The organism is Ruminococcus flavefaciens ND2009, from assembly GCF_000621785.1.
GTDB lineage: Bacteria > Bacillota > Clostridia > Oscillospirales > Ruminococcaceae > Ruminococcus > Ruminococcus flavefaciens_C.
This window is the reverse complement of sequence record NZ_KK211347.1, coordinates 462,725-578,067: the sequence shown is the minus strand read 5'-3', so window position 1 is coordinate 578,067 and position 115,343 is coordinate 462,725. Positions and strand designations below refer to the sequence as shown.

Genomic DNA, 115,343 nt, shown 5'->3' with positions numbered 1-115,343 from the left:
TATCGCGCAGTTCATAAATGAATTGAAGTTTGACAGGTTCGCTGTATGCCTGTGCACAAACTGGGATAAGGTCATCAAGGGATCTTCACAAAGCCGCGTCCCCGAAGACATTCAGATAAACGGATACACCGAAAACATGACCGCTCCCCTCGTTATAGAGGGCGGTATGAACTCTCCGGTCAAGCAGTTCAGCGCAGCTGATATGCATCCCCGTAAGCTTCACAGTGGCGGCAATGTCAGCTACTTTCTGCCCCTCCACTTCCGTGAGCGGTGCCTGGGATACTATATCTTCACAAACAGTCAGTTCCCCACAAAGAGCCTGCTGTGTCACACCCTTATCCTCAATATAAGCAACTCTGTGGAGAATATACGCAAGCTGCATCACCTTAACAGCATGATAGACGAGCTGGATAAGCTCTACGTCATCGACCCGCTGTGCAACATCTACAACCGCAACGGCTTCATCAGGACTGCCGATACCATATTCAGGAACTGCCAGGAAAAGGGCAGCAAGCTTCTTATCGCCTTTATAGATATGGACGGTCTGAAGCTGATCAATGACAACTACGGTCATAAGGAGGGTGATTTCGCTCTCCAGCGCCTTGCAGGCGTCATCAGGGACTGCTGCGGAAACGGCAGGATATGTGCCCGCTTCGGCGGTGATGAGTTCATCATTCTCGGCGAGGACGCCGCTGAGGAGGACGCAGAAGCTGTTGAGACCGCCTTTTACTCTCAGCTGGAAAACATTAACATTCTCATAAAAAAGCCCTATGCCATTGCCGCAAGTATCGGTACCGTCGTTACCGGGGTCTCAGGCGGTCAGACCCTTTTCCAGCTCATCACTCAGGCTGACGAGATAATGTACGAAAAGAAAAAGCGCAAGAAGACCTCAAGATACCTGCGCCATGACTAAACACTATGGAACACAAAGGAACAGTTAAACTTGAAACAAAGCGCCTCGTTCTGAGGCGCTTTGAATATGCCGACTCGGAAGCGGCTTTCCGCAACTGGACAAGTGACCCGATGGTAACGGAATTCCTGCGGTGGAAAAATCACTCCGCTCTTTCGGAAACACAAAGTCTCGCCCGCTTCTGGGAAGAAAAGTACAGAGACATGAGATGGTACCACTGGGCTATAGTGCCGAAAGAGATCGGCGAACCCGTGGGTACCGTATCAGCTGCCAATGTTTACGATGACACTGACACAATAGAGGTGGGCTACTGCATCGGCAGAGCCTTTCAGAACAAGGGCTATACCACGGAAGCCCTTCATGCTGTCATGGGCTTTTTCTTTGACACCGTGGGAGCCTGCCGCATAGAAGCAAAACACGACCCGCGCAATCCTGCTTCGGGCCGTGTCATGGAAAAATGCGGTATGACATACGAGGGTACCCTGCGCCGCTCAGAGCGTACCAACAAGGGCGTGGTGGACGTCAGGGTATACAGTATACTAAGAGAGGAATACCGTTAGAGCAGTGGTGCGAACATATTCAGCACCGCTCCTGCTGCCTTCTTCAATACGGGTCTTGCAGCACACTCCTCCGCTGTGACAAGATGTGAAAGCTCCACGGTCTTTTCAAAATCGCGGACTATCTTCTTTATCACGGAGCAGTCATACAGCACTGAGCCGCATTCAAAATGCAGATAAAAGCTTCTGTAATCAAAATTGATAGTGCCGACCACCGCGGTCTTTCCGTCCGCAACACAGGTCTTGGCATGGATAAATCCGGGAGTGTATTCGTATATCTTTACTCCTGTTTCCGTAAGGGTGGCGTAGTTGTTCCAGGCTATCATGTGAACGTACCACTTATCGGGGATATGGGGTGTGATTATGCGCACATCCACTCCCTTTTTTGCCGCAAAGCCCAGAGCGTTGAGCATCTCCTCATCAAGTATCAGGTATGGCGTGGTTATGCAGACATACTCGCGGGCATTGTTTATGAGCTCCATGTAAACACGCTTTCCAACGGGCTCCTCGTCAAGGGGAGAGTCGGAAAATGGCTGTATAAAGCCATCGCTGCCCAGGAAGCTGAATAACTCAGAGTGCTGAGGCTGATATTTCAGAAACTCCTCGTCCTCTGCCTTCTCCCAGAGCTGGAGGAACATGACTGTGTAATTCCATACAGCCTGTCCCCTTACCATAATTGCAGTGTCCTTCCAGTGTCCGAAACGCTCCTTGCGGTTGATGTACTCATCTGCAAGATTGGTCCCGCCGTTGAAGGCTGTGTGTCCGTCGATTATGACTATCTTTCTGTGGTCGCGGTTGTTCTGCACCGAGGAGATCATGGGACGGAATGGGTTGAACACCTTGCACTTGACGCCGCCCTCCTCAAGTCTGCGGAAGGGCTTCACGGAATTGAGCATTCCCGTACCAATACCGTCATACATTAGCCTTACGTCCACACCCTCCTTAGCCTTGCGGATAAGGAGCTCGGACATCACGTCGAACATATAGCCCTCGGTGATGATGAAGAACTCAAGGAAGATGAAGTTCTTAGCCGTTTCCAGCTGTGCTATGAGGTTCTCGAACTGTATCTCGCCCAGGGGGAAGTACTCTGCAGAGGTATTCCTGTAAACGGGATAAAGTCCGAAGTCGGTGACATACCGTGCAAGATTGACAGAATCAGGACAGCTCAGCTTCAGCTCCTCCATGACAGCGTCCTCCTGCACCAGAAGCGCCTTTGTCTGCTTCTGGTTGCGCATATCTATGGACTTGGGGAACTGCTGGGTCAGCTTGATGAACAGATAGGATACTCCGCCCAGCAGGGGGAAGATACTGATAATGATTATCCACGAAACACGATAGGAAATGGGATCGTTCTTGTTTGTCAGGTAAATGGCAAGTATTATATCAAGTACGATGAGAGCGAAATATACGAACACGAAACGCTCTCCCAGGCTCATTACCGCCAGCATCAGGAAACCTATCTGCAACAGCAGAAGGATCACGAATGCGGCGTTGCTGCTGAGTATGCTGCTGAGAAGTTTTTTGAGCTTCATATCTCACCTCCGGGTAAAATGATAAAATTATTATAACACAAAAAAAACAATAAATCAACGGTATGCGGCGTAAAAACTGCAAATGCCATACAGAAAGGATAAACACTATGACAGAGATCAGACCATACGAAAGAAAGGTAAACTACTACGAAACAGACAAAATGGGGATAGTCCATCACTCAAACTATATCCGCATTTTCGAGGAGACCAGGGTCCACTATCTTGCTGAGGCAGGTATGCCCTTTGAGAATATAGAGGCGGAAGGCGTCCTCATGCCTGTGCTGTCCGTGGAATGCACCTACAAGCATCCGCTGGTCTTCGGGGAGGCTTTTCAGTCCGGCATAAAAGTGACTAAGTTCAACGGAACTACCCTCCACCTGGCATACAGGGTCATCAGCCTGAAAACCGGAGAGCTCTGCGCCGAGGGAAGCTCCTCTCACTGCTTCACCGACACGGATATGAAGCCCCTCAGAACAAAGCTGAAATTCCCCCATATCTATAATATCTTCAACGAATTACTAAAAATATCATCAGAGGAATAAACCAAAAGCTGCACGGCGGAAACCGTGCAGCTTTTCTATTGGAGGTCGTTATTTTGCGCTTGGGTCAAGAGTTGTTCTCTTCTTGAGAAGGAACTCCTGAATGAACATAGCGTCGTTGGAGGTAAGTCCCTCTGTCTCCTTGTCAACGTCGCCGTTTGCCTTGCCCTTTTCGGTGAGGTGCTTCTCATAAGTGCCCTTCAGACCGTACTTGTCGGGGTTTGCAATGGACTGCATTATGAGGATAGCGTCTGCAAGCTCTACCTTTGTATCGCAGTTGGTATCGCCGTAAACGATGTCCTTGTCAACAGGCTTGCTTGTAGTTGTTGTGGTGGTCACCTTGGGAGCTGTTGTGGTAGTTGTGGTGGTCTTGGGCTGCTCTGCGCTTCCCTTGTAGAGGTCCTTGGGGAGCTCTGACAGTGTGATGCAGAAATCGCTCTTGTAAAGCTCTGTGAAGGTCTCGGGGTCCTGATACTCCTTGCCGCAGAGGAAGTGAGACTGCTCTGAATCGTACCAGGGGCAGAAGTACAGCCAGTATGCGTGCTCGACCTGCATATTGTTCAGGCTTGGGCAGGAATCGTTCTCGGGCATTGCTACCATTTTCTTGCCCTTGACGAACTTGTTCAGCGTGTAGAATATGCCAGCCTCAGCGTCCTCGTTGGGAGTTCCCTGCTGCTTGCCGTCATGACGGTTGTACTGGCAGTTATACTTATCAAAGCCTACGATGTCCACCTTGTCATCGCCCGAATACCACTTTGCGGAATTGTCAGACCATGCGTACAGGTTCTGCTCGTAGATGAGGTTGTGGAGACCGTACTCGTCTCTCAGTGTGTCCTGGAGGAAGTTCCACAGCTGATTGTATACAACTGCGCCTTCCTTCGCCCACCAGAACCATGCGCCGGAACCGTCAATGGGATCCTCGGTACGGCTGGGGTTGCCCTCCGCCTCATGGAAGGGACGGAAGATAACAGGAACCCCTGCGTCCTGGAGCTTCTTCAGCTCAGCTGCAAGATTTTTCATACAGAGCTGGAAGTAATCATACTCCATTGTGCCCTTTACCATGCAGTTCTTGGTGATGAAGTCAGTCTTCTCGGTATATGTGGTCTTGGAGAAGTCAAGAGGCTCTCCGAGAGTATAGTCAGCCTTGCTTGTAGGAACGTTTATATGCCATGAAGCTGTGCAGATACCGTTCTTCTTGGTAGCCCAGTCGATCATACGCTGTGCCACGCCGTCGTCCCAGGCATAGCAGGGGCAGTAGCTTCCGAAGTCAAAGCCGCGGATAGCGGGCTCCTCGCCTGTGAGCTCCTTGATGTATCTTACCTCAAAGTTATAGTCATTGTATGAGTAGTTGCGGTTCTGAGTGCTGTAGGTATAGACCTGTCCGTCGGGACCTGTGCAGTGCCATGGGAACTTCTCGCCGCTCTCGGTCTTGTCCCAGCTCTCCTCGTCGATGACGTACTCAACGCCGTCGCTGTCCACGCACTTGTTGGCATTTGCGTCATAGCGGATAGTGGTATCAACGCCATGACCGCCGCCGTATATCTCCTGCTGACCCGAAAGGATATGCTTGCCGTAAACGCTCTTGAGGTACTTCATGAGTGCCTTTGTTTCGGGAGTAGCATCGGGATCAACTGTTGTGCCGTCAGCCTTTGAGAGGTCGGGGAACTGTGCCTCGTCCACCGTTACCGTATCAATTGCCATGTAGCCGTATTCACTGATGAATTCGATAGTGTTCACACCCTTGTTCATTCGCACCATTCCGAAGTCATAATCCGTCCACTTATCGGAATAGGCTGCCTGAGTTGTGTATTTTACTCCGTTTATCTTGACAGCCTGCTGTCTTGCGCCCTTGTCGAGGATCTGTGCGCCGTGTACCATTATGGAGTACATTCCGTCGGCGGGAACAGTCACCTCAAATGAAGCAGGTGATGCTGTCAGATAGAAGAATCCATCCCCCGAATAACCGGGTATCTCTGTCTGATAGATACTTGTCCACAGGTCAGCGTCCTCCATTTTCTCGCCCTCAATAACGTAAGGGAAAGATGTTGCAGCTGTCTCCCCTGCTGCAATGGAAGTGAAAAGACCTGCGGTGCTGCACTGTACTGCTGCCATAACTCCCGCAGCTGTCAGTGCCAGTGTTTTTTTAAGCTTTCCATTCATTTTCAATATCCTCCTTTATTGGATACGACCAATAACCTATAACTTTATTATAGTCCTTTTTAAGCCCTGTGTCAAGGCTTTTTCAGCTATCGAATATGTAAAATTATTGTGATAATTTAAGCTGCTGCTTAAATTATGAAAAAAGGAACCTTATGGGGAGGTTCCTTTTTCCATCATATCATTATACCGAAGTCCTGTCGGATCTCAGGACTCGGGGAGAGCTGGCAGAAGGCCAAGGAGATACTTCTGTATAGCCAGTGCGTCATTGGCTGTGATACCGCTTCCCGGCTCGCTGACATCAGCGTTTACGCGAAACTCGGACTTGATCTGGTATCTGTCGGGATTTGCAAGTGACTGCATGATGAGTATAGCATCAGCAAGTTCGACTGTGCCGTCGCCGTTTACATCTCCTGCCTTGCCGTTGTAGGGCTTCGCAGTTGTAGTGGTGACAGCAGGCTGTCCCTCAGCTGCCGAGAATACCATGTAGAACAGGTTTGCTGCGTCTGCCTTTGCGACTGTATGTGCACCTGCGGAAAGATCTGCGGTGATGATACCGTCGCCCGATGATGTATACTTGATACCGTCTATCTTGATAGTTGCCGCAGGCTCTGTGAATACGAGGGTAAGTCTGCCGTTTGAAGGAGCGTTGAAGCTTATAGCTGTTGCTGTCTCGATCTTCAGGCATCTTGTCAGGGCCTTACCGTCATAATTCACAGTTCCTTTAGCGTCAGAGAGGTTACCGGTAATGCTGTAGAAGCTGCTCTGTGTACCGTTTTCGGTGAAGTTGTGTACATAGCCGCCGGATACGGGTACAACAGGTGAAGTTACTGTTGTCGTGGTGCTCTGTGCAGGCTGACTGCTGCTTGTAGTAGTCGCAGGCTGCTGCACGGGAGCAGTTGTCTGTGCAGGTGCTGTTCCTGCTGCATAGGGGTTCGGAGTTGCGGTCTGTGATACTCCGCCGCTCATGTGGTAGCCTATGCTCTTGAATGTGCTGCCCGAGGCTGTCTCGGCAAATCCCGAGGGCTTGGGCGAGCCGTCTGCGTTTCTCCATGCCTTGTGGAAATCTGTTCCCATGGCTGCAACGCTGAGGCTTATGAAGTCGCTGTCGGCAGGTGTTACGATGTCGCCCAGCTTAGCGCCGTTGGTCATGGTAACAGCTGACTTTGCGTAATAATACTTGGCGTTGTAATATACGGAATCGCTCATGATACCAACGAACTTGTCATTGGATACCTTTATGCCTGCGGCGTTGGTCTTTGAGACCTTGCCTGTGTTGATGTAGGACATCATTCCGCTGAACTTAGCCGATGTGTCGCAGCGGTATACCATGTAATTGGACTTGCCGTTGCCGCCGATACCGTTGTTGTATGCGGTGCAGTTCTTCATGTCGCCGAACTTTGGATTGTTGTTATCGGTAAATCCGCAGTTCAGGTTCTCAAAGGAAAGGCAGTTCTCAACGGTGTGGCGTGTACCTACTCCGCCGCCGCCAAGCTTGAAGCCGTTTCCGTCACAGTCACCGTAGCCTCTGCCGTTCTCGGTAAAGCCGTTGCGGAAGGCTATACTGTTCTTTATAGTCACACTGCCGATAGGACCTGTCTCGGTCTTTGCATAGAGGTCCCAGCCGTCATCGGAGTTGTTGTAAGCGATACAGCCGTCGAATACATTGCCCTCGCCGCAGGTGAGCTTTGCAGCAAATCCGTCTGCGTTCTCCATTGTGGCATCGTCGCAGTTATTGCGTGAGGTGCAGTTCTTCACAAGGTTGTTTGTGGGCCACTGGGATACACTTGTATACGAGGTATTGTATCTGGAGATCTGTAAGCCTGTATCCTGATTATTGTCAAATACCATCATCTCGATGATATTGTTGTCGCCCGAAAGGAGCATTCCGTTATCGCCTGCATTGGCTATCTCAAAGCCGTAGAAATGCCAGTATGAGCCGTCAAGGACGAATCCGCGGTTAGTGCCTGATACCGCTTCGCCCGAGAAGTCGAACTTTACCGCCGCATTGGGGTAGGCTGCGATGGTCTTGTATGCGCCAGACTTGCCTGCGTTGCTCTCCTCTATCATAATGGGCGAGCTGTATTTATATGTGCCGCCGAGAAGATAGATAGTGCCGCCCGCAGGTACCGACTTGATCGCGGTAAGAACATCTGTGGGGGTATTCATGGTCTTACCGTCTCCTCCACCGTTGGGAGAAGCATAGATCACGTTTGCGCCTGTAACCGGGGTAACTGATACAGGCACAGTTGTGGTCTTGGCAGGCTGTGTCACAGGGATAGTTGTAACTACAGGCTGCGTGGTGATAACGGGGATAGCTGACGTTGTGACTACAGGGGCTGAGGAGCTGTCCTCCTTGAAGCCGCTGCCTATTGCGGTCACTGTGCCCTTGTAGGAACTGAGCGCAGATTTAAGTGCCTGATTTACTGCGTAGCTCTCGTCGTCAACCGAGTTGTTGAACTGCCACTTGAAGTCGCCGCCGTCAACTCTGCCTGCCTTTGCCGTTACTATGGCAGGTACATCAGCTGCACTGTCCGCTGTGTAGGTGTACATCACACTTGATGTGTCAAAGTTGTTATAGGCTGTTCCGCCTGATTTAGCCTTTACTGAAGCTCCTATCTTCTCTGTCTTTGAGGAAGCCTCATAGGCGTCGAAATCAGTGCTGTTCTCCTGATAGGTAGTGTACGCCTTCTGACCTGTCATGATGTTGCCGAAGGACTTGATGACTCCGCCTGCTTCTCCCGAGAAGGTGCCGCCTGAAAGATCATCGGAGCCCTGAAGGGAGATGAGCATGGGATACTTGCAGTTGCGGAAATAGTTGCTCTCCACAAAGCAGGAAGCTCCCATGGTAACGCCTACGCCGTACTTTGCATTGCCGTCAAAGTAATTGTTGTAGCAGTGTACGGAACAGGTCCTTATTCTGGGATGGCGGGAATCGGAATGATCGTACCAGTTGTGGTGGTAGGTTATGTAATTCTCGGTGCTCTCTGATTTCATGCCCTGGAGATTACACTTTCCGTTGTCCCAGAAGTGATTGTAAGAGTGAGTGATATAGGTAGAGGTCTTGGTATCAAGAGCTCCGTCGCCCTTTGCCTGATCGGCGTCAGAGCCTGCGTCTCCGTAGAAGAAGTCGCAGTTGTGGACCCAGATGTGGTTGTTGTTCTGCTGGAGTCCGCAGTTGTCGCCCTCGCTGCTGTTGCAGTTCATGAAGCCCAGGTTTCTTACCTCTACGTTGGAACAGTTCTTCATGACGAGACCAAAACCGTTGAGAGTTGCGTCATTGCCTATGCCCTCGATGGTGCAGCCTGCTGTGACTGTATCCACCATAAGGTCTCCCTTCATGAGAACGGATGGATCGGTGATATTTCCGATAAAGCGGATATTCAGCGGTCTTGACTCCTTGCCCTTCTTGTATGCGGTGATTATATTCTGCACGCCCGTCACCGCTGCGGCTCCCTTTCCTGTGGAGTCGATGCTTGCTGATACCGTGTCCTTGTTTCCTTCCGTAACATAGATCACTATGGCATTGCTTTTAAGAGTACCGTCATTGTTGTAGGCACCGCTGGAGCTTCCGTTCACGAATCCGAAGCCGCTGCGGTCATGGGCATAGGCTTCTGCCTTTGCCTCTGCTGCCTTTGAGCTGTCCTCCTTGCCGCCTATAACAGGAACTATGCGCATTGTGTGGCTGCCTGCCTTCAGTCCCACGGCATCTGCTCTCATATAGCCGCTGTACTGTCTCACAAGCATGGTGTCGATCTGGACGCCGTCAACATAGACGTTGTAGCCGCCTGCTCCCGATACCGATGACCATGTGGCATACATTCCCTCGCCGAAGCCTGCGGAACTGAGTATCTTCACGCTGCTTTCGGCTGCATAGGCTGTGAGCCCGCTTCCTGCGGTGATAACGGACATTGATGAAGCTGCTGTGCCGACTGCTGCCGACACTGTCATCATAGCCGCTGCTGCGATTGAAGCTGCTCTTCTTTTAAGCATACTGTTCTTCATAAGTGATCCCTCCAAATTTTAATATCCTCTGATGAGCGCCCTATCGGCGCTTATTTCTCTTACTGTATATATTATATCCCCGAAGCAGAGCCTTTTCAATGACATATAATACTCAGAATATGATTTTTTGTACTATTATTTATATGAACTCGGTACAATCGGTCAGATAAATATATAATATCATCATCTTTTTATATATGTATGTCATTACAGCAGAATTTTCTTGTAATTTCCAAAAAAGATGTGAGAGATTATGCGAGTTGATACGTCTATGTTATAGAAAGCATGAAACCAGTAAAGGAGGTATCTTTATGCTATTCAGGAAAATCTTATCTTTTACCCTTGCAGCTGCTGTGTCTTCATCTATGATAGCAGCAGTTCCGACCATTCCCACTGCAAACTACGCAAGCACCGTATTCGCAGCTGACGGCGATGCCCCTGCCCTGACTACCACAACTATCGCAGGCAGCGGCTCATTCGCTCTGCTCCAGACAAGCTATGATGTGAAGGCAGGCAGCACTGTCTACATATCACGCTGCGGTATAACCACCCCCGACTCCTGGGAGATAAGCGATCCGTCGGTCATCTCCGTGGACTCAACAGGTCTTGTTGTCACAGGTCTCAAGGCAGGTACTGCCGAAATAACATATACCTATAACGGCAACACTTCAAAGGCTTATGTGACTGTAACAGAGGGCGGTGCCGAGGCTGACTCCGGCGAGCTTACATTCACGGACTATGTTATGTACAGCTCTGCAAGATTTGTTTCATTCCAAAAACACGGACTGTTTATGCTTATAGACGGTCTGAAGTACCCCGGCGGCAATCCTCTCGCAGAGGGAAATACCGTTAATGTGAACTTCAGCTTCGAGACTATTGACGGCGTCCGCGCAATTACCAAGTTCGGCAATTCGTCAGTAGTAACACATGAACAGCCTATAAGTCTTCCCACTCCCGAAAGACTTTCTATCAGTGATTTTGTCATGGAAAAAGATGCCTACAGCATCACCTTCAAGGATCACGGAAAGTTCTTCTTCAACAAGGGCTGTTCAACGAGCAGGATAACAAATCCTTTAAAGCTCATCGTGGGCGATGAATGCAGTATAGTTTTTGACCACAGAGAGCTTTCAGATTCAGTTGATCTCATCACCTACATCGAGAGCCTTTCCGTAACAGAAACACGTATTTGCGACAAATGCAAAAAGTCCTTCCCCAGAAATCATCTGACCTATACCAATCTCGGTGCGTACGTTTGCGAGGACGACATCGACTACGGCTGGTGCGGAACTATGGAAACAGCAGAATTCACAGACACCGTTACAGCTGTCAGCAGCGATCATATCACCTTTGCAAAGCAAGGAAGCTATAATTACACAAAGCTTCCTGCCGATGATGCCGCAAAGCTCAAAAACCTTACAGCAGGCGACAAGGTTTCCGTAAGCTTGATCCGGCACTCCACCTATGATACCTTCATCGACGAACTGACATCATTCAGCACCGGTACAAGCAGCGTTTCCACAACTACTTATGTGGTAACCGAATACCCTATAACCACTACAACTACTTCGTTCACAGGTCCTATATGCGACACAACTCCCATAACCACCACAGCTACCACAACTTCTACCGCTATTTGTGACACAAGTACATCTACAGCTACCACTACCTCAGACCCGACAGAGGTATGGATGTGGATGACAGGCGTGGATCACTTCGACAGCATCAGGACTCTCCCCACCAAGACTATCTACACCGAGGGCGAGGAGCTCGACCTCAGCGGTCTGGTTATAAACGCCTACCACCAGGCAGATAAATTCTCCAACAAGGGCAATTCAATGACCGTAAGAACCGACTATGTCTGGGAGATCGAGAATATCGACCCGAAGTTCATCACTATTGAAGGCATGACCGGCGAGGTCAAGGGCACTAACGGCGATATAAGCAAGCTCAACGGCGGCGAAGCCTATACAGTAGTAATCGGCGGCGGAAATGCAATTAATCTTAACGTCAAGGGCGATCAGTACGAGAAGGAAATGTACGATACAAACGAATTCAGATTCAGGATATACATTTCCCCCAAGGACGGCAAGAGCAAGTTCATTCCTATCAAAAACGGTGAGGTCGAGGCATTCAGCTACGGATTCGACACCCACGGCTTTGTCATCAAGGGCTACGGCGCATTCAGCATCGATATGGACGCTCATATGCACATGGGTTATAATATGCCCGCCCCCCTCCAGAAGGGCGATATAGTTTCAGGAGTCCTCTATATCAATCCCAAGACCAACTACATCTTTACAGGCGACCTTGAAGTATCCCACCCCACACTCGGAAACGGCGACTCAAACTGTGATAACAAGATAGAGCTTGCCGATGCGATACTCATTATGCAGGCTCTGGCAAACCCCGATAAATACGATATTGGCGGTACTTATGTACGCTGCATGACAGAAACAGGAAGAAAGAATGCCGACGTAAACGGCGGCGGAATGACCACAGATGACGCTCTGGACATTCAGCTCCACCTCCTTGGCAAAAAGACTCTCGCTATGAGATAACAAAAGAGGCTCTCCAATGGAGAGCCTTTTCCTTATTATTATACAAACCGACGCAAAAAAGCTCCGCAGAAGCGGAGCTTTATAATTCTCAGAAAAGATCAAAATTGCCGAATGTGTTATCGTCGATTACGTAGTAAACCTTGTTGATCTCAGGTCTTACATATACAACAACGCTCTTAGCCGACTTAACTCCGGCATCAGCCTTTGCCTTGTCGATAAGGTCTGTACCTGCTACCTCACCGCCGTTGTACTGAATGAAAACCTTTCTCTCTTCAGCAGCAGCTGTCTTCTTGGGAGCAGCGGGCTTCTTAGCAGCTGTAGTCTTCTTCTCAGCGGGCTTCTTTGCAGCTGTAGCCTTCTTCTCAGCAGGCTTCTTTGCAGCAGTTGCCTTCTTCTCAGCGGGCTTCTTTGCAGCAGCAGCCTTCTTCTCAGCAGGCTTCTTTGCAGCAGCTGTCTTCTTAGCAGCGGGCTTCTTCTCCACAGCAGGAGCAGCTGTCTCTGCTGCCTTTGTCTCAACAGTCTTCTTATCCGGCATGATTATTTCCTCCTTAGAATTACTTGTTAACAGCGTTCTTGAGTGCCTGACCAGCCTTGAAAGCGGGTGCCTTTGAAGCGGGAGCAGTCATCATCTTCTTTGTCTGGGGATTGATAACCTGCTTCTCCTTACGGTCACGAACCTCAAAAGTACCAAAACCAACGATAGAAACCTTCTCTCCGCCTGCGAGAGCGTCTGTGATGGTTGAAATGATAGCGTTTACAGCTGTCTCTGCGTTCTTCTTAGTGAAGTCTGCCTTCTCAGCAACTGCACTGATTAATTCGGTCTTTGTCATAGTATTATCCTCCATAAAATAAGATTTTACAATTGAATTATATACCCTTTATAACGATTTGTCAAGGAATTCCCGAAAAAATGACAAATCAACCTATATTTGGGTATTTACAGCCTGTTTTTTATTCAAAACCGCCATAGAATTTGCCTATTTTCCGTTGACAGAATTTTGGTACTGCCGATTTTGCTATACATTATGTATATTATTGGCATTTTATTCCGAAATATTCATAAAAAATCCACTTTTACATTCTCTTATTTTATGTAAAAAATGCCCCCGGAGCAAATTTTACACTCAGGGAGCATTTTCACTTTTTCGATCAGTTTATTTGTACTCTGATGACATTTTCGTCAGTCCGCTATCAGCTTTCCGTTGGCGTCAAGGTCGATGTCTATAACGTCCCCTGCGGACAGGTTGCCGCCGATGATACGCTTTGCCGCCAGGGTCTCAACGTTACGCTGTATGAACCTTCTGAGAGGTCTTGCACCGAAATTGGGATCGTAGCCGCAGTCAACGATATAGTTCTTGGCTGCGTCACTGACATTTATGCGGATATGCTTGTCGTCCAGACGCTTCTGGAGGTCCGCCAGCATAAGGTCTACTATCTTTATTATATTGTCCTTGGTGAGGGGCTTGTAGAAGATTATCTCGTCGAGACGGTTAAGAAACTCGGGACGGAACTGAGTTTTCAGCAGCCCCTCTACCTGTGCACGTGCCTCGTCTGTTATCTCACCGTTTTCGTCGATACCCTCAAGGATATAGGGTGAGCCCAGATTTGAAGTCAGGATTATGATAGTGTTCTTGAAGTCCACTGTCCTGCCCTGTGAATCTGTAATTCTTCCGTCGTCAAGCACCTGGAGCAGTATGTTGAAGACATCGGGGTGTGCCTTTTCTATCTCGTCAAAGAGTATTACCGAGTAGGGCTTTCTGCGTACCGCTTCCGTAAGCTGACCGCCCTCATCGTAGCCCACATATCCGGGAGGCGCTCCGATAAGTCGGCTTACGCTGAATTTCTCCATGTACTCGCTCATGTCGATACGGATAATGTTCCTTTCGTCATCGAAGAGTATCTCCGAAAGTGCCTTTGCAAGCTCCGTCTTGCCCACGCCGGTAGGTCCAAGGAAGAGGAATGAGCCGATGGGTCTGTCGGGAGCCTGTATGCCTGCACGGGAGCGCAGGATAGCTTCGCTGACCTTTGTGACAGCTTCGTCCTGTCCGATAACTCTCTTGTGGAGCAGTCCTTCCAGTCCCAGTATCTTTTCCTTTTCGCCCTCCATGAGCTTTGAAACGGGGATACCTGTCCAGCGGCATACTATCTTTGCGATCTCGTCCTCAGTTACCTTGTCACGGAGCAGTCTGCCGTTTTCAACGTCATGCTCTGCCTGCTTTTCAAGCTCCTCCAGCTCCTTCTGAAGCTGAGGAAGCTTGCCGTATTTAAGCTCAGCAGCCTTGTTCAGGTCATACTCACGCTCCGCCTTTTCTATCTCTCCGCCTGTGCGCTCTATCTCCTCACGGAGCTTCTGTACGGCGGATATATCATTCTTCTCGTTTTCCCATTTAGCTTTCATGCCGCTGAACTTCTCACGAAGCTCCGCAAGCTCCTTCTGTATCTCCTCAAGGTGCTCCTGAGAGATATTGTCGCTCTCCTTTTTAAGAGCGGCTTCCTCAATTTCAAGCTGCACTATCTTACGGGAGATAACATCAAGCTCTGTGGGCATTGAATCCATTTCCGTACGGATAGTAGCGCAGGCTTCGTCAATAAGGTCGATAGCCTTATCGGGGAGGAACCTGTCGGTGATGTATCTGTTGGACAGCACAGCCGCAGAAATAAGCGCATTATCGCTTATCTTGACGCCGTGGAATACTTCATAACGCTCCTTGAGTCCGCGGAGTATGGATATGGTGTCCTCAACGCTGGGTTCGTCAACCATTACGGGCTGGAAACGACGCTCCAGAGCAGGGTCCTTTTCGATGTACTGACGGTACTCATTAAGGGTGGTAGCGCCGATACAGTGGAGCTCGCCCCTTGCCAGCATAGGCTTCAGCAGGTTGCCTGCGTCCATAGCTCCGTCGGTCTTGCCTGCGCCGACGATGGTGTGGAGCTCATCTATAAAGAGGAGTATCTGTCCGTTGCTGTTCTTTATCTCGTTGAGGACAGCCTTCAGACGCTCCTCAAACTCGCCTCTGTACTTGGCGCCTGCCACGAGAGCTCCCATATCAAGTGAGAAGACCTTGCGGTCTTTAAGGCTGTCGGGTACGTCTCCTGCCACGATACGAAGGGCAAGTCCCTCTGCGATGGCAGTTTTTCCGACGCCCGGCTCACCGATGAGCACAGGGTTGTTTTTCGTCTTTCTTGACAGTATGCGGATAACATTGCGTATCTCGCTGTCACGTCCGATAACGGGGTCAAGCTTGTTGCGCCTGGCAAGTCCCACAAGCTCCTGACCGTACTTAGTCAGAACATCGTAGGTGTCCTCCGGATTTTCGCTTGTAACTCTGGTATTGCCCCTTACGGACATAAGTGCGCTGAGGAAGCTGTCCCTTGTGATGTTGAAGGTACTGAAAAGCTGTGACACTTCCCTGTCCTTGCTTTCGATAAGGGAGAGCATGATGTGCTCTACGGACACGAACTCGTCCTTCATGTTAGCGGCTATCCCCTCAGCGGAAGTAAGTACGCGGTCGCACTCGGCTGAAATGCCCAGATTGCTGCTCCTGCCGCTTCCCGTTACCTTGGGAAGTCCGTTGAGCTTCTTCTCCACCTCGCTGTCGAAAATATCCTCATCTATATTCATCTTTTTCAGGAGCTGCGGGATAAGACCGTTCTCCTGACGTACAAGTCCTGCAAGCAGGTGTATAGGCTCGATAACCGAGTTAGACTTCATAACGGCTATGCTCTGAGCCTTCCTTACAGCATCGATCGACTTCTGAGTAAGTTTCTCTGCATTCATATCAATATCCTCCATTCTTATTTTTCGTATTTATCCTTTTTTCTTTGCCTGCCTAAATAATGTACCGCTCAAGCAATGCACGGTAGTCCCGCTCAAGCACGGGAGCATTCTCGCCAAAGGCTTCGGGAGCTGCAAAATAAGTCTTTACGGCACGGTCAAGGTCCTTGATGTACTCACCTAACGCCTCTCCTGCCTTCTCGCCCGTAAGAGCACCTGTATTTATGAGCCTGCGCGAGAAGCTTCCGTCGCCTATCTCGCAGCTGTAGCTGTTTATGCCCAGACGCCTCAGATAGCTGTTCTCAAGCTTTGCTCTGTAAGCAAAGAAGCTGTGGAACATATCAATGAGCGCCGCGCTCTGGGTGCGTATGCTGACCCTCAGGGTGCCGAGATACTGCTGGGGCGAGCGTTCAAGCTCCACCTTATAATTAATAGTAGGGCGGTACTTGTATTCCAGCGCTGTCTTTACCGTCATAAGGGACGGTGAGCGCTGCTCCTGTATGCGGAAGCTGCTGTTCATCAGCTCTGTCATCTGCGCGAAAATCTCTCTCATTCTCATCTCGGGAGTCACGCAGGAGAGGTGCTCTGCAAGTATCTGGTTTATAAGGTTGGAGCGGCTGGTGCCGAGACGGTACGCCTGCTGATCCACCGCCTTTATAACATCGTCCATAAGGACGAGGCTGTATACACTTTTTTTCACGGGTACATCACTTCCCTTCTCTGTTATATTCATATTAACACAGATTATAGAATTTGTCAAGCGAATTATATAATCTTTCACGCAAATTTCACAAAGTAAAAAAAGTCCGCTCACGAGGAGCGGATAATTCGGCCCAAACGATTTTCATCGTTTAGCACTGTGGACCGAGCCATAGACAATAAGTTAAAATAAGTTATTGAGAATAGAAAACATGAAAAAATTACAAATGAAAGGGGTTAGTTTTATTACTTGACAAAACTATTTCTATGGCGTGCAAGTGAACTAATACTCACTATCAAGCACATGAGAGGGGAGGGTACTTGATATTGAATACCAATAATCTTCATTTGCTGATATTATTATATTGCAAAACTGCCCGTTTGTAAATATACGTTTATAAACAAAAATAGATTATTGTGTAGTTTTCTCACTTTTTTCTTATTTTTTATTGTCAATTTTTTATTAATATGTTTTCTGATATTCTCAATTTACATTTTATTTATGAAAATTCGTTGTTATTTCAGTGAAAACAGGTTTTGTCCCCCAGATACGTTGAATTCGCTGCTGCTGTTCCCGTTGATTACTGTGTAGAAATTTGAACCCTCATATATATCGGGTGAGAGCATCATCAGACAGCGGAATTCATTGTGTGGTTCCATGGACACTACCTGTGTTCCGTCAAGCACCATTTCCACTGTGCTGCCTCCGCCAACGACCTCGCCAAGGTCAGCAACTATGTAAGGATGATCGGAATATGTGGGAGTGGACACCTTGTTGCCTGCCGCATAGAGATAGCCGTTCGTGTAGCTGAATGTGCTGTAGGCATATATAGCGCTCTTTTCCTCCTTGGTACCGCCCGAGATAACGGTATAGCCGCCGTTAACGTTGAGCGTTCCCTCGGACTTGATGCCGTTTGTGCCGGACTTGACATGGATATTTCCGTCGTTTATTGTAACATCAGCATTGGCGATAATGCCTGATTTACGAGAATCTATATTATATGTACCGCTCTCGATGACGACGTCATCGTCGCTGTTGATGCCGTAAGAAGCTGTTGCGGTGATATTCAGCTCACCGTTGCCCTTGAGCTTTATAGTATCATTGGAGAATATGGCTCCCGTCTCGTGAGCGCTTTTTTTCTCAACTCCGCTGGAAACGTAGTTCACAGAGCCTTCCTTCGGTTTGATAGTGCAGCGCTTGCACTCCTCTATAAATATTGCAGGCTGGGAAGAATTCGATATATCAACGCCGTTAAGAACTATCGTGACCTTGTCCTCAGTCTTTGCAACACCTGTCTTTACGACTATCTGTCCCTCGGAAACGCTTCCAGAGAAGATATAATCGCCTTCTGCTGTTATGATGACTGTGGAGCCGTTTACGGTCACGTTGCTGCCTGTTACCTTAGGAGTGCTGCCAAGGACGATCTCGGCAGTATATTCCTTGACCGTGCCTGTGTCACCCGAACCGCCGCCCGAGGTACTGCCGCCGCTGCCTTCCGAGCTGTTTCCCGAGGAGCTGCCGCCGGAGGAGTTACTGCCGCCTGAGGAGGAGTTTCCGCCGCTGTTGCTGCCTGACGAGCCGCTCTTGGCTGTTGTTGTGGTATCAGCCTTCTTCTCCCCTGCCTTCGTGGTCGTAGTCTCAGACTTATCGTCCTTTTCCTTAGCCTTTGTGGTAGTTTTTTTGCCTTCGGAGTCAGTAGTCTCCTCCTTGTCATCGGTAGTAGTATCGCTAACGGCTGAATTAGTGTCTGTAACCGCCGGGCTGTCTGATGTGGACGCTGTACCGGACTTCTTGTCCTTTCCGCATGACGCCATTGATGCCATGATCGCCATTGCTGCAGCTGCCGCCATTAACCTTCTATATTTCATAATAAGCACTCCTTTTTCCCCATATACAAAATTTGCCAGACTCAAAGTATATCAAGTCTGACAAATTTTTAAGTAAGAGGGTGGTATTTCTTCTTTATTTCTATTTAGTTTTCGTAGATCTTATCATCGTACTTGAAGAATACGAGATTGATGGTCATATTGCCGTTGAGGGCACGGAGCTCGTCAACAAACTTCTTCTGGTCAACGTTCTCAAGAACATCAACACTGTAGATGAGCTCGAACAGTGTACCGAAGTTTGTGGTCTTGACTCTTCTGAGCTTGTGGAATGTTGTGTATCTTGAAAGCACGGGCTCGAAAACTCCCTGATAGTCCAGGTTCTCGGGGATAGCTATCTTCAGGGTCATGTGTCTCTTCTTGCAGCCGCCGAAATCAGTCTCGCTGAGAACGAACATTACAGCGCCAAGAATGATGAAGAATACGATAGCAAATCCGAGGTAGCCGATTCCGCAGGCAACACCTGCTGCCATCGCGAAGAAGATATAGGCTATGTCCTTCGGATCTCCCGCCACGCTTCGGAATCGTACAAGAGTGAATGCACCTGCAAGGCTGAGAGCACCCGCAGTAGTATTGATGAGGAGAAGGATCAGTGATACGATAGTGGGAAGCATTATCATAGTAAGCACGTAGCTCTGTGAATAGCCTTCTTTTCTGTGGGTAACTATGTAGATAAGGCTTATAAGGAAGCCGATAACGAGTGCCGCTCCCACACAGAGGAAGAATTCCCCGGGCTTGATGGTACTCAAAGCAGAACTGCTGCTGTTGATCACCGAGTCACTTTCATAATACTTTGAAAGTACATTTCCGAAAAAACCATGTTCAAACATAAAATTATACGCTCCTGTTCATAATGATGTTATTGTTTACCATTGAGATCCCCGATATATATATACGCGGCCTGCCTCCCGACGCCTGCTGAGCGCCCTCTACCTGGCTCTTTATGAAGTTCTGGTAGGCTCTTCCGTATTTTGAGAAGCTGGTCTTATAGATCTCAAGCTCTGAAAGCTTATTTACCAGCCAGTCGGGTATCGCATTGGAGACCTTGACCTCCATGAGTCTCTGGTCAGCACCGATTATGTAGTTGCCGTAGCTCTCGTAGTTCAGTCCCAGATCATAGCGGCGCTCGGTGATCTTTCTGTCGAATGTAAGGCGGAAGTCTCCGTCGTCCTTTCCGAAGAAAGCCTCGCGCTGATAGCTGATATACTGCTTGGGAGCTATTGGGTAGTTATTGAGGAACACGTCCAGCTCTCTGAAAACCTGCTCGGTGATGTACTTTGTACACTCGGGCTTTGAACGGTCACGGAGATAAGCATCTGACTCAGCCAGAGTCATGGACACTCTCCTCTTGGTAACGATGCCGCCGATCTTTTTCTTTATCTCAAGGAACACTGTATCATCAGGTGACGCAGGTGAATAGTAGCTGCGGAGCCTGATCTTCTCCTTATAATAAGGCTTTGACAGTGACTCTCTTATAAGAAAATCATCCGGTGTATCATAATAGATGTTGTAAATGCCGTACTCTTTTCCGCCTATGCAGAATTTGTCGGGGTTCATATACTGGTTTATGACCTCCATGAGTCCGTGATACTGATCCATATTAAGGAGGAACTTGATCTCTTTACGAGCGAATGTATTAATAGCCATAATCGCCTTCGCAGCGGTCCTGCCGCCCGAAGCTCACACTCCTTTCGTATCGTTTGATTATATTATAGTGACGTTTCCTTAAAATAGTCTTAAGTTTGCTAAAAATTCACCAAATCTTCAATACCCCACCGCAATTTTTCACACACCGCATGAATTCAGCTATATTACGTCATTTCAGGAGCTGATTTTTCTGTCAGAAGCTGCTGTTCAAAGTTCATTCTCTGTATTTGTACATCAATAATTCATATATTTTTATTGATTTTTCACAGTTTCAACATGTTATAAATGTAAGTTTTTAAGATTAAATGCCTCCTTAAAACTTATTTTTAGCAATTTTTGAACAGTGTTCCGCAATAATTGACACAAACGCCGTCATTTCGTTGATTTTTTAACGTCTATTTCAAAAGGCACTGCCAATAAGCTGCCTTTTTTATACTTGCTTTCTGTATCGGGTGGGGGTCACTCCCACTATCTTCTTGAACTGGCGCATGAAGTGCTCCTCGTTGTCGTAGCCGCACATGGCTGCCACCTGAGAAACAGTGCAGCCCGTCTCGGTGAGTATCTCCTTCGCCTTTTCTATCTTGCCGCTGATCACATCGGCAATGCAGGACACTCCGAAGGTCTCACGGTAAAGGTGCTGGAAATATGAACGTGACATACTCACGTACGCCGCCATGGTATCCACATTCCACTTCATCTGCGGATTGCGGTAGATCTTCTCACGGAGCTCAATGAGCATTGCGTAGTGAGGCTCGGAGGTCTGTACCTTCTCGCCGCCGCGGTTCATGGCGTCCCCTGCCTTTACAAGCAGCAGCCGCATAAGATTTTCAAGCATCTTTGCTCTCCGCGAAGCCAGCGAATAGTACTCCGAAGCTATATTGCGCATGAGTTCGCCGATAAAATCCGTATCCGCAAAGAGCACAGGACGGTTGAATATCAGCTCCAGAGCGTCTATGAACTCCTTCTCGTCCTCGCCGTCAAAGCATATCCAGTCACAGATAAGAGGGCTGTCATCAGCAGCATAGACCACGGGCAGCCTTCCGTCACAGATAATGAAGGCGTCCGATGGCACTCTCATGGTGAGACCGTTTATATCGAAGCGGCATCGGCTCTTTGTCAGCATTATCATGTACTCGCCTGTTGCAGCCCTGCGAAAGACCGAGCTGCTGTCATATATGGAATTACAACCTAAACACCGTATATTCACAACATCACTCCTCGCTTCCGATGAAACGCCACTCTACGTCCTTCCAGTACTCCCCTGCGTAGTCTATGCCTACTCTCGGGGCAGTCCTTATGTCAGGACGGAAACCGTCGTCCTCGAACCAGATGTCCTCGCAGCCGCGAAGATCAATACCATTGAAGCTTCCGTCGATCATCATATTCTTTGTCAGTTTTGCAGGTCCGTCAAATCTTGCGCCTGCACGGAGAAGCAGTCCCTGAGGCTGATCCTTCTCCCCTGTTATAACATTCATCAGCCAGTGCATACCGTAGCAGAGGTATACATATATAATACCGCTCTCACCGTAGAGGAGCTCTGTCCGTTTGGTGCGTCCCTTTGCGGCGTGGCAGCCCTTGTCCTCCTCGCCTCTGTACGCCTCCACCTCAGCTATGCGCTCGCGGAGTTCCGTACCGTCGGGGAGACGGTGCACAAGTATCTTCCCCACAAGGTCGGGAGCAGCCTCCAGAACATCACGGTGGAAGAACTCGGGGTCTATCCTCTTGTTCATATCATACCCTCAGGCTCTGTTCAAGCTCGCGGTCGGGCTTGACAAAAGCGGTCTTGTAGTTTGTGAAAATGACCTTGCCCGGCTTTGCGCCAGCGGGCTTCTTTACATAGCGTGCAAGGCAATAGTCCACGGGGACAAGTCCCGAATCCCTGCCGCTGCTGTTCACAGCAGCTATCACCGCAGCCTCCTCGATGGTCTTGTCGGGAGGAGTCTCTCCGTCGGTAAGAATAAGGACATGAGAGCCCGTGATGAGCTGAGTATGGAGCCATATATCGGTCTTTTCCGCGAATTTAAGGCTCAGCTGGTCGTTCTGCTTGTTATTTCGTCCCACAAGTATGGAGAAGCCGTCGCTGGACTTGTATTCAATGGGCGGCAGAGCCTTCGGAGGCTTCGCCTTTCCGCCTGCGTATCGGACATAGCCCTGCTCACGCAGCTCCAGTCTCAGCTGGATTATATCGTTTTCGGAGGAAGCTCTGGTGAGGGAGTCGAATACGCTCTCAAGATACTGAAGCTCCTCCTCGCCTTTCTGTATCTGCTCCGCCAGCTTTTCCTCAGCTGTGACAGACTTCTTGTATTCGCCGTAGTAATGCTGGGCGTTCTGTGCGGGAGTCTTTCTCACGTCCAGAGGGATAGTCACCTGCGGACACTCCTCGTCGTAGGAATTCTCCACAACAGCGCTGCTGTCGCCCTTCTGTATGCGGTACATATTTGCGGAGATAAGGTCTCCGAACAGCTTTGCGCGATCCTTGTCGGCACAGGCATCCAGCTCCTCACGCTGGGCGGCGATACGCCTTGAGGTCCTGTCTGTAAGATTCATGAGCAGCTTGAAAAGGTCGTTGGCACGCTGCTTTGTACGGGCTGCGCGGTCGCGTTCCGAATAGAAATAGTCCAGAAGCTCCGAAGGACCCGAGAGCTCCTTGGTATACATAAGTGTTCCGAACTGTGAAAGGCGCACGAAGGAGAAATCCTTCAGCTGACCTTCCTTGTCGCTGACCACCGAGAAACAGCACTCGCCTTCGAGTACCTGCTCGCGGGTACGTTTTATTGTAAACAGCAGCCGGTCAAGCTGGTCGCTGCTGATGGTATCGCTTTCGATGTGCACTCCCCTGCCTGCAAAGTAAGCCCACTCACGGGCAAGTATGGGAGAAATGCCCTCAAAAATGCGTATGAGAGCCTTTGACAGCTCCTTGGGCTGAGTTGCAAAAAGGCGCTCCTTTATCTCCTCAGGCTCGCAGGTAAGGAAATTCAGCCTGTCATCGCGCGGCGGCAGGGTGTACTCCATTCCCGGAAGCACCATTCGCTCACGGGACATCTCCTCATCGACGCGCTTGATACTGTCGATGACTCTGCCTTCGCCGCTTACTATTATAAGATTGGAGCAGCGCCCCATTATCTCCACCGCAAGGGTGACGGTAACTATGTCGCCCAGCTCGTTTACGCACTCAAAGTCCAGAAAAAGTATACGCTCCAGACCGTCCTGACGTATATCAATAAGCTTGCCGCTGCCAAGACGCTTTCTGAGAAGCATACAGAACATGGGCGGGGTCTGGGGATTATCCACAGTGTTTTCCGTAATGTGGACTCTCGCACTGCCCGCGTTGGCGGAGATGTACAGCTTTTTGCTGCCGTTTTTTGTGCGGATAGAGATGATGACCTCCTCACGGGAGGGCTGATGTATTTTCTCGACCCTTCCGCCGATGAGGGGAAGGAGTTCGTTCCTGACTGTATATAAAAATGCTCCGTCCAGAGCCATAAAACCAATCCTTTGCTGTTTTATTGTGAAAGAGTGATAAGACTGACATCGCTGCTCTGTTGGAATTGCACATATTCTTTTCTACGTTTATTATAACATTTTGTGCGCTGTCAATCTAATCAAATATTGCGATATACTAACAGCTCAAAGTCAGCTTTTGTGCTGAGGCTGTCCAGTTTAGCAAGGCGCTCCTGTTGATACCGTCCCGTGCGGTAGTAGTAGGGCGTCATGGAAAACAGTGCCATGATGTCCTCGGAGGACTCAAGCTCCATTTCATATGTGACTTTTTGTGCACGAAGGAACTCAAAGCCCTCAAGCTCATAGGGCTTCACCTCGTTCTTGTAGGGGGTATCGTACACTGCCTGCTTCAGCTCCCAGAGGTGGTCTGCCGAGGGTATCGCCATTATCATGATACCGCCCTTTTTCAGCACTCTGCGGAACTCCTCTCCGCAGTAGGGAGCAAAAAGTGTCACCAGCATATCGCAGGAGCTGTCCGCCGCAGGTATGTGGAAAACGCTTGCCACAGCCAGTTCAGCGTCTTTACAACGCTTGGCGCAGTACTCAACAGCTGCTTTTGATATGTCGATCCCGCACACCTCCGCAGCAATTTCGCGGTGCTTTAACTGCTCAATTATTGCGCCTGTGTAGTAGCCTTCGCCGCAGCCTGCGTCAATAATAGTACCGCCGCCGAAATGCTCTGTTACAGCAGCACACAGAGCGTCACACAGGGGCTTGTAATAGCCCTTGTCCAGGAAGTTTCTCCTCGCCTGCACCATGAGCTTGTTGTCGCCGTGAACAGTCTTGCCCATGTGCTTCGACAGCAGCAGATTTACGTAACCGCTCTTTGCCCTGTCGAAGCTGTGTCTATTTGGGCAGATATAAGAATTTCCCGATATATCAAGCTTTTGTCCGCACACAGGACATATAAATACGCTCATATCCGCACCTCAGACATAGCAGCAGGGATCAACGGAAGCCTCTGCGATCTCAACATCAAGAAGCGGGAACTTCTCCTCAAGTACGCGGCGGAGCTCCTCAAGAACGATGTTCTCGGTTTGAAAATGTCCGCAGTCCAGAAGGGCTATGTCATAGTTGTTGGCATCTATCCATACATCGTGCTTAACGTCACCTGTTATGAGAGCGTCGCAGCCTTTTTCACGGGCAAGTCCCAGCATTGAGCCTCCCGAACCGGAACAAAACGCAATTTTCGACACAAGCTTATTGCTGTTGCGTGAAGTTCTCACATAGGCACAGTCAAAGAGCTCCTTGCAGACTGCCGCAAGCTCCAAAGCAGTGACAGTCTCGTTAAGCGTCACTATCCAGCCCAGACTGTTTCCGCCCCCAAGCTCCTCAAAGGGCTCAGGCTCGCCGCAGAGCTCAAATTTGCTGCTGAGTTTTCTCAGTATAACGCCGTTTGTGCCGCCGTCAGCTATGTCCAGATTTGTGTGCATACAAACAGCTCCGATACCGCTTGCGATAAGCTTGTAGACAGGATCGCTGCACTTTACGCTCCTTCGTGGCTCAAAAATAACGGGATGATGTGAAATAATAAGCTCGGCGCACTTCAGATCCGCCTCTGCCACGGCTTCGGAAGTAATATCAAGGCTCAGAAGCACCTTGCTGCACTCCTGCTCGGAGCTTTCCACAAGATAACCCGAGTTATCCCATTTCTTCTGTGCAGCAAAGGGATAGAGACCGTCAAGATAGCTGATAACGTCATCTATATACTCAACGCCGATACCGTTTATAACTTTTTGTGCAAGGGCTCTGTGGTGCTGAGCGTCGTAGCTTCTGCCCGGCTTTTCAAGACTGTCGGCGACCTTTTCAAGTCTTTCGGCTTCACGTTTTCGGTATTTTTTTGCAGTCTCGTCCTCATCATCGAAAAATCCGCAGACAGACTCTGCCTCGGTCAGTCTTCTCGGGAAGGGGGAATACTCCGCAGTCATAATAACATACAGCTTGTCGCCTTCCTCAGCTACATACTCCCCTGTTATCTCCATGTTATGCTCATAGAGCTTTCTTCGGAGGATCTCGGGCTTTGTCATAGGCTGGAGCACCCAGCGGATATTCATTTTATCTATTGAATCAATTTTAACGGCATCGATTATGGCAGCAATGGTCTCGCCGCCCATGCCTGCAATGACAACATCGGAAACGCCGTCAAGAGACACATTCTCCAGTCCGTCGGACAGCACAAGTTCCACCTTGTCCTGTATGCCGTTCTTCTCCACTGTATTTCTTGCAGAGTCAAGAGGTCCCTCCTTCACATCGGAGGCAATGACTCTGCTGCACTTTCCGCTGTTAATGAGCTCCGCCGCGAGGTAGGCGTGATCCGTTCCCACATCAACAGCAATACCATTTCCGCTGACCAGCTCAGCGATCCTATTCAGTCTGTTATCAAGCATATTGCACCTCATCTACAGTAAAATAGCGCACTGCATAGCAGTACGCATAAACAAAACCAAGCACAGCCGTTTCCGACTGTGCTTTCGGTCTCATTAATTATGCCTCGTTCATCTTTGCGAAGCAGTCGCTGCAGTAAACAGCTCTTCCTTCCTTGGGTTCAAAAGGAACCTTTGCCTCGCCGCCGCATGAAGCACAGACTGCTGTGTACATTACACGCTCAGCCTTACCTGCATTCTTTCTGGCGTCACGACATGATTTGCATCTCTGGGGCTCGTTCACGAAGCCTTTCTCTGCATAAAATTCCTGTTCGCCTGCGGAGAAAATGAACTCCTGTCCGCACTCCTTGCAAACTAATGTCTTGTCTTCGTACATAGTACAATACCTCGCTTAAATTTTTTCGACCACGGTCGGATTTCCACCCACATCTTTGTAAAACAACGCTCTTCTGGGTTGAGCTACACGGTCATCTTTTAATTTGTATCGTGCATCACCGCACGAATCTTTTTTCTCGCACGCTGCATGGCGTTATCAACTGACTTTTCGGTCATTCCCAGCTTTTCCGCAGTATCCTTATAGCTGAGCCCCTGTACGCACAGTGTGAGAACGTTAAGCTCCGTGAGAGACAGCACCGAGCATATAGTCTTCCACAGCCCGGAAAAAAACTCTTTGTAAAAATAAATGCTTTCCGGAGTTTCCTCCACAGACAGTATATCCTCAGCCTCGTCTTCGTCGATCCTTTCGGTATAGGACAGATCCTTCACCGATCTTCTGGACAGCGTCCTCATACGATTGACGATACATACCTCGGCAAAGGTAGAGAACTTAACGCCTTTTTTCGGATCAAACGCATCAATAGCCTTCAGAAGGCTCATCATTCCCTCCTGATGAAGGTCATCGCAGTCTGATTCCGAAGCAGCGAAGATCTCCGACTTTATAAAAACAAGTCTTGAAAAGCGTGATATCAGAACAGCAGCAGCAGTCTTGTCGGTCTTACCGAGCACAGCCAGCTCCTCGTCCGTTTTGCTGTTAAGTTCATTCAAATCGTGATCAAAATCAAGCAAGATATCCACCCAACAATCCGCATTTTTCCATACAAATGATTTTATTGCCGACTCTCCTCGGATCACTCCGAAGAGAGTCGGTAAATTTGTCGGTAATTAGTTTTCCTTTGCAGCTTCTTCCTCGGCAGCCTTGAGAAGCTCTGCCATATCGAAGTTGAAGTTTGCACTCTTGTTGCCCTGTGCAGGCTTGTTATTCTGCTGCTGGTTCTGAGCAGGAGCCTGAGCGGGCTTGTTATTATTATTGTTGTTGTTGTTATTATTGTTATTCTTGTTAGCGTTATTGAAGTTGCCTACGTTAGCAAAGGGATCACTGTTATCTGAGGGCTTTGCTGAGGGCAGTTCTGTGATGTCAGCCTTGGGAGCCTTTGAAGGGTTGAATTCAGCTCTGGGAGCCTCAGCCTTCTTTACGCTGTTCTCGGACTTTGCAACGTCAACTGTCTTGCGAGCCTCGCCGATGATGTTCTGAGCCTCGTTCATTCTGCTTGAGCACTGACCTGTCAGGTTATTGAGTACAGAAGCAATATCTGTAAACTTGCTGTTTACGCTCTCGATCTCTGTAAGGAGCATTTCGCGAACAGTCTTGGACATCTGGTTTACCTTGTCTGCATGAGTATTAGCCTCATCGACAGTGTTCTTAGCCTGGTCGTTAGCTTCCTTTATGCAAGCCTCGGCAGCAGCGTTTGCGTTAGCAACAGCCTTCTCAGCCTCGGTGTTAGCATCCTTGAGGATCTGAGCAGCCTTATCGTTAGCTTCCTTGGTAACAGCCTCAGCGTCCATCTTAGCCTGATTCTTGATCTGGTTAACATTCTTCTGAGCCTCAGCGAACATAGCACCCATCTGTGCGATAGGATCTGTAGACTCTTCCTTGAGCTTGGTGATCTGCTCGTTGAGAGCCTTGATCTCCTCGTCCTTCTTTGCGATAGTCTCGCTGATCTTAGAGGACTCATCGCTCTTCTTTGTGAGTTCAGCGATCTTGCTGTCCTTATCAGCCAGTTCCTTAGTCTTAGCAACAAGGTCCTTATTCTTATTATTGAGCTCTTCAGTGATCTTAGCAAGCTCCTGTCTGATCTTAGCGACTTCGCCTTCAGCAGCTCCGCCGGCAGCGATAGCAGCACCGGCTGATGCAGCCTTAGCCTCAGCAGCCTTGAGTCTGTTTCTGAGATCCTCGATCTCCTTCTTAGCAGCCTCAAGAGCAGCAGTTGTCTGAGCATTAGCCTGTGCGTTATTTCCCGAAGCAGCAGCCTTGGCCTCTGAAGCCTTGAGCTGTTCCTTAAGTGTCTCTATTTCCTTCTTAGCAGCTTCCAGTGCAGCAGCAGCCTGAGCACCGCCTGCGCCTGCGCCGGCAGCCTTCAGCTGAGCAATGGTCTTCTGGAGCTCTTCGTTTTCTTTCTTAGCAGCTCTGAGAGCGTTATTGGAGGTATTGAGCTTCTCCTGAAGGTTCTCCACCTGATTTCTGTACTTTGTAACCTCCTGAGGGTCAGAAGCACCGCCTTCCTTTGAAGCCTTAAGCTCGTCCTCGAGAGCAACGATCTTTGAATTGAGTTCGTCAAGGTATGTAATAACATCTTCCTTTACGAAACCTCTTTGACCCATCTTGGTTTCTCTTAATACTGTTGGTGACTGTTCGCCCATGGTTACACTCCGTTCCCCTCGGTAGCACCGAGGTAAAAAATTAAGGAATAAGAACCCATACTCAGTTTCTGTGAAGGTCCGTTTTGGTGAATTTGCATATAAAAAAGCCTTCACAGCCCACGAATACAGGTTCCAATGATTATGCCTTACATAAATTATAACATATTAAATATATTATTTCAACTACCCAAATGTAGAAAATTTGAACTGATTTTAGTGCAATTTACTATAAAAACAGTAAAAAATATACTAAGTGTTAAAATATCAGTAAATCTGTTTAACTTATAATGTTAGATTTGTTTAGTTAGTAAAACTTTCATAATATAAATAGTATAAAGAAAAACAGTATCAAGACTGCACAAAGAACAGCAACGCCGGAAGGGATTTCCCGGCTTTTATCTCCACACAAACAAAAAAGCGGCCCATACGGACCGCTTGTATTTGCTTTTATCAGTTGCCGAGCATCTTGAAAATATCGTCAAGGTCGTAATCCTGGCTTGAAGAAGAAGCAGGCTTTGCAGGGCTGCTGTTTCCGCCGAAGCCGAACTCATCGATAAGAGGGTTGTCGATAGGAATGATGTCCTCCTCGGGATTTGACTCTTCAATAGTTGAAGGAGCGGGAGCATCATCATCATCGAAGCCTGCGGCGATAACTGTGATAGTCATCTCATCCTGCATATCTTCCTTGAATGCTGTACCGAAGATGAACTCAACGCCCTCAGCAGCTGTATCTGTGATCATCTTTGTAGCTGCATCGACATCGGAAGAAAGAATATCCTCGGACATAGCGATATTGATAAGGAGTCTCTTTGCGCCGGAGATAGATGTCTCGAGAAGAGGACTGGAGATAACTGCGTTTGCAGCGTCTCTTGCCTTGTCCTTGCCGGTACCGTGACCGATAGCCATGTGAGCATAGCCTGCGTCCTTCATGATAGTGGAAACGTCTGCAAAGTCAAGGTTTATGTAGCCTTCCTCAACGATAAGGTCGGAAATGCTCTTTACACCTGTCTTGAGAACGTCGTCTGAAAGTGCGAAGCTCTGCATCATTGTAAGGGGCTTATCGAGGCCTACGAGAAGTCTCTCGTTGGGGATAACGATAAGTGAATCAACATACTTTCTCAGCTCTGCGATACCTCTCTCAGCCTGAGCCATCTTCTGCTCTCTCTCAAAGAGGAAGGGCTTTGTAACGACAGCAACTGTGAGGATATCCATTTCCTTGGCGATCTTAGCAACAACGGGAGCAGCACCTGTACCTGTTCCGCCGCCCATACCTGCTGTTATGAAGATCATGTCAGCACCCTTGAGGTGTGTCTCGATCTCGTCGCGGTTCTCCTCGGCACTGCGCTGACCGATCTCGGGCTTGTTTCCTGCGCCTCTGCCCTTTGTGAGCTTGGCACCGATCGGTATCCTTGTAGTAGCCTTGGACTTGTTAAGAGCCTTTGCGTCTGTGTTTATAGCTATATATTCTATATTATTGACACCCGAATCCACCATGCAGTTTACAGCGTTTCCGCCGCCGCCGCCAACACCGATGACCTTTATATTAACATCGGGTTCGAGTGTTTCCTCATAATTGAAATCTGACATTTGAACTCCTCCTACTATTTATTATCCTAAATTTATCAATTTTATATATCACTCTATAAATACACTTTATATTTTAGCATATAGAAGCATTTTTTTCAAGCGTAAACAAAATTTTTTTTATTTTCAGCGAATTGTACAATTACAAAGAGGTCTCAATCAGCATTTTGCACACATCAGGCAGTTACCACTGATTATTTTCGTCATTTCCGTTATCAGAGTAGCCGTTGTCTGCATAGCCGTTTTCGTCGTAATATCCGTTATCGTAGCCGCCGTCCCACTGACTTCCGTCATCATAGCCGTTATTGTAGTCCTCTCCGCCGTTCCATTCGGGAACCGCTTCGGTGACTGTTGTAACTATAGTCGTTGTACGGCTGTTGTTTATCTCACTGAATTTCGCCTCAATATCGGGATCGTGCTCGTTGATCTCCTCTATGGGGTTGCCGTATTCATCGGTCTTTGGAGCAGTTGTAGGCTCTATGGCTGTCGCAGGAAGAGTGCTGTCCCTGAAGCTGCACTGATTTGTGCCCACCATCATAAGATAGCCCTTCTTGCCCTTTACGGATTCATCGTTCATTACCGTGTCAGCGAGTCCAAGCTTATACTCAACATCGTTCCAGTTGCCCATCTTGAAGATCATATCGTTCTTGTAGTTCACGATGATGGAGTGCTCGTCGCTGAGGTCCACCGACATTATATTATTGTCGCTCTTTGCGACCATACTTGCGATTATCTCCGCAAAAGCTTCGTTCTTATGCTCATTGGCAGAGGCTACAGGTCTTCCCGTGGTTATCTCAGCGGGCTCAAGTCCGTATATGATAGGAAGTCCGTCGGTTATGAAGCCGTTATCCGCCAGTATCTTTCCCTTTTTGCTTACCAGGAGGGTGCCGTCGCTGTACTGCACATTGAATGCAGGTATACACTTGGTCACTGTGATATTGAGAGATGAGGGGAAGTCGCGCTCCACCTTCGCAGTCTCCACATACAGCAGTTCGTCAAGTATTTTCTGCTCGCTTTTTTTGCAGTCAAGCCTTAGAAGATTGTCTCCCTCATTTATTCCCGAAGCCATAACGATCTCTTCAGCCGAATACATATCCGACTCTCCCGAGACCCTTATCTCGTTGATATTGAAAAGGAAAGTATAGCTTATGGTTATTCCCGCAGTCAGAACAAGAAGAAGCACTACAAGTCCGTAGACATTCTTCATTCTTTTGCGGCGTCTTATACGCTTTCGGCTGTTCTGCCTTTCCACACTGGTTTTTTCGACGTCTTTCATACCTTCTCCAATTCCTTCGGCCTCAGACCCGGCGCATATCTCCGCCGAGAAGTCTTACAGCTTCCTCCATATTTTCATAACCTCTGTCAATATGACAGATACGGGTGATAACGGAAGTTCCCTCGGCGCAGAGCCCTGCTATCACCATAGCAGCTCCGCCTCTCAGGTCAGTTGCCGCCACATTGGCTCCGCACAGAGAGCTGACCCCCTTGACCACGGCGACCTTGCCGAGCACCTCTATATCCGCTCCCATTTTCACAAGAGCGTCTGTGTGGCGGTAGCGGCAGTCGAAGATGTTCTCCTCGAAAATGCTGGTACCGTCAGCAAGTGAAAGTGCAGCCATAAGCACCGCCTGAGCGTCAGTGGGAAATCCCGGGTGAGGCATTGTCCTTATCCTCTCCTTCACCGCTCTCAGCCGTGTACCGCTGCGCAGATAGATCCTGTTTTCAGATGTATATACACTGCATCCCGTCTGTTCCAGCACCGATAAAAAGGGCTCCATTTCTTGGACGCAGGCATTGGTAAGTATAAGCTCGCCCTTTGCCGCAGCTACCATGGAAAGATAGGTGGCTCCGACTATCCTGTCGGGCATTATTGTATATTCACAGCCGTGGAGCTGTTGTTTTCCTCTTATTATGATACGGCTCTCACCGTCGCCTTTTATGTCTGCTCCGCAGGCTCTCAGAAAGCCGCAGAGGTCGCATATCTCCGGCTCACGGGCAGCATTGTTTATCACCGTCTCACCTTCAGCAGTCGCCGCACAGAGAATGATGTTCTCGGTGGCTCCCACAGAGGGAAAGGCAAGGGATATTTTAGCACCCTTTGCTCTGCCGCAGACCGCCCTGCAAATGATGCTGCCGCCGCTCTCGCGTATCTCAACTGACATTTTTCTCAGTGCGGCAAGGTGCATATCTATGGGTCTCGGGCCCAGCTCGCAGCCTCCGGGGACGCTTACTACGCACTCCCCTGCTCTGCCCAGCATGGCTCCCATGAATATTATGGAGGAGCGCATTTCGCGCATAAGCTCCTCCGAGACCTGTGTCCTGTCAACTGTTTCGGCGTTTATCACCGCCGTGTTATCGGAAAAGCTGCACCGACAGCCCACGCAGTTGAGTATCCTCGAAGCTGCATAAACATCGGTGAGCCTGGGACAGCTGTGCAGCGTACACTCGCCGCGGCAAAGCAGAGCCGCCGCCATTATCGGCAGTGAGCTGTTTTTGCTGCCCTGGAGGGCAAGCTCGCCTCTCAGCCGCCTGCCGCCATTTATTATGAATTTCTGCATTTCATCACCCCACAGCATTTTTATGTATTGTATGCCGTGGACTGATGTGTTGTTACTCTGCGCCTATCCCGTGCGCAGCAAGAAATTTCAGAAAGGTCTCCGACATCTCGTCGGGGATACGGGTATACATCATGTGTCCCTTATCTGAAAGATGTATCTCGGCGCCGCATTTTTCAGCGTATTCAACGCCTGCCTGACGCCATGTTTTCTGCTTGCTCATGCCCTTCATGTCGCTTATGTAGAAGCAGCAGGGGCATTTCAGATATCCCGTCTTCACTGCGGCTTCCGCGTTGGCGGTCATGAGCCGTGACTCCTCGATATACTCGCTGTTGGCGATGTTCTTATAGAAGAGCTGACGGTATATCTTTTTCTCCTCGTCGGTAAGCTCATTGCCAGTGAGGAGCCCCGAGACATTCTCGGTCTTGTTTCTGAAAAGCTTAGCCAGCAGCCCGCCTTTAGCTATGGTCTTCAGCAGTCTGTGCTGCTTTGCAAGGAGCTTGTCCCTCTTTTCGTCGGGGACCTCCTCAGCCTGCAATACTGCATAGTCGGGAACTCCCATATCTATGCTGAGAACTGCTTTCACCTCATCGGGGTAACTGTTTGCCCAGTAGACTGTCTCCAGTCCCGAATAGGAGTGAGCAGCAAGCACATAGGGCGGCTCGATGCCTGCCCTGCGCAGGGCTTCCCTGTCCTCGCTGACCAGATTTTCTACTGTACGCGGAGTCTTCATGGCTCCGCTGAAGCCGTAGCCTGCCTTTTCCACCACAGCTATCCTGTAGCTTCCCGACATTCTGCGGTATATTGGCTTGTATTCCAGCACAGGGCAGGTAACTCCGCCTCCTGAAAGAAACACGATAGTGGGACTGCCGCTGCCCTCGGTGTACACATTGAGGACAGTACCTGCCACTTTCACTTTCTTACCCGTTTCCATTCTGTGCCTTCTTTATAAGCTTTGCGACTACTTCCAGTATTCTGTCATTGGTATCGGTAAGATGGAGCTTTGCCGCGCTTTCAGACATAGCCTTCACCTTTTCCCTGTCATTGTACAGCTTTTCGATCTCAGCAATCATGCGTTCATTGGTAACGTCCTTCTGCTCGATGACTACCGCAGCGCCTGCCTTGCCAAGCACCATTGCGTTGTGGTACTGGTGATTGCCTGCAACGATAGGTGAAGGTATGAGTATGGAAGCCTTTCCTGCGGCTTCAAGCTCCGCAAGTGTGGAAGCTCCCGAGCGGCAGATGACCAGGTCAGCCGCAGCAAGACAAACGTCCATATCATTTATGTACTCAGTGATACGGAGCCTGTCGGATTTAAGCGGTATGCCTGCTTCCTTCATTGCCTGAGGGAAGCTGTCCTTGCCCATTCCGCCGTAGCCGTGTATATGGTTGATGGGAAGCTTCTTACCTGTGTGCCATTTCACGACCTCGGTCATAGTCTCGTTGATACAGCCTGCACCGAGACTTCCGCCGAAGGAAAGAATAGTGAAGCTGTCGTCGAAGCCCAGCTTCTTGCGGGCTTCCTCACGGCTCATGGTGTTGATATTGCTTCGCACGGGAAGTCCCGTAACGCTGTACTCGAATCTGCTCTTGTCCATGAACTTCAGTGCTTCCTCAACAGTGAGCATAACGTAGTCCACTTCCTTTGAGAGGAGCTTGTTCGTCACGCCCGGATAGGCATTCTGCTCATGGATAGCCGTAGGTATGCCCATTCTTGCCGCCTTGCGGATAACGGGACCTGCGGCGTAACCGCCTGTACCTATGGCGATGTCGGGCTTGAAGCCCTCGATTATCTGCTTAGCCCTCCTGCCCGATGTGGCAAGATAGGCAAGCGCCTTGGCGTTCCTTCCGATATTCTCAAGTGAAATCTTTCTCTGGAAGCCTGCTACCTTTATGGTCTCAAGCTTATATCCTGCCTTGGGTACAAGCTTTGACTCCATACCCTTGGGTGTTCCTGCAAAGAGGAACTCCGCGTCGGGATATTTTTTCTTTATGATGTCAGCGATGGCAAGTCCGGGGTTTATATGTCCTCCAGTGCCTCCGCAGGCTATCAGTACTCTCATGGTCATGCTCCTTTTGGTTCAGCGATCTGCTCTTTTTCAGGCTGCTTTTGCTTCTTTTTTTCCTTGGGTTTCTCGTCGGGGTAGTACCTGTGCTGTGATATGTTCAGCATGATGCCCATTTCCGCCAGCTGCATGATAAGCGCCGTACCTCCGTAGCTGAAAAATGGAAGGCTGATACCTGTATTAGGTATCAGGTTGCTTACAACAGCAAGGTTGAGGACAGTCTGTATGCCTATCTGTGTGGTGATACCAACTGCAATGAGCATACCGAAGCGGTCCTTACAGCGGACTGCTATGGAATAACCCTCTACGATGAGAAGGAAGAATACTATTATAATAGCCAGTGCTCCCACGAAGCCCAGCTCCTCACAGACAATGGGGAAAACGAAGTCATTCTTGGTCTCGGGGAGGTAGAGATACTTCTGACGGGAGTTGCCCAGTCCGAGTCCGAAGAGTCCGCCCGAGCCTATGGCGATAAGTGAGTTTGCAGTCTGCCAGGTGTCGCCCAGCTTATCGGCAAAGGGGTTCTGCCATGACTTGATACGAACCGCAACGTAGCTTCCCGGTACCTGCGCCTGCCACGAAATATAGGCAATTGCAAATCCCAGAGCTCCTGCGCCGAGGGCGATGAAGTGCTTTTTGTTTACACCGCCGCAGAGTATCATGGCAACGGCGATAGTACCGATGAGTATGATACCGGAGATATGCTTCTCAAGGGCGATGAGCAGGACGTAGACGCCAAGTATCACAGCGTATTTGACTATGCCCGTGGTGAAAGTGTTCATCTTCTGACCGTCACGCTCCATGCTGTAGGCGAAGAAGATGATGAGTGCCAGCTTCGCCACCTCGGAGGGCTGAAGGTTCAGAGGACCGATGTCGATCCATCTTTTAGCTCCCATGGAACCGCCCTCATCGTTACCGATAAGGAGAACGGCTATAAGGAGTATTGCGCCCACGATATACATAAGTCCTGCGATATTGAGTTTTTTCAGCACGGGGATCTTGAGATTCTTGAAGTTGTGATAGTCCATCTTCATGAAAAAAATCATAGCAACGAAGCCGATGATGGCATTCTTTGCCTGATTTTTAGCGTAGTAAAGTCCGTCTCCCCCGTGCTCGCTGTATGCCCACGCATAGCTTGCGGAGGACATCATTACTATGCCCACTACAAGCAGTATCATTACGTATGCAAAGAAAGACAGACTTATATCACCGCGCCTGCCCCCCGAAAAAGGGTTCGGGATCGCAGGGCGCTTTTTCTTTTCAGTTTTGGTTGCCGCCATTTTTCCTCCTTACGGTCAGACGTAATTCTCAGAATACCATCAGTGTGATTATGCCCAGAACTCCGAAGATAATGCCGCAGAGCGAAAAAGTTATCACTATCTTGTACTCGCTGAAGCCGCTCATCTCAAAGTGGTGGTGGATAGGCGTCATCTTGAATATACGGCGTCCCTCTCCGTACTTCTTCTTGGTGTACTTGAAGTAGAGCACCTGTATCATAACAGACAGCGCCTCGATGATGTAGACCAGAGCTACAAGGAGTAGCAGCAGGTGCTTGTGGAGGATAAGTCCCACGCCTGTAACGGCTGCGCCCAGGAACATAGAGCCTGTGTCGCCCATGAAGCACTTTGCCGGATTGAGGTTCCACAGCAGGAAGCCCAGACAGCCGCCTGCAAGAGCCATGGTGAAGCAGGTCATCTCGTTCTGCTTCAGGATCGAGCAGCAGACTGTGAATATGAGCATCGCCACAAATGTGACCGAGCCGCAGAGACCGTCAACGCCGTCTGTAAGGTTTACCGCATTGGTAAGGTAGATTATGACTGCCATCATGAGTATATAGTAGAATATACCCAGTGAAGGCGACCTCCAGAATCCGAGGTCTATCTTTGTGGAGCTGTCACCGAAGCATCTTACTGCGAAGAGGAAGCCTGCACCGCATACCAGCTGGAGAGCTATCTTCTGCCAGGGCGTCAGTCCGTCATTTTTCTTTCTGGCGACCTTGGTGTAATCGTCGATGAAGCCTATAAGTCCGAATGCTGCCGAGAACACAATAACGCTGAGCAGCAGATAGAAGGGCTTGAAGCTGTCCTTATCGGTGGTGTCGATACCTGTTTTCCACCTGTATATCCAGTAGCCTGCAATAGATGTTATGACCGTGGATATGATGAACATGAAGCCTCCCATGGTGGGAGTTCCCTGCTTTTTGGCGTGCCACTTGGGTCCGTCCTCGGTCTTGATAGGCTGACCGAATTTTATCCTGTGCAGAAAGGGCACCAGGAAGATACCCGAAACGCCTGCAATGACGAATGACAAAAGTGCTGTTATAAGATCGATTATCCAGAAAGACATTTTATTAAAACAACTCCAGTTTTTAATTCTCGAGGAGTCTGAGCCCCTCAGCTACCACTTCGCGCTCGTCGAAGTGGATATGTTCCATGCCGGCAAGGATCTGATAGTCTTCATGGCCTTTGCCCGCAAGAACTATTATATCACCTTTTTCTGCAATTTTCAAGGCATGATATATAGCTTCCCGTCTGTCCACCACAACATCGTAGTTTACAGACGAATTTTCGATACCTTTGAGTATGTCAGCAATGATCGCCTCGGGGTCCTCGTTGCGGGGATTATCCGAGGTAACTATGAGCTTGTCGGCATATTTTGCAGCCGCCTTCGCCATTTTCGGGCGCTTTGCGGCATCGCGGTTTCCTCCGCAGCCGAACAGGCATATAAGATCGTTCTCGGTGTACTCCTTAACGCTCCTGAGGACATTCTCAATGGCGTCGGGAGTGTGAGCATAGTCGCAGATAACGGTGAAGTCCCTTCCTGTGGGGATCACCTCACAGCGTCCCTTGACGCCGTTGTATTCCTCGATAGCAGGGATTATGCTGTCGATGGACAGCCCCTCCTCAAGGCAGGCAGCTATCGCCGCTGTGATGTTGGAGACATTGAAGGCTCCCGGCATCCTTGTCTTTATAAGGTGGGATTTGTCGCCGCTGCAGAACCAGAAGCTGGAGCCCGTGGACTTTATCTTAATGCCGTCGGCATAGTAATCCGCGTTTTCCTTTACGCTGAAGCTGAGCTTTTTACAGCTTACCTCCCCGTAAAGCCGCTTTCCGTAGTCATCATCTGCATTTATTATAGCTGTATCGCATATATCGAAAAGCATTTTCTTCGCCTGATAGTAGTCCTCCATGTCCTTGTGGTAGTCAAGGTGATCCTGGGTAAGATTGGTGAATACCGCAACGTCAAAATGTGAAGCTCCTATCCTGTACTGGCAGAGTCCGAAGGATGAGACCTCCATGACCACGTACTCGCAGCCCGCGTCTGCCATTTTCGCCAGGAGCTGCATGAAATCATAGGTCATGGGAGTGGTATTGTCCGTGTGGAGCACCTCGTCCCCTATCTCGTTCTGTATTGTACCCACAAGGCCTGTCTTATGACCGTTTTTAGTGAGTATGTGCTTGATAACGTTTGTTATGGTGGTCTTGCCGTTAGTTCCCGTAACGCCTATCATCTTCATGCGGCGCTCGGGATGACCGAACCAGGCTGAGCAGATCTGTCCGTAGAGCTTTCTGGAATTATCGGTGAGTATCTGTCTGTCACCCAGCCCCAGATCACGCTCGCAGACCACTGCCGCCGCGCCTTTTTCCAGCATTTCCCCGGCAGCCGTATGTCCGTCGAAGCTGCCGCCCTTTACGCAGACAAAGAGGCTTCCCTCAGTCACCTTGCGCGTATCGTCGGTCACGGAACTTATTTCGGTATCGCCTATGGCTGTAACGGCGTTATTTTCGATAAGATCGCGTAATTTCATTTTTGTCTGCCTCCTGTCTTTTTCTTTATTTATATCTTTAGTCGTTGAACTGCTGTGCTTTGAACTTTACCTCGATAGTGGTACCCTTTTCTACCATAAGACCGCCCTCGATGCTCTGGCTTTCTACATAGGCATCTTCCTGATCGCCCACTATGTTCTTTGAAACATAGTTCAGTCCGTAGGCATAGATGGTCTGGTTTACCGCCTCGGGAGAAAATCCGGTCAGATCAGGCACCATTACAGGGTCGGTCGTGTTGCCCTTTTCGGTGTAAAGGTAAATATATCCGTCCTTGGATATCGACATTCCTGTCTTGGGAGACTGCTCCACTACCTCGATACCGCTTCCGATGATCTGGATGTGGTCCTCCATGATGCCGAGGCCGAGAAGTGTCTTCTTGGCGTCGTCCAGAGACGATCCCCTGACAAGCGGCACCTTTATGTCAAGGTTCTTGAGCTCAAGGTCGCTGTATTCGGGGCTCTTGTCCATGTATTCGAGGACGTCCTCCAGTATTTTTGCTGCACAGGGAACTGCGCACTTGCTTCCGTAATACTGTCCTGTACTGTCTGCCAGGGGCATATCTGCCAGAACAAGAAGCATAAGGTCGGGGTGGTCCGCCGGTGTAAAGCAGATATATGAAGCACCGTATTCCTGTATCTCGGCGTTTTCCTGCTTGTTCTCGTCAAGAGTGTTATCGATCTCGCTGAGTCGCTGTGATGTACCCGACTTACCGCCGATAGCATAGCCCTTGATCTTAACGTTGCCTGCCTGATTGTCCTCGACCACCTTTTCAAGAGCTGTACGCATCTTGGCTGAGGTGTCCTCGGATATTACCTGACGTCTGACGGTGCGCTCGTTTTTGAGCTCGATGTTTCCGTCGCTGTCAACTACCTTATCCACTACATAAGGCTGGAGCAGATAGCCGCCGTTTACAACAGCACTGCAGGCTGTTATCAGCTCTATAGGAGTAACCGTTTCGCACTGTCCGAAGGAGGAGAGCGCAAGGTCGATATTTGACATGGGCTTTCTGCCGTCTGTTTCAACAAGAGGCGGTATATCGCCCTTCATTTCAACAGGAAGGTCGATGCCCGTCTTCTCCTCAAAGCCGAATGCGTCAAAATACTTGTGGAACTTCTCTATTCCAAGTGTTTCGCCGATGGCAATGAATGAGGGGTTACATGAGTGAGTGAGGGCGTCCTGGAAGGTCTCGATATCATGACCTCCGAGCTCGTGGCAATTGATCCTGACAGGAGTGTCCGTACCGTCGTCACGAAGCTCATAGCCCTTACAGTAATGAGTGAATTTATCAATGTCTATGGTCTTTTCCTCGATTGCCGAAGCTGCTGTGATTATCTTGAATACAGAGCCCGGCTCATAGCGCTCGCTAACGCACTTGTTCTTCCACTGACGCTCGCGGGCTTCGGGAGTGTACTCCTCAATGTCCTTTTCTGTAGGCTCATCTATCTTCTTCTCGGTAAATATCTTCCTGAGAAGCATACCGTCATCAGCAAGCTCCATAGGCTGATTCAGGTCAAAGCTGGGATATGTAGCCATACCCAGAACTGCGCCCGTCTGTGGATTCATTAGTATTGCGCATGACCTGTTCTTGACCTCGTGCTCCACAGACATTTCCTCAAGGTGCTTTTCCAGTATGAACTGAAGCTCTCTGTCTATGGTGAGGTATACATCTGAGCCGTCCTTGGGCTCAAAGGTCTTGGAGTACCTGTAAGGGAGCTCCTTTCCGTTTGAGTCTACCGCCGAAACGGTCCTTCCGTCAACGCCCGAAAGGTAGCTGTCATAGTAAGCCTCGATACCGTAGGCGATATTGCCGTTTGTAAAGCCAACCACCTGAGCAGCGAGCTCGTTCTGAGGGTAATAGCGCTTGGTATCCTCTGTGCTTCCCACAGATATAAAGCCCATATCGCCGAAAAACTCAGCTATCTCGTCTGCAACGGGCTTCTCTACCTTTTTGTTCTTGAACTCTACATAGCGTCCTTCGGCATCCATAGCCTCCTTGACCTTGTCGGCAGTAACGTCCAGCTTGGAAGCCAGGAATGTGGCAGCCTTCTCCCTGAACTCCTCAGAGGAAGCAGGAAGCGCATTGGTCTCGTTTCCCTCCTCATCGTATACGGGAGTATATGTGCCGTTAGCCTTCTCCAGATTGCGCTTGTCGATGAGCTTCTGAAGGGATGCCATATCCTCTCTGAAGCTCTCGGGGTCAATAAATATCTTATAGACCGTAGCACTCTTGGCGAAGGCATAGCCATTTGCGTCATATATAGAGCCTCTGTGGGCTGAAATGCTTATAGAACCGAAGTGCTGGTCATTAGCCATAGTCTGGTAGGTCTTATTGTCCAGCACCGATATTTTGAAAAAATTGCCTGCAACAGCAGCAAAAAGCAGGCTGAATACTGCTGTCATGACTATCTTGCTTCTGAACCTCATTGCATTTGTGGGATTTGTATTTATCACCGCAGGATTCTTCCTTTCTGTGAAAAATTCATCTATAAATAAATAAGGCAGGGTTTTCATGTGCCCCGCCTCTGAACATCTTATTTTTTTCTGGGATGTCCTTTTGTTCTGATACGACGAAGGATTTATCGCTATTCAAGCGTGGGACTGCCGCTCCCGGGCTCTTATAACGCCCAAAGCCCGGGAACTGCAATTCCTTATTTCCGATCACCCGCTGTATCTCCGTGTTCTACATATAACTTCGGCATATATATTTTTTGTCGCCGATAGTGTTCATTTTAATAACAGGCAGTCCATGTGTTATATTTATATTGGTACTACCCTCTGAAATATTCCACGCACTTATCAAAAAGGGATTTTATTTTCGCGATCAGTCCCTTTTCCTGTTCGGGAATTGTTACGACATCGCCCGTCTGTGTCTTGACGTAGAAGATCTGTGAGGAATTGAGTTTTACCATTCCGAGAGACTGAGCGTATTCTTCTATATTCTTTGCGCTCATTTTACTGTCAAGTTCAGACTGGAGTCTTACGTTTTCGGCTTCGGCACTATCCAGTTTCTCATTGAGAGCGGACACCTTGTTGTACATCGTGTTACGCTTGTCAAGTGAATAGATGACCGAGCCCAGCAGCGCTGCAGCCAGCAGAGATATGAATAATATAGTGAGGATAGAACCGCTTCTTGCTTCGTTCTTGCTCATCTCGATCTCGGGCTTCTGCTCAGAGTCGCTGCGCAGAGCGCCGTTTACCTCGGTCGTCTCGTCCGAATCGGCGTCATCGTAGCTTTCGTCGTTATAATAGCGTACAGTGTTTTCAGCCATTGCTTTCCACACTCCTTTCTATTATTCTGAGCTTTGCGCTTCTGCTTCTGTTGTTTCTTTCGAGTTCCTGTTCTTTAGCCTCTAACGGCTTTCTGTTTATAAGCTTCCCCTGCGGTTTATGTCCGCATACACACTGGGGAAAATCCGGTGGACATATACACCCCTTGCACCATTCCGCAAATTTCTGTTTCACAATTCTGTCCTCAAGGGAATGGAATGTGATAACTGCAAGGCGTCCGCCTGCCCTCAGACTGTAGAATGCGTCCTCAAGTCCTTTTGAAAGGTGCTCGAATTCTCCGTTGACAGCTATTCTTATTGCCTGAAAGGTCTTTTTGCATGGGTTCTTTTCACGTCTCGCCTTCTGAGGAACGCTTTCTCTTATGATGTCAGCGAGCTGAAGTGTGGTCTCTATAGGAGCTGTTTCTCTTGCTTTTACTATATTCGACGCTATTCTGCGGGAGAATTTTTCTTCTCCGTACTCGAATATTATTCTTGCAAGCTCTGACTCGGTATAGGTATTGACTACATCGGCAGCGCTCATTCCCTCCTTGCTCATACGCATATCCAGCGGAGCGTCGGAGTGGTACGAGAAGCCTCTGCTTCCCTCGTCGAGCTGGAATGAAGATACGCCCAGATCCATGAGGATACCGTCAGCGTACTCTATATCAAGTTCATCGAGGACCGCTCTTATTTCCGAATAGTTCCTGTGGAACACCTTCGCATTCTTGTAGACCGATAGCCTTTCCGTCGCAACTGCGACAGCATCGGGGTCTCTGTCAAGAGCGATCAGTCTGCCTTTTTCGCCAAGGCGGGCTGCTATTGCAGAGGAATGGCCTGCACCTCCTGCGGTACCGTCAACATAGATACCGTCGGGGCGGATGTTGAGCCCTTCGAGACATTCCTCAAGCATAACAGGTATATGGCTGAATTCCATTAGCTAAAACTCTCCTTAATCCGACGGGTGTCGGAACAAAGACAAAAACGTCTGTATCAGAGGACGAGGTCAGCAAGCACGTTGTTGATCTCCTCCTGAGAGATGTTGTTATTGAATTCTTCCCATTTGGCCTTATTCCATATCTCGCATCTTCTGTTTGCGCCGATAACAACGACTTCGTCGGTGATACCTGCGTGATCTCTGAGCTGCTGGGTGATGAAGATACGTCCCTGCTTATCGGGGATCTGCTTATCTGCACCTGCAAGGAGCTTACGTCTTATGTCGCTTCCCTGCTTGCCCGGTATGGAGTTAAGGGTCTCGCAATAGTCCTGAAATGCATCGAGCGAGTAAACGGCGATATAGGCATCATCATGGCCCTGACAAAGGTAAAACTCTGCTCCAAGTATCTCTCGGAGCTTTGTGGGGAAACTCATACGGCCTTTCTGATCTATACTGGGGTAATAAGTACCGCATAACAGATCTGCCATAGAACTTCGCCTCGCTTTCCTTTGAAACTCAGGAATGATTTACCACTTTTTGGAAAATTTCACTTCCTATCACCTTTTTTCACCCTAAAACTATTTTATCATCATTCGGGGAGAATATCAAGACGGAGTATTTCACAATCATTAACACAGAAATTGCCTATTTTTTGTTGATTTTGTTCAATGATTAACCAAAGGTTGTTTGAAAACGAAACAAACGTTTTTATTTTTGTTAAATTATTTTCTTGCTTTTCACCTTTTTTCACCTTTTTGGAAAAAATCCAGGTTTTTTTCACCACTCGGCTTCACCTTTCATCACCAAAAAGGAGAAATAAGTCTCCGGATATAGAGTGCCGTGGCGTTCTCCCGTATCCAAAGACTTATTTCTTTTGTTCTGTATCAGTTTGCAGCTTTTCGCCGCTTATCAATCATATGTATATGTAAGATTGAATTTAGAGGACTTGAGTCCCATCATCATAGAGAAAGGATAGCCCTTTGCATAGGTCTGTCCGTCTATGAGGACTTCTGTAACATAGCCTGTCTCATCTGAATATACAGGCTGGATCCAGTTGCCCGGATCATCGGAAAGGGTGATGTTGTAAGCTGTCTCAAGCTTCTTCTTCACGGTCTCCGCACTCATATATGTAACTGTTCCCCAGTGGGGATCAAAGGCTGCGTCGTAGTCGCTTGGCACGCTTCTGAGGTAAGGATAATCCGCATAGAACACCTCATAGCAGTTTGCCGAGCAGCCTCCGCTTGAAGCGGAGAATACGGTCAGCGCATAATTGTCATCGTAATAGAGAGCCTCGCCCAGGACTTCCTCACAGGCGTCGATGACTACCTGCGGTGGATTGGGCTTGCCTCTCAGGTCCTTTGAGTCGTCGCCGTTATACTTTATATAAGTATATACTGCAACTGCCTGAGCCTTGATAGCTTCGTAAGAGAAGCTGCCGCCCACCTCGCGGTTGACTATCTCTGAGACTACCTTGAGGGTATCGCCCGCAGGCTCATGAGCAATGGTAAGCTCCTCCTCATCGGTAAGTCCGGTATTCATCAGGTAAGTTCCGGGGTAATAGTGGAACAGTATATCCTGATATGTCCAGCCTGCATAGGCAGCATAGAAGTTAGCGCCGTTCTGGCTCATGCCGACGCCGTGTCCCCAGCCGTATGTTACAAAGGCGAATTCGCCGGGCTGGGCTGCAATGCTGGGATCGGGCTGTGAAGCGGGAATATCGCCCACATAAGCACCCGAGGTCTTGAGCTCTACGGCAGTAGGCTCCTTGCTCCTGCTCTTTGCAGCGTTCTTGGAAAGTGTCGGTGTACCCTTTCTGAGGGCGCTCTTCTTCTTGGCGATCTCTTCCTCGAGAGCCTTGCGCTCCTCCTCGGAAAGACCTGCGAAGGGATCCACAGGCTCGCCTACCTTTGCCATTTCAGGCGTTGCAAGCTCATAGCTTATGAGAGACATACTTGAGTCATATTCACTGATGTCAGCCTTGACCCAGTCCTCAGGCATTTCCTGCTCTTCCTCGGCTGTTTCAGCCTCGGCAGCAGAAGAAGCCTCTGTCTCATCAGCCGCAGTGATCTCCTCCGTAGCAGTTGTAACGACGGAGGTCTCCTCAGCCGTTGTACTGTCCGCAGTGTCCATGCCTGTTGCCGCCGAGAGCACTAAAGCTCCCGACACAGCAGCCGCAGCTGTTCTGAGCATTTTCTGCATTTCCATAACAATCTCCTTTTAAAAACATAAGGTCAGCTCACTAATGAGATCAGTCATTCTTGGGAGGGGGATCGTGCTCTTCTGCTTCTTTCTTTTTCTCTTCCTGAGCCTTTTTCCACTCCTCAGTGCGCTGGATAGTTGTCATGTCTCCTGCGACCTCGCCGTCCCTGAGCCTTCTGGCAACTACTAAGAAACGGGAGTTGTCCTCGTCTGCATAGCAGGTGGAGAGGGTCAGCAGCTGGTCGCCGTACTTCACATCTACTCCCGTATCGAGCATCCATCTGCTTTTGCAGTTGTCGATATAGAAGTTGAAGTCCTCTTCTGAATCAAGCTCCTCCATATTCCAGTAGTGGAAGTCGGTAGCATTGTAGCTTCCGCTGGTAATAAGGAAGGCAAAAATAACGTAATCATAGGTCTTGTAGTTTGAGCTGTACTGGATAAAGGGACTAACGTCATAGAAGTCGAAGTCCTGGCGGTAGCGCCTGAGACAGCCCATCATGTTGCCGTTCCACATGGCATGACCGTAGATGACCTGGTTCTCGGAGTGCTGGCTCTCGTCGCTTCCGAACTCATCGCGGTAGTCCAGATAGAGAGTACCCTCCTGATCGTGGTTCCTGTAAAGGTCATGGTCAAGGTAGAAGGCATCGGGGATATATTCCTCGGGACCGTAGAACGGATCGTTGGCAGGTATCTCGCCCGGGTCCTTTACTACGGGGTAATCCAGCTGGAGACCGTCGATCTTCAGCCAGCCGACTATGTCCTTATTGACTCTGAGGAGTGATTTTGCCCTCTCTGTCATTCCGTCCGGAGACGGTGCATAGTCTATCTTTTCAGCCCAGCCCAGCGGAAGAGGTCCTGCCTGCTCTGTTGTGAGCTCGGCAGTCTCTGTGAAGCTGCTGACTGTGGGAACGGTGTCCGTTTCCTTGTTGAGGAAAAGGGCATATCCGCCAAGTCCCAGGGCAGCAGCACATACTGCGCAGGCTGTAATAGTTTTTGCTTTTTTGCTCATTGGTGATTCATCTTCCTCCATCAGCCGTAGGGAACGAATTCCGCGTTGGGATCGTAATGCTCATTGGGATGAGCCTGATAGTAACTTGTGGGCCACTTGATATTTGGATTAGGCTTGCTGTTCTGTGTGCCCGCCATAGGATCTTCGCCGTCCCTGACCAGTCTCGCCATGATTATAAGGCGTCCCGCATCCTCGTCGGGAAGTGTGGTATTGCAGGTAGAAAGAGTTATGAGCGGATCGCCGTACTTCACATCAACGTCGTTAAGTCGGAGTGATCTCCTCTTAGCCTCATTGACAAAGCCGTAGAACTCATTCTCGTCTGAGAACTCAAGCTCGTTCCAACAGTCGAACTTTGTATCAGTTTCGTCTGTGGCGTCCAGAATGAAGTAGGCAAATATCTTATAAGTGTATTTCTGATAATTTGAACTGAGATAGATTATAGGGTGTTTGCCGTAGTAATCCTCATGTCTCTGGTACCATTTAAGACTTCCGAACATCTGCTCGTCAAGCATATTATGTCCGTAGATGACCAGATTGCCTGAGTTGGGGCACTTGAGAAATCCGTCCTCGCCCACCTCATCGAAGTGGTTTCTGTAATCGAGGAATATCTCGCCCGCCCTGTTCTCACTGAGGTCGAACTTCATGTTCATGTACTTTTCATTGTCATCGGCCTGCATCACAGGATTGTTTACAGGTGTATCGGGGATATTGATAACTCCCACGATATCGTGGTTCTGGTCCCAGAGCTTGCGCGCTCCGTCCAGCATACCCTCGAACCTTATCCTGGTCTCGCCTTCCTCCTCAACGGCAATAGTAGCAGCCTCCCTGCCGTCGTAGATGTCGTATATTTCCATGATATTCTCGGTCTTGTTCTTACTTGCCCAAAGCTCGTAGTAATAGTCGCCGACGAGATAACCGCAGACGAATATCGCTATGACAGAACCGAGAAACACTATTTTTCTCACACATTCGAGAACACTGTCTCCCTTTTCGGGGAGAAGTCCTCTCAGTTTCTGTGCGAAGGTCTTCTTTTTCTTCTTCTTTTTCTTGTGGGGCTTCTGCACTGCCATATCTTCGGCAGCTGCTCTCATTTTGGGAACAGCCCTTCTCTCCATGACGGGAGGGGGCGGTGCTTCATCATGAGTATGTCCCACGGGAGTGAATACCACTGTGTCCTCAGCTGCGTCAGCCCGTAAAATATCGGCAGCTGTCTCCTGAGCCTGCGGCTCATTATAATAGGTATCCTCCTGAACAGGCTGGCTGTATTCACTGTCTGCTTCATCGTTCTCCGTGAAGTCCATGACCTCACCGGAGCTGTCAGTGCGGACCTCCGAAAAATCCTCGGTGATCTCATTGGCTATTTCCCTGAGCTTATCTTGTGCGTTAGGCTCAAGTGCCGGAATAAGATCCGAGATGTCGGGGCCTGCCTGCTCTGCAGCAGCGGCAGCAGCCTCAGCCTCACGGGCTGCGATGCGTGCAGCCTCCGCCTTTTCATAGGCGATTGCCTCATCCAGCTCGTCAAGTATATCAGCAGCCGTTGAACTGTGTCCTGTATTGGTACGCTTTAAGCGTCCCACACTGACATTGCTGTGTTCAGCTTCTGCCTTGTTTTCATATGTCGTCGGAGCGACTTCCGCTTCACCGCGGATAGACCTTCTGATAGCTTTTATCTTCTCAGCTCTGCGCTGAGCCTCAGTCATTCCGTCGGTCATTTTTTCGCTCATCAGTCTGTCCTCGCCTCCATCAGTATTTTTTCTATCGTATCGAACGCAAAAGCAGCGGCACATCTTCTGATGTTATCCCTGCTCATGTCGCTGAGCTTCCAAAGCTCCGGCAGACACACGAACTGACTGCCGCAGATATCGAAACCGATATAGACCGTTCCGACGGGAGTCTCGGCAGTTCCGCCCGATGGACCTGCGATACCCGTAACCGAAACGCAGACGTCTGCTCCCGAGCATTCCTTCAGTCCCCTGACCATGCTCAGAGCCGTCTCCTCGCTGACCACGCCGAATTTACTGATAGTTTCGGCAGGGACTCCGAGGAACTTAGTCTTTATGCGCTCGGAATAAGTGCAAATCCCCAGCTCAAAGACCGCAGACGCGCCCGATACTGATGTTATAAGCTCTGAAAGAAGTCCGCCCGTACAGCTTTCCGCCGTAGCAATGGTCAGACTTTTCCGTTCTAATAATTTTACAACATTACTGACCGATTTGTCAAGTTTTTCGGCATTACATTCAGAAAATTTACTGCTTACCACTAAATCGCCGCCCTTGCTTTAGTAAACATTATACAAAATCAGTGTGATAATTTTGTGAGAAAATTAAGAATTATTCGCCATAATTGAAAGTTTTCATCTCCGTACCCTCAACAGCCTTCTGTATCAGGGGCTCAAAATCGAAGCTGTTCTGTGCCTTTTCAACATCACTGAGAACGGGACGAACCTTCGGGTGACGGGGAGTGAAAACGGTACAGCAGTCCTCATAGGGAAGGACAGATGTATCGAATGTATCTATCTTACGCGCAATGTCGATTATCTCGGTCTTGTCCATACCGACACAGGGACGGAACACAGGTATCCTGCACACTGCGTCGGTGCAGGAGATAGCAGCCATGGTCTGACTTGCCACCTGTCCCACGCTCTCGCCTGTTATAAGGGCAAGGCAGTTATCCTTGGCAGCGATGCGCTGTGCTATCTCCATCATGAGCCTTCTCATTATGATAGTGAAGAACTCCTCGGGGCAGTGGTCCTTGATAGCCTCCTGGAGCTCCGTAAAGGGCACGCAGTAGAATGCTATGCCGCCGCAGTAGTCCGTCAGCTTCTGGCAGAGCTGCTCCACCTTGAGCTGTGCGCGGTCAGAGGTGTAGGGAGGGCTCACATAGTGGATAGCAGCGATGTGGACACCGCGCTTTGCCATCATGTAGCCTGCTACGGGGCTGTCGATACCGCCCGAAAGCAGAAGGAGCGCCTTTCCGCTGCTTCCTACGGGAAGTCCGCCTGCTCCCTTGATGTTCTCGGCGTGAACAAAGGCGTTCTCGTCGCGTATCTCCACAGTAACAGTGACCTCGGGGTCCTTTACATCCACGGACAGGTTCGGGAACCTGTCAAGGAGCCTGCAGCCCAGCTCCGCGCATATCTCGGGGGACTTCATGGGGAAAGCCTTATCTGAGCGCTTTGCGTTGACCTTGAATGTCTTTGCGCAGCTGAGCACCGTATCAAGATACTCATAGCTCTTTGAGCATATATCCTCGAAGTCCTTCTCGCATACGCAGGCGCGGCACAGTGTGGCGATACCGAATATCTTGCCCACTCTGTCCACTACCTCGTCAAGGTCGATGTCCTCGTCAAGAGGATCTATGTATGTTGTGGACTGAGCGCTGGTCATCTGAAAGTGACCGAGGGGCTTCAGTCTGCGCTTTATGTTCTTGATGAGCATATCCTCGAAGGTCTTTTTGTTAAGTCCCTTCAGAGCCATCTCGCCGTATTTTACAAGTACTAATTCCTTCATATCTATTCTCCTAATATACTATTATAAATATAAACGTCAGTCTGTATAGGTAGCTCCCTCGGCTGTGCTGTAGTAGCCGATGACAAGCTTATCCTGCCTGAAAGGGTGCTCATTTGACTCATCTATCAGCTCTTTGCGGCTGTAGTATCTGAGCTCGCTGTCCTTAATGGGACGAAGGGCTGTCCAGGCTTCACAGGCAGTTCCGCCCCTGAACTTCACCACCCAGTAATACCTGTTGTCGGAGGAATAACGATTGGTCACGCTCTCCTCAAGAAGCTCGCAGGGATCATTTACCTGCCCCTTGCCCCTGATGATGTATTCCTTGTCGGCAGGGATCTTTTCCCCCTTTTCCTTGTATATGTCCTCCACCTGTGCGCTTACAGCCTTGAGGTAAGTCTGTGCCGTAGCATTTCTTGTGTTCACCTTTGAGCCCGTGGTCATCTTCATTTCTTCCAGAAGCAGCCACCAGCCGCCCAGACCAAGCACCGCAAGCACGATAAAAACTATAATGAGCGTTTTCAGCGGACTTTTCTTCTTTTTCTCATTTTCTTCCATATTAACCCCTTACCTTTTCCATACCGATGCGGAGTCCATCGCAGAAGGCGTCAAGCTCAGCCTCTGTGGTATCAGCAGTGATACTTACACGAAGTGCGCTGTCTGCGCGCTTGTCCCTTATACCAAACTGTCCCAGCACGCCGCTCTGCTGTCCCTTTGAACAGGCTGAACCGCTGGATACATATACTTCCCTGCTTTCAAGGAAGTGAAGCATTATCTCCGACCTTTTGCCCCCTGCGGAGATATTTATTACATAGGGCGAACCGTCCCCGGGAGAGTTCAACTCAACACCTTCGATGTCTTTCAGCTGTTCCAGCAGATAAGCCTTCAGGCGGAGCGCTTTCTCATAGCGCTGCGCCACAGTAGGGAGCATCTTCTCCACGGCGGCTCCGAAGGCAGCTATCAGCGGAACGCTCTCAGTTCCCGAGCGAATGCCCTTTTCCTGCTTACCGCCCGTGACTATCGGAAGCACACGGACTCCCTTTCTTATGAAGAGAGCTCCCACGCCCTTTACGCCGTGTATCTTATGGGCGCTGAGGGAAACAAGGTCCGCATTGAGTGCGCTCACCTTCACAGGCAGCTTCATATATGCCTGCACACAGTCAGTATGGGTGATAATATCGGGCTGTCTTCGGTTTATTGCCGAGAATACCTCTTTGACGGGAAGTATATACCCCGTCTCGTTGTTGACGTACATCATGCTTATGAGACAGGTGTTATCGTCGCAGGCATTTATGAAGTCCGCCGCATAGAACCGTCCGTCCTCACGGGGCGAGACCCTTACCACCTCAAATCCCTTAGACTCAAGGTCTGCGGCAGTCTCCTCAACAGAGGCGTGTTCAACTGCGGAAATGACTATCTTCTTCCGCTTTCTGCCGTAGGCTGCGGAAGCTCCGCGAAGGGCAAGGTTGTTGCTCTCTGTAGCTCCCGATGTGAAATATATACAGCCGCTGTCCGCGCCTATGGAGTCGGCTATGGTCTTTCTTGCTGCGTCCATAAGGAGCTGTGCTTCGAGACCTGCACGGTGGAGCGACGAGGGATTGCCGTATTTCTGTGTCATTGCGGTCACCGCCGCCGCCACTGCTTCCTCGCAGGGCTTTGTGGTCGCCGCATTGTCCAGGTAAACTTCCATTCTATGTTCCCCTTTGTTCAGTATAGTTGCATACCCTATATTATAACATACAATTAAAGAAATAGCAAGGGGCGCGGTAAAAATGCTTTACAGACTAAAAATCGAAAATATATTCTGTTTTTTGTTGCATTTTTTTATCTCTTATGATATAATTAGTATGTATATCTATTTTTTACGGAGGAAGGAACCTTGAAGAGAAGTGTCGCCGCAAAGGGCTGTACAAAAGAAAAATATCTGCTGGCATTCCTGCTGGGCTTTGGCACTATGCTTTTCACGCTCCTGCCAATGATGTTCACCGAACACGGTTATTTCATCTACTACGGCGATTACAACGCCCAGCAGATACCATTCTACAGTCTCGCCAATGACGCGGCGAGAAGCGGCAGTCTCGGCTGGAACTGGTTCACGGACCTGGGCTCGGACTTTCTCACCTCCTACTCCTTCTACCTGAGCGGAAGCCCCTTTTTCTGGCTGACCGTTCTCCTCCCCAGGGGACTGGTGCTGTACGCCATGCCCTTTGTCCTGGCTCTGAAGCACGGTATCGCCTCCCTGACTGCCTATGCCTACATAAGACGGTTTGTCCGCGGCAAGAATGCCGCTGTTACGGGAGCTCTTCTCTACAGCTTCTCGGGCTTTCAGGTGTTCAACATCTTCTTCAACCATTTCCAGGACGTCACAGCCCTGTTCCCTCTTATGCTCATAGCTATTGAGGAAAACATAAACTGCCGACGCAGAGGCGTTTTCGCACTGACCGTGGCACTCTGCGCCTGTGTGAACTACTACTTCTTCGCAGGTCAGGCTGTGTTCCTGATACTATACTACCTCTTCCGCATGAGGTGCAGGGACTTCCACACCTCCTGGAGGAAGTTCTTCGGACTTGCCTTTGAAGCCGTTATCGGCTCTCTTATGGCAGCGTTCATTCTCCTTCCCTCAGCCATGGCTCTCATGGGCAACTACAGGATAAGTGAAAGGCTCTACGGAGCGGATATGACGGCTTACACCGACAAGACCCTGCTCCCCCGTCTGGTGCAGACACTGTTCATGCCTGCCGACCCGCCTGCCTATCCCAATCTGTTTACCTCGGAATATGAAAAATGGGCGTCTATCGGAGCATATCTCCCTCTGTTCTCCATGGCGGGAGTCATCTCCTTCATGCACCTACGCAGGAAGCACTGGGCTTCAAAGCTGCTTTTCTGCTGCGGAGTCTTTGCCCTGGTGCCAATTCTCAACAGCCTTTTCCAGGCGGCTAATTCCTACTATTACGCCCGCTGGTTCTATATGCCCATACTCATTATGTCTATGATGACCGCTCACACCCTTGATGACGAAAACAACAGCGGCTTCACAGGTCTGAAGGTCTGCGCAGTCATGACGGCTGTATTTGCTGTTATCGGCTGCTTCCCCGCTAAACCTGATGAAGGCAAAAAAGCAAAGCTATTCACTATGCCGGAGGACGTCATCTATTTCTGGGTGACCGTGGGCGTTACGGTGCTGTTCCTTGTGTGCGCCTTCCTCATATTCCGCAGGAAGAAAAAGGGCAGGCTCAGCAGTATATTCGTGGTATTCGTAACTGCCGCAGCCTCCATAATCTGCGTGTTCACCACCACCCTCTACGGGGCAAACAGCGTTGGATACGCCCGCGAGTACATCGACTCAGCCATTGAGGGTGAGGACGAGGTCTGGGAGGAAGTCACCGATGATAAATTCTTCAGGATAGATATTTCCGCAGACTGCGACAACTATCCCATGCTATGGGGACTTCCCTCTATGAGAGCCTTCCAGAGCGTGGTCAATACATCTATCATGGATTTCTACAGCTATGTGGGAGTTCCCAGAGACGTGGCTTCAAGAGCAAAGCTCAGCCACTATGCTCTCCGCGGACTCTTCTCTGTAAAATACTACTACAAGGAGAAGAAGAAGGGCTTCACCTATGAGGAGCTGCTCCACGCTTCTCCGGACAGCTCCCCCGCTTCATCTACAGACCCCACCGACGAAAATACAGACATCGCCGTTATCCCCGATGAGCTTCCCGGATTCAGATACGTGGGCGAGACAGATAATTTCGAGATATACGAGAATACCCTGTATGTGCCCATGGGCTTTGCATATAATACCTATGTCACCAAGAAGACTGCCGATGATAAGAGCAAGCTCCAGCGCGAAAAGCTCATGATGAAGTCACTGGTACTCACCGATGAACAGGCTGAGAGATACAGCGGCATCATCAACGAGTATGACCCCGAGATAACCGTCGGGCTGTCCCGTGAGACCTACAAGGAGTTCTGCCGCGAAAAGCAGAGACTCTCCGCTAAGAGCTTCACCTATGACTCCCACGGCTTCACCTCTGAGATAGACCTTGACTCTCCAAAGCTTGTATTTTTCAGCGTGCCCTACAGCAGCGGCTGGTCCGCAGAGGTAAACGGCTCACCTGCTGACATTGAAAAGGTCAACGAGGGCTTCATGGCTGTCAGAGCCGAAAAGGGCAGCAACACCATCGTATTCAGATACAGGACTCCCTACCTCAGGGAAGGCATTATCATAAGCTGCATAAGCGCTGCAGTGCTGGCAGCATATGTGGTCATATTCCGCAGAAAGCGCAGCAAGGGAGACTATCCCGACCACAAGCACTTCTATGATTATGAATCCTGCGAAAAAATAAAGGCTGCGCAGGAATACTGCGACAGCCTGTTCAATACAAAATCCGGCAAGGAGGAAAAATAATGCATCTTCAGGAAAAAACACTCACCAGCGAGGTCAGGTATGAGGGTGTGATCTTCACCATAACTCATGACACTGCCGAGCTTGAAAACGGCAGCACCGCTGCCCGTGATGTGCTTCATCATAACGGCGGAGTCTGCGTCATTCCTGTTACGGAAAAAAACGAGATATACCTCGTCAAGCAGTTCCGCTACCCCTTTCAGACGGTGACCAGGGAGGTCCCCGCAGGCAAGCTTGAAAAGGGCGAGGACCACGCCGAATGCGGCCGCCGCGAGCTCCTTGAGGAGACCGGCTTCACCTGCTCGGAGTACATCTACCTGGGAGAGATGCTCCCCACTCCCGCTTATAACAGCGAGATAACCTATATGTACCTGGCGAAGGGACTTACCTTCAGCTCACAGAGCCTTGATCCTGACGAGTTTCTCGACGTTGAGCGTATCCCCCTCTCCGAAGCCGTGGCTCAGGTCATGGACGGCACTATCCGCGACGGCAAGACCCAGATAGCCATCCTCAAGGCTGCAAGGATGCTGGGGATATAACAAAAAGACCCACCTCACAGGCAGGTCTTTATGTAAGATCACTTATCAAAGCTCGTCAGCTTCTTCGTTTGCTTCCTCGGAAGCTTCTGTCTCCATTATCGCAAGCTGTCTCTCATATGCGTCAAGGATATTCTCCTCAAAGAGCTTTCTTGCTGAAGGCGAGATAGGATGAACGATGTCACGGAAAACTCCGTTTTCGTCTTTACGGCTGGGCATTGCAACGAAAAGTCTTTCATCGCCCTGAACGACCTTGATGTCATGAACGGCAAACATATCGTCGATAGTTACCGAAACTACCGCTCTGAGCCGTCCGTCAGACATGATCTTCCTGATCTTCACATCTGTAATTTCCATAGTTTTTCCTCCTTATATGTGGTGTGACTCCTTGGTTATACGCTGAAAAATTATTTCTTTTTCTCAACCGTTTTCAGCAGAAAGTAAACCTGTAAACTATTATACAGCATATTTTGTAAAAATGCAAGCTATTTTTGCAACGTTTTAAGGAAAAATTATAATTATTTCGTTTTAAAGCGGTGAAAGAACAGTGAAAACAACGTGATAGAGCCAAATAATTACTCATTGATGTCATATTAATTGACATTAAATCTTAATTATTTAATATTTTTGCGCGTTCTCAGCGCAGAATTTTCCACTGAAAGTCCTGTCCGCATGGCAGCGGACTGCTTATAACTGCCTCATTAATCGGGGCTATTCTATTCATTCAAAGAAAGGTGATCATTTTGGATATCAACATCTTAAAAGGAAAAAAGCACATTCACTTCATCGGCATCGGCGGTTCGGGTATGTACCCTCTTGCTCAGATCCTCCACTCTCAGGGCTATTACCTGACAGGCTCGGACAATAACGAGACCGAGACCCTGGACGCCGTAAGGAAAATGGGCATTCCCGTCTTCGTGGGACAGCGCGCCGAGAACATCGAAGGTGCAGACCTTATCGTCCACACCGCTGCTATCATGGCTGACAACCCCGAGCTCATGGCTGCAAGAGCCAGCGGTGTTCCCGTTCTCGAACGTGCAGACCTGCTGGGTATCGTCACAAGCTGGTACGACAACGCTATCTGCGTTTCCGGAACTCACGGAAAGACCTCCACGACCTCAATGATCACTCAGATACTCTATACCGCAGGAGTTGACCTCTCCGCTTATATCGGCGGAAAGCTGCCATGCATCGGCGGAAGCGGCATCGCAGGCAAAAGCGACATCATGGTATGCGAGTCCTGCGAGTTCGAGGACCACTTTCTCAAGTTCTTCCCCGATATATCCGTTATACTCAATATCGATGCTGACCATCTGGACTACTTCGGCACTCTTGAGAATATCATCAAGTCTTTCCGCAAGTTCAACGAGAACACCACAAAGTGCATAATCATCAACGGCTCAGATGAGAACTCAATGAAGTCTCTGGAGGGCATAAGCGGCAAGGAGATAATCACCTTCGGCAGGGACAGCTCCTGCGACTACTACCCCGAGAACGTAAAGCACGAAAACGGTCTCCTCACCACCTACGACGCCATGTATAAGGGCGAAAAGCTGGGCACGGTAACTCTCCATGTGGCAGGTATCCACAACGTGCTCAACTCCCTGGCAGCAGTTGCCGCCGCTCGCTATGTGGGCGTTGACTTTGAGTTCATACAGAAGGGTCTGGAGGAGTTCCGCGGAGCCAAGCGCCGCTTTGAGAAGCTGGGCTTTGAAAAGGGCATTACCGTTGTGGACGACTACGCTCACCACCCAACAGAGCTTGAGGCTACCCTCAATGCCGCCATGGAGATGAACTTCAACCATGTATGGGCAGTTTTCCAGCCCTTTACATTCTCCCGTACAAAGCTGCTGCTGGACGACTTCGCAAGAGTATTACAGATACCCGACCATGCAGTTCTCACCGATATAATGGGAAGCCGCGAGAAGAACACCTACGGTATCTTCACGCGCCACCTGGCAGAAAAGATCCCCGGCTGTATCTGGTTCCCCCAGGACGAGACAGCAGAATGGACTGACGAGAGAAAATACGCAAACTTTGAGCAGATATGCGACTATGTCTGCGAACACGCCCAGGAGGGTGACCTGGTCATAACTCTTGGCTGCGGAGACGCTTACAAGATCGCAAAAATGATACTGAAAAAGCTTTCGGAGGAATAAGCTATGCTGAAGGATAAGGAAATCGCTGTTTTCAATTATATAAAGGCTCGTCTCAGCGACGGAATGTCGCCGTCGGTAAGGGAAATAATGGACGCTATGGGCTTCAAGTCCACGTCCACTGCCCACCGCTACATAGAAACTCTGGTCCGTGAGGGACTTATCGAAAAGACAGGAAATCTCAACCGCACCCTGCGTCTGCCCAACAGCGGCACCACTTCCGTGCCGGTTATGGGTACCGTCACCGCAGGTCAGCCTATCACTGCCGTTGAGGACATCACAGGCTACATCGGCTTTGAGGCTCCAGGTGTTGACCCTCAGGAGCTGTTCGCACTGAAAATACGCGGTGAGAGCATGATAGACGCAGGTATCCTCGACGGTGATATTGTCATCGTTCAGCGCGTGAACTACGCTGAAAACGGCGATATTGTCGTTGCCTTCATCGACCACGAGGAGGCTACGGTAAAGCGCTTCTTCAAGGAGAGAGGTCACTACCGTCTCCAGCCCGAAAATCCCACCATGGAGCCTATCATCGTGGACGAGGTGGAGGTCCTCGGCAAGGTCATAGGCTTAAAGCGGTATTATTGAACCGTTAGCTTGCAGGAGACGGCGCCAACGACGTCCCGCAAGCTGATAAACATTGCTGAGATAAATCGGAATTTAGCGCGTATGCGCTAAGTTGATAGTTGAAAGTTGAGAGTTGAGAGTTAATGTGTTCGCTGCGCTCACATTGTTTAAACAATATCGCCGAAAGCGATACCATAACTCTTCACTTTTCACCATTCTCTGTTTATCTGAGCTTGGCTCCGCTAAATGTTGTATAGATCGTGATCTGAGGTATGCAATTATGTTTGTTTATGAAACAGTTGACAAGAATGACAAAGAATTATATGAAAAAGTATCCGATCGTTTGTATGATGAAAAGTGGTCACAGTGGGGCGCTGACAGAGAAAACGATATCTATATCGTTTGTACAGGGAAGCACGGAGTCGAAACACCTGTCATTTTTAAAATGCTTTATAAGTCACATTTATTTGAATTTATTCTTCCCGAACCCGACATAAATTCTGAGCCTCCAAAGCTATGGATAAGCATTCCCAATGAGCTGCAAAATGATCGCATTGATATCCGGGAAGCTATAAAACGCGCTTTTCGTGAAGCAAAGGGGCTCTCTGATTACGGATCACTGCCAAGAAATGTTGATGATCATATTTTCGTTTTTGAGGATAAATGAGCCCTTAGCTTTTAGCCGTTCCCTACAAATGTAAATTTTGATTTATCTCAGTAATACATAACTCTAAACTCTCAATTCTCAACTCTCAACTTCTGAAGCGGCGTTTCCTACAAAAATAAATATTTTTCAAAAAACACTTCCCTTTTCATAAAAAATAGTGTATAATGTAAGGTGGTTAAATTTACGCCACGGAAAGGACGATACAAATGCTTAATGAAGTAAAAGTCATCATCTGCGGTAAGGAGTACAAGATAAAGACCGCCGAAGCTCCGAATTATGTTTTCGCCCTCGCAAGAGCGCTGGAGACTAAGATCGACGAGATCACATCGGCTAACGGTTCTTCTCCCTACGCCGCTTCCATAATGGTGTCGCTGGCTCTCCTCGACGACCTCAACAAGGCTAATCAGCGCCTTGACAATATCCGCGACCAGACCAAGGAGTACGTTGACGAGGCAGGCAGGACACGCATCGAGCGCGACGCTGCTCAGAAGGAGATCGAGGTGCTCAAGTCCAAGATCGTTCAGCTTGAGAATATGGTCAAGCTCAAGCAGCTCAGCGACAGCATTTAATGAAACAAACCGAGATACTGGCTCCCGCCGGCAGCATGGAAACTCTCCGTGCAGCTCTCCGCTCCGGCGCTCAGGCTGTATACATAGGCGGAAAGCGCTTTTCCGCACGAAGCAGTGCCGCAAACTTCTCCCTTGAGGAGATAGCGGAAGCTGCGGCTCTCTGTCACAGATACGGCGCAAAGCTTGATCTGGCTGTGAATACGGTCATCTCCGACGACGAGGCTGAGGATTTCTGCCGGTACATAAAGTCCGCCGCTAAGTGCGGTGTTGACGCCTTTATAGTTCAGGACTGGGGCTGTGCGGAGCTTATCCGCCGCTGCGTCCCCGACGCTGTGCTCCACGGCTCAACTCAGATGTCGGTGCACACTGCCGCAGGCGCCTGTCTGCTCCGCGATCTGGGCTACGCAAGAGTAGTTCCCGCACGAGAGCTGGACAAGGACACTATTTCCCGTATCTGCCGCACAGGTATCGAGACTGAGATATTCGTTCACGGCGCTCTGTGTATGTCCGTGTCGGGACAGTGCTATATGTCGGCGATGATAGGCTCGCGCTCCGCTAACCGCGGCTGCTGCGGACAGGCTTGCAGGCTCCCCTTTTCCGCTGTGGGAAATAAGGACAGGGCTTCTCTTTCGCTGAAGGACCTGTCGCTGCTGCCGAAAGCCCGTGAGCTTGCGGATATGGGCGTTGACTCCTTCAAGATAGAGGGACGCATGAAGCGCCCCGAATATGTGGCTTCCGCTGTAAATGAGCTGAAGGCTGCTCTTGAAGGCGATACCCCAGATATGGCTATGCTCAGGGGAGTTTTCTCCCGCGGAGGCTTCACCGACGGCTACTATACAGGCAAAAGGCAGGATATGTTCGGCGTCCGCGAAAAGGACGACGTTATCTCTGCCCATGAGCTGATTCCGAAGATACATGAGCTTTACCGCTTTGAGCGAAAGGCTCACACCGCGGACTTCCGCGCTGTCATAAAAGAGGGGCAGCCTGTGGTAATAGAGGCTGTTTGCGGCGATATTTCCGCTTCCGCTCAGGGCGATGTTCCCGAGAAGGCGCTTAACCGTCCCACCGATGAAGCTATGCTCACAAAGCAGCTGTCAAAGCTGGGAGACACTGTGTTCAGCTTCGGAAGCCTCACTGCCGACATAGATGAAGGACTTATAGTTCCCGCAGGCAGGCTCAATGAGCTTCGCCGACAGGTGACGGAAAAGCTGACAGAACTCGTCACAGAAAAGAATACCCCCAAGTACACGGTAACGGACTATTCACCTGCTGTTCCTGCTCCCGCGGCAAAGACTGCGGAAAGGCTCCCCATGAGGTGCTTTTGCAGAACTGCGGAACAGATAACAGCGGCGGCTGATCTGTCGGAGTTCCTAATAATTCCCGAGAAGCTGCTCACAGATGATATTCTCGGCGCCGTGGACAGTGATAAGCTAATAGTATCTCCTCCCCGTTTCATCACCGACGAGGACAGGCTCACAAGCCGACTTGAGGAGCTTATGGATATGGGCGTCGGCAGGCTTTACTGCCATACTCCCGACTCTGTCGCCATCGGCAAGAGGCTGGGTATGAAGCTCCACGGAAGCTTCACCCTAAATGTGTTCAACTCTTACAGCGCAGAATATCTGCGCGGACTTGGACTTGAGGACTGCATATTCTCCGTGGAGGCTACTCTCGGTCAGCTTGGCAGTGTCAGCACGACTCTTCCGCTGGGAGCTGTCATATACGGACGTCTCCCCCTCATGCTCACAAGGAACTGTCCCATAAAGAACGAGGTGGGCTGCGGAAAATGCACCGGAAGGCTCATCGACCGCACAGGCAGGGAGCTTCCCGTGGTCTGTACAAAGGACTATGCGGAGATACTCAACTCAGACAGACTTTGTATGCTTGACAGACTTGATGAAATACATAATATATCCTTCGGCGTGCTATATCTCTCCGACGAGGACGCCGACGGCACCAGAGCTGCCCTTTCGGGACGCAAGCCGCAGGGAAACATCACCCGCGGACTTTATTACAGAGGTATCCAATAATGAAACTGATATTCAAAAAGCTGGACCCAAGAGCTGTTATCCCCTCAAGGGCTACGGCAGGAAGCGCAGGTCTCGACCTCTGCGCCTGCCTTGACGGACCTGTCACCCTTGCTCCCGGGGAGATAAAGATGATCCCCATAGGTATAACTGCTCAGCCTGATTCCGACGATATTGCCCTCCTCATCTATCCGCGCTCGGGACTCTCCTCAAAATACGGTGTCTCTCTGGCAAACTGCGTGGGCGTTGTGGACAGCGACTACCGCGGAGCCTGGTTCGTCCCCCTTATCAACCACGGCAAGGAGGACTTTACCGTTGAACACGGTATGCGTATCGCCCAGCTGATACCCACTCGTATATTAATGCCCGATATAGAAGTCAGCGACGACCTCTCCGAGACAGACAGAGGCAGCGGCGGCTTCGGCTCTTCGGGTATATGATAAAAGCTTTATAACAAAAGATAGGAGATCGATCATGAAAAAAACACTCTATTTTCTGCTTCTTCTGATTTGCGCCTGCGTCCTCGGAGGAGTTGTCGCAAATTCTGCATCAGGTTCATTTGCATGGCTGGGCTGGTCCAGAGGTATATCTCTCTCTCCCAGCACCTTCTCAACTGACATAATCTCACTGACCTTCGGCTTTGGTCTCAGTATCAGCGTGGCACAGGTCATCTGTATCGCCATCGCGATCTACATCTACATCAAGACCGTAGGTAAGGTATGCCCTGACGGCAAATGATCCATTATTGTATTTTTCGACAGTTTTTTATCACCTCTCAGCCCTTTAGTTTCCGTATTACACTAAATTTCCCGACATAAGAAAAATCCCGCGGAATAAACTTGTACATATTTCCCATTGGTGATATAATATAATGTGAATAAATACGATAACAGCATAAATTAAGGAGCTTCAAAATGTTTACAAAAGATATCGGCATAGATCTGGGAACTGCTAATACCCTTGTATATATGAGGGGAAAAGGTATAATAATAAGAGAGCCTTCGGTAGTTGCCGTAAATACCAGAACTGATAAATGCCGCTATGTCGGCAAGGAGGCTAAGGACGTCATCGGAAGGACCCCCGGTTCTATCGTTGCCGTAAGACCTCTCAAGGACGGCGTTATCGCCGACTTCGACATCGCGACGACTATGCTTCAGGAATTCATAAGGAAAGCCCTCAAGGGCACCCTTTTCACTAAAGCCAATGTCATTATATGTATCCCTTCGGGTGTTACCGCCGTTGAGAGACGTGCTGTACGTGAATCCTGCAAGAAGGCAGGCGCAAACAACGTCCTCATCATCGAGGAGCCTATGGCTGCGGCAATCGGTGCAGGTCTCCCCACAAACGAACCTGCGGGAAGCATGATAGTGGACATAGGCGGCGGCACCAGCGAGGTTGCTGTTATATCCATGGGCGGAATCGTGGCTTCACGGTCTGTAAGATGTGCAGGCGACGAATTCGACGCGGCTATCATCAACTATATCAAGAAAAAATATAACCTCCTCATAGGTGAAAGAACTGCCGAGAACATCAAGCTGGACATCGGCTCCGCTTTCCCCAGCGAGAAGGAGGAGTCTCAGGAGATCAAGGGAAGAAACCTCCTCAACGGTCTCCCCGAGAATATCACCGTGACCTCTGCGGAGATACGCGACGCTCTGGTCGAGCCCCTTTCAAGAGTGATCGACGCTATCAAGTCCACCCTTGAGGAAACTCCCCCCGAGCTTTCCGCAGACATCATCGACCACGGTATCACCCTCGCAGGCGGCGGCGCCCTCCTGAGAGGTCTGGACAAGCTCATCAACCGCGAGACGGGTATGCCCGTCTATATCGCAGAATATCCACTGGACTGCGTCGCTGAAGGCACAGGCAAGATACTTGAGAACATCAGCGATTATCAGGACGCTCTCACCGAAAACGTCAAGTACTATTAAGGAGGAGCGCCATGCGTGATTTCTTAAAAAGCACCCGTTTCAAGATACTTCTGGGATTTCTCGCCTTCCTTGTGGGCATTATGATATACGCTGTCACCAAGGGCGGCTATTCCGTTTCGGGAGCTTCCTTCATCAACACTATCACCAAGCCCTTCCGCGCTGCCTCAAACGGCATAAGCATGAAAATGGAAGGCACGGTGGATAAGCTCTCCAATGCGGATAAGTACTATGAGGAAAACCAGAAGCTGAAAAAGCAGATAGGCGAACTCAACGCCCAGCTCACCGAGTATGACGCCATCAAGGCTGAGGTGGAGGAGCTGCGCAAGTTCGTTTCCATAAAGGAGGAGCATGAGGACTATATGCTCTCACAGCCCTGCGGAGTTCTGGGCTATGTCACCAACGATCCCTTCAAGTCCTTCACTATCGACAAGGGCTCTGCGGACGGCATACTGGTGAACTGCCCCGTTGTTACCGCTGAGGGACTGGTAGGCATTACCGTTGAGGTGTCCGAACACGTCTCCACCGTAAGAACTATACTCTCACCCGACCTTTCCGTAGCCGCAATGGCTTCCTCATCAAGTGCCGATCAGGGCATTATCGAAGGAAATGTGCTGTCATCGGAAAGCGGTCAGACCAAGCTCATACACGTCCCCAAGAAGAACAAGCTCAAGCGCGGCGATCTCATGATCACCACTGGAACCAGCGGTCTCTTCCCCAAGGATTACCCCATCGGTACCATCCTTGATATAGGCTTCGACTCAAACGGTCTCTCCGTATGTGCCGATATACAGCCCTGTGTGGACGTTACCCGTCTTACCTCTGTCATCGTTATAACCGATTTCAGCGGCAAGAAGGAGGAAGACAAGGATGAGGATTAGAACTACCCGTGAGCAGCATATCTTCCGCTTCAAGACTGCTCTGCGCTGGATAATATATTACCTGCTCATATTCATAAGCTTCATCATAATGACCTCGGGAACGCTTTATAAGCCTGTCCTGCTGGTCCCCCTGGCTGTGGGCATAGCTATCAACAACAACCTCTATGCCTCTGCGGTAACAGGCGCGATATGCGGATTTCTCATCGACATCTGCTGCGGAAAGCTCTTCGGCTACAACGCCGTGGTGCTTACAGTGTTCTGTATCGCTGCCAATCTGGTGTTCGAGCTCTACCTCAAGGACAGGTTCATCAACTACATCATTATCACAGCTGCTGCTTCGTTTTTGCAGTGCTGGCTGGACTACAAGTTCTACTACCAGATATGGGGCTATGAGCACGTTGGACGTATCTTCAGGAGGGTATCCATGAAGATATGGCTGTATACAGTGATTTCCGCAGTATTCGTGTTCCTTGTGCTGAAGCTGGTAAACCGTCTCCTCATGCCCCGTGAGCACCTCACCATCGAGGAGGCTATAAACACAAACATACAGACAGAAAACAGAAGATAAAGAAACCGACCGCACTTTCCCGTGCGGTCATAATCATAAAGGAGGCAGACCTTTGAAAGGATTTGCGGAAAATCTCAAATCTATCATAATAATACTGCTGGTGGTCATGCTGGCGCTTCTGAGCTCGCTCCGCCTTATGAAGATACAGGTGGTTGGCGACAAGGAGATAGCCACTCCTCAGCTCTATGAGCCGGGAACCCTCACCTACACCAAGGGCGTTAAGGCTACCCGAGGCGAGATAATGGACTACGCAGGAAATGTGCTCATCACCAATGACTCCAGAACAGACCTGGTGCTCCAGATGGCATTCTTCCCCACCGACCTTCAGGAGGGAAACAAGGCTCTCCTGGGCATTTACAGAGCCCTTGAGGAAAGAGGCATAAAGTTCGAGGAGAGCATTCCTATATCATTCAGCAAGCCCTATGTGTTCAAGTCCGATGACACCGAGGAGCTTATCTCAGACCTTAACCTCAACGTTTACGCAACTGCGGAAAACTGCATAGACAAGCTCATCTCAGACTATGAGATAGACGAGAAGTACACCGACGAGGAAAAGCGCATCATCGCAGGTATGCGCTATCAGATGATAGACAAGGACTTCTCCTACAGCAACGACCTCCTTCTGGCTGAGGGCGTGGACGAGCAGACCGTCATCGACATGAAGGAGCTGGGCAACTTCTACCGCGGTATTGAGGCTGTTGATGCCTCAGAAAGACGTATAGTCCGCGGTGATATACTCCCCCACGAGCTGGGCACAGTCGGTCCTATCTATGCCGAGGAGTACGACGAGCTGAAAAACAAGGGCTACAGCTACAATGATACCCTGGGCAAGAGCGGTATCGAAGCCGCTATGGAAACTCCCCTCCGCGGTATCAACGGCGAGGAGCAGATAGCCGTCAAGGACGGAAAGGTCCGCGATGTCAAGACCATTTCCGAGGCCACATCGGGAGAGACCATAAAGCTCACCGTGGACGGCTGCTTCCAGCTGAAGCTCCAGGGCATACTGGACAAATTCATCGCAGACTTCCCTGCTATCAATCCGAAACCCAGTGTACTCAACGCCAAGTGCGGAGCTATCTGTGTGCTGGACGCCAAAACAGGCGCCGTAAAGGGCATGGCTTCCGCTCCCACATATAACCTGAAGGACTACGTTGAAAACTATGATTACTTCCTCCAGGCTGAAAATTCACCTCTGGTAAACCGCTGCACCTACGGTCTCTACCGTCCGGGCTCTACATTCAAGACTATTACCGCTACGGCAGGTCTCAATGAGGGCGTGGTAACAGGCGGTACGCCTCTGGTATGTAATCAGGGCTACGACTTCTACGGAACTCACTACTCCTGTACAGGCTATCACGGCAATATCACCATGCGCCGTGCAATTGAGGTATCATGTAACGCATACTTCTATGAGGTCTCACGTATGCTGGGTATCGACAACATCACAAAGTACGCCAAGCTCTACGGACTGGGCTCAAGTACAGGTATCGAGACCGGAGATGCTCCCGGTTATCTCTGTAACCCCGAGACCTTCGCCGAGCACGGTCAGGAATGGTATATCGGTTACGTTATCCAGGCGGGTATCGGTAACCAGGACTGCGGCATGACTCCCCTCCAGATGGCAGTTGTGGCAAATACCATCGCTAACCGCGGTGTAAGGTATCAGCCTTATCTTGTGGACAGCTACTACAGCTACGGCTCAGGAAGTCTTATCAAGAAGACCGAGCCCACTATCGCTCAGCAGATAGAGCTGAACACTCCCGACCTTTACGACTATATAATCGGCGGTATGATAGACGCCTCACACAATATGCCTGCAAACCACTCTCTCAGCAATCTTGGCTTCGATGTGGCTATAAAGACAGGTACTCCTCAGACAGGCGCAAACCTTGAGAAGCAGAACTCATTCTTCATCGGATTCGCTCCCGCAAATAACCCCGAGATAGCCTTCGCAGGCGTTATCGAGGACGGTGAGTACTCAAAGTACATGATACGCGATATTATCCTCGCTTATCAGGAGTGCTACGGACTTAACGGCGTAAAGCCCACAAAGCAGAAGCTCCCTGAGGAGATACGTCCCGAGCTGACAACTACTACCTCGACCGTATCTACTACCACCGAGCTCACCACAACCACCACTGAGGTCATCACTACCGAGCTCTGGACAGAGGCACCCACCGAGGCTCCCTATAATGAGCAGCCCTGGTCACAGCCCCAGGAGCCCTGGACAGATTATCCCACAGCTCCTCCCACAGAGCAGGTAACGCCATATGACCCCAACGCATATGCTCCCGAGGCTTCTCAGGAGCCCGATTATAACTGATAAATGCCCCTGTGTGTTCACATGGATACTCAGGGGCAATATTATTTCTGAATACCGCAATAATGCTATTGACACTATTGTAAATATGATGTATAATTGTTGTAAAATATACAAACATGGAGATGACGATCATAAAACGTAAACTTTTCTGTGAGATCTCACCTCTGACTTACGCCATTTCAGAGAAGAAGTGCATCTTCCTCAGATCGGTCAAAAACCTGCTGACAGCAAGACACCTTGCAAGTACCAGACAGGAGGAGCCCCTTGAGTATCTCATTTACAGACATAATTCACTTATCAGGCGAAGGCTTGGCAATGTCAACATGGCGCTCCAGGAGAACAAGGCGGTGAATCTTTCCCTTGCTGCTCCCAAAATAAACGGCATACTTATCCGTCCTCATGAGACCTTTTCTTTCTGGTATCTGGTGGGCAAGCTCACCGAGAAAAAGGGCTTCAAGGAGGGCCTCACTATCTTCGCAGATCATCCCTCATCGGGTGTGGGCGGAGGAATGTGCCAGATGACAAACCTTATCCACTGGATGATACTCCACTCGGATATGGACATCACCGAGCACCACCACCATGACGGTCTTGACCTTTTCCCCGATTTTCAGCGAAAGATCCCCTTCGGCACAGGTACTTCAATAATGTACAATTACCTGGATTACCGCTTCACCAACAATACCGACAGGACCTATCAGCTTATCGTCCATACCACAGATGAGTACCTCTGCGGCGAGCTGAGAGCGGACAGGCGTCAGCGGTACAAATACCATATTTCCGCCGAAAACGTGTTTTTTTCCCGTGAGAACGGAACGGTCTACCGCAACGGTGAGGTCTACCGCGACAAGGTGGACTGCAAGACAGGCAATCACATTGAAAAAAAGCTTATCCGCCGCAATCACGCCAGGGTCATGTACGATACCTCAGACCTCGACATAAGGGAGGAAGCTCCCGTAAACGCATAAACACACAGTCCCCGTTTTTCGGGGACTTTTTCATGCTATGTATATTTTCCGATTTTCTGACAAAAATAATGTCGGAGGTGTTAGTGTGAAGAAAAACGAACTGACCGATAAGCATTACGCAAAGGGCTCAAAGGGCTTCTATGCGGCTCTGGGAATAAGCGCCGTCATGGTGGGAGCTGCCTGCCTTTTTGCCCATAAACAGGGAGACAGGCTCGCTGAGAAGCAGCCCTCGCCCATAGTACAGGAGGCTCAGGTGAACAAGCCTGTTACCGACATACCGAAGCCTACCGCTCCTGCGCAGAGAGTTACTACCGCAGCGGTGACGGCTCCTGTTTTTGCAGAAGAACCGACTATATCTGCCGCCGAGATAAGCGTGGACGCTCCCCCGCCTGAGGAGCACGGATTTGCCGAGCAGCCCGTTGAGCCTGCCGCAGCAATGGACGATATGTCCGCAGCAAGAGCTCCTCTCAGCGATATGAGCAGCGTTCTCTCCCCATTCAGCGGCGGTGAACTTGTGAAAAACGAGACCACAGGCACCTGGCAGACCCATAACGGCATCGATATTGCCGCCGAGGTGGGAGCCGATGTGTTCGCTGCCGAAAACGGCGAGATAGCTTCCGTGACCAACGATCCGCTGTGGGGAGTTTCCGTGGTCATCGACCACAAGAACGGCTTCACCACAAAATACTGCGGTCTGGGAGCTGACCTTGCCGTTCAGCAGGGCGATACCGTTGACAGCGGCACAGTTATCGGAGCCGTTGGCGAGACTGCGGATATAGAGAGCTCCATGCCGCCCCATCTGCATATCGAGGTCACTCATAACGGCTCATTCATCGACCCCATGACTGTTCTCAGCTCACAGTAACAAAGGATCACTTCCGTGACTGCGGGAGTGATCTTTTTCTTGACAAAGCAATGCTTCTGTGATATAATCAGACTTATATTTTTATTAACGGAGGTATTATCATGAAAGCACTTGTCATCAATTGCAGTCCCGTGAGAAACGGCGCTACAGCGGAGATCGTAAGGATCATTTCCGGAGAGCTGTCCGAGAGGTATGACACCAAAAGCATATGTATAGACGACTACAGCTTCAGCTTCTGCATGGGCTGTCGTAGCTGTCATAATACCGCCAGGTGCGTTCAGACCGACGATATAGACCTTATCATGGCGGAGTTTGACAGCGCCGACATTATCGTTTCTGTCGCTCCCTCATACTGGGCTGATATTCCCGGACAGTTCAAGGCTTTCATTGACAGGTGTACCCCCTGGTGCAACACCCATGAGCCTCACGCCACTATAAAAAGCGGCAAGAAGGGCTACTCCGTCGCTCTGAGAACAGGGCCCTCCATGAGAGAGTGTGAACGGATAATCGGCAGTATCGAGCACTTCTACGGTCACCTGGAGATAGAATGCTGCGGCAGTCTGGGTCTTTGCTCCGTGGAGTACAAGGAGGCTGTTGAACCGAGAAAAGCCGAGATAACCGATTTCTGCAAAAATATATGAAAAAAAGCCTGAGGAATTACCCTCAGGCTTTTATGTTTATTTATCTTGGCGGAAGGAATACGTTGAGTGCATTTACTAATTTCAGAACATTGCTCTCATTCCTTGACTTTGCAGCAAGCTCAGTTCCGAGATTTGACGAGCTTCTGATGTTTACTCCTGTTCTTCCGTCGGGAAGAACTCCCAGAGTTACAAAGACCTCCTCGCCGTAAGTAAGAAGCGAGAGACCTGTGCTGAACTTTACCTTGTATGCAGCTCTGTCAGCACCCTTGAATTTAAGCTTTATCTGTGCTCCCGCACGCATTACTGCATCGAGAACAGTGTTTATGTCATAGTTATAAGCATAGTTCTGTTCGTAATTACCCCAAGCCATATCTTATACCTTCTTTACGATCAAGCCTTGTTAACGCTTCCGAAGAGCTCCATCTTCTCCTTTACCTTAGCCTTGATAGCCTCAAAGCCGGGTGCAAGAAGCTTTCTGGGATCGAAGCCCTTGCCCTGCTTGTCCTTGCCAGCCTCAACATAGCCTCTTGTAGCCTCTGCGAATACCAGCTGGCACTCTGTGTTTACGTTGATCTTTGCAACGCCGAGAGAGATAGCCTTTGTGATCTGGTCGTCAGGGATACCTGTACCGCCGTGGAGAACGAGGGGCATCTCGCCTACTGTCTTGTTGATAGCCTCAAGAGTCTCAAAGCTGAGTCCCTCCCAGTTTGCGGGATATACACCGTGGATGTTACCGATACCTGCAGCGAGGAAATCTACGCCAAGATCAGCGATCTGCTTGCACTCTGCGGGATCTGCACACTCGCCCTTACCGATAACGCCGTCCTCTTCACCGCCGATAGCGCCTACCTCAGCCTCGATGGAGAGACCAAGATTGTGAGCAACGTTAACGAGCTCAGTTGTCTTAGCAACGTTCTCGTCGATGGGGAAGTGTGAACCGTCGAACATGATAGATGTAAAGCCAGCCTTGATGCACTTGTAGCAAGCCTCATATGAGCCGTGATCCAGGTGAAGTGCAACAGGAACTGTGATACCGAGAGACTTGTCCATAGCTGCAACCATAGCTGCAACAGTCTCGAAACCGCACATATACTTGCCAGCGCCCTCAGAAACACCGAGGATAACAGGGCTGTTGAGCTCCTGAGCTGTGAGAAGGATAGCCTTAGTCCACTCAAGGTTGTTGATATTGAACTGACCTACTGCGTATTTGCCTGCTCTTGCTTTCTGGAGCATTTCTGTAGCTGAAGTTAACATAGATATAATTCCTCCTGAGAATTCATTTACGGGGCTCGTGACCCCATCGTTAATATTATATCATAGCTTGCAGTGAATTGCAAGGGTTTCCGAAAAATTTAGCAATATAAGTTAACGATGGGCAATAATTGGAGCATTTCCGAGGTTAGTTATCAGTGATAAATGAAAAGTAAAATGACAGTTCCTATAAAATACCAAAAGGGCGGATATTATCCGCCCCTTTCTAATTACTACTCACTATTTACTTCTTACTATTCACTAAGCTCGTTTACGAGCTTTTTGAAAGCGTCGCCGCGCTCCTCAAAGTTCTTGAAAATGCCGTAGCTTGCAGCCGCAGGCGACATTACGCAGCTCTTGCCTTCTGGAGTTATCTCCGCAGCAAGCTTTACAGCTTCTGCAAGGTGGTCGGCATAGTGTACGCGGGACTTGTCCGAGAAGTCCTCTCTCGCCTGTATCATATCGAACACACGCTTGCCCGAAGCCTCCATGCAGATGACCTTGACACCGAAGTCCGCAAGGAAGTCCACAAGAGAGGTGTAGTCGATACCTCTGTCCATGCCGCCGATGAGGATAGTTCCCACCTGAGGAACGCTCTGAAGGGCGGATATTGCCGTAGCGCAGGCAGTTGAGATAGAGTCGTCATACCAGCGTATGCCCTTTACCGTATCTACATACTCAAGGCGGTGAGCCAGAGGGTCAAAGCTGCAGAGAGCCTTTGTGAAGTCCTCCTCCTCTACCCTGTCCTTGCAGACGTCCCAGGCAATGGCGATATTGTAGTGATTGTGGGTTCCAAGAAGCTTTATTCTGTCCACGGGTATCTCGTACTCCTCGTCGTCGGAGTCGTATACGATACCGTCTGCAACGTAAACGTCGGCGCTGCTGTCAGTATTTGAAACAGTGACCGCAATTGACGGTATATCATCAGTCCTGATAGCTGAATTGCACCACAGAACATCGCAGACGTCCTGATGAAGATAGATATTCTTCTTTGCGTTGTAGTAGTTCTCCATGGTGCCGTAGTGGTCAAGGTGCTCCTCATAGAGATTGAGGAATACTGCACATCTTGGTGAGACTGTCATGTACTCCAGCTGGTGGCAGGAAAGCTCGCAGACCACAACCGTGTCCTCGTTCATGCCCTCGGCGATGTCGAATACGGGGATACCGATATTTCCTGCGATACGGCAGTCGACACCGCTCTCCTTCAGCACATGATAGATAAGTGAGGTCACCGTGCTCTTGCCCTTGGTGCCTGTAATGCCGATTATCTGCTCGCGGAAGACCTCGAAGAACACCTGTGTCTCGCAGGTTATGAGGCATTTAAGCTCCGAAAGAGACTTCTCCAGCACGATACCGGGACTCTTGAACACCATGTCAAAGCGGTCCAGGCACTTCTGATAATCCTTGCCGCAGATAAGCTCCACGTTTTCGGGAAGACCATTTGCAGCGGCGTCCACAGGATTGAGGTCGGCGACGGCAAGTGAAGCCTGTGCGCCGTACTTCTCCAGTATCTTATATGTGGACCTGCCCTCTCTGCCGAAGCCGAGTATGCAGACTGTCTTTCCCTTGGTGTATTCCTTTATATAGTCGCAGAATTTGTTCAAAGCAGACGCTCCATTTCCTTTTTAAGTATTTTTGCAAATTCAGCAGGCAGCAGGTTCTGCTCGTTGAACGAGCCGCAGTACTCCTTGTTGATACCGTCGATGGTCTCGGGACGGTAGAGTCCGCGGGACTTGTATTCCTCAAACAGCAGCGGAAGCTTCTCGCCCTGCTGCTCAAGCTTCCGTATCGCAAGCGATACGGCTAAATTCACCTCGTCGATGCTTCCCACGCACTCAAAGGGCTTATGCAGGGACTGTCCGATAAGCTCGATGAAGTACTCCTTCATCTTCGGGTCGTCCAGCATATCCTTGCCGAATATGTCCCTGAGCTCCGAAAGGCTGAGGAATGGCGAAAGTATCAGGCTCACAAAAAGGCACTTTGGGCACTCGCCGCACCATATATCCGGTGAGACCTTGCTGCCCAGATTGCAGCTTCTGAACACTGACAGATACTTTCTGTGTGACACGAACATCTTGGCTATCTGGAATTCCGAAAGGGGTCTCAGGAAGCTGAAATAACACTGTCCCGTGCGCAGGTATTTCTCCTCATAGCTGTGGAAGTCCTGCTCGAACTCAAAGCTCTTGGAGTACTGGTGGTTGACGTCCTGTCCCACGACTGTGCTCTCATTGGCACTGGACTCGTTGGAGAGAACGATGTATTTCAGACTGTTGAGGTATGCGGTTATCTCCGCAGAAAAGGCAACTATCGCCGAGAATGGCGTGTGACCGTTGATGAAGCCCTTGTTGTTCAGCTCTACAAGTGAGCGGTCAAAGTGGCGATGTGCGGTGATAAGAGAGCTCTCGGGAAGTCCTGCTGCCGCAACAGTTCCGCTTATTGAGCGGCGCTTGTTGATGGAATAGCACATACAGTCCATTCCCGCGTTCACCAGGGTCTCAAGAGTGAGAGCGGAGTCCTTTCCGCCGCCGATAGGCACAAGACAGCCCTTCGGGGCACGTTCTCTCTCCTCAAGGGAGCTGTCAAAGCTTCCCTCGGCGATTATCTCCACGAAGCTGTCGGGGTCTGCGCTGATGCCGTTTACAAAGAACAGCTCTCCCAGTCCCATGTACCACAGCTTCTTCCACCACTTCTTCTGATCCTCGTCCAGCTCGCCGCACTCCACGCGGAATTTCGGTGAACAGGCAGCCTTCCAGTAGCTTACAGCCTCAGCCATACCCAGCGAGAAAGCCAGTCTCTCGAATTTAAGGTCGCCCTTGACGGACATACCCGCAGGCTTGCCGAAGGTCCAGCTGGGGCGAAACTCAGCCAGTCCCTCGATCTTGAACTTGTAGCCAATCTCCACGGTCTCAGCCGTTTCATTTACATTATAAGATCTGTATACAAAAACGGGATATTTCTCCCTGAATTCTTCATATTTACCCATTGCTATCCTCCGCTGACAGGGATCACTTGCTGTTTTCGGCGTCTCCTGCAAGCTTTCTGTAATGTGCCTTCAGAAGGGCGAAAGTCTCGTCGGAAATATCATGCTCTACCTTACAGGCATCCTCTGCGGCAATGTCGCGGTTAACACCCAGAAGTATAAAGAAATCGGTGAGCACAGTATGGCGGTCATAGATATGTTCTGCAACACTTCTGCCTGCATCTGTCAGGCGGATATGATTGTCGCCGTCCACGGTGACAAGTCCCTCATCCTTCATCTTCTTGAGGATGATTGAAACGGTGGGGCGTGAATATCCAAGATATGAACAGATATCTATTGCGTGAACGTCGGGCTGCTTCTGTGAGAGTATGAGGATAGTCTCCAGATAATTTTCAACTGCTTCAGTAATAGCCATTCTGATCCTCCTTTGCAATACAGTGATTGCCAATTGTTTTAAATGGTATACATATACATTATATCATATAATTATAAAAATAGCAACAGCCGAAGCGAAAAAGTTCTGTTTTGCTTATATGTCCTTATTCTTATGAACAAAGCTGCCATTTCAGACCAAAGGGTGACAGCTGAAGTCCCATGAGGTCTCGAAGCTGTCCCAGTCCTCGCGGCAAAGCTCGGTATTCTCCCTGACAAGAGCGCTTATCTCCGCCATATGCCCCTTTTTTTCGGGCAGGGGCAGTCTGGCAATATCTCCCGGGTTCATGTTCATGGTGGGGTTCAGCACCTCCGAAAGCACCTGCACGGGCTTACTGTTGAGAAGTCCCAGCAGGAAGACAAGGCTGTCCCCGTCCTCCGGAAAGGCGCTTGTACCAGCTACGTTGAACATAAAGTTTTCATTGAAATATCGCACGGAAATGGCTCCGCTGGTTATCTGTGACCAGCTTACCGAGGGACGGAAGTTGAAGGACAGTCCCTGGGGACGGGAGCGAAGCCTGCCCTTTTCGTCGCGGAAATCCATTATCTCCTCCCCCTCATTCTCCCAGTTCACCACGAACTCGCGGTTTCCGTACCATCTGCGGTAGCTGCCGCCTTTATTCAGCAGATACCACTTGTTTTTCTGACTGCCCGAAAATGCTATCTTGTCAGCCTCGACCTCAAACCACCGCCGCAAGAAACGGTCATTGTCTCCAGTGATAAGCCCCTCCCTGACGGGTACGACATCTCCAAGAGCTGTACCGTCAAAAGCCCGAAGCACAGCCTCTCCCAGCCAGTATGCCACGGGAGCCGAGGGAAGTTCCGCAAGCTTTCCCGAGTCTGCTGTATAGCGATAGCCGCAGCTTTCATCGGAAATTGCTGCCATTACGCTAAGGCGCTGCTGCTCCATATCTCCCCTGACATCGGCAAGTCTGAGGTACGTTCCACAGCTTTGAGAACCGTCCTTCACCGCAGTGAATGCACACAAAGGCACGGTGGCGTCCTCAAATGCTGAATACTCAAAGTGGATAAGAGTAGTTATGGGGCACTCCGCAAACATAAGCCGTCTCAGCTTTTCGTAGGACTGAAGAAACAGCCAGGTGGCAGGAGTGAGAAAGCCCATATATCCGCCTTCTTGCAGCTTTTTTACACTCCTTGCCATGAATACAGAGAAAAGATCGGCACTGTGATCGCCGTAGTTTTCGCAGACGTAGTCCCTGAGCACGGTATTCATTGCCGGCTTTCCCAGGTAAGGTGGATTGGTCACAATAATGTCATATTCCTGTCTCAGAAGCTGACCGATCATTGCGCTCTTGCCCTCTGTTGCTGTGAGTTCATCGCTGTTTATGAGTGAACCGATAGTCTCATTTACTCCCGAAAAATCATAGACCTGCGGAGCAGCTTCCGCGCCGAACTTCGCCGCCTTCATGCGCAGAGCCGTCTCCGCCAGAGCACAGGCACGGGGCTCCAGCTCCAGACCGTAGATGTTGTGGGTCAGGGTCTTCTCCGCTGCCTCTTTGTCCGTGCACCCGCAGCTGCGGTAGAGCTCCATAAACACATCAAAGGCATAAAGCAGCACATTTCCGCTGCCCATGCAGGGGTCTATGAACTTTATATCCTCGGGAGCTATCCTGCCCTCCCCCAAGGGACTGCCGAAGCTCAGCTCTCCCTCCGCGATGTCATGTCCATGCTGGCGGATATAGCGTATCAGCGTGTTCTGGACCATATACCTCACTACCCATTCGGGCGTGAAGATCTGAGTTGCAGCGGCTATCCTGTCGCTGCTGAGCCGCTTGCTGTTTTTTAGTCCCACGGCTATCTCCTGCCTGTAGGGCTCGTTGAAGTACTGGTGGAGCTGTCCCGTCACAAGCTCTGTGCTGAAAAATTCATAGCTCAGACCGAGGAGCTTCGCAGCAGTTCCGCCATCATCAAGCAGCTTCGGCGGAATGGGCAGCTCGGGTGAAAGTGTGAATATACCGCCATATCTGCCGCCGAGCTGCCTACACTTTTCCATGAAAAGTACACTGCGGATCTCCTCCGGGCTGTCCATAAGGTCTGCGACGAAGGAGGGCTCCGCCAGGTACACCGTGCAGAGACGCATAAAGCCGAAATATGCTGTTTTCTCGTCGGACTCCGCCATAAGCTCGCTGCGGGCATTCATGGCGAATTTCTTCAGCTGTGATATATCCACTTTGTTTTCCTCACAATTTCCAAAGGCGGACACTAAGTCCGCCTTTTTGTTTATTTGATATGAAGCTCTGCAATTACTGCCTCAAAGACCACTTTTCCGTTATCGCGGGAGTACTGCCCCGAATACTCGGGCACAAAGCCGCATTTCTCCAACACACGTCCCGAAGCACCGTTTTCCTTAGCATAATAAGCCATAAAATCGCGGATACCCTCGGACACCGCCTGCTGTATTACAGCCCTTGCCGCCTCGGTGGCATAGCCCTTGCCCCAGTAGCTGCGGTTGAGATTATAGCCCAGCTCCGTAAGCTTGTCGCCGTCACGGGGGCTGAGACTTATATCACCGATGACCTTGCCGCTCTCCCTGAGCTCAATTGCCATACGGTACTTTTTCTCCATCCATTCCCCTATCCTCTCCTGCGTCTCGCTTATATCAGCGTCGCAGGGATAGGGCATGAACCTGTTGACCTCGGGGTCCGAACGAAGCTCAAAGACGTCCCGGGCGTCAGTCTCACGGAACTGCCGTATTATCAGTCTTTCGGTAGTGATCGTGTCCATTTATCAGAGTGAAGCCAGCTTTGCGAACTGAGCCTTCAGTGCAGGATAGATCTCTCTGTAGAGCTGATAGTACTTCTCATACTCGGGAACGTTCTTCTCGTCGGGAGCCTGAACCTTATCGGTCTTGATGATAGCTCCGCAAGCCTCTGTAACGCTGCTGTAGATGCCTGCGCCAACGCTTGCAAGGATAGCAACGCCCAGTGCGGGACCTTCCTTGGAGGCAACTGTCTTTACATTGCAGTTGTAAAGGTCGGCAAGCATACTTCTCCAGAGAGGTGAGGAACCGCCGCCGCCGCAAGCCATCATGTCGCTTACGTTTACGTTCATCTCGCGGAATACCTCTACGCAGTCGCGGAGTGAATATGTAACACCCTCAAGAACAGCGCGGAGCATATCCTTTCTGGTGTGGATAGCTGAAAGTCCGAAGAATACTCCTCTTGCGTCGGGATCAAGGTGAGGAGTTCTCTCGCCCATGAGGTAAGGCAGATAGAGAAGTCTGTTAGCGCCTACGGGAACTGTCTCAGCCTGCTTGTCCATGAGGTAGTACTCATCAACGCCCATAAGCTTTGCAGTCTCCTTCTCGGTCATGCAGAAGTTGTCTCTGAACCACTTCAGTGAGAGACCTGCGCCCTGTGTAACGCCCATAACGTGCCATGCGTTGGGTACAGCAGCACAGCAGGTGTGGACTCTGCCCTTCTTGTCGATGGATATATCGGAGGTATGAGCGAATACAACGCCCGATGTACCGATGGTCGTGAAAGCCTTGCCGTCCTCAACAACGCCTGTACCTACAGCAGCTGCCGCATTGTCGCCTGCGCCGCCCACAACGATGGTGCCCTCGCAGAGACCGATGGTCTCAGCCATTTTCTTTGTGAGCTTTCCTGTTACCTCGCAGCTCTCGTATACCTTGCCCAGCCAGTTCTTGTCGATCTCGAATGCGCTGAGGAGCTCATCGGACCACTTACGGTTGGGAACGTCAAGAAGCTGCATACCGGAAGCGTCTGATACCTCAGTTGCATACTCGCCTGTGAGGATAAATCTCAGGTAGTCCTTGGGAAGAAGGATATGTGCCACCTTTGAATAGATCTCGGGCTCGTTGTTCTTTACCCAGAGTATCTTTGCAGCTGTCCAGCCTGTGAGGGCAGGATTTGCTGTGATGTCAACAAGCTTTTCTCTGCCGACGATACGGTTCATTTCCTCTACCTCGGCAGCTGTTCTCTGGTCGCACCAGATTATAGATCTGCGGAGAACGTTGTTGTCCTTGTCCAGCATAACGAGACCGTGCATCTGTCCCGAAATACCGATACCCTTAACGTCTTCCTTCTTAACTCCGCTCTTAGCCATAACAGCCTTTACGGTCTCGATCATTGCGTTTGCCCAGTCCGCAGGATCCTGCTCCGCATAGCCGTTCTTGGGCTGATACATGGGATATTCGATAGTCTTTGAAGCGATAACGCTTCCCTTCTCGTCAAAAAGGACTGTTTTTGTACCGCTGGTACCGCAGTCCACACCAATTACATATGCCATAGATTAGCAACTCCTTTTGAATATTTACAGGGAGCCTCCCCTGCATTATAATTCTCTAAATCATAATATCCCTGATAAGCTATAATTCAAGCGCTGCGGGCAGCTCACTTACGGAGCTGCTGAGTCCGCAGCGCCTTTCGTCGGATCAGTTGAGAAGATCTACCGAGAAATGTCTCGAGTTAACATCGTAGTAGTCCTCAAGCTCTGCTACATAGTAGCGGAATACCACCTTATCGGTGATGACCTCCGTATCATTTACGCCCTCGGGTATCTCCTCGTCCTCGGGGTAAACATGGGGCTCAGCCGATACCATCATAACGTCGCCGCTTTCGGAAACTCCCAGATATGCAAGCTGCTCGTCCGAGAGAGTATTGAGCATTACAGTGTGGCTCTTCTTTACATGGAAATAAGTAATTCCCGTAGCCTCATCAACGTGCTCTGTATTGTACTGCTTGAGTGCTCCCGCAGTCATATCGCGGAAGTAAACTCTCTGGCCTGCTGTCATGTCCATTTCCTCAAGGACCTCCTTTGAAGGCTCCTTGATGTAGTATCTTCCGTCAGCCTCCTTGCCTATGCCGAAGAAGTCAAGCTGATCGTCGGTAAGGGTGTCCAGCGGAACGGGATCAACGTCGGAAGCGGTCTTGTTTATCGCAAACTTACGGCTCGCAGAAAGATCTGCCAGCATAAGCTTATTGTCGTAGGTATAGCCAAGCTGTTCAAGCTCGGCGTCGGTAACAGTGACCTCAATGCGGTCTGATAATGAGTTAAGGTGATCTGTGATCTCCTGACGGTTCTGGGTCGTCCAGCTGACAGATACATTGTCCTGAATGGGTCTGTGCATATACACAACCCTCTCCATGTTCTTGAGGGTGAACGTAGCCATTTTGTAGTCCACATCGGCAGTATTGGGCTCAACATAGATAGCTGTGCTGCCGTTTGAGGTATCCTCGGTATTCACTATCCTGTAGCGGTATGTACCCGAGGGTGAAACGCCTGTTTCTATGACGTCTTCCTTGGTAGCTGCTACGAAGAAGGAAGTAAACAGGAAGTAGCCCAGCGCACCGAAGATATACAGAAGGAGTATAATGGTGGCAAGAGCGGTTTTCACTCCCTCTCCCGCGCCAGACAGGAGGAGAATGACGATACCAACTACAATTATGGGGATAATGAGCCCCCATTCTCCGAAATACAGCAATACCACAGGAAGCATCGCGGGAAGGATGATAAAGCTGCATATCCTTGTGATGATCTGATGCCTTGTATACAGCATGATTATCAGTGCCAGGAGCGATATGCCCGTCACCGCAAGACACAGTGATGTGCGCTGATGAACGTGAATATCATAGAATATGGAAAAATACGCAAGCTTGCATACAAAGAAGGTGTAGATTATGCTCAGGACCGAAATGACTCTTTTTGTCCAGACATTTCCAAAAATACTTTTCATTATTGCCTCCGAAATATATTTCTATGTAAAAGCTATGCGGCTGTAAAGTCACACACAGTATATTATATCATTTTTCTTTTCGGTTTACAAGGTTTTTTTGAAATTTTTTCATTAAAAGCCGCACTTTACAAAAGTCCGCAATAATTGTATAATATATAGAGCAATAAATGAAAGGGAAAAGCAATGAACAAAGCCAAGCACAAAATACACGTTTATCAGATCCTGTTTCTGATACTTACACTCGCCGTCATGGTGACCATATTCATGTTTTCCTCGCAGGACGCTGAGGAATCCTCACAGACCAGCTCAACTATAACCAAGGCTGCTGTTATCATCATCGACAGCAACTACTACAATGAGCCTCCCGAAAAGCAGAAGGAGATCTGGGACCTTGCCTCATTCATAGTCCGCAAGCTTGCACACTTCTCAATATATACCGTTCTGGGGTTCTGCGCATCGACGACTCTGGGCAGGCGAAAGCTGTTCACGCTCAGAAGCCTCGGAGCAGTGGCTTTCGGCTCCCTGTATGCTCTCACGGACGAATTCCACCAGAGCTTTTCCGCGGGACGCTCCTGCGAATTCAGGGACATGATGATAGATTCGGGAGGTGCCCTTCTGGGTATGCTCATATCCGTTGCAGTTATGGGGATAGCCGGTCATATTGCTGCAAAGCGCCGCAAAACAAAGCTAAAACAGTAAAAGAGTGCCCCCCGGGCACTCTTTTTTGATGTCAACCGAAAAGACCTGAAGAAGCATAGCTCCTTCAGGTCTAAAAAATCACTGCATTCCGCCTCTTACATAGAAGTTATCCTGGATTATCAGTGCACAGCCGCCGAGGAAATTGTTCTTTCCGTCCAGCTTGCTGAGGACAACTCTGTCTGCGATCTCCTCGCTGACAAGGCGTATCATCTCACGCTTGCAGTAGTCAAACTGCTTCTCGTTGAGCTTGAAGTTGTGAAGAACTATCCTCTTTGCGAAGTGGCTGATAGCCAGATTGTTGATGAGAACAGTGTATTTTGCGATAAGGTCGTCCACGATGTTCTTGACAGGCTCCTCGCCTCTCATGAGCGCCATGAATACGTTATCGGTATTGATTCTGGTCTTGTCACCCTCTGTGAGCTCATAGAGCACAGGGGTCTTGTCCTTTGAGTATACCTCATAGAAGGCATTGAGCATAGCTGTTCTTGAGAGCTCTGCCTTTACGGAGCCGTTGGGATAGCCCTCATAGGACTTTCCGTTGGGACAAACGATATATCTCTCGATGGTGGAGGTATATGAAACGTAGTCCGCAGACAGCTCGTTCTTGTTGATGATAGCCAGGTTCACCTGATTGCCGTTGTGGATGAACGCCTGGTTGGTCTGGTAGCCGTTCTGTGTTCTGAAATCATTGCTTGCCAGAGCCATGAGGCCGATAGCATTACCGCAGTGGATCTCGAAATTGAGACCGCCTGAGAGCTTGTCGATAAAGTTTGTGAAGTCAAGGACGCCGTCCTTGTAGAATATCTTCAGCTTGCCCCACATGGAAGGAACCACACCTACACCGAGACCGAGTATCTTATCCTTGGTAAGAGCGCTGTTCTCCACCATTTCGTTGCTGGTCTTGATTATGTAGTTTATGATGTCCTTGCTTGTGGTCCTGTCGTCAATGACCATGCTTGCCTTGTCAAGCACCTCGGAATTAAGGTTGGTAAGACCGATGCTTACCTCCTTCTCGTCAACGGTAGCACCCAGTGCAAAGCGGCTGTTCACGTTGATGTCGATAAGGATCTTTCTTCTTCCCTTCTGAAGCTTCTCTGTGTTTACGGGAGCTTCACCGATCTCTACGAGAACTCCCTCTTCGATCATTTCATTTGTGATGATAGTAACTGCTGCTCTTGTGATCTCCAGCGCGCTTGCCACATCGACTCTGGAAATAGGACCTGATTCTCTGATGACCCTGAGTATCTGCATTCTGTTACGCCTTTTAAGATCAAGCTTACTGATACCTCTTTTTTCCATACTTCAACAACTCCATTTCTTCTTGATTCTGTTTCGGGATCGGATCCCACGCTGTACAATCTGCATATCCCCACAGGAGTTTTAAACAGTCCAGACTGTTATAACTGCCTGTATAATTTTATCTTTTTATAAAAAAGCCAATCTCTTTTAACGTATTTATATTATAACACAATATTATTAAAATTCAAACCTTTTAAGGCAAATATTTATAAAATCAGCGTTTTTTACAAATTACTCAGAGTATCTTTGTTAAATATTCCGTAGCTTTAACGACCAGCGGCAGCGAAACCACGGAAAGCACGGTACCAGCGGTAAAAATCTCCGAAGCGTATACCGAATTCCTGCCGTATCTGATGCTGAGAAGAGTGCACATTGCAGCAGGCGGTGCGGAGGCTGCGATGAGCACTGTCATGCGTACGGTCTCGTCTATACCCGTCAGCAGTGAAAGGGGCACCGCCAGTATCAGCGGCACCACTATGAGCTTCAGCAGGCAGACATAGTAAACTCTGGCATTTTTCAGCAGCTTCGGTACGTTTGTGGAAGCTATGGTAACTCCCGAAACTATCATCGCCATGGGAGTGTTGACCTCCTTGATGAAGCCGAGAGCGCTCAGCGCCGTAGATGGCAGCCTTATGCCCAGGAAGAAGGTGACAAGCCCCAGAACTATAGAGATTATTGTGGGAGAATAGAACACCTTCACCACCTGCCGGAAGTCCTTTTTGCCTGAAATAAGTATAACGCCGTGGGTCCAGACGATAAGATTGAATACGGTTATGAATGCGGTGAGGTAGAATACTCCCTCATCGTGGTAAATGGCGTCCACAAGGGGGATACCCATGAAGCCGCAGTTGGAGTACACCGACGAAAAGCGCTCTATCTCGAATTCTCTGCCCTGCTTCTTCCTTACAAAGAGGTAAGAGAGCAGTATCACAAGGGTCATGGCTGCAACGGAGATAACAAAGGTTATAAGCAGATTCCTTGCAAGCTCAGTGCGGTATGGCTTCTGGTAGGACATGAAGATAACTACAGGGTTCACCACCTGGAGCACGAACTTGGACAGGTCCTTGTTGGAAGCCTCGCTTATAAGCTTTGTTTTTGCGCAGACAACGCCTATGGCTATGAGTATCAGCATTATCAGCGTCTGGTTGAAGATAGTCGATGAAACCATTTTATCCTCCGATAAGGTAGATTATATTGACAACAGCCCACACCAGCGGAGCTGCCGCATAGAATATCAGCACAGTAACGGCACTGAGTCCGATAATGGCTTTTGAGGCAGCTTTTTCGAGGCTGCCCTTCTTTTTCCTTTTGAGCACGACCATCAGCACTGCAAAGAGAAGGATACCCGCGCAGGTGAGAACTGCTCCGGTTTTCAGTCCCCTGGGACAGAAACGCAGCCGCACTGTGCCGCCGCCCTCGGGCACTTTCACGGCGCAGAAGCCCCCAAGTACCTTGTCAAGGGAGGCGTTTTCGCCGTTTACAGTGCAGCTCCAGCCCTCTGACCAGGATACCGGCAGATAGACATAGCCTGCCGACTGAGCTGTTGCAGTAATGGTATTGCCATCAACACTCAAAGAAGCCGTTTCCGCAGAGGCTATCGCCTCAGCCGCCCTCTCCGCGTCAAAGGTGTATACTCCGAAGCTGGTGGCAGTAAAGTCCTTCAGCACCCTCACCCTGACAGTGACGGTCTCGTCCTCATAGGTGCCCAGGTCTATTATGCCGTTTACAGTGCTCGTGGGATAGCTGCCCACTCTGAGCTCACCGTTTACCCATACCTCGGTGCTGTTGACATAATCCTCATCGACGCTGGTGGAGTAGCAGCCGAAAAGGTCGAAATACAGCTCACGGCAGCCCTCTATCTCAGCCTCATATATGAGCTCTGAGGGCTCGTCCGGCACAACAGAGACCACTGTCTCCCCTTCCACCTCGTTTATCATAACACCATTTACAGCGGCGGGAGCAAGCTTCTGAACGGTATCGCTCTCGCCGAAAAGCCTTTCAGCAATAAAATCCGTAGCTTCCATGCGCTCATAGTCCCCGAAGTCTGAGAGCTCCCCGGGTGGCACCTGAGAAACTACGGCTCCCGCAGGAACATTGGGGTCAATATACAGGGAAAGGTTCCCCTTCAGGTCATAGGGCTCATAAAAGCGGTTCCTGCCTTTTTCGCCGATCACGTACTTGTTCAGCAGCAGCTCATCGGTGAGCATAGTTCCACCTGTGGAGTCCATATCCAGCCAGTGAGAGGAATAGCCCATACGCTTGAGGGCATAGAGCACGTCGCAGTCCGTAAGGGAGGTATAATGTCCTATGGAATACTTTCCCATCGCCTCCGCGTAGTTGGGGTAGTAGTACCTTTTCAGCTCCTTAACGCGGACAAAGCCCTCATCGGGCACACGCTCCAGCACATCGCAGGTGGTCTTGAAAAAGCCTGTAGGATCGCTTGCCTCGGCAACATTTATGCCGAAGCTCATGAAGCTGTCGCTGAGGAGAACAGCTCCCATGGCCGTGATAGTCAGCCATTTCGGGATACGCCCCCTACGGAAGCTGTATATGCAGACAAAGCAGACTGCTGCCCCCAGAAGCGCCAGAGCGGAGATAATAAAGCCGTCCTTTCCGTGCACCCACAGGCTGTGGGCGTAGGAGCTGAGGCTGCTTCTGTGTGTGTGGGCGATAAACGCCGCAGCTGCGTAAACAGCGGCAAGAACAGATACTATAATGCAGGCAGAGCCCCTGTGCTTCTTCTCCGGAGCTTCCTCAAGAAGAGCTCCGCAGGCTGAGAATATCAGCAGAAGAACTATAAAGCCGTAACGCAGCGGGTATGCCTGATAGCTTCCCGTCTGCAGCAGCTTGTTGGCAGGCTCAACGAAAGCGCCTGCAAGGGAGATAAGTCCCGAAGCGCCGAATAACAGAGCCTTTCCCGATTTCATGCTCTTTCTGAAAACTATAATGAGAAGGGCTCCTGCCAGTACAAGAGAAGTTCCCGACAGCACCGCTATTTTGTCAAAGTTCCTGTCCGCAAAATAGCCGCCGAAAAATGCGTCGCTCAGGGAGTTTCCTCTTCCCGAGGCTGTGTACTGGGCAAAGGCAGGGAGCCAGACTCCGCCGCTTATAAGAGCAGCACACAGGTCCGCCGCTATGAGCCTCAGCGCTCTGCTGCCGCGGTCTTCGGGCTCACAGCACAGGTACAGGGCAGCTCCGCCAAGCATGGCTATAAAGACTATGACCATGAAGCTGATATAGAAGTTCATCGCCACGCACATCGCCAGACAAATGGCATAAGCTCGCCATTTGCCGCTGCGTAAAAGCCTGAACAGCGAGATCATCAGCAGCGGGAACACTATCATCATATCTATCCACATATCGTTCTGGTAATAGAGCATGACGTAGCCGCTGAGCCCATACATCACCGACATAAGGACTCCCATAGGCACATTGAGCCTCGGCAGCACTCTGCGGAAATACAGCTCCGCCGACGCAGAGCTCAGTCCCACTTTTATTACAAGCATGATATTCACGAACCATATCATGCGGGAGTTGTCCACGGCAAGACTGATAAGGGACAGCGGTGAGGACAGAAAAAACAGGAACACTCCGTAGAAATTCATCATTCCTCCGCCCCTGCCGAGAAACAGAGAGCCTCCCGAAAAGGCGGTCTTCAGCTCCATTAGCAGAGGGACGTACTGCTGATCCATGTCGCACCATGCCACTGAGCGCTCACCGAAGGGATAGTAGCCGTGAACAGCGTAGAACAGCATAAAAAGTACAGCCGCAGCTGCTCCTGCCATGAGCGGTGCGGTAAATAATGTCATATCACGTTTTTTCATGCTGTCCCTCCTTTGCATTAACCAAATTATTTTACCATACTTTCAGACAATAGTCAATAAAAAATCCGAAGCATTTCTGCTTCGGATTTTTCTGATCTCAGATTTTATCAATCATCATAGTAATCAAGCTCGTCAGCTGACATAGGAATGATCTTCCAGCCGTCGCCCTTTACCTTGACAACACAAATCTTTTCTGTATCGTGCTTTGTCTCGCCGTCTTCGTTCTTGAACTTGGTCTTGACCTTCATCTCGAAGCCCTGGCTTACCTCGATGTCGTCATCGTCTGCATCGTAATCCTCGCACATATCCTCGAAGTAATTCTCAGCCTGTCTGATGTCAGACTTCTTGAGCTTCTCCTTACGAGTGATCTTGTCAAACTTGTGAAGTGTCTCATCGTCTTCCAGATCGTCGATCATATCCTCGACCATCTCGTTGAAGCTGTCAACCTTATCCTCGTACTCGTCCTCGTCCTTGAGTTCCTTGATAACAGACTTGGGAAGAGTGAGCTCCATCATGGTCTTTCCGCCGTTCTTGTTTGAAGCAGCCTTGACATACTTCTTTACAGCGCCCTTTGCACCGCCGCCTAAGCAGAGTACGCAGAGAAGAAGGAGTATGAGAGCTGCGATAGCGGCTACTGCTATATAAACGACATTTTTGTTATTCTTCATGCTTCCGGGAAGGTTATTGGAAATATCGCCTGCGATATTGTCTACCTTCTTAGCGATGTCAGCACCGTTGATGCCTGCCTTCTGAGCAGCGTTGTTCACCTGCTGACCCGCATTCTGAGCAGCCTGTACTGCATCGTTCTTAACGCCGTTTGCAGCGTCAGCAGCATTGTTGACAGCCTGAGCAGCGTCGTTCTTCACCTCGTTGACTGCATTGTTCACAGCATTTGCTGCACCGTCAGCAACGTTGTTCACAGCGTCTGCTGCCTTTTCAGCAGCATTGCTTACAGTCTCTGCTGCCTCGTTCTTTACTTCGCTTACAGCGTTTTCAGCAGTGTTGACACCGTTCTCTACGGTCTCCTTTACTTCGCCTGCTGCCTTAGCACCTGCACAGTCACAGGAGCCTCCTTCGGGGATCTGCTTTCCGCAGTACTTACAAAATGCCATAAGATAACCTCCAGATAAAATATTTCAATAATTATTCTATCATATATTACCATAAGTTGTCAAGCAAAACCATTTATTTTGAGCGTCAAAAAAATTTTTTCGTCAGTTTGCATAAAAATACAAAAAAGCGCCGGCTTTCCTTTAAAAAGTCCGCGCTTTATCTGTTATTCTGACGCTTTTTTGCAAGCATATAGGGCACTGAAAACGCCAGTGCAGGCACTGCCGCAGCAGGCAGAAACGCCGCCAGCTCCCGCGCCGACAGGTCGGCTGACGATGCCGAGGGCTCTATAAAATTGTATAGCTGCATAAATGCAGGGTTGACCAGCTTGAATATGCCGTAGAACTCAAAGACTCCGCCAAGAGCCGATATGCAGAGCACGGCATAGCTTATGAGCGGTATCACCGTAACTGCCGCAGCAGCACAGATAAGCTCCGCACGAGACACCTTTTCGCCCCTGCGCTCTCTTTTCCGGTCTGCCGCTGCCTCCTTCAGCGCAAAGTCTGCAAGCACGCAGATCAGCACAGATACGGTGCACACAAGGCAGATCACTCTGAAAACACCTTTGCCCAACGCTGCCAGCATTATATTCACAAACAGGCACAGCAGCTCAGCAGCAATATACCGCAAAAATGCTTTTATAGTCTTCGCTCTCATGATCCTCTCTTTCCGCGTATAGGAAGCCGCTTTCCGCACATAATAATACAGGAGGTGTTACTATGCACGAAAACGACGAACAGGACGTAAAGATCTACATTCCCAGGGGCTCCGACGAGAACGGTCAGTCCTTGCCGCAGCAGTCCGAGCAGCGTCCGTAGAACACTGTCTGGGAGTAGTCTATGGAGAAGCCGTGTTCCTCCTCGATATGACGTGTAAGGTCTGCGAGATGATCGCAGTCAAGATGGATCAGTCTGCCGCAGCTCAGGCACTTCAGATGGAAATGACTGCGGCACTGCTCCTCGTCCTCGATGTACTGATAGCAGGCACAGGTCTTGCCGTCAAAGGCGTATTTCCGCACCAGTCCCTGCTCCACCAGACGGTCGAGCTGTCTGTATATGGTGGCGACTCCCACGGGAGTTCCCTCAGCAGACAGGAAGGCGCTTATCTCCTGGACATTGGTGTGCTTGTTCTTGTTTTTCATAAGATATGAGAGAAGGTTTTCCTTCTGTTTTGTATTGTACCCAGAGTCTCTCTTCATTTTCTCCTCCGTTACTGTGTGATGATCTTCCAGCCCTCACCGCTGAGCTTTACGGCAAAGACGTTCTGCTCCCCTGCCTTGCTGCCGTTTTTAAGGTAATCATAGGTAAGCTCGTAGCCCTCTGTGATACTGAGCTCCTCCGCCTTTATCTCCGCATAGGGAGCGCTTATGGACACAAAATACCGCTTTATGCTGTCAGTCTGATCCGCAGTTATCTCCTTTTCCGATACAATCTTTCCAAAGGAGTATTCTCCGTCGTCCTTGCTGAGATTCTTTTTCTGACTGTCATTGAAGGTCTTCACCATTCCGCTGTATCTGCCGTTTTTTTCCATAGTGCCGATGACCTCATCGGGGAACATATAGTCATAGAATATCCCTCCGCTGTCCTTTGTATACATAGCAGTGAAATACTCCTTAACAGCCTCCTCGCAGGAAGAGCTGTCCTGACTTGCCGCCCTTACTATGGAAACAGAGCCGCCCTTTGAGCTGCAGCCCGCAAGCACAGCAGCTCCCAGAAGCAGGGTAATTGCCGCTTTCTTCATCTGTTATTCCTCCGTAAGCTCCGATCATATGTATTTATACCGATTATACCACTATTTCGCCGCCTTGTCAATGCGGGGATATGCAAAAGCACCACTGTGACAGCGGTGCTTTTATTTCATATAAACTTTTATCTTACCTCGATACCGGGGATCTCGTCTGCCTTATGACAGGAGCTGTCGCCCTTTTCGGCAAGTCCCATCTGAAAAGCTGCAATGAGCCTGTAAAGCGTCGATGGGAAGTATTTTCCCTTGTACTCCTTCTTCACTCTGTCAAAATCGCCGGTCCTGCGCATGAGGTCAGCTGCAAGGAGAACGATATTATGATCCCCGGAAAGCGAAGCCTTGTGGCTGTCGTAGATCCTGAGAGCTGTCCTGCGGCACTCAGCCGCTCTTTCTTCGTCATTCTCGTCGTCGCATACCCAGGCTGCGTAAAGAGCTGCCTTCACTGCCTCGTTATAGACCTTGCTCTTCTCGCAGGAAAGGGACATTTTAAGGAAACGGGCAGCAAGGTCATCGCCCTGCTTCCTGTACCTTTCGCTCATGGGGTACTCCTTTGTGAACTCCGCAGGAATATCTATGGATGCATTGCAATAGCCGCAGTGAGGGCACTCCATGACCCAGTGCTTTATATAGGAGCGATGAGGCTCATCGGGCCTCATATCAAGGTCGGGAACGCTTTCATCGGGGTCAAACTCGACGACCACGTTCTGGAGAGAGGCCTCTCCGCAGACAGCGCATACCAGTTCTTTTTCTTCGGTTCTGAATGCCATATGCTTCACCCTTACTTCTTCTTGATACGGAACATACTGTTGTGGAGCTGAGAAGCGTCGAACGCCTTAGGCTTGCGATCCTCGCGCTTTTTGTTGTTGGGTCTGCGCTCGGACTTCTTCTGCTGCTTCTCCTCCTCGTCATTGAGGCGCATTGTAAGGGAGATACGGTTTCTCTTGAGGTCAACGTCAAGAACTCTTACCTTGACCACCTCTCCCACCTTTACAGCCTCAAGGGGGTGCTTGATATAGCGGCTGCATATCTGTGAGATATGCACCAGACCGTCCTCGTGAACGCCGATGTCCACGAAGCAGCCGAAGTCGATGATATTGCGGACAGTACCCACAAGCTCCATGCCGGGCTTCAAGTCCTTTATCTCCATAACGTCGCCGCTTCTGAGGAGAGGAGCGGGAAGCTCGTCACGGAGGTCACGGCCCGGCTTCTTGAGCTCGCTGATGATGTCGGTGAGCGTGGGAACGCCTATTCCCAGAGACTTGCTGATATTCTCAACGCCGATACTCTCAGCCTTTTCGTTTATGCCATTTGCACCGCCGCCTGCGATGTCTGCAAGGGTAAAGCCACACTCGCTGAGCAGCGAGGAAGCTGCCTCATAGCTCTCGGGGTGAACAGCTGTGTTGTCCAGAGGGTTCTTGCCGTCGCGTACTCTCAGGAAGCCTGCGCACTGCTCGAAAGCCTTCTTGCCCAGCTTCGGCACCTTGAGGAGCTCCTTGCGGTCGGTAAATCTGCCGTTCTCCTCACGGTAGGTAACGATATTCTTTGCAACTGTTGCATTGATACCCGAAACATATGAGAGGAGCGAATGTGAAGCTGTATTCAGGTCAACACCTACTGAGTTAACGCAGTCCTCGACTACGCCGCCAAGAGCTTCACTCATTCTTGCCTGGGGCATATCGTGCTGATACTGTCCTACGCCGATAGCCTTGGGGTCTATCTTTACCAGCTCGGCAAGGGGGTCCTGGAGGCGTCTTGCGATGGAGATAGCTCCTCTTATGGATACGTCATACTCGGGGAATTCCTCGGCAGCTACCTTGGAAGCGGAGTATACAGAGGCACCTGCCTCGCTTACTACCATGTAGCTTACGTCCTGGGGAACTTCCTTGACTATCTCTGCGGCAAAGCTCTCGGTCTCGCGTGAAGCGGTGCCGTTTCCGATAGAGATGACGTTTACGTTGTACTTCTGTATGAACTCCTTGACCTTGCGCTTTGCAGCCTCAACTGCTCCCGCAGAGCCGACGGGGTAGATGATAGCGGTATCAAGCACCTTGCCTGTACCGTCGATGACTGCGGTCTTGCAGCCGTGAGCGTAACCGGGGTCAAGTCCCAGGATTATGCTGCTCTTGAGGGGGGGCTGAAGGAGCATCTGACGGAGATTTGCTGCGAATACCTTTATGGACTCCTCGGCAGCCTTTGCGCTCATCTCGGAGCGTATCTCACGCTCTATCGAGGGGAATATAAGTCTCTTGTAGCTGTCTGCGGCAGCAGCTCTCACAAGCTCACCGCAGGCGTTGTTAGCCTTGATGTATTTGCCGAAGATAACGTCGGTAGCCAGAGTCTCGTCCAGTGTGACAGCCACCTTGAGGAAGCCCTCCTTCTCGCCTCTGTCAAGGGCGAGAACGCGGTGGTTTGCCACCTTGGGGATAGCCTCGGAGTACTCATAGTAGTTCATATATACGCTCTCAGCCTCGGGGTCGGAAGCCTTTGATACCAGCTCTCCCTTTTCACCTGCAAGGGCACGGAGCTTCTTTCTTATGTCCGCGTCGTCGGAGATGTCCTCGGCGATGATGTCCATAGCTCCCTGGAGAGCGGTCTGGACGTCGTTTATCTTCTTCTCCTCGTCGATGAAGGCTTCTGCTTCCTTCTCGGGTTCTGTGGAGTTCTCCTGTGCCATGATCAGCTCAGCCAGAGGCTCAAGGCCGTTTTCACGGGCAATGCTTGCACGGGTACGGCGCTTGGGCTTGAAGGGACGATAGATGTCCTCAACCTCTACCAGAGTTACGGCAGCGCTGATGGCAGCCTCTATCTCGGGAGTCATCTTCTCCTGCTCGGTGATGGCGTTTGTTACCTCCTCCTTGCGCTTTTCAAGGTTGCGCAGGTACATGAGCCTGTCGTAGAGCTCACGGAGTATCTGGTCATCGAGGGAGCCTGTGAGCTCCTTACGGTAACGGGCGATAAAAGGGATAGTCTTATCGTCATCTATAAGGGCGACGGTGTTGTCCACCTGCTCCTGCTTCAGTCCGAATTCCTTTGCCAGTGTCTTGTTGATATCCATAATTGATCCTTTCATTTCACGATATAAGGACCGACGGTGCTGCCGCGGTCCTGCTATCCGTAATTTATTCGCTTACCTCTTCATCTGTCTCATGCTGAACGGGCAGCTCCTCTGCCGCAGCTTCCTCAGCCATGGCTTCAAAGCGCTCGTCGTTCCAGCGGTCGAGCCAGGAGAAAAGGGTCTTTGCAATGTCCTTATACACGTTCACCGAGTTCTTCTCCATGAGCACATCATGTCTCATGCCGTCGAAAATGCGGTGTGAGATGCTCTCATATCCCAGCTTTTCCAGTTTCTTCATGGAGCCCATGAACTTTCTCTCCGAGATCATGGCAGAGTCGTCCCTGCCCGAGATAAAGCGTATGGGCAGTGATGGATTGGCAGTCTTCCAGCCCCTTCCCGACTCGGACTGCTTCACCAGCCAGAGAAGCTCCTGATAGGCATTGAGAGTGGGCTTGAAATTGCACAGCGGATCCTCGTTGTAAGCGAGAACAACGTCAGGGTCGCTGCACCTCCATGAATTTATGGGATCCTCATAGAATTTGCCGAAGCAGTCATCTATGGTGTCGAAGATCTTTTCGCTGCGGAAGCGGCTTCCGGGACGCTTTGAAGCTACAGAGCCTATGATACGGGCTGGCTGCGAGAATGCGCTGTGGCAGATAGTGCCCAGCAGCACCAGACCGTTTATGTCAGCATCATGCTCCTTGATGAAGCACCTTGCACCTGCTGCACCCATTCCGCTTGCCACCATGAATACAGGCACATCGGGATAGGCTGTTCTCACCTTCCTGTTGAGCTGGGCAATGTCGCTGATAAAGCCCTCTCCGCCCCTTCTGAACATGAAGCCCAGATCATCGGGCTCAACTATACTTTTTCCGTGGCCTCTGTTGTCGCTTATGACCGTGATGAAGCCCTGCTCCGCCAGATAGTCCATGAACGGATAATAGCGCTCTTTGTGCTCGTTCATGCCGTGTATGACCTGGACAATGCCGTTTATATCTCCCGAGGGCACTGCCAGTACAGCTGAAACAACGAGCTCGTCATAATCGGAAGTAAATTCAAATTCCTTCAGATCAGCATTAAGCATAAAGATCCTCCTGTCAAAAAATCGGGGAAAAATAAAGTGTATACGATTTATTATAACATAAAAGCATTATAATTTCAAGGGGCGCGGAGAAAAACTGCCGTTTTATGATACTTTGCCGCGAAACAGCCTGCGGGGGCTCCCCGCTTATAACATAAACTGAACAAAAATGCAAGGAGCGCGGGATAAAAGTTCCCGCTTGTCAGAACTATGCCGCGAAAAGTCAGCAGCCGGCGACGCCGGACCGGGCTTTTCAGCCCTTCCTGCAAAGCTCCCTGAGCCTGCATGAAAGGGTGTTGGGGACACCTCTTGCGCCCCTTACGGCAGAGACCCCCAGCTCCCTCATCTCAGAGAGTGGCATATCCTCGGGGGATAGCCTGTGGGTGAGTCTGAGCTTCATCGCCTTTTTTATGCGGTAGCTGCCGTCATCGTAGTTATAGGGGATATTGACCTCCTCAGCCACGCACCTGTACATGATTGCGGACAGGGGTGCAGCCATATAGATGAAGACCGTGTCCCCCACTATCACATCGGAGGTCTGCTTCCAGATGATAGTCCCGTCCCGCTGAAAGTCCTGCTCAACGTCATACATGGCAGGGGCGGCAGGTATCAGCCATTCCTTGTGCTCGGTGCGGAGCCTTTTGCCGCTGCTGCTCTGTGAGGCAAGCTCATAGCTCATGTCCATCAGTGAAAGCAGCTGTTCCTCGTCCACAGTTCCGTCCAGCATCACCGACACCCACTGCTCCTTCTGCATATGATACGCGGGCAGTATGCCCTTCATGGCAAGGAGTGAGCCTGTCATCAGCGGACTGCACTTCACATTGACTATTTCGTATTTCACGCCCTTTTCAAGCCCCAGGCTCTTTCCGTCAACGCTCATAACTATGGCATACCACTTCTTGTTGGCGCTGCATCGCAGCACCGCACAGTCGGGAGTCCGCTCCCACAGATACTCGGGCTCGGAGCCGTAGCGCTCACGGGCGTACTCAAACAGCTTTTCTTTCAGACTTCCCATTTCATTTCTTCTCCTCAGCCATCTTTTTCAGCTCGTCCCTGAGACAGAGATAGCAGGCGTTGCATATCTCGCAGTCCTTTTCCGCACGGTGAGCTCCCTCTATCTCGATACCGTAATGTGCAGCCACGGTGGTCTGCCGCCTGTTTGGCAGCTGGGGCAGTGCCTTCCGTGAAAACCTCAGCACGTCCACAAAATCATTGCTGAGGTGGATACCGTGACAGCGGAGAAGATTGTCATAGAGGAAGTTTATATCAAAATTCACGTTGTAGCCCATAATAATATCGCTGCCCGCAAACTCATAGAAATCCATAATAGCTGATGTAATATCGGGAGCGTCCTTCACCATGTCGTTGGTTATTCCCGTCAGCTCCGTGATAAATGGCGTTATCCTGTGTCGGGGCTTTATAAGAGTGCTGAACACAGCTGCCTTTCTGCCGCCTCTGTACCGCACCGCCGCTATTTCGATTATCTCGCACTCCTCGGGAGCAAGCCCCGTTGTCTCTATATCAACTACGCAGTAATCCTCGGGGAAGGTCAGTCTGCTCCTGCCCTTGAGGCGTTTTGTCACGCTCACATGAATGCTCCTTCCGTTTCGTAATATACGTTACAATTATAATATATAGTTCATCAATTGTCAAATCAGCAGACGTGCAGCACAAAAGTGTTATCAGATAAAGACACAACATCTAAAAAAACGCTAAAAATCCACATTTTTTTATCACAAAATGCTTGATTATTACAGCAAAATGTGCTATGATTAGATCAGGGACATGATACCCGAACAAAAATTATGTAACAGAAAGGGGTTTATAACCATGAAGAAACTTATCTCACTGGCAGCAGCTCTCGCTGTTGCAGCAGGAGCAGCCGCTCTTCCCGCAGGTGCTGCAATGGAAAACGTTGTTCAGAGCAGGATCTGGAACGAGGAGATCGAAATGTTCGACGCATTTGACAAGGGCGAGATACCTACAGATGTCAACGGCGACGGTACATTTGACCCCATCGACTGCCTCATCTATTACGCATACTGCGAGCACCAGAGCTACGGCGATGAATACAACGAGACTCTCGAAGCCATCGGCAATCTTAACGGGGACGATTTCATTGATTCAGCCGATGCCACACACTTTAACAGATACTATATCTATTCCCACCCTATCTCGATAAACGATCTTGACAGGGAAAACTACGCTGACTATGAGATCATTTATGAGATCGAGCATAAGGACTATTTCACAAATGAAATATATATAAGCACTCACTCTATCATCACAGAGTTCCTCAATGATTTCAGCGCTAACTGCACACTGCTGATGGCAGGATATAACGCTTACTGCGAGTATGTTGACAACGGAACCATCGACCCCGATCTCAACGCTGACGGAAAGAGCGATCTGACAGACCTTGCTTATTTCCTGGTTTACTCCATGGATAATGAGATCATCAGCATCAATTCTCCCTATAACCTTGAGACAGAAGAAAACGATGAAATACTCGCCCGCGCCAAGGCTCTGTATAATGCCCTTCCCGATGGCGACTTCGTCGACAACTGGATCTACAACTACACTGTAATGTACTACTTTGAAAAGGGCGAAGTTACACCGGATATGATCACAGACGAGTTCTTTGAGAGCGTTGTCGAGGGATCATCTGCCATGGATCCCGCAAGGCTTATCACCGAGGATTACTACTTCCTGATACCTCAGAACGATGCCTATATCGACGGCGACCCTAAGATGTTCGACAGAGAATGTCAAGCCTACCTGAATGCTCTCGACGCAGGAGAGATAACTATCCCCGATACAAACGGCGATGGTATCATTGATCCTATTGATGACTTCAATGTCTACATCTATCAGGCAGAACAGAGAAACGGTGTATCCGAGGAGGAGTCCATTCTTCCTGCTGATATTTTCCGTCTCTTCAAGAATGATATGGACATAAATGACAACGGTCTCAGCGGAGACAAGAACGACCTTGACATCATAAGCCTTGTCTACTTCTGTTTCCCCACCGAACGCGGAGTATGGGATGCAATGAGCGGTAAATACCATGATGCACTCAACGAGTATGCCGCTAAGCTCACAACTGCAAAGAATATGCTGCCTGTTAAATTCAGTCCCGACTGGAAATACGAATCTCTCGGATATGATGCAGACGTTGAGCGTTCAGGCGATGCCAACAACGACGGCTCAACAGACCTTGCAGATGCAATTTTCATCATGCAGTCCATCGCAAATCCCGATAAGTACCAGCTCACACCTCTGGGCAAATTCAACGCAGATGTCGACGGAACAGGCAACGGCATCACAAACTACGACGCCCTTGCAATCCAGTCACAGCTCCTCAATCTCGGCTAAGATCATAGCAAAAAGCCCGTCCTGACCGCGGTGCTTATATAGAAGTTTACGCGTAATTATGGGGGAAAAACCTTTCTGAGGAAAGGTTCTTTCCCCCATACCCCTTTTTCCAAAGACTTTTGGCTGGTTTTTCTATGGAGAGGACGCCTTAAACATGATAAAAAGGCAGACATATTCAAGCGTCCTCTCCATAGAAAAACGAAACAGAGCCTCAGAAAAAGGATCAAGGGAAGCTCTTTTCCACAAGAGCTTCCCTTGATATTATGTTTAAACTGCTATATGTGCATAAATGTCAGGACGGGCTTTCTGTTGCTGTTTATCAGTCCGTAGCCTGGAAAACACCTCTTACAAAGGTATAGAGATGTGCGTGGATAGAGTCGTCGCCGTGGTGTCCGCCCTGAACAACGTGCCATACATGAGGAACTCCGTTCTTGTCAAAGTTGTTGTGGTAGCCCTGAGGAGTATCGAGACGAACAACATCGTCCTGTGTACCGCCTGTAATGAACAGAAGGTGAGGCTGATCCTCGGGATTGCTCCACTTGAATGCGCCCTGTGCGCCGGGAGCTGCACATATAGCGCCCACATAGCCGAACTTGTCGCCGTGCTTCATGCCTATCTGGAGAGACTCGCGTCCGCCCATTGAGAAGCCTGTTACAGCGGTGTAGTCCCTGCCTGTCTTGACGCTGTACTTCTCCTCGATATGAGGCATAAGGCTGTCAACGATATCGTCAACGAAGTTGTCATAGCCCTCATTGGAGCCGGGATCCGCAAAGCCTGTTGCGTCATTCATAGTAGCGCTGGTGAATACGAAGGGAACTACAACGATCATGTCCTTAGCCTCACCTGAAGCTATGGCATTTCCGATTATCTGCCTGGTGTACATCTGACCGTTGCCCTGCGTGATCATACGGTTCTCGTTCTCAAAGAAGCCGTGGAGAATGTAGAGAACGGGGTACTCCTTGCTCTCGTCGTAGTCGGCAGGAAGCAGGATGTTATAGGGCTTGTTCTTGTTTGCCTTCTTGGAGAAGTAGGTCTCCTTCTTGATGGTGCCGTACTTTACTCCCGGTTTCTCAGTGTGAGAATCCGCAGGCTCACTGTTTACCACCTGACTCTGCATGAGCTCTGTCAGCTCCTCGGTGGTGTACTTCTGCTGACCGGGAACGATAACGGGCTCTACTACAGGGAACTCGGTTATCTTGCCTGCAACGAACTGCATGATGAGGATAGCGTCGTTGAGCTCGTAAACGCCGTTGCTGTCAGCGTCCGCAGCCTTGAGGGTCCTCTTGTCGGTGATGCCGTTGATAAGTCCCTTACGTGCAGCCACGATGTCAAGAGAGTCGATAATTCCGTCGTAGTTGATGTCGCCCTTGTTCATCTTCACCGCAGCAGGCGGCTCCTCGATAGCTGTGCCGCTTTTTGCTCCCACTATCTCGTCAATGTAGAAGCTGCAGGTCCCCTCGTCGGTCTCGACGTAGAGCTGGATATTGTCCGCGCCCTCGGGAATGGTAAAATCATTGTTTTCCAGATGAGCCCATTCACCCTTTTCGGCAGTCACCTGTGCGATCTTCGGATACTTATCCGTAGTACCGTCACTGTACTGCAAGGTGAGACAGAAGGTCACGGGAGAGGAAGTGTCCTCGGTCATTACATAGGCACTGAAAGCATAGGACTGCCCTGCACTGAATGAGGAGCCGAGGCTTACGGTGGCACCGTTCCAGTTGTTTTCTCTGCCGCTGGTGTAGAGGGAAGCTTCTCCCGAGCGAGAGGTGCCCGAGACCACCTTTACAGACGCAGAACCGCGGCCCGTCCACTTTTCTGTGCCTTCCTCAAAGGTGCTGTGGAGAAGATAGTCAGTATCCGCAGCTGTAACGGGTACTGATGCAACAGCTGAGAGGGAGAGTGCTGCTGCTGTGATGAGGGGTAATATTTTTTTCATTTCCAATCCTCCTTTTTGATCTTTATTAATAATAAAAGAACATATTATATACTGTTTTTTAACATATATTTTTTCATCCGTCAACCCACAAAACGCAGATTCGGTGCAAAATGAACTTTGTTTTTTATGTTATGACAATATAAATACTATATTTGTGCTATTATAATATTTTGATGATATGACAGTGATATTTTTTGCGAGACAGCTTTTCCTGAACAGCACAATATATCAGTGTCATGAAATTACAAAAATGCCCTAAGCAATATTCTGGCTGATACTATAATTGTTACTATCGCAAATCAAAATTTATCGTAATACCTTGCGGCAACTATGAATGGGATTCCAAAGGGACTGTGTTCCTTTGGCAGAGTCCAGAGGCAGCGCCTCTGGCGGGGGTCAAGGGGCAGAGCCCCTTATTACGTCAGGCGCCTCGCAAGGGGTGAATCCAAAAACAGTCCGGTGGACTGTTTTTGGAGAGGGGACGCCTTGTAAGAGAAGGCGTCCCCTGGTTGAGCGGATGATAGTCGCCACTATAATACGAATTTTGCGGGACGTCGAGGACGCCGTCCCCTACATAATGCTAAATTATGATTTATCTTACCTTTATAAATAAAATGCCCCGAAGCCATAAGACTTCGGGGCTTGTTTTCAGATGTTCCTGCTCTTATTTTTTATTGTAGCCGTCGGGATTGTTCTTCTGCCAGTTCCATGAGTCGCGGCACATATCCTCAAGTGTCTTCTCGGTCTTCCAGCCAAGAACTCTCAGAGCCCTGTCCGCATTGGCGTAGCACTCCGCAAGGTCTCCGGGACGTCTTGCACCGTAAACGTGATTCACCTTTATGCCATTGACGCGCTCAAAGGTCTCCACTATCTCGGTAACACTGTATGGCTTGCCTGTGCCGAGATTGAATATCTCAACACCATTGTGGCTGAGGATATAGTCGATAGCCTTGACGTGTCCCTTTGCAAGATCAACTACATGGATGTAGTCTCTTGTGCAGGTGCCGTCGGGAGTCGGATAATCGTTTCCGAATATAGTCAGGCACTCCCTCTTGCCCACAGCTACCTGTGACACATAGGGCATAAGGTTGTTGGGAATACCACGGGGATCCTCGCCTATCATTCCCGACTCATGCGCACCGATGGGATTGAAGTATCTCAGCAGCACCACAGAGAGGTCCTTGTCAGCCTTTGCGGCGTCCTCGAATATCTGCTCCATCATAGCCTTGGTCCAGCCGTAGGGATTGGTGCAGACTCCGCGCTGCATCTCCTCGGTATAGGGAACGGGGTTCTCTTCTCCGTAAACAGTTGCACTTGAGGAGAAGAGAATGTTCTTCACGCCGAACTCGTTCATATTCTCAAGAAGAGAAAGAGTAGTGTCGATGTTGTTCCTGTAGTACATTACAGGCTTTGCCACGGACTCTCCCACAGCCTTGAGACCTGCAAAATGTATCACAGCGTCGATCTTGTTCTCTCTGAAGACCTGTGCAAGCTTCTCGCCGTCCTTTATATCCAGTTCGTAAAGCTTTACGGTCTTGCCTGTTATTTTTTCAACTCTGCGTATCGCCTCGGGAGAGCTGTTGGCGAAATTGTCCGCAACCACTACATCGTATCCCGACTCAAGAAGTTCAACAGCGGTATGAGAGCCTATGTAGCCTGCTCCGCCCGCGAGTAATATCGTAGCCATGTTATTATTCCTTTCCCGACCGATCATTCTTCATCACAGATCAGTCTGCATCAGATTTATTATACACCAAGAAGAAGCGAAAATCAACTCTTTTCTCTGCGGCGTTTTATGAACTTTCTTAGTTTATCGGCTATGATATAATCGTTAGTGCCGATAACGTATGCTAAATACAGCAAAAGAAGCTCAGGCCAGTTTGCTCCGAGGCAGCTCCTGACATAGTATTTACGGCTTTTATAAGCAAGCCTGAATTTTGCTCTTACACTCTTATAAGTCCTGTCAATGCTGACCGAATGGAAGTGATCGTACTGCACACAGGGCAGCAGCAGGCTGAAATATCCGTTTTCTCTGAGTCTCTTTGCCAGTATATTCTCCTCATAATACAGAAAGGTGTTTTCATCAAATCCGCCGACCTCTCTGAAAGCCGAGGTTCTGACTGTAATCATGGAGCCTGCCAGCACATCCACCTTTACCGCTCTTTTATTCATTATAGCCAAAGGGTATCTCGTTCTGTCGCCAATAAGTCTTCTTGCGATGATAAGCTCCGATAATATACAGTCAACATAGTCGGGCTGTCTCCATGCTGACGGCAGATCCACATCCGAACGGCATCTCATATAAGGCGCAGCAGCTCCAAGCTTGCCGCTCCTGTCCCTGCGGAATGCAGTAAGCACCATCTCCATGGTCTTCTCTGAAAAGCATACATCAGGATTGACTATGGTAATATAGTCTGCTCCCAGCTCATCAGCAGCGTAAAAGCAGCCAAGATTGTTGCCTCTGGAGTAGCCGCCGTTTTTCTCTGCTGCGATGTAGTGTATCTTTTCGGATTCCCCGGCAAGCTTCTTCAGCTTTTCACCTGAGCCGTCCTGTGAGCAGTTATCCACAACCACCACAGAATCTATACAGCGATATCCGACTATCTGTCGGATAAGCTTCTCACAGGAACTGTAATCATTATAATTCAGGATAACCGCGCTGTGCTTTTCTCTCATATCCCACACCTATCCTTCAAACTTCTTATATACTTTCATGATCCTTGTGGCAGAATCTACCCAACTGAATTTTCTGTTCCTTTCAAGTCCGCCGTCTATACATTTCCTGCGGATGTCCTCATTTTTCATCAGCTTCATTATAGCTCCGCCGATCTCACTGACCTTGTACGGATCGAAATAGAGTCCTGCTCTTCCTGCCACCTCGGGAAGTGACGATGAGTCTGAAACTGCGGCTGCAGTTCCGCAGGCCATAGCCTCAAGCGGAGGCATACCGAACCCCTCATATATTGAGGGATAAACGAAGCAGGAAGCTCCGTTATACAGTCTCACAAGATCGTCAGTCTCAACGTAGTCTGTAAAAATTATGTCTCTGTTCTCTCCGCCAGCCTCCCTGATGATATTCTCATAAAGCCACGCTTTCTTCCCCACTATCACAAGCTTTTCGTCCCTCAACAGCTTCTTGTTCTTGAGGGCGCTGAAAGCTCTTATCAGTCTCGGAAGGTTTTTTCGCGGCTGAAGATTTCCTACTGACAGGATATAGTCAGAATCACCTATGGCAAAGCGTTCTCTAAGCTCCTTTTCATTCAGTTCCATACTGCTCAGCTTCCTGAAACAGCTGTCCGCAGCTGCATATGCCACTGTTATCTTCCTTTTATCAATTCCATAGCACTTTCCTATATCCATTGCAGAATACTTTGAACAGGTAACTATTGCATCGGCTTTTTTTGCGGCATAATGTATCAGAAGCTTCTGCCTTATATATTCCTTACGGGTGAAGATATTCCTGTAATGCTCAAAGCATATATCAAATATGGTAACGACGGTCCTGCAAGGTCTGATGAAGGGAATGAAATACTGCGTATGCAGCACATCCAGTCTGTACTTCCGGCACAGCAGGGTGAGCTCCACAAAGTTTCTCACAAAAGGACTGCTGCTCCTGAACCTGACGATGGTGAACTTATCCTCAAGGCATTTTTCTATCTCTGCGTCCTTCCTGACAAAGAGAAATACCCTGTCCCTGCGGTCAACCTTCATATTTCTCAGTATATTGGTATTATAGCTTTCGTTTCCGCCCGAATGGTCTCCCAGCATATGTCCGTCGATGCCTATCCTCATACTATCACCTCTGCCCGCTGTTTCTCCACAGCTTCATGTATTCATCTCCGATAAATTTCCAGCTGTAGGCAGTCCTTACACGCTCCTTAGCCTTTCTGCCAAGGAGCTCCACCTTTTCGGGGGAGAGCCTGTCCGCCCTGTCTATTAGCGCCGCAAGGTCTCCCCTGTCCTTTTTCCAGTAAAGCGCTGCTCCAAGAGCCACCTCCCTGTTGAACCCCACTCCCAGAAGCAGGTTCAGCTTGGTATACCCGAGAGCCTCTACAAGGCTGGGGTTGGTGCCTCCCACCTCATGTCCGTGGATATAGCCGTAAGCGTTCTCGCGGAGCTTTTTCAGCAGCTCCTTGTCATATACCGTTCCCGCAAAGACTATCCTGCTGTCACGGCTGAAATGGAGCCTGTTCTCCAGCTCTGCCATGAACCTTTCATCGGTATTGGTTATGAATATCAGCTTTCGCTCTGAATGGCTGCTCATGAACTCTCTTATCATGGTCTCATAATTGTTCTCGGGAACGAATCTGCCCACGACCAGATAATATCCGTTCTTCTCAGTCCCCTGAGCACTGTACCAGTCAAGGAGCTGTTTATCGTCATCACTGAGACTGCCGGGACGGGTGTCAGCACCATAGGCGATATAGGTTGTCTCCGGAGAATACACAGAGTAGGTCTTTCGTATGTATTTCTCGATATTGAGGGAATCGCACACCACAAGATCCGCGTTTTTCACCATGAGCTTTTCAGAAAGCTTCCAGTATCTGCGTACCATGGGGCTCCATTTTGCACGCTTCCACTCATGTCCGTCGGGATTGATGTACAGCCTGCCGCCCACAGAACGGACTGCCCTTCTGAAAAAGCCCATGACAGGACCTATCCTACAGGCAAGTATATAGAATATGGGATGGCTTATGCGATGCTTCCTGCAATATCCTATGCTGTACCTGAGCGCAGCCACATCGTAATATATCGCTGCTGCTGAGCCTATCTCCGGCACAGGCAGCTTAAAAACATGAGCATTGTTATACTTAAACTCTGTTACCCTGCCGCATCTGTGTACTCCGCTGACGCCCTCAAGCTTTGTCTCGTCCATTGAGCCGCTGCCGTTTGCCTTGCAGGCTATATGATACATTATATCTCCGCAGTCCTTATGCTGCTCACTGAGCTTGTCCACAAAGGTCTCATAGCCTCCGTACTGACCGATGGACTTGCTGCCGATAATGAAGATATGCTGTATTTTCTGTGAATTCTCTCCCACCGCCACGTTCAGCCCTCCTTTTTTATTTCTTATATTATATCTCAATACTGCTGCCCGTGTCAACTGTAAAAAAGCTTTCCCGCCAGTTGTTTTCCCCGGCATTACGCCTGCCATTGACATATTATGTGAAATATGGTACAATCTATTAGACAATTCATATAAGTGCAATAAAAATCTGTTCTGTCAGGCTGAACTTACCTAAAAACAGCCGACCGAACATAAAAAAGAGGGAATAATATGCAGGAAACAAAAGCGCGTATCTCAAGATTTCTCGAGCTTATAACGTCGGAAAGGTTCTTTTACGGCATGATCATGACCGTAATGATCTCTCTGCCCATAACGGAAATATTTGATGAGCTGCATTCAAACAGGTTCACAAGTCAGCCTGTCATAATAGAGATGGCAGGATACCTGGGAGTTTTTTCGATCTTCACTCACTTTCTGAAGCATAAGGGCATAAAGATCTATCTGTCAGACCTGCTGTTCTTTGCTATGCTGATAATCTCCATACTTTCTGCGGTCTTTACACAGAACAAGGAAGCCACATTCGGCGGTTTCTACTATGACGAACTTCTTTCCAGCTTCTTCGGATACTTTTCGCTTATGTTTGCGGGCACCATGATCGAGGACAGCAAGCTCAGAAAGAACCTACTCAAAGCCTTCGTTTTCGTTACCCTGATACAGACCAGTGCAGCTGCCCTACAGACCGTGGGTATTTACAACATTGAGGCATTCTATGACTCGGTCATCACTATGGAGAGAAAAAGAAGCTATGGCCTTCTCCAGCACAGCAACTGGTACGGCGGTCTCAGCGTACTGCTGTTTGCCTGCACCTCGGGCATATACCTTTTCACAAAAAGCAAGGCTACGCGAAACATTATGTACGCCATTTCAATGCTCTGCTTCTACACTCTGCTTTCTGCCGAGGCACGTCTTGCATGGGTCGGCACAGCCGGTTATCTCTTCTTCCTTGTAGTCTCCCTGATCGTTATGAAGCGCAAGGGCTACGACAAGGATAAACTCCGCAGCGTCACAAAGCGTCTCGCTCTGCTTGCAGTGGGCATGGCAGCGGTTATCGCATTTGTGATAATAGTCTGCGGAAAAATAGTGGATAAAATTCAGATGACAAGCAACGAGATCTCAAGCCATAATGCAAGATCAGTGGGCTCCAACAGAGGCTATATCTGGAAATACGGACTGGAATCCGTTCCGAAGTACTGGCCGCTGGGCATAGGTCTCGATAATTACAGGGACGTGTTCTACCTTGACCCCGACCATGAGCCTCCGCTGACACAGGGCAAGGGTCACAACGAGTATATCCACTACCTTGTAACACAGGGTGCTTTCCAGCTTATCGCTTATCTCACCCTCCTCATTCACGGCGCAGTCACCGGTGTACGCACCGTCATTCACGCCGAAAAGGATGAGGACAGGATCATCGAATGGATACTCCTGGGAATGTTCTTCGGCTATACCACACAGGCACTGTTCAACAGCAGCGTAGTCAACGTAGCTCCTTATTTCTGGATAACACTTGGTATGTGCCTTACCAAGAAGCACCAGCGCTGGCTCGGATACAAAAAAGAAAAAAAGGCTAAGAAGGCATAAAACGTGAAAAATAAAAGCTCCCCGAAGCATATTCAGCTGCTTCGGGGAGCTTTTTGTCCTTACGGAAAAGCTTTGACAGGTCTGATATGTCCGTTGCTGCCGAATGACGAAAAAACAGTATCAGACACGATAAAACTAATATTTGATAACATCTTTAATGCTTTTGCAGAATAATCAGTCTCTTTCCGCAGATAATATTACCGCAAATATTTTTTTGCGGAGGTATTATTATGAAAGCAACAGGTATTGTAAGACGTATAGACGACCTCGGCAGAGTCGTCATTCCAAAGGAGATCAGACGCACTATGCGTATCCGTGAGGGCGACCCGTATCATACAGTGTTGACACAGCAGCGGGATTTCTGTACGGCTATGCTTGAATTAGGCAAACGGGCTCATCTCGGGAAAAACGCCGATACATAAAAAACTTACAGCACGGTATAATCATAAAAAACCGGCGGAAGAACCTTTTGGCTCTTCCACCGATATGCTTTTTAAATTCTGTATTCTTAACCGAGCTCTGTTCCGCCCCACTCAACTACTGCAAAGCCCTTTCTCTCAAAGGTCTCAAGCTGCTGAGGCTCGATGTCCACGGAGTCCTCAAGAGGTCTGTACGCCATGAAGACGCGGAGCATACTGTCGGGCGCAGGTGTTATGTCCAGCTTAGCGGTGTCGGTATATGCCTTACCCTGGAAGGTGATGAGATTATACGCATTGTGCTCCATTCTGGGAAGCCAGTATACGATGAACTCGTTCATCTCGTCCTCGGTAAGTCCCATGTAGGTCAGCTTTTCCTTCAGGAAGCTCTCGGTGTCTTCTCCCGCCACACAGAAGCCCTTTGACAGGTCAAACTTAGTAGTGCAGTCCACGCTGTCCCAGAAAAGGTATCTGTGGTGTGTGCCGTCAGCCTTGTTGAGAAGGGAGCCGTCGGGATAGGCTGTAACGTCCCAGCCGCCGTTGTATCTGGGATATGTGGTGGAGAGTCTGGACTCGGTAAGCTCAAGCTCAACGTGAACATCGGTCTCCTCCTGAGGATAGAGGTAAATAACGGGCTTATCTATCAATTCATATTTAAACTCTATATTCTTCTCGCCGTCACAGCTAACTCTTACCCAGCCTCTTTCAGTATCTGTTATCTCAGCAAATACCCAATCGGGAGAATTCGGATCATAGCCGTACTCCGTGAGATTGGTACCCTTAGGCACAGTCTTCAATACCTCATACTCGGTTCCGGGGCCTGCATACAGTTTTCTGTCAGGTCCTGTTATTATAAATTCGCCATTGGTGGTAGAGAGCTTTTCTGGCCATACGAGCATAGAAAGACTTTTCAGCACAGCTCGTCTCATACCGGGAAGATCGAGAGAATTTATGCAGTTATCGCGGCAGTAATCTGCGGCTTCCCAGTATTTAAGCTCTGCATCGGAAGCTCCTGTGAGCCATCTCTGTACAAGCACCAGATCGGAAACTGCAAGCCTGTGGTCACCGTTCACATCGCCGAAGGGTCTCCATTTCAGCTTGACGTCAACTTCTCTGTATTCCGGTGTCTCAGATGTAAGCTCAATATCATTAATTTCATATGCACCCGCAGGAGAAGCGTATTCAAAGGAATAGCTCCAGTACTCCGAATAGGCATTGTCATCATCTACTATACAGGGATTAGCTGTGATATCAAATATCATGCTTGTTGCAGGTACGCCTTGCGTGGTGGCAAGAAGATATATATTGCGGCTGTCATCATCGGGAATGTCTATGAGCTCTCCCGTGACTGCATCAATGAAAGAGAACTGGGTATTTATCTTTCTGTGGGGAGACCAGTTGAGCACAACAGAACAGTTGTCCTTTATCTCGAATTTTCCCGTTGTGGATACAACAGACTCGGTATCCGAGAATGCCCTGCCCCTCCTCCACTCAACATCTGCCATGCCGTCAGCCACGGGCTTATAGACAAAAACCGAGGAGATAGAGGAGATAGGTGTGTCGTCAACGGGCTGAAGCTCAAAGAGGGCGCACTGCGACTCCATGAACTCCTCTATCCTGCCCTCGCCGCTCTGCTCCATTCTCACGGAAGCACCTCCGCTGGGGTTGTAGCTGGTCCGGTATGCGATATAGTTATCGTGAACTGAGACCTCACCGTATTTCATGACAAAATCATCGTACTCGGGAACACTGTCGGGGAGCCAGCTGTAAATGTCTGTCTCAACAGTATTGCCGTCCTTGTTTTCAAAGGTGTATTCCCTTGTGGTGACGTATTCACCGTCGTCATTCATGTTATTCTTGTTCTGCCATAAGACTGTCAGGTCCTCGCCCGGCATCACACGGAACATCTCCACCTCAAAGGCATCCTGTGTCTTGCAGTCCTGCCAGTGCTCAAAGAAGCTGTAATCGTGGGAGTACAGACCTATGCTGTCACAGTACTTATTATAAGCATTTACCGCGTCCATGTCATCGGGATCAGGCTTCTGCGGTATTTCAAGCTCAAAGAACTGCTGACCTGCGCTTGCGGGAGTATTTATATTCGCCATGCTGCCCGATACCCCGAACTTGTAATCATTCTTCATGAAGTGAGGTACTATCCTCATCATGCAGATGTAATCATCAGCAATATAGCATTTTCCATGCTTATTGTAAAGAGCCATTGCTTCTGCGAAGTTTGTGGGCGTCCATTCGGGAAGTGTGCCTATGACAGAGTCGCGGTCGGTCTCAGCGGCAGCTGCCGTCAGCTGAACTGGTGCTGTTGACGCCAGCATAAGAGCTGCTGTCATTAGTGCGGTCAGTGTTTTTTTCATGTTAACCCTCCGTTCCTTTATATAATGTGTTTTTAGGGTCTATATATATTTTCATTATATCGAATAATCATTAATAAGTCAACAAAAACCAGGTAAGTTGCGTTTTTAAGGGGGTAAGTTGCTTTTTTCACTGTTAAACTGCACAGGAACAAAGGCTCCGCACGGATACGGAGCCTTTGCTTTATCGTATTTTTATGATGCTTAATCGTTTTGCGTTTCAGTCTGAAGACTGATCATTATCCTTGTTTGAACAATCATTTATATGATAACATATTTCATCGGTTCTTTCTCCTCCGAAGCATTTCAAGCGGAGTGTATAACAATAGCAAAGGCTTCATTAAACAGTCAACAAATGAAAAACGTTCTACAGTGATTTTACAACCAGACTTATATCCTGCAAGTATATCCACGATAGCATCGTTTTCCTCCAGCTTGTATGGACCGTATTTCTTCTTGTCCCTGAATTGGTTTATACGTTTTCTCAGACCTTCTTCATCAAGAAGCAGCTCTGAAAGATCATTGCTGCTTTCGGCAACTATTCCGTTTCCCTTATCTCTCACAACATACGCTATGTTGCCGCTTAGGGAATTGGTAAGTATAAAGCAGTTCGCCGAATACGCCTCATAAAGGGTGAAGCTGTATGTCTCGGGTACCATTGACCATAGCACTGCACAGTCTATCCTGTTATCACGAAGTACCTTTGTCATTCCGTTTATATCACTGTGGAAATCCACATTGATCTGCTGTATGTAGCTTCGGCTTTCACTGCAAACTCCCATGTGGAAAAACTTATAGTTCTTACCTGCTCTGAATGCCTTCTCAGCAGCGTCTGCCCATTCATTCCAGCCCTTGTGAGGAGCCTGGTATCCCACATAGGCGATCCTGAGCGGTTCACTGTCAGGAATACGCTCCATGTTCTCGCAGTATTCTCCCACACACTTTTGGTGAGGCACAACGGTAATACGCTCTCTGAATTCAGGATAGGCTTTAAGCCAGTTGTCTGCCAGAGACTTTGAAGGTGCTATAAAGCTGATTCGATCTGCTAAGCCTTTAAGCAGCTTTTTTATCCGATTTATCTGACCAGTTGTTTCCCCGTCAAAGCAGCTGCAGCCTTTACACTTATCATCATTCGGGAACGTGATGCCGCAGAAATCATGATAGTCTCTCAGAAGTCCCGACTCGGGACAAATTGTATAATAGTCATGGAGGTACATTATTATTTCTGCATCTGTGCTGCGGAGTATCCTGCTTATCTCCTTTATTGAAGTATCCTTTAAATGATGCAGGATAAAGGCGATCAGATTTCTTTCTTTCCTCTGAAGCTTGTCGATCATGGAGACGATACCATAGGTATCAGTCAGAGAACGGAAGACTCCGTCCATCATTACTCCCCAGACTTTTCCGGAATTCATCTGTCTTTTGAGCACTCGCAGCACAGGAAAAATGTGTATCAGAGATATGCCATTCTCGTTGAGCATTCTCTGCTGTGAAAGTATAAACTTGTCCGTTCCGCCCACATTCAGCGTGTAATCCCCGTATGAGACAGTGATAACATATCTCTTGTTCTTTATACCTTTCACGCACACACCTCTCTTTTCCATTTGAATAAGCATTTATATATCCATTTTACATTATAACAACTAACCTCATCAAAATCAATTCGCAACTTTGATAAAATCGCACAAACAGCATTATATTATTTGTGCAATTATTTGTAATTTTAACGAGTGTTTTCTATAAAAATGTATTCATGGTCATTTTCCTATATAAATTCAGCTCATTCACTTCCATTACACTATTTAGGCCGGACAGCGCAAAAGATCACAGATCCCGAAAAAGCAGAGTTCTGTCACGCCAATCCGTTCTTTACCGTCTATTAACATATGTTTATTTCATCACGATCATGCTAATATGTCAATCTTTTATTTAAATCCCGGCATAATATAGAAATTCTATATAATAAAGTAATTTTTTAAGAAGCTCTATTCAAAATAAGATTTTTCATATTCTTTGCTTCCTCTGATTATGACAAATGTACAAATCTGGTCAGAACACATATTATTATGCAATTTTGACTTGACTGTTTGTATAATACAATATATAATTTACACATAGTGTGTAAAAAGTTCATGCTATAATAAAAATGTTAGGAGTGGTACAATGTTTAAACGAACTATCGCCGCTGTGCTGAGCGGTTTCATCTGCGCATCGGCGATCACTTCAGGCGCTCCCCCGCGATCATTCAGATCGTCGCCTGAAGAGAGCAATATCGACCTCGGTTCAGCTCCGGATACGGAGATGAACGCCTCGAACTCCCTCGGAAGATACCTTAATGACACAGCTTCTTCCGATGACAGCATCAGACAATTATCAAACAAAACTGGTACCGATAAGGATAACTACCGTATCTCAGGTCTGGAATATGACGCGGAGACAGGCATATTCCGCGTCATATCCTCCCAGAGCACAGACTGTACTCTGGAAGTCGATTTCTTCAGCGATGATTCAGGCGAACTTGTAACATCAGTAAAGCTTCCGCTGAAGAAAGGCAAATTCACTGTAAACGAAGGCAGCGTACAGAAGGAGCTTCTCCCCGAATACTTTGTCGTTAAGGCATTCATCGCAGACAGCATGGGTACAAGGCTGTGCAATGTTTACAGCAGGCGGACCTACACACAGGCTGTACAGAAGATCATCGCCACCGACATCAATGACTTCGACGAAGACAGAGTAGTAAACTTTGATGAGAGCGAGCAGACCAACTTCCTGGTCCTCAGCGATGACACAGTAAAGGCTGAGGTATCGGAGAATGTCAATCAGCTTCTCTCCGCTGACTATGACAACAATGTTTTCGTTATCGAAAATGCCGACGATGCGGTCAAAGGTCTCAGTCAGGGACAGTATTTCTACTTCCAGCCCAACGAGACAGATATTATCGCCGTTGCGGTGGACGAGGTCTCAACAGATGGAGACAAGACCACTATCAAGGGTAACGACAGCATCGACGAGATGTTCCCCTTCATAAAGATCGAGTCCAATTCCGATCTTAACGGAGCCGTTATCGACAACTCTAAAAGCGGCATCGGCTATGAGTACAATGAAGAAGAAAACCGTCTTCACTTTGACTCAGATGACCTTGCAGAGGAGATAACTCAGGATTATATCTCTTACGCAAGTGAAACTGTCAATACAACATTAACAGGCAGCTTTTCCTCATCAACTGAAATTGATCTGGATGCTATTTCTTTTACCCCGTCTCTTGAAATGGGATTTGAAGTTGAATTCAATTTGTACAAAGACTGGAATACTCTTGATATAGAAATAGATAAAACTACATCAGCTTCATTTGATATAGGAATGTCTCAAGGCGGTTTAAATACGCTTAAAGTGGAAAAGGAGCTCGGAACAGTCAACCTTCCGACTCCTATAACAGGTCTTGTCATACCGATAAAGATCAGTTTTGTTTTCCAGTTTTCCGGAGAGATGCACGTGACATATTCTATTATCAATGAGTCAGGTTTTTATTATAACAGTGATGATGATGAAGTCCAAAAGATAGAAGGCAATGATCCTGCTCAGGACTTCACTATTGAGTTGTCCGGAAGTGTGTTCGTCGGCTTTAAGTTTGAAATAGCTTTAGCTGTTATCAGCGATAAGGTCGCAAGCATCAATCTTGCCGGCACCATCGGCGTTGAATTTTCAGGTTCACTGTCAATAGACGTGATCTCAAGGACTAACGGTGATCTTGAAGGAGATACAAACATTTTTTCATGCAGTGATCTGTCAGGAGATACCGTCCACGTCTGCGGTACCTGTATCGACGGAGATGCCGAACTTGTTGCGGAAGTGGCGCTTGAATTCAAAGCTCTTTTGATTTTTGAGCATAGTATCACCCTTGCTGAACTCCGTTTGAAGCTTTTTGACTGGTATCTTTCATTAGGCACTATGCTTCCCGGCTTGGCTCCTGTTGATCCTGTTGTTGATTCACATTGGCTCTCAACTGCTAACAAGACAAAATGGGATCCCGGTTTCGGAGAATGCCCAAATGTCGCATATAAAGTTTCAATAAATGCGTCAGTTCAACAAGAAGTCATAACAGAAGACAGTTCGGGACATACGTCTTCTCATTACGAACCAGTTCCTATAGAAAATGTTCATATAAAAGTCGGAGATGTTACTATTCCCGGAAGGTCATCAAATGAATACACTGTATATGCAAGAACAGGCAGCCATACGCTCTGGCTTTTCGTCGGAGACACATCTGTTGCACATAAAATATTTGTTGTAAATGCCAATCCTATCGAGATCGAGCTTAATGCAACATTAGATGCGGATGGTTCCATCAGCACCGGCACTCCAATATCAACAGATACTCCAGCTACACCTGTCGTAACCACAAGAACAACTGTTACAATGAACCGTCCTCCACAGGCTGTAAGACCTACAAGGACAAGAGCTGTTCCGCAGATAGTCGAATCCAAAAAGCTTGGTGACCACATCACAGGCACTATCTACAGCAACGGATATATGCACGTATACGGCTACGGCGATATGTACGACTTCGGCAGCGCTCCCTACAGCAAGGCAGACACCGTAAAGCAGATATTCTTTGAGGACGAGGATCCTTCAAAGGATCTTGTGATCACAAGCATAGGAAACAACGTTTTCAAGGGCTTCTCATCACTTGATTCCTCTACCTGCAAGGAAAAGGTGGACCCCGAAGAGGGTATACTGAAGCTTCCCGCAGGTCTCACAAGGATAGGAAACTATGCTTTCTATGACTGCGCCGCAGTCCGTGCAATAAGCTTCGGCGAAAAGCTGGATACCATCGGCACTTCTGCCTTTGAAAACTGCTCGGGGATCACAGAACTCACTATCCCCGACTCCGTCAACGAAATGGGCACAGTCATGCTCAGAGGCTGTACAAGCCTGACCGATCTCACTATCCCCTATGCAGCTAATCTCAGATCCTGCACGGATACCGACGGCAAACTCGGTGTCTACAATTCTGTTGCAGATCTTTTCCTGTATCAGTGGGATTCATGGGAAAACGGCAATATGAACTTCTCCGACTATGCTATCAGGAAGATAACAATAACGGGCGGAGAAACCATCCCCAATTACGCATTTGCCCACATGACTACTCTGAAGGAGATCGACCTCAGCGGCACATCAGCAATAAGTATAGGAGGCAGCGCTTTCCGCACCTGTACTTCTCTGGATACTGTAAAGGTGCCTGAGTCCGTCAAGACTCTTGGCAGCTATTCATACTACAATACCGCTATAACAGCCATACCTGACAACGGCACTATCACGTCCGCAGGCAGCTACGCATTCGCAGAGTGCAGTAAGCTGGGCAAGTTCACTGTTCCCTCCACATACAAGGTATTCGGGGACCACGCTTTCATGAACTGTACAGGTATCAAGGAGCTTGTGATCCCGAAGAGTGTCACTGTTATGGGCACGGAAATATTCAGAGGCTGTACAAATCTTGAGACACTCACCCTCCCATACGCAGCCGCAAAGAAATCCTGCACCGATATCGAAGGCAAGCTTACCGTATATGACTCGGTATCAGATCTTTTCCTGTATCAGTGGGATTCATGGGAAAACGGCAATATGGATTTCTCGGATTATGCTATCAGCAAGATCAGCATAACAGGCGGCGAGATCGTTCCGAATTATGCTTTCAGCCACATGACTACCCTCAAAGAGATAGACATGAGCAGCTCAGCTATCAATTCCGTCGGCAATTATGCGTTCTATAACTGTACTTCGCTTGAAAAGCTGACACTTTCAGCATCGACTGCATCAATGGGAGACTACGCTTGCTGCAATACGGCAATTTCAGTGCTTCCCGATAACGGTGCTCTTGCCTCAGTGGGCAGCTACGCCTTTGCAAACTGTGTAAACTTCGGCAATATCACTGTCCCCAAAACCTACAAGAGCTTCGGCAGCTACGCTCTCATGAACTGTACAGGCATAAAGACACTTGTTATACCTTCCAATGTTACAACTATGGGTGCCTGCATATTCAACGGCTGTACAAATCTTAAAACACTCACTCTTCCCTTTGCAGCAGCAAGGAAGACCTGCACCGATACCGAAGGGACCTGCACCGTATATGATTCGGTATCAGACCTTTTCCTGTATCAGTGGGATTCATGGGAAAACGGCAATATGGACTTCTCAGACTATGCTATTGAGAAGATCACAATTACAGGCGGCGAGATCGTTCCCAAATACGCATTCTCAGGTATGACATCATTAAAGGAAGTAGACCTCAGCGGCACTAAGATAACCGACATATATGAACACGCATTCTACAACTGTACCTCACTTGAGACCGTCAAGCTTCCCACATCACTGAAGAACATAGGCACTCTGGCATTTGCAAACTGCGGGAAAATAAAGGAATTCAAGCTTACAAAGGGTCTCAGGACTATCGGCGGTCAGGCGTTCATGAACTGTACAGGCATAACGGCACTGATAATCCCCGATACTGTGAACACCATGGGCACCCGCTTACTTGAAGGCTGTACAAATCTCTCAGAACTCACAATTCCCTTCGCAGCAGGATACAAACTCTATACAGATACCGAAGCGTCTCCCGATACATATGCTTCTGTTGCCGACCTTTTCCTCTATCAGTGGAGCTCATGGGAAAACAGCGATATGGACTTCTCCGGCTACTCTATCGAAAAGATCACCGTAACAGGCGGAGAGACCGTTCCGGATTATGCATTCGCACATATGCACACTCTCAAGGAGATAGACCTCAGCGGCACTGCTATAAAAAGCATCGGAAATTACGCATTCCATAACTGTTCAGCGCTTACCACCGTAAAGCTTCCCGAGACTGTTGAAACTCTCGGCAGCTATTCATACTACGGAACAGCAATATCCGCTATCCCCGATAACGGCACTATCACATCCGCAGGCAGCCACGCATTCGCAGAGTGCGCAAACCTTGCCGAGATAACTATCCCTGAGTCCTACAACAGTCTCGGCAGCCACGCATTCATGAACTGCAAGGCTGTAAAGTCGCTCATTATCCCCGAGAATATCACTTCTATGGGAACCGAGCTGTTCAACGGCTGTACAAACCTCAAAACGCTTACCCTTCCCTTCGCAGCAACTAAAAAAGAACTCACCGATACAAGTGCAGAGGTCGGTGTATATGATTCGGTAGCCGATCTTTTCGTGTATCAGTGGAGCTCATGGGAAAACAACGATATGGACTTCTCCGGCTACGCTATCGAGAAGATAACCGTCACAGGCGGAGAAACTGTACCGCGCTACGCATTCTCAGGCATGACTTCACTTAAAGAGATCGACCTCAGCGGTACTGATATAACCATGGCAGGCGATCACGCATTCAATAACTGCACTTCACTGTGTGATATAAAGCTTCCCAAGTCACTCAAATCCATCGGTGAATCTGCATTCCTTAACTGCTCGTCCCTCAACAAGCTTGAGCTGCCCGATAATCTCAGAACTATCGGATCATATGCCTTCCAGAACTGTGCCGGCATACATACGCTCATCATACCTGATTCCGTAAACTCTATGGGAACACAGCTCTTCAACGGCTGCTATGTACTTGAGTCACTTACCCTTCCCTACGCAGCTACAAACAGGTATACAGCAAATACCGAGGGCAAGGCTGATGTATATACATCAGTTGCAGACCTTTTCCTCTATCAGTGGAGTTCATGTGAGAATAACGATATGGACTTCTCTCCCTACGCTATCTCAAAGATAACCATTACAGGCGGTGAAAAAATACCGCAGTACGCATTCTCAGGCATGACAACTCTGAAGGAAGTTGATCTTTGGAGCTCCGGAGCTACTGTCATCGAGGATCACGCATTCAACAACTGCCCCGCTCTCGTTACAGCTGAGCTTCCCGCAAGTGTTACAAAAGTATTGTCCAACGCATTCAGCGGTGACAGCGCAGATGTTTATGTTTACAACAAGCTCTGCACATTTGCCGACAACAGCTTCGATGAGGATTACAGCGGAGCTATCCACAGCTATAATTCATCAAACGCAAAGAAATTCGCAGCAGATAAGAAGTATGACTTCATTCCCTTCGACGGCGAGATAGTTATCGGTCCCAAGGATATTACAATGTCCAGGGATGACAAGTACACTGTCAAGTCCGATTACACAGGTCTGGAATTCAGCTCATCAGACGAAAAGATCGCATCAGTAGACGAAGAAGGCGTAATCAGTGCAGCTGCTCCCGGAAAGGCAGTTATAGAAGTAAAGGCTCCCGACGGAAAGACCTGCACTCTTAATGTTGGCGTAAGAACTCCCGCGACTACTACAACTACTACCACGACCACTACTACCACTACTACCACCACATCTGGTACAGGCAGCAGTAATGGTTCTGCGACCACAACCAATACAGGCGCAACCACTACATCTACGACTTCCAAGAAGTCAACGACAACTACCACAAGCACAACCACTACATCTACAACTTCCAAGAAGTCAAC

The 115,343-nt window shown here is 49.3% G+C and carries 90 protein-coding genes and 1 pseudogene (1 of these 91 cut by a window edge); 25 read left to right on the top strand and 66 right to left on the bottom strand.

Features of this window, described 5'->3' with window-relative positions; translation table 11 throughout:
• Together T488_RS0112815 and T488_RS0112810 are read left to right on the top strand one after the other, a co-directional pair.
• Window positions 1-913 carry the end of a GGDEF domain-containing protein gene (locus tag T488_RS0112815; protein WP_028521146.1) on the top strand. 1,007 nt of this gene lie to the left of the window's left edge, so the window shows 913 of its 1,920 coding nt (coding positions 1,008-1,920); its start codon lies off the left edge, out of view; it ends in the stop codon at window positions 911-913.
• 5 nt (window positions 914-918) lie between these two features.
• Window positions 919-1,470 carry a GNAT family N-acetyltransferase gene (locus T488_RS0112810; protein ID WP_028521145.1) on the top strand — a complete coding sequence of 184 codons (552 nt, stop codon included), beginning with the start codon at window positions 919-921 and terminating at the stop codon, window positions 1,468-1,470.
• Here T488_RS0112810 and cls read toward each other — a convergent pair.
• The gene (gene cls / locus T488_RS0112805) at window positions 1,467-2,999 is read right to left on the bottom strand and encodes a cardiolipin synthase (RefSeq protein WP_028521144.1); all 1,533 of its coding nucleotides are present in this window, start codon (window positions 2,997-2,999) and stop codon (window positions 1,467-1,469) included. The two genes, T488_RS0112810 and cls, sit on opposite strands and share 4 nt — an antisense overlap.
• A gap of 107 nt (window positions 3,000-3,106) precedes the next feature.
• On the opposite strand from cls, the gene T488_RS0112800 reads away from it, so the two are divergent.
• A complete protein-coding gene (locus T488_RS0112800; protein WP_028521143.1) occupies window positions 3,107-3,541 on the top strand; it encodes an acyl-CoA thioesterase in 435 nt (144 codons plus the stop codon).
• A 48-nt stretch (window positions 3,542-3,589) separates the two neighbouring features.
• Here T488_RS0112800 and T488_RS17975 read toward each other — a convergent pair whose 3' ends face one another.
• Together T488_RS17975 and T488_RS18965 are read right to left on the bottom strand one after the other, a co-directional pair.
• On the bottom strand, window positions 3,590-5,698 hold the full coding sequence (locus T488_RS17975; RefSeq protein ID WP_037298050.1) for a glycosyl hydrolase: 2,109 nt from the start codon (window positions 5,696-5,698) through the stop codon (window positions 3,590-3,592).
• A gap of 204 nt (window positions 5,699-5,902) precedes the next feature.
• On the bottom strand, window positions 5,903-9,700 hold the full coding sequence (locus T488_RS18965; protein WP_051536472.1) for a dockerin type I domain-containing protein: 3,798 nt from the start codon (window positions 9,698-9,700) through the stop codon (window positions 5,903-5,905).
• A 311-nt stretch (window positions 9,701-10,011) separates the two neighbouring features.
• Between T488_RS18965 and T488_RS0112785 the strand changes: the two genes are divergently transcribed.
• The gene (locus tag T488_RS0112785) at window positions 10,012-12,258 is read left to right on the top strand and encodes an Ig-like domain-containing protein (RefSeq protein ID WP_028521142.1); all 2,247 of its coding nucleotides are present in this window, start codon (window positions 10,012-10,014) and stop codon (window positions 12,256-12,258) included.
• An 88-nt stretch (window positions 12,259-12,346) separates the two neighbouring features.
• Here T488_RS0112785 and T488_RS19895 read toward each other — a convergent pair whose 3' ends face one another.
• The 34 genes from T488_RS19895 to T488_RS0112610 all read right to left on the bottom strand — a co-directional run bounded on the left by T488_RS19895 (window position 12,347) and on the right by T488_RS0112610 (window position 51,484).
• Window positions 12,347-12,793 (bottom strand): DUF6465 family protein, encoded by a 447-nt coding sequence (locus T488_RS19895; protein WP_037298046.1) that lies wholly within the window; start codon window positions 12,791-12,793, stop codon window positions 12,347-12,349.
• A gap of 19 nt (window positions 12,794-12,812) precedes the next feature.
• Window positions 12,813-13,088, bottom strand: coding sequence for an HU family DNA-binding protein (locus tag T488_RS0112775; RefSeq protein WP_028521141.1), 276 nt, complete (start codon window positions 13,086-13,088; stop codon window positions 12,813-12,815).
• A 350-nt stretch (window positions 13,089-13,438) separates the two neighbouring features.
• A complete protein-coding gene (gene clpB, locus T488_RS0112770) occupies window positions 13,439-16,036 on the bottom strand; it encodes an ATP-dependent chaperone ClpB (protein WP_028521140.1) in 2,598 nt (865 codons plus the stop codon).
• Window positions 16,037-16,088: 52 nt separating this feature from the next.
• Window positions 16,089-16,733 carry a hypothetical protein gene (locus T488_RS17960; protein WP_155267218.1) on the bottom strand — a complete coding sequence of 215 codons (645 nt, stop codon included), beginning with the start codon at window positions 16,731-16,733 and terminating at the stop codon, window positions 16,089-16,091.
• 515 nt (window positions 16,734-17,248) lie between these two features.
• Entirely contained in the window at window positions 17,249-18,601 is a 1,353-nt protein-coding gene (locus tag T488_RS0112760) for a carbohydrate-binding domain-containing protein (protein WP_082320529.1), read from the bottom strand.
• A gap of 104 nt (window positions 18,602-18,705) precedes the next feature.
• Entirely contained in the window at window positions 18,706-19,446 is a 741-nt protein-coding gene (locus tag T488_RS0112755) for a DUF4956 domain-containing protein (RefSeq protein ID WP_028521138.1), read from the bottom strand.
• A gap of 4 nt (window positions 19,447-19,450) precedes the next feature.
• A complete protein-coding gene (locus T488_RS0112750) occupies window positions 19,451-20,263 on the bottom strand; it encodes a polyphosphate polymerase domain-containing protein (protein WP_028521137.1) in 813 nt (270 codons plus the stop codon).
• A 430-nt stretch (window positions 20,264-20,693) separates the two neighbouring features.
• Window positions 20,694-21,470: a helix-turn-helix domain-containing protein gene (locus tag T488_RS0112745; protein ID WP_028521136.1), complete on the bottom strand. Its 777-nt coding sequence runs from the start codon at window positions 21,468-21,470 to the stop codon at window positions 20,694-20,696.
• A 4-nt stretch (window positions 21,471-21,474) separates the two neighbouring features.
• Window positions 21,475-21,993, bottom strand: coding sequence for a DNA-3-methyladenine glycosylase (locus T488_RS0112740; RefSeq protein ID WP_028521135.1), 519 nt, complete (start codon window positions 21,991-21,993; stop codon window positions 21,475-21,477).
• Between the two features lies 1 nt (window position 21,994).
• The gene (locus T488_RS0112735; protein WP_028521134.1) at window positions 21,995-23,746 is read right to left on the bottom strand and encodes an Rqc2 family fibronectin-binding protein; all 1,752 of its coding nucleotides are present in this window, start codon (window positions 23,744-23,746) and stop codon (window positions 21,995-21,997) included.
• 119 nt (window positions 23,747-23,865) lie between these two features.
• Window positions 23,866-24,684: a putative RNA methyltransferase gene (locus T488_RS0112730; RefSeq protein ID WP_028521133.1), complete on the bottom strand. Its 819-nt coding sequence runs from the start codon at window positions 24,682-24,684 to the stop codon at window positions 23,866-23,868.
• 9 nt (window positions 24,685-24,693) lie between these two features.
• Window positions 24,694-26,151, bottom strand: coding sequence for a Nif3-like dinuclear metal center hexameric protein (locus tag T488_RS18960; protein WP_051536470.1), 1,458 nt, complete (start codon window positions 26,149-26,151; stop codon window positions 24,694-24,696).
• A gap of 97 nt (window positions 26,152-26,248) precedes the next feature.
• Window positions 26,249-26,524, bottom strand: coding sequence for a zinc-ribbon domain containing protein (locus tag T488_RS0112720; RefSeq protein ID WP_028521131.1), 276 nt, complete (start codon window positions 26,522-26,524; stop codon window positions 26,249-26,251).
• Window positions 26,525-26,622: 98 nt separating this feature from the next.
• Window positions 26,623-27,222, bottom strand: a complete 600-nt coding sequence (locus T488_RS0112715) for a sigma-70 family RNA polymerase sigma factor (protein ID WP_242838344.1) — start codon at window positions 27,220-27,222, stop codon at window positions 26,623-26,625.
• A gap of 87 nt (window positions 27,223-27,309) precedes the next feature.
• Window positions 27,310-28,806, bottom strand: coding sequence for a hypothetical protein (locus T488_RS0112710; RefSeq protein ID WP_242838343.1), 1,497 nt, complete (start codon window positions 28,804-28,806; stop codon window positions 27,310-27,312).
• A 489-nt stretch (window positions 28,807-29,295) separates the two neighbouring features.
• Window positions 29,296-30,432, bottom strand: a complete 1,137-nt coding sequence (gene ftsZ / locus T488_RS0112705; RefSeq protein WP_028521128.1) for a cell division protein FtsZ — start codon at window positions 30,430-30,432, stop codon at window positions 29,296-29,298.
• Window positions 30,433-30,613: 181 nt separating this feature from the next.
• The gene (locus tag T488_RS0112700) at window positions 30,614-31,705 is read right to left on the bottom strand and encodes a cell division protein FtsQ/DivIB (RefSeq protein ID WP_051536469.1); all 1,092 of its coding nucleotides are present in this window, start codon (window positions 31,703-31,705) and stop codon (window positions 30,614-30,616) included.
• A gap of 22 nt (window positions 31,706-31,727) precedes the next feature.
• Window positions 31,728-32,987, bottom strand: coding sequence for a UDP-N-acetylglucosamine 1-carboxyvinyltransferase (gene murA, locus T488_RS0112695; protein WP_028521126.1), 1,260 nt, complete (start codon window positions 32,985-32,987; stop codon window positions 31,728-31,730).
• 52 nt (window positions 32,988-33,039) lie between these two features.
• Entirely contained in the window at window positions 33,040-33,918 is an 879-nt protein-coding gene (locus tag T488_RS0112690) for an alpha/beta hydrolase (RefSeq protein WP_028521125.1), read from the bottom strand.
• Entirely contained in the window at window positions 33,905-35,047 is a 1,143-nt protein-coding gene (gene murG, locus T488_RS0112685) for an undecaprenyldiphospho-muramoylpentapeptide beta-N-acetylglucosaminyltransferase (RefSeq protein ID WP_028521124.1), read from the bottom strand. Before murG ends, T488_RS0112690 begins: the two co-directional genes overlap by 14 nt.
• A 2-nt stretch (window positions 35,048-35,049) precedes the next feature.
• Window positions 35,050-36,330, bottom strand: a complete 1,281-nt coding sequence (locus tag T488_RS17955; protein ID WP_037298041.1) for an FtsW/RodA/SpoVE family cell cycle protein — start codon at window positions 36,328-36,330, stop codon at window positions 35,050-35,052.
• Between the two features lie 28 nt (window positions 36,331-36,358).
• The gene (gene mraY / locus T488_RS0112675; protein WP_028521123.1) at window positions 36,359-37,396 is read right to left on the bottom strand and encodes a phospho-N-acetylmuramoyl-pentapeptide-transferase; all 1,038 of its coding nucleotides are present in this window, start codon (window positions 37,394-37,396) and stop codon (window positions 36,359-36,361) included.
• A 22-nt stretch (window positions 37,397-37,418) separates the two neighbouring features.
• On the bottom strand, window positions 37,419-38,858 hold the full coding sequence (locus T488_RS0112670; RefSeq protein WP_028521122.1) for a UDP-N-acetylmuramoyl-L-alanyl-D-glutamate--2,6-diaminopimelate ligase: 1,440 nt from the start codon (window positions 38,856-38,858) through the stop codon (window positions 37,419-37,421).
• Between the two features lie 37 nt (window positions 38,859-38,895).
• Window positions 38,896-41,328 carry a penicillin-binding transpeptidase domain-containing protein gene (locus tag T488_RS0112665; protein WP_028521121.1) on the bottom strand — a complete coding sequence of 811 codons (2,433 nt, stop codon included), beginning with the start codon at window positions 41,326-41,328 and terminating at the stop codon, window positions 38,896-38,898.
• Window positions 41,329-41,645: 317 nt separating this feature from the next.
• Window positions 41,646-42,146, bottom strand: a complete 501-nt coding sequence (locus T488_RS0112660; RefSeq protein WP_028521120.1) for a hypothetical protein — start codon at window positions 42,144-42,146, stop codon at window positions 41,646-41,648.
• Window positions 42,139-43,080, bottom strand: coding sequence for a 16S rRNA (cytosine(1402)-N(4))-methyltransferase RsmH (gene rsmH / locus T488_RS0112655; protein WP_028521119.1), 942 nt, complete (start codon window positions 43,078-43,080; stop codon window positions 42,139-42,141). Before rsmH ends, T488_RS0112660 begins: the two co-directional genes overlap by 8 nt.
• Window positions 43,081-43,136: 56 nt before the next feature.
• Entirely contained in the window at window positions 43,137-43,568 is a 432-nt protein-coding gene (locus T488_RS0112650) for a division/cell wall cluster transcriptional repressor MraZ (protein WP_028521118.1), read from the bottom strand.
• Between the two features lie 421 nt (window positions 43,569-43,989).
• Window positions 43,990-45,285 carry a SpoIID/LytB domain-containing protein gene (locus tag T488_RS20365; protein WP_028521116.1) on the bottom strand — a complete coding sequence of 432 codons (1,296 nt, stop codon included), beginning with the start codon at window positions 45,283-45,285 and terminating at the stop codon, window positions 43,990-43,992.
• Window positions 45,286-45,328: 43 nt separating this feature from the next.
• The gene (locus tag T488_RS0112635; protein WP_028521115.1) at window positions 45,329-46,288 is read right to left on the bottom strand and encodes a class B sortase; all 960 of its coding nucleotides are present in this window, start codon (window positions 46,286-46,288) and stop codon (window positions 45,329-45,331) included.
• Window positions 46,289-46,308: 20 nt separating this feature from the next.
• Window positions 46,309-48,012, bottom strand: coding sequence for a class B sortase (locus T488_RS0112630; RefSeq protein ID WP_028521114.1), 1,704 nt, complete (start codon window positions 48,010-48,012; stop codon window positions 46,309-46,311).
• Window positions 48,012-48,548, bottom strand: a complete 537-nt coding sequence (locus T488_RS0112625; protein ID WP_028521113.1) for a CinA family protein — start codon at window positions 48,546-48,548, stop codon at window positions 48,012-48,014. The genes T488_RS0112630 and T488_RS0112625 overlap by 1 nt, the downstream gene beginning before the upstream one ends.
• A gap of 70 nt (window positions 48,549-48,618) precedes the next feature.
• On the bottom strand, window positions 48,619-49,797 hold the full coding sequence (thiI, locus tag T488_RS0112620; RefSeq protein ID WP_028521112.1) for a tRNA uracil 4-sulfurtransferase ThiI: 1,179 nt from the start codon (window positions 49,795-49,797) through the stop codon (window positions 48,619-48,621).
• Between the two features lie 36 nt (window positions 49,798-49,833).
• Window positions 49,834-50,352 (bottom strand): hypothetical protein, encoded by a 519-nt coding sequence (locus T488_RS0112615; protein ID WP_028521111.1) that lies wholly within the window; start codon window positions 50,350-50,352, stop codon window positions 49,834-49,836.
• A 1-nt stretch (window position 50,353) separates the two neighbouring features.
• Window positions 50,354-51,484 carry a cysteine desulfurase family protein gene (locus T488_RS0112610; RefSeq protein ID WP_028521110.1) on the bottom strand — a complete coding sequence of 377 codons (1,131 nt, stop codon included), beginning with the start codon at window positions 51,482-51,484 and terminating at the stop codon, window positions 50,354-50,356.
• Window positions 51,485-51,673: 189 nt separating this feature from the next.
• Here T488_RS0112610 and T488_RS17950 point away from each other — a divergent pair, with 189 nt between their 5' ends.
• Together T488_RS17950 and T488_RS0112600 are read left to right on the top strand one after the other, a co-directional pair.
• A complete protein-coding gene (locus T488_RS17950) occupies window positions 51,674-54,205 on the top strand; it encodes a YfhO family protein (RefSeq protein ID WP_051536468.1) in 2,532 nt (843 codons plus the stop codon).
• On the top strand, window positions 54,205-54,741 hold the full coding sequence (locus T488_RS0112600) for an NUDIX domain-containing protein (protein ID WP_028521109.1): 537 nt from the start codon (window positions 54,205-54,207) through the stop codon (window positions 54,739-54,741). Before T488_RS17950 ends, T488_RS0112600 begins: the two co-directional genes overlap by 1 nt.
• Window positions 54,742-54,786: 45 nt before the next feature.
• Here the strand turns inward: T488_RS0112600 and spoVG are convergent, their stop codons facing one another.
• Complete coding sequence (gene spoVG / locus T488_RS0112595; protein WP_028521108.1) at window positions 54,787-55,095, bottom strand: septation regulator SpoVG; 309 nt, start codon at window positions 55,093-55,095, stop codon at window positions 54,787-54,789.
• A 386-nt stretch (window positions 55,096-55,481) separates the two neighbouring features.
• Between spoVG and murC the strand changes: the two genes are divergently transcribed.
• The 14 genes from murC (at window position 55,482) to T488_RS0112525 (ending at window position 68,898) form a co-directional block, all read left to right on the top strand.
• Window positions 55,482-56,897, top strand: coding sequence for a UDP-N-acetylmuramate--L-alanine ligase (gene murC / locus T488_RS0112590; RefSeq protein ID WP_028521107.1), 1,416 nt, complete (start codon window positions 55,482-55,484; stop codon window positions 56,895-56,897).
• A 3-nt stretch (window positions 56,898-56,900) separates the two neighbouring features.
• Window positions 56,901-57,482, top strand: a complete 582-nt coding sequence (lexA, locus tag T488_RS0112585) for a transcriptional repressor LexA (RefSeq protein WP_028521106.1) — start codon at window positions 56,901-56,903, stop codon at window positions 57,480-57,482.
• A 259-nt stretch (window positions 57,483-57,741) separates the two neighbouring features.
• Complete coding sequence (locus T488_RS0112580; protein ID WP_028521105.1) at window positions 57,742-58,128, top strand: hypothetical protein; 387 nt, start codon at window positions 57,742-57,744, stop codon at window positions 58,126-58,128.
• A 206-nt stretch (window positions 58,129-58,334) separates the two neighbouring features.
• Complete coding sequence (locus T488_RS0112575) at window positions 58,335-58,697, top strand: cell division protein ZapA (protein WP_028521104.1); 363 nt, start codon at window positions 58,335-58,337, stop codon at window positions 58,695-58,697.
• Window positions 58,697-60,727 carry a U32 family peptidase gene (locus T488_RS0112570; RefSeq protein ID WP_037298036.1) on the top strand — a complete coding sequence of 677 codons (2,031 nt, stop codon included), beginning with the start codon at window positions 58,697-58,699 and terminating at the stop codon, window positions 60,725-60,727. Before T488_RS0112575 ends, T488_RS0112570 begins: the two co-directional genes overlap by 1 nt.
• Window positions 60,727-61,164, top strand: coding sequence for a dUTP diphosphatase (dut, locus tag T488_RS0112565; protein WP_028521102.1), 438 nt, complete (start codon window positions 60,727-60,729; stop codon window positions 61,162-61,164). The genes T488_RS0112570 and dut overlap by 1 nt, the downstream gene beginning before the upstream one ends.
• Before the next feature lie 34 nt (window positions 61,165-61,198).
• A complete protein-coding gene (locus T488_RS0112560; RefSeq protein WP_028521101.1) occupies window positions 61,199-61,462 on the top strand; it encodes a DUF4321 domain-containing protein in 264 nt (87 codons plus the stop codon).
• A gap of 176 nt (window positions 61,463-61,638) precedes the next feature.
• Window positions 61,639-62,655 (top strand): rod shape-determining protein, encoded by a 1,017-nt coding sequence (locus tag T488_RS0112555; protein WP_028521100.1) that lies wholly within the window; start codon window positions 61,639-61,641, stop codon window positions 62,653-62,655.
• Between the two features lie 11 nt (window positions 62,656-62,666).
• Window positions 62,667-63,533: a rod shape-determining protein MreC gene (gene mreC, locus T488_RS0112550; protein WP_028521099.1), complete on the top strand. Its 867-nt coding sequence runs from the start codon at window positions 62,667-62,669 to the stop codon at window positions 63,531-63,533.
• On the top strand, window positions 63,523-64,101 hold the full coding sequence (gene mreD, locus T488_RS0112545; RefSeq protein ID WP_028521098.1) for a rod shape-determining protein MreD: 579 nt from the start codon (window positions 63,523-63,525) through the stop codon (window positions 64,099-64,101). The genes mreC and mreD overlap by 11 nt, the downstream gene beginning before the upstream one ends.
• A 52-nt stretch (window positions 64,102-64,153) precedes the next feature.
• Window positions 64,154-66,424 carry a peptidoglycan D,D-transpeptidase FtsI family protein gene (locus tag T488_RS17945; protein WP_051536467.1) on the top strand — a complete coding sequence of 757 codons (2,271 nt, stop codon included), beginning with the start codon at window positions 64,154-64,156 and terminating at the stop codon, window positions 66,422-66,424.
• Between the two features lie 116 nt (window positions 66,425-66,540).
• Entirely contained in the window at window positions 66,541-67,392 is an 852-nt protein-coding gene (locus T488_RS0112535; RefSeq protein ID WP_207640300.1) for a VanW family protein, read from the top strand.
• An 85-nt stretch (window positions 67,393-67,477) separates the two neighbouring features.
• On the top strand, window positions 67,478-68,257 hold the full coding sequence (locus T488_RS0112530; protein WP_028521096.1) for a M23 family metallopeptidase: 780 nt from the start codon (window positions 67,478-67,480) through the stop codon (window positions 68,255-68,257).
• Between the two features lie 101 nt (window positions 68,258-68,358).
• The gene (locus tag T488_RS0112525) at window positions 68,359-68,898 is read left to right on the top strand and encodes a flavodoxin family protein (RefSeq protein WP_028521095.1); all 540 of its coding nucleotides are present in this window, start codon (window positions 68,359-68,361) and stop codon (window positions 68,896-68,898) included.
• Window positions 68,899-68,938: 40 nt separating this feature from the next.
• Here the strand turns inward: T488_RS0112525 and T488_RS0112520 are convergent, their stop codons facing one another.
• From T488_RS0112520 to T488_RS0112480, 9 genes are all read right to left on the bottom strand, one after another.
• Window positions 68,939-69,268, bottom strand: a complete 330-nt coding sequence (locus T488_RS0112520) for a hypothetical protein (protein WP_028521094.1) — start codon at window positions 69,266-69,268, stop codon at window positions 68,939-68,941.
• A gap of 20 nt (window positions 69,269-69,288) precedes the next feature.
• Complete coding sequence (fba, locus tag T488_RS0112515) at window positions 69,289-70,152, bottom strand: class II fructose-1,6-bisphosphate aldolase (protein WP_028521093.1); 864 nt, start codon at window positions 70,150-70,152, stop codon at window positions 69,289-69,291.
• Between the two features lie 251 nt (window positions 70,153-70,403).
• Complete coding sequence (gene murD / locus T488_RS0112510; protein ID WP_037298032.1) at window positions 70,404-71,753, bottom strand: UDP-N-acetylmuramoyl-L-alanine--D-glutamate ligase; 1,350 nt, start codon at window positions 71,751-71,753, stop codon at window positions 70,404-70,406.
• Window positions 71,750-73,132 carry a hypothetical protein gene (locus tag T488_RS0112505; RefSeq protein WP_028521091.1) on the bottom strand — a complete coding sequence of 461 codons (1,383 nt, stop codon included), beginning with the start codon at window positions 73,130-73,132 and terminating at the stop codon, window positions 71,750-71,752. The genes murD and T488_RS0112505 overlap by 4 nt, the downstream gene beginning before the upstream one ends.
• Before the next feature lie 22 nt (window positions 73,133-73,154).
• Window positions 73,155-73,544, bottom strand: coding sequence for a metal-dependent transcriptional regulator (locus T488_RS0112500; RefSeq protein WP_028521090.1), 390 nt, complete (start codon window positions 73,542-73,544; stop codon window positions 73,155-73,157).
• Window positions 73,545-73,694: 150 nt separating this feature from the next.
• Entirely contained in the window at window positions 73,695-75,752 is a 2,058-nt protein-coding gene (locus T488_RS0112495; protein ID WP_028521089.1) for an Eco57I restriction-modification methylase domain-containing protein, read from the bottom strand.
• Window positions 75,753-75,802: 50 nt separating this feature from the next.
• Window positions 75,803-76,306 carry a GNAT family N-acetyltransferase gene (locus T488_RS0112490; protein ID WP_028521088.1) on the bottom strand — a complete coding sequence of 168 codons (504 nt, stop codon included), beginning with the start codon at window positions 76,304-76,306 and terminating at the stop codon, window positions 75,803-75,805.
• Window positions 76,307-76,309: 3 nt separating this feature from the next.
• A complete protein-coding gene (gene xylB, locus T488_RS0112485) occupies window positions 76,310-77,833 on the bottom strand; it encodes a xylulokinase (RefSeq protein ID WP_028521087.1) in 1,524 nt (507 codons plus the stop codon).
• A 145-nt stretch (window positions 77,834-77,978) separates the two neighbouring features.
• Complete coding sequence (locus tag T488_RS0112480; RefSeq protein ID WP_028521086.1) at window positions 77,979-79,280, bottom strand: hypothetical protein; 1,302 nt, start codon at window positions 79,278-79,280, stop codon at window positions 77,979-77,981.
• A gap of 183 nt (window positions 79,281-79,463) precedes the next feature.
• Here T488_RS0112480 and T488_RS18955 point away from each other — a divergent pair, with 183 nt between their 5' ends.
• Window positions 79,464-79,979, top strand: coding sequence for a VanZ family protein (locus T488_RS18955; protein WP_051536466.1), 516 nt, complete (start codon window positions 79,464-79,466; stop codon window positions 79,977-79,979).
• A gap of 78 nt (window positions 79,980-80,057) precedes the next feature.
• On the opposite strand, the gene T488_RS0112470 is transcribed toward T488_RS18955, so the two are convergent.
• The 12 genes from T488_RS0112470 to T488_RS17915 form a co-directional block, all read right to left on the bottom strand.
• A complete protein-coding gene (locus T488_RS0112470; RefSeq protein WP_028521085.1) occupies window positions 80,058-81,278 on the bottom strand; it encodes a MarR family transcriptional regulator in 1,221 nt (406 codons plus the stop codon).
• 235 nt (window positions 81,279-81,513) lie between these two features.
• Window positions 81,514-82,446: an AEC family transporter gene (locus tag T488_RS0112465; protein ID WP_028521084.1), complete on the bottom strand. Its 933-nt coding sequence runs from the start codon at window positions 82,444-82,446 to the stop codon at window positions 81,514-81,516.
• Window position 82,447: 1 nt separating this feature from the next.
• A complete protein-coding gene (locus T488_RS0112460) occupies window positions 82,448-85,102 on the bottom strand; it encodes a YfhO family protein (RefSeq protein WP_028521083.1) in 2,655 nt (884 codons plus the stop codon).
• A 107-nt stretch (window positions 85,103-85,209) separates the two neighbouring features.
• Window positions 85,210-86,214 carry a hypothetical protein gene (locus tag T488_RS18950; RefSeq protein ID WP_051536465.1) on the bottom strand — a complete coding sequence of 335 codons (1,005 nt, stop codon included), beginning with the start codon at window positions 86,212-86,214 and terminating at the stop codon, window positions 85,210-85,212.
• Window positions 86,215-86,371: 157 nt separating this feature from the next.
• A complete protein-coding gene (locus tag T488_RS0112445) occupies window positions 86,372-86,869 on the bottom strand; it encodes a hypothetical protein (RefSeq protein ID WP_028521082.1) in 498 nt (165 codons plus the stop codon).
• Between the two features lie 124 nt (window positions 86,870-86,993).
• Complete coding sequence (locus T488_RS0112440) at window positions 86,994-87,410, bottom strand: Fur family transcriptional regulator (RefSeq protein ID WP_028521081.1); 417 nt, start codon at window positions 87,408-87,410, stop codon at window positions 86,994-86,996.
• A gap of 11 nt (window positions 87,411-87,421) precedes the next feature.
• Complete coding sequence (locus T488_RS0112435; RefSeq protein ID WP_028521080.1) at window positions 87,422-87,952, bottom strand: hypothetical protein; 531 nt, start codon at window positions 87,950-87,952, stop codon at window positions 87,422-87,424.
• A 128-nt stretch (window positions 87,953-88,080) separates the two neighbouring features.
• Window positions 88,081-88,722: a hypothetical protein gene (locus T488_RS18945; protein WP_155267216.1), complete on the bottom strand. Its 642-nt coding sequence runs from the start codon at window positions 88,720-88,722 to the stop codon at window positions 88,081-88,083.
• A gap of 11 nt (window positions 88,723-88,733) precedes the next feature.
• Window positions 88,734-91,010 carry a Tex family protein gene (locus tag T488_RS17925; protein ID WP_037298026.1) on the bottom strand — a complete coding sequence of 759 codons (2,277 nt, stop codon included), beginning with the start codon at window positions 91,008-91,010 and terminating at the stop codon, window positions 88,734-88,736.
• Window positions 91,011-91,074: 64 nt separating this feature from the next.
• Window positions 91,075-92,094: an alpha/beta fold hydrolase gene (locus tag T488_RS17920; RefSeq protein ID WP_051536463.1), complete on the bottom strand. Its 1,020-nt coding sequence runs from the start codon at window positions 92,092-92,094 to the stop codon at window positions 91,075-91,077.
• Between the two features lie 250 nt (window positions 92,095-92,344).
• Window positions 92,345-93,106, bottom strand: a complete 762-nt coding sequence (locus T488_RS0112415) for an MmcQ/YjbR family DNA-binding protein (RefSeq protein WP_037298024.1) — start codon at window positions 93,104-93,106, stop codon at window positions 92,345-92,347.
• Window position 93,107: 1 nt separating this feature from the next.
• The gene (locus T488_RS17915; protein ID WP_051536462.1) at window positions 93,108-93,680 is read right to left on the bottom strand and encodes a 3'-5' exonuclease; all 573 of its coding nucleotides are present in this window, start codon (window positions 93,678-93,680) and stop codon (window positions 93,108-93,110) included.
• Window positions 93,681-93,921: 241 nt separating this feature from the next.
• On the opposite strand from T488_RS17915, the gene T488_RS0112405 reads away from it, so the two are divergent.
• On the top strand, window positions 93,922-95,466 hold the full coding sequence (locus T488_RS0112405; protein ID WP_028521078.1) for a hypothetical protein: 1,545 nt from the start codon (window positions 93,922-93,924) through the stop codon (window positions 95,464-95,466).
• Window positions 95,467-95,785: 319 nt separating this feature from the next.
• On the opposite strand, the gene T488_RS17910 is transcribed toward T488_RS0112405, so the two are convergent.
• From T488_RS17910 to cps2T, 5 genes are all read right to left on the bottom strand, one after another.
• Window positions 95,786-97,402 (bottom strand): carbohydrate binding domain-containing protein, encoded by a 1,617-nt coding sequence (locus T488_RS17910; protein WP_051536461.1) that lies wholly within the window; start codon window positions 97,400-97,402, stop codon window positions 95,786-95,788.
• Window positions 97,403-98,066: 664 nt separating this feature from the next.
• Complete coding sequence (gene galE, locus T488_RS0112395; protein WP_028521077.1) at window positions 98,067-99,089, bottom strand: UDP-glucose 4-epimerase GalE; 1,023 nt, start codon at window positions 99,087-99,089, stop codon at window positions 98,067-98,069.
• 83 nt (window positions 99,090-99,172) lie between these two features.
• Window positions 99,173-100,078 (bottom strand): glycosyltransferase family 2 protein, encoded by a 906-nt coding sequence (locus T488_RS0112390; RefSeq protein WP_028521076.1) that lies wholly within the window; start codon window positions 100,076-100,078, stop codon window positions 99,173-99,175.
• A 9-nt stretch (window positions 100,079-100,087) separates the two neighbouring features.
• Window positions 100,088-101,194: a glycosyltransferase family 4 protein gene (locus T488_RS0112385; RefSeq protein WP_028521075.1), complete on the bottom strand. Its 1,107-nt coding sequence runs from the start codon at window positions 101,192-101,194 to the stop codon at window positions 100,088-100,090.
• Between the two features lie 4 nt (window positions 101,195-101,198).
• Complete coding sequence (gene cps2T / locus T488_RS0112380) at window positions 101,199-102,449, bottom strand: beta 1-4 rhamnosyltransferase Cps2T (protein ID WP_347496315.1); 1,251 nt, start codon at window positions 102,447-102,449, stop codon at window positions 101,199-101,201.
• 231 nt (window positions 102,450-102,680) lie between these two features.
• Here cps2T and T488_RS0112375 point away from each other — a divergent pair, with 231 nt between their 5' ends.
• Window positions 102,681-104,051 (top strand): O-antigen ligase family protein, encoded by a 1,371-nt coding sequence (locus tag T488_RS0112375; protein ID WP_028521073.1) that lies wholly within the window; start codon window positions 102,681-102,683, stop codon window positions 104,049-104,051.
• 230 nt (window positions 104,052-104,281) lie between these two features.
• Window positions 104,282-104,380 (top strand): annotated as a pseudogene (locus T488_RS20170) (AbrB/MazE/SpoVT family DNA-binding domain-containing protein); the annotation flags it as partial.
• A 179-nt stretch (window positions 104,381-104,559) separates the two neighbouring features.
• Here T488_RS20170 and T488_RS20165 read toward each other — a convergent pair.
• Together T488_RS20165 and T488_RS0112360 are read right to left on the bottom strand one after the other, a co-directional pair.
• A complete protein-coding gene (locus T488_RS20165; RefSeq protein ID WP_082320521.1) occupies window positions 104,560-106,836 on the bottom strand; it encodes a dockerin type I repeat-containing protein in 2,277 nt (758 codons plus the stop codon).
• Between the two features lie 275 nt (window positions 106,837-107,111).
• A complete protein-coding gene (locus tag T488_RS0112360; RefSeq protein WP_196243320.1) occupies window positions 107,112-108,437 on the bottom strand; it encodes a hypothetical protein in 1,326 nt (441 codons plus the stop codon).
• 559 nt (window positions 108,438-108,996) lie between these two features.
• On the opposite strand from T488_RS0112360, the gene T488_RS17900 reads away from it, so the two are divergent.
• On the top strand, window positions 108,997-115,343 hold a 6,347-nt coding region (locus T488_RS17900; RefSeq protein WP_037298021.1), incomplete at its 3' end, for a leucine-rich repeat domain-containing protein.

What these genes read in the sequence shown, in the direction of transcription:
- T488_RS0112445 (WP_028521082.1), bottom strand. Translation starts at nt 86,869, where the DNA reads ATGAGAGCGAAGACTATAAAAGCATTTTTGCGGTATATTGCTGCTGAG.
- T488_RS0112690 (WP_028521125.1), bottom strand. Translation starts at nt 33,918, where the DNA reads ATGGAAACGGGTAAGAAAGTGAAAGTGGCAGGTACTGTCCTCAATGTG.
- mreC (WP_028521099.1), top strand. Translation starts at nt 62,667, where the DNA reads ATGCGTGATTTCTTAAAAAGCACCCGTTTCAAGATACTTCTGGGATTT.
- T488_RS0112390 (WP_028521076.1), bottom strand. Translation starts at nt 100,078, where the DNA reads ATGAGAGAAAAGCACAGCGCGGTTATCCTGAATTATAATGATTACAGT.
- T488_RS0112785 (WP_028521142.1), top strand. Translation starts at nt 10,012, where the DNA reads ATGCTATTCAGGAAAATCTTATCTTTTACCCTTGCAGCTGCTGTGTCT.
- T488_RS18955 (WP_051536466.1), top strand. Translation starts at nt 79,464, where the DNA reads ATGAACAAAGCCAAGCACAAAATACACGTTTATCAGATCCTGTTTCTG.
- T488_RS0112750 (WP_028521137.1), bottom strand. Translation starts at nt 20,263, where the DNA reads ATGGCTATTAATACATTCGCTCGTAAAGAGATCAAGTTCCTCCTTAAT.
- T488_RS0112575 (WP_028521104.1), top strand. Translation starts at nt 58,335, where the DNA reads ATGCTTAATGAAGTAAAAGTCATCATCTGCGGTAAGGAGTACAAGATA.
- spoVG (WP_028521108.1), bottom strand. Translation starts at nt 55,095, where the DNA reads ATGGAAATTACAGATGTGAAGATCAGGAAGATCATGTCTGACGGACGG.
- T488_RS0112810 (WP_028521145.1), top strand. Translation starts at nt 919, where the DNA reads ATGGAACACAAAGGAACAGTTAAACTTGAAACAAAGCGCCTCGTTCTG.
- T488_RS0112535 (WP_207640300.1), top strand. Translation starts at nt 66,541, where the DNA reads ATGGAGATGACGATCATAAAACGTAAACTTTTCTGTGAGATCTCACCT.
- T488_RS18960 (WP_051536470.1), bottom strand. Translation starts at nt 26,151, where the DNA reads ATGCTTGATAACAGACTGAATAGGATCGCTGAGCTGGTCAGCGGAAAT.
- thiI (WP_028521112.1), bottom strand. Translation starts at nt 49,797, where the DNA reads ATGAAGGAATTAGTACTTGTAAAATACGGCGAGATGGCTCTGAAGGGA.
- T488_RS0112555 (WP_028521100.1), top strand. Translation starts at nt 61,639, where the DNA reads ATGTTTACAAAAGATATCGGCATAGATCTGGGAACTGCTAATACCCTT.
- T488_RS18945 (WP_155267216.1), bottom strand. Translation starts at nt 88,722, where the DNA reads ATGGCATTCAGAACCGAAGAAAAAGAACTGGTATGCGCTGTCTGCGGA.
- T488_RS0112720 (WP_028521131.1), bottom strand. Translation starts at nt 26,524, where the DNA reads ATGTACGAAGACAAGACATTAGTTTGCAAGGAGTGCGGACAGGAGTTC.
- clpB (WP_028521140.1), bottom strand. Translation starts at nt 16,036, where the DNA reads ATGAATGCAGAGAAACTTACTCAGAAGTCGATCGATGCTGTAAGGAAG.
- T488_RS0112740 (WP_028521135.1), bottom strand. Translation starts at nt 21,993, where the DNA reads ATGAACAAGAGGATAGACCCCGAGTTCTTCCACCGTGATGTTCTGGAG.
- T488_RS0112490 (WP_028521088.1), bottom strand. Translation starts at nt 76,306, where the DNA reads ATGGACACGATCACTACCGAAAGACTGATAATACGGCAGTTCCGTGAG.
- T488_RS0112735 (WP_028521134.1), bottom strand. Translation starts at nt 23,746, where the DNA reads ATGGCTCTGGACGGAGCATTTTTATATACAGTCAGGAACGAACTCCTT.
- T488_RS0112375 (WP_028521073.1), top strand. Translation starts at nt 102,681, where the DNA reads ATGCAGGAAACAAAAGCGCGTATCTCAAGATTTCTCGAGCTTATAACG.
- T488_RS0112710 (WP_242838343.1), bottom strand. Translation starts at nt 28,806, where the DNA reads ATGGGTCAAAGAGGTTTCGTAAAGGAAGATGTTATTACATACCTTGAC.
- T488_RS0112800 (WP_028521143.1), top strand. Translation starts at nt 3,107, where the DNA reads ATGACAGAGATCAGACCATACGAAAGAAAGGTAAACTACTACGAAACA.
- T488_RS0112415 (WP_037298024.1), bottom strand. Translation starts at nt 93,106, where the DNA reads ATGGGAAGTCTGAAAGAAAAGCTGTTTGAGTACGCCCGTGAGCGCTAC.
- T488_RS0112775 (WP_028521141.1), bottom strand. Translation starts at nt 13,088, where the DNA reads ATGACAAAGACCGAATTAATCAGTGCAGTTGCTGAGAAGGCAGACTTC.
- T488_RS0112670 (WP_028521122.1), bottom strand. Translation starts at nt 38,858, where the DNA reads ATGAAATTACGCGATCTTATCGAAAATAACGCCGTTACAGCCATAGGC.
- T488_RS0112635 (WP_028521115.1), bottom strand. Translation starts at nt 46,288, where the DNA reads ATGAGCAAAAAAGCAAAAACTATTACAGCCTGCGCAGTATGTGCTGCT.
- murA (WP_028521126.1), bottom strand. Translation starts at nt 32,987, where the DNA reads ATGCAGAAATTCATAATAAATGGCGGCAGGCGGCTGAGAGGCGAGCTT.
- T488_RS0112700 (WP_051536469.1), bottom strand. Translation starts at nt 31,705, where the DNA reads ATGAAAGACGTCGAAAAAACCAGTGTGGAAAGGCAGAACAGCCGAAAG.
- T488_RS17925 (WP_037298026.1), bottom strand. Translation starts at nt 91,010, where the DNA reads ATGGATATCAACAAGACACTGGCAAAGGAATTCGGACTGAAGCAGGAG.
- T488_RS0112650 (WP_028521118.1), bottom strand. Translation starts at nt 43,568, where the DNA reads ATGGCAGATCTGTTATGCGGTACTTATTACCCCAGTATAGATCAGAAA.
- T488_RS0112460 (WP_028521083.1), bottom strand. Translation starts at nt 85,102, where the DNA reads ATGAAAAAACGTGATATGACATTATTTACCGCACCGCTCATGGCAGGA.
- mraY (WP_028521123.1), bottom strand. Translation starts at nt 37,396, where the DNA reads ATGTCTTTCTGGATAATCGATCTTATAACAGCACTTTTGTCATTCGTC.
- T488_RS0112760 (WP_082320529.1), bottom strand. Translation starts at nt 18,601, where the DNA reads ATGAAATATAGAAGGTTAATGGCGGCAGCTGCAGCAATGGCGATCATG.
- T488_RS0112580 (WP_028521105.1), top strand. Translation starts at nt 57,742, where the DNA reads ATGTTTGTTTATGAAACAGTTGACAAGAATGACAAAGAATTATATGAA.
- T488_RS0112525 (WP_028521095.1), top strand. Translation starts at nt 68,359, where the DNA reads ATGAAAGCACTTGTCATCAATTGCAGTCCCGTGAGAAACGGCGCTACA.
- cls (WP_028521144.1), bottom strand. Translation starts at nt 2,999, where the DNA reads ATGAAGCTCAAAAAACTTCTCAGCAGCATACTCAGCAGCAACGCCGCA.
- T488_RS0112505 (WP_028521091.1), bottom strand. Translation starts at nt 73,132, where the DNA reads ATGGGTAAATATGAAGAATTCAGGGAGAAATATCCCGTTTTTGTATAC.
- T488_RS0112480 (WP_028521086.1), bottom strand. Translation starts at nt 79,280, where the DNA reads ATGAAAAGTATTTTTGGAAATGTCTGGACAAAAAGAGTCATTTCGGTC.
- rsmH (WP_028521119.1), bottom strand. Translation starts at nt 43,080, where the DNA reads ATGGAATTCAGCCATATACCTGTTATGCTTGAGGAATGTCTCGAAGGG.
- T488_RS0112500 (WP_028521090.1), bottom strand. Translation starts at nt 73,544, where the DNA reads ATGGCTATTACTGAAGCAGTTGAAAATTATCTGGAGACTATCCTCATA.
- T488_RS0112360 (WP_196243320.1), bottom strand. Translation starts at nt 108,437, where the DNA reads ATGGAAAAGAGAGGTGTGTGCGTGAAAGGTATAAAGAACAAGAGATAT.
- T488_RS0112755 (WP_028521138.1), bottom strand. Translation starts at nt 19,446, where the DNA reads ATGTTTGAACATGGTTTTTTCGGAAATGTACTTTCAAAGTATTATGAA.
- T488_RS17975 (WP_037298050.1), bottom strand. Translation starts at nt 5,698, where the DNA reads ATGAATGGAAAGCTTAAAAAAACACTGGCACTGACAGCTGCGGGAGTT.
- fba (WP_028521093.1), bottom strand. Translation starts at nt 70,152, where the DNA reads ATGTTAACTTCAGCTACAGAAATGCTCCAGAAAGCAAGAGCAGGCAAA.
- T488_RS0112470 (WP_028521085.1), bottom strand. Translation starts at nt 81,278, where the DNA reads ATGGAAAAAAGAGGTATCAGTAAGCTTGATCTTAAAAGGCGTAACAGA.
- T488_RS20165 (WP_082320521.1), bottom strand. Translation starts at nt 106,836, where the DNA reads ATGAAAAAAACACTGACCGCACTAATGACAGCAGCTCTTATGCTGGCG.
- T488_RS17955 (WP_037298041.1), bottom strand. Translation starts at nt 36,330, where the DNA reads ATGGCGGCAACCAAAACTGAAAAGAAAAAGCGCCCTGCGATCCCGAAC.
- T488_RS0112730 (WP_028521133.1), bottom strand. Translation starts at nt 24,684, where the DNA reads ATGAGCGTATTTATATGTCCTGTGTGCGGACAAAAGCTTGATATATCG.
- T488_RS18950 (WP_051536465.1), bottom strand. Translation starts at nt 86,214, where the DNA reads ATGGCATTTTGTAAGTACTGCGGAAAGCAGATCCCCGAAGGAGGCTCC.
- xylB (WP_028521087.1), bottom strand. Translation starts at nt 77,833, where the DNA reads ATGGCATATGTAATTGGTGTGGACTGCGGTACCAGCGGTACAAAAACA.
- T488_RS0112630 (WP_028521114.1), bottom strand. Translation starts at nt 48,012, where the DNA reads ATGAGCGAAAAAATGACCGACGGAATGACTGAGGCTCAGCGCAGAGCT.
- galE (WP_028521077.1), bottom strand. Translation starts at nt 99,089, where the DNA reads ATGGCTACGATATTACTCGCGGGCGGAGCAGGCTACATAGGCTCTCAT.
- T488_RS0112440 (WP_028521081.1), bottom strand. Translation starts at nt 87,410, where the DNA reads ATGAAGAGAGACTCTGGGTACAATACAAAACAGAAGGAAAACCTTCTC.
- T488_RS0112520 (WP_028521094.1), bottom strand. Translation starts at nt 69,268, where the DNA reads ATGGCTTGGGGTAATTACGAACAGAACTATGCTTATAACTATGACATA.
- T488_RS20365 (WP_028521116.1), bottom strand. Translation starts at nt 45,285, where the DNA reads ATGGAAATGCAGAAAATGCTCAGAACAGCTGCGGCTGCTGTGTCGGGA.
- T488_RS0112385 (WP_028521075.1), bottom strand. Translation starts at nt 101,194, where the DNA reads ATGAGGATAGGCATCGACGGACATATGCTGGGAGACCATTCGGGCGGA.
- T488_RS19895 (WP_037298046.1), bottom strand. Translation starts at nt 12,793, where the DNA reads ATGCCGGATAAGAAGACTGTTGAGACAAAGGCAGCAGAGACAGCTGCT.
- T488_RS0112615 (WP_028521111.1), bottom strand. Translation starts at nt 50,352, where the DNA reads ATGGAAGAAAATGAGAAAAAGAAGAAAAGTCCGCTGAAAACGCTCATT.
- T488_RS0112610 (WP_028521110.1), bottom strand. Translation starts at nt 51,484, where the DNA reads ATGGAAGTTTACCTGGACAATGCGGCGACCACAAAGCCCTGCGAGGAA.
- T488_RS0112560 (WP_028521101.1), top strand. Translation starts at nt 61,199, where the DNA reads ATGAAAAAAACACTCTATTTTCTGCTTCTTCTGATTTGCGCCTGCGTC.
- T488_RS17910 (WP_051536461.1), bottom strand. Translation starts at nt 97,402, where the DNA reads ATGAAAAAAATATTACCCCTCATCACAGCAGCAGCACTCTCCCTCTCA.
- T488_RS17920 (WP_051536463.1), bottom strand. Translation starts at nt 92,094, where the DNA reads ATGCTTAATGCTGATCTGAAGGAATTTGAATTTACTTCCGATTATGAC.
- T488_RS0112465 (WP_028521084.1), bottom strand. Translation starts at nt 82,446, where the DNA reads ATGGTTTCATCGACTATCTTCAACCAGACGCTGATAATGCTGATACTC.
- T488_RS18965 (WP_051536472.1), bottom strand. Translation starts at nt 9,700, where the DNA reads ATGAAGAACAGTATGCTTAAAAGAAGAGCAGCTTCAATCGCAGCAGCG.
- T488_RS0112435 (WP_028521080.1), bottom strand. Translation starts at nt 87,952, where the DNA reads ATGAAGAAAGCGGCAATTACCCTGCTTCTGGGAGCTGCTGTGCTTGCG.
- mreD (WP_028521098.1), top strand. Translation starts at nt 63,523, where the DNA reads ATGAGGATTAGAACTACCCGTGAGCAGCATATCTTCCGCTTCAAGACT.
- dut (WP_028521102.1), top strand. Translation starts at nt 60,727, where the DNA reads ATGAAACTGATATTCAAAAAGCTGGACCCAAGAGCTGTTATCCCCTCA.
- T488_RS0112600 (WP_028521109.1), top strand. Translation starts at nt 54,205, where the DNA reads ATGCATCTTCAGGAAAAAACACTCACCAGCGAGGTCAGGTATGAGGGT.
- ftsZ (WP_028521128.1), bottom strand. Translation starts at nt 30,432, where the DNA reads ATGTCAGATTTCAATTATGAGGAAACACTCGAACCCGATGTTAATATA.
- murG (WP_028521124.1), bottom strand. Translation starts at nt 35,047, where the DNA reads ATGAGAGTACTGATAGCCTGCGGAGGCACTGGAGGACATATAAACCCC.
- lexA (WP_028521106.1), top strand. Translation starts at nt 56,901, where the DNA reads ATGCTGAAGGATAAGGAAATCGCTGTTTTCAATTATATAAAGGCTCGT.
- T488_RS0112660 (WP_028521120.1), bottom strand. Translation starts at nt 42,146, where the DNA reads ATGGCTGAAAACACTGTACGCTATTATAACGACGAAAGCTACGATGAC.
- T488_RS0112405 (WP_028521078.1), top strand. Translation starts at nt 93,922, where the DNA reads ATGAAGAAACTTATCTCACTGGCAGCAGCTCTCGCTGTTGCAGCAGGA.
- T488_RS0112570 (WP_037298036.1), top strand. Translation starts at nt 58,697, where the DNA reads ATGAAACAAACCGAGATACTGGCTCCCGCCGGCAGCATGGAAACTCTC.